This is a genomic window from Paenibacillus sp. J2L1-98, from assembly GCF_056269405.1.
This window is the reverse complement of record NZ_JBWDNW010000008.1, coordinates 1-115,343: the sequence shown is the minus strand read 5'-3', so window position 1 is coordinate 115,343 and position 115,343 is coordinate 1. Positions and strand designations below refer to the sequence as shown.

Here is a 115,343-nt window from a genome sequence, read left to right as displayed (position 1 = left end):
AGGTCCTGACTTCGGCGTGAAGGCATCGGGGGGCGTGCGCGACCGCGAAACCGCGCTGCAAATGTTTGCGGCTGGCGCAACGCGCATTGGCGCAAGCTCCGGCATCGCTATCGTGACAGGCGGTCAAGGGGAAGGCTACTAATACAAAGCTGGGCGTATAAAAAAGTGAGGGAAACTTCACTCCCCTTGAGGCAATTCTCATGGCGAGCGAGGCTTCCCTCACTTTTGTTTTTGGCTGCTTAGCGCTCGCAGCTAATCGTCAGATTAGCGCTTAGCTCTTCGCCGGCATTCAGCATAATGAGCTCTTCTTGACGGTTCAGCTCGCTCGTCATAGCCATCCACGGCTCCACACAGATGAATGGACGATCCTTAACCGACCACAGCTGCATATATTTGAATATGTCATCGTAAGTCATGCGAACGCGGGCGCCTTGCAAGACAGGGAAGGAGATTTCGCTCTTCTTCGCATCCAGCAGGCAGACGGCTTCCACCAGTCCTTCAAAATCAATGACGCCGTCGAATGGCTTCTCGACATTATCGTTATAGTCGAAATAGCGGGTTGCATCGGTTTTAAAGGCGATTTTTTTGTCCGAATCAATCGCAAAGTAAGGATGGAAGCCCGCATAGAAAGGCATTGCGGCAGCTTCGCTCAAATTGCGGTATTGCTGCCGCGTATGTAATTGGCCATCCTGCAGCACGTAAGTAAACAGCAGCTCGAAAGCAAAAGGATAGGAGCGCAGCGTCTCTTCGCTGCTTTGCAGACGAATCGTAATAGAGGCCCCGCCTTCGGTTCCGGTGCTTACAACCTCCCAAACGGCTGTGCGGGCGACGCCGTGGTTAGCCATTTTGTACGACTGGCCGTTCCATTCATAAGCTTGCTCCTCGAGCTGGCCGCAAATCGGGAACAGGATCGGGTTGCCGCCGCGGATGTTAGCGGTCGGATGCTCAAACGTCGCCTTGTCCAAATAAAATAATTCCAGTCCGTTCAGCTGGCAGCCGATTACGATACCGCCTCGCTCCGGACATACAAGCACGCGGGAAGCGGTGCTTTCCTCCGATAATTCATATAACGTATACGTATCCTTGTAGCTGCGTACTTCGTAGTTGCTCACTTGAATCCCTCCAATAATAGGTGAATGTCATTTTCTCCCCATCATACCATATTCGCAAGTGGCTTATATCGCCTATTTCCCGCCTGCCGTGTCATTTTCCCTGCCCCGTTATCCGTCAGTCCACCGGCAGCAGGAAGGATACAGGTTTCAAAATGGTCGAATCTAGTAAAGCATTCATCTACTCCATTTTGAAAGAAAAGAATAGTATATATTAGCTTCGGAGAGAAGCAAGCTATACAGTTCTCAACATGATGTCAACGCAACAGCAGCCGTCGATGCTTGCTCTCGTTGCCTGAAGCTAAAGCCATTCCCAGCTCACCCTCCGGGCGACAAAGTGGCTTTATTTTTTTGTAAATTGAAAAAAGCGCCTCACAGGCCATTAAGAGCCTGTGAGGCGCTGCCCCTTTACACGACAACTATTCAGCTGTTTTTGGAGCCGCTGCTGCTTCTTCCGGAGCCAGCGTGTTCGTGATTTTCGCTTTTGCACGAATTTCAGTCATCCAAGCCTCGGACAGTTCATTCGCTTCAGTAGCGATAAGCTGCTTCTTGATTTCTTCCTTCTTCTCTTCGAAGGTTGGCACGACAGCCGCTTTCTCAGCTGTTTTCTTAATGATGTGGAAGCCGTGCTCGGATTGCACGACACCGCTGATTTCATTGATCTTCAATGCGAAAGCAGCCTCTTCGAATTCTGGAACCATTTTGCCTTTTGCAAAGAAGCCCAGATCGCCGCCTTTATCCTTCGAGCCAGGGTCGATCGATTTCTCCTTCGCGATTGCAGCGAAGTCTCCGCCTTTCTTAAGCTCAGCAAGAATCGCATCCGCTTCTTCTTTGGTAGCTACCAAAATGTGCGATGCCTGAATTTGCGCCGGCGTGCCGAGCGATTCCTTGTTCGTGTCATAGAATTGCTTCATTTCTTCGTCCGTAACGTCTGTTTTCGGCTCCAAAATTTTGCGAATCGTCAGGTTGACTTTTGTATCCTTTTTCAAGCTTTCAAGCGTCATGTTGTATTGGGCAAGCGTTGCGGTAAACTCCTCATCCGATCCGAAGCTCTTCTTAATAAGGGCAATTTCGGAATCGACGTCAGCGTCTGTAACCGTAACGCTGGCTGCTTTAGCCTCTTGCGCAATAAGCTCTTGCGTAATCAGGTTATCAAGCGTAGCCTTACCGCCGGCCAGAACCAATTCATCGTAAAGTCTGTCCTTGCTTATGTTGACACCGTTTACGGTTGCCACGGTCTCATTGCTGGCTCCAAATGGCGGCTTAATGAGCACAACTACCAGCAAAATGGCCAGAACAGCCGAGACGATGATCCATGCTTTTCCGCTTCCGCCTTTTGGCGCTTGCTGAACGCTGTCTGCACTTGAAACCGCAGCGCGGATGTCATCGTTTGATGCTTCTGGCAGCTCACCGTCAGAATCCTTACGAAGCTCTTCCTCGATAGCTGCATCTTGCTCCGAAAGCTTGTCCTGCTGGGGTGTTTCGTCATACGTGTAACGCTCTTCTTTCGCAGCCAATTCGTTTTCTGCGTCTTTGCCTGGCTGCGATTCCTTGTTATTCATTCCATAAACTCCCTTCGTTTTACCTGACTTTCATTACTATACCAAAAGAAGAATGAAAAAACCTTAAGCTAACATAAAAATATGGCTTGCCGAATTTGTCGATTCCTATTTATTGTATAGGTATGCCGTGTACGATTTCAACCTAAAACGGCCGGTTAGAACAATTAATCCGCTATTGCCGGTAAAACTTCACTGTTTATCGGAAGCGGGAGGGATGATATGATAGTATCATACATATTCCAACATTCTCCTACATTTTTCGTGATGGGTTTCATTTCTTCTTGCTTGTCACAATCCTCACCATAGCGCGAATAACTTCAGGCCCCTGCTGGGGTATGTTTACTACCATTAACTATGATTGTTATGTAGGAGGAATAGGCTTGCGCAAAAATACAGGTGTATTCGCACGTTTGGCAATATCGATGATTTTACCGTTAGTAGTCTATTTCGTGCTTCGGGATACAGAGCTCGATAAGAGCATTAATGCGCCTCATGAGCATTTTTATATCGTCAGTCTCGTTTCTGCACTCTCGCTTGCCCTAGCGATTGCAGTCGGCTTCGTCGCTATTTCGCTTCGCAATATTAAGATTAGCTTTCTATCGTTATCTTATGTATCGCTATCTACGATGTTTATTTTGCACGGATTGTCGACCCCTGGATTTCTGATGCACCATTCCGGCATCGCAGGCAGCGCGGCGCAGCTTAGTATTTTGCTGGCTGCCGTCTGGCTATGGCTGTCCTCTCTTTCCATGGACCAGCCCTTGATCAAATGGTTGGCGGAATGGCAGCGGCTGCTGCTGCCGATATGGACAATTACGCTTCTTGCTTTCTGTACGGTGCTTTGGTTCTATCCAAGTTTGACTCAATTTCTTCAACTGCTGCAGCTGCCGATGAAATGGATGGCCAGCATATTCATTATCAGCTTAAACGCTTGGACGATTAACCGCTATTTGATGACCTACTTATCCTCACGTTTCCCGCTGCAGCTGGCGATCGTGTACAGCTCGGGCTGGATGATTATCGCTCAGATCATTATGGTAAGCGGACAGACTTGGCATGTAAGCTGGTGGCTGTACCATTTCCTGCTGCTTGCCTCTGTTATTGTGATGGTCACAGGCATCGTGAATCAATATGTCACCTCGAAATCCATTACGGCCTCTATTAAGCTGATGTTCCGCTCCAATCCGCGCGATTGGATCAACACCTACATGTCTTCCAGCGTAAGAGAGCTGGTTATGACGACGGAAGCGCGTGATTCGTATACGGCGGGTCACAACTATCGGGTTGCTCTGTATGCTCTGAAGCTGGGCGAGGAGCTTTCCTTGACCGCTGCCGACCTGAGAGCCATTGCGCAAGGCGGGCTTGTTCATGACGTCGGCAAACTGCGCATTCCGGATACGATTCTGAATAAGCCCGGCAAGCTTACGCCCGAAGAGCGGGTAGTTATTGAAATGCATCCCGTATCGGGCTATGACCTATGCAAACGGTTAGGTTTTATGCCGGAGGAGCTTTCCGTTATCCGCTCGCATCATGAGAAATGGGATGGCAGCGGCTATCCCGATCGGCTGGCGGGAGAGCAGATACCGCTCCTCGCGCGGGTGACCGCTGTCGCGGATGTGTATGACGCCTTGACCTCTTCGCGTTCCTATCGAAAGGCGATGTCGCATGAGGCGGCAATGGAAATCATCGTAAAGGAGAGCGGGCGGCATTTCGATCCGCTTTGCGTGCAGGCATGGGTGCGGCTCGTTTTGGAGCAACCGGGCTTTTTCGAGGAAACGGTACGGCACAGTCCACAGTTCAAGCTGGAAAGGAAGCTCGCAAGATAGCATAATTTCCATTTGCCAATCTACAGTTGTACAATAGACGGGGAACCCTTGTGTTCATCATAATCGAATCGGGCAATGAGCGTTTCCAATAACGGGTTGGGGGATATCGAACATGACTTATTTGGCGGCTAACAATCGGTATGAGAGCATGAAGTATAATCGCGTCGGGCGCAGCGGCTTGAAACTGCCCGCTATTTCCCTTGGGCTATGGCATAATTTCGGCGGCGTCGACCGTCTTGAGAATGGGCGGGCTATGGTGCGCCGTGCATTTGATTTGGGGATTACCCATTTCGACCTTGCCAATAACTACGGACCGCCTCCGGGTTCGGCAGAAGAAATGTTCGGGCAAATCCTTAAGCAGGATTTCGCCGCATACCGCGACGAGCTTATCATTTCGACGAAAGCGGGCTACTATATGTGGGAAGGTCCCTATGGCGAATGGGGCTCGCGCAAATATTTGATTTCCAGTCTGGATCAGAGCCTGAAGCGGATGAACCTGGACTATGTCGATATTTTTTATCACCATCGTCCAGATCCGGATACGCCGCTCGAGGAGACGATGGCCGCGCTCGATCATATCGTCCGCCAAGGAAAGGCGCTCTATGTCGGCGTCTCGAACTACAGCGCGGAGCAAACGGCTCGTGCTGCAGCGATCCTGAAGGAGCTTGGCACGCCGTTCCTGATTCATCAGCCATCCTATTCGATGTTCAACCGGTGGATCGAGAATGGCCTGCAGGACGTGCTGGAACAGGAAGGCATTGGCTCCATCGTATTTTCTCCGCTTGCCGGAGGCGTGCTGACTAACCGTTATTTGAACGGCGTTCCTGCCGATTCGCGCGCCGGAGGTCCAAGCGTGTTCCTCAAGGCCGATCAAATTACGGACAGCAAGCTGAACAAAGTCAGGGAGCTGAATGAGATTGCTCAGGGACGCGGACAATCGCTCGCCCAAATGTCTCTTGCATGGGTATTGAGAGGCGGAAGAGTAACCTCGGCATTAATCGGCGCAAGCCGCGTAGAGCAAATCGACGACAATGTCGCCGCTTTGAGCCGTCTTGATTTCAGCGATGATGAGCTAAGCCGGATTGAATCGATTCTAGCAGCTGAGTAGCTTCATGATCCTTGCAGGCTGAACGATTTGGCACCATCAGAATAGAACGCTAGAGCAGCTGTCCGCGGTATTGCGGCATGCGTGTTCTAGCGTTTTTTATTGTCGCCCTATTGGATAAAAGAGGTATAATAGTGTCAATGTTCGACAGATAGAGCTAACGCGGAGCGGAAGGGGAAAGCGGCTTGAAAAAAATGTCGTTGCGAACAAAAGGCCTGATATTAATCGTGCTCATTTCGTTTGTCCCGCTGCTATTTGCCGGGGTGTTCAACTATTCTGTCGTGAAGGAAGCGATTGTTCAATCGGAAATCGGGAAGACAAGCAGCAAGCAAAGCAACCGCGCTAACGATTTGGCGTCGTGGATGGCTGTCCGCAAGGCGGAAGTAGTCATGATGAGCCGTACTGAGATAGTGCGGTTCGGTACGGATGCAGAGCGTCTTCACTATTTTGGGCTTGAGCTCGTGCGCGGGGGCTTCATCTATCATGCCATCGGGTACATAGATGAGAATGGACAAAGCTTGCGAACCGATGGCGGACGAATAGACATGAGCGGGGAGCCGTTCTTCCAAGAGGCGGTTAAGGGGCAGGTTGTCATTACTGATCCGTATACGCCTTCGTTCTCTGCCACCAAGCAGCTGCTTATTGTCGTGCCTGTCTATGGGGCAGCGAATGAATTTAAAGGACTCGTTTACGCGTCCATTGAATTTTCTGCCATGCGGCCATTCATCGAATTTGCGGGAGAGCACTCCGTCATATGCTTATTTAACGATGAGGGAGATATCCTTTTTTGCTCTAAATCTGAAGAAACGGAAAGCGCGGGTTTAGTTGATAAGCACTCCTTTCTGTTTCCCATTTCTAATAAAATGCTGGACTCGTACGAGGGAATGTCAAGGATAAAGGCAAGCGGCAAGCTTTATGCGGTCTTCCACACGAAGGTAAGCGATACGCCGTGGCGCTTCGCGCTGCAAGAGCCGGTATCGATGCTGGAGGAGAAGCTGAAGCCTGTCTTTTGGCGTATCTTCACGACGATTGCCGTCTCGGAGGCGATCATTGTCATCTCTTTCTTTCTCTATTTTGAGCAAATTGTTAAGCGTCTGGAACGTATTCTTGGCGTTACAGAGCAGGCTGCGGCCGGACGCTTCGAGGCCGAGCATCTTGAGGCGCTGCCGCATGATGAGATCGGACAGCTTGGCCACTCCGTCAACGGGATGATGGAGCATCTGCAAGAAATGTTCGATCGGCTTGAGGCTATTATTAACCAAAACCAGTATGGGTTTATCGTTCTTGACGAACAATATAAGGTTTCTTATTTGAACAGAACGGCAGAAGAGATGCTGGGCTACAAGAGCGAGGAGCTGGCTGGTGTTGCTACGCCGCTCTTGTTCATGGATTTGGATGAAATCCGCTTGGAAGCGGAAAACCTGAGCATCCAGCTCGGCAGGGAGGTGAAGCCGGGCCTAGAGGTATTCAAGGAGCTTCGCGGCGAGAACTTCTCCTATGAACGGGAGTGGACCTTTATCCATAAAGACGGCACGCGAATTCCGACGCTGCATAGCTCGAACGGCCTGCGTGACCGCAATGGGCGGTTCTCTGGCGTCGTCGGCATGGTGCTCGATATTTCCGACCGCAAGCATATGGAGAAGGCGCGCAATCGCTTGCTCGACATTGTGGAATCGGCCAAGGATTTAATCGCTTCGGTTAGCGCGGGCGGCAAGGTCGTTTATATGAATAGAGCCGGCAGAGAGATGCTCGGCTTGCAAGATGCTGTGGATGGCGAATATACGGTCGAGCAGCATACCCATCCGGAAGTATATTCAGAGCTTGTGAAGGGCGCTGCGCAAGCCAAACAGTTCGGTTTTTGGGAGAGCGGTGCACAATTGCTTAAGAGCAACGGCGAGGCGCTGCATGTGTCGATGGTCGTCGTTGCGCATAAGAACGAGGACACGGGAGAACTGTTCTTCTCCTGCATCGCCCGCGATATTTCCGAGCAAAAAATGGTGCAGGAGGAGCTCGTGCGCGCCACGCTCGAAGCGGATGAGGCGAATCAGGCAAAGAGCCGCTTCTTAGCGCTCATGAGCCATGAGATTCGGACCCCGCTCAACGGCATTATCGGTTTAACGCAATTAATGCGCAAAACGGGGCTCTCTGCCTCGCAAAAGGATTACATGGACAAGATGAATACATCCTCGGAGACGCTGCTGCGAATCATCAATGATATTTTGGACTTCTCCAAAATCGAAGCGGGCAAGGTCGACATCGAACGTCTGCCGTTCCAGCCGGAGGAGCTCATGCACCGGATAGCCGACCAGCTAAGCGTATTTATGGGCGGTAAGGAGCAGTTTGAGTTTATTATTGATACGCCTGAGCATTTGCCGCAGACGATCACTGGGGATGCGCTGCGCCTTGAGCAGGTGCTCCTCAACTTGTGTATGAATGCGATTAAATTTACGAATAGAGGACGAGTGAGGCTTCAGCTGGAGCTTGTGGAGGAATCGGCTAAAGGAGTGAAAATACGCTTCATCATCGCAGATACGGGCATCGGCATGAAGGCCGAGCAGGTGGAGAAGCTATTTAAGCCATTTACGCAGGCGGACGGCTCAACGACACGGAAGTTTGGAGGCACCGGTCTTGGTCTAGTCATTTCGAAATCTTTGGTCGAGCTGATGGGCGGCAAGCTGGAGGTGTCCAGCGAAGCGTACGTGGGCAGTCAGTTTTACTTCACGCTGCCGTTCACCGTAATGCATAAATATACGGAGCAGCACAGGCAGGTTCGTCCGGAGCTGACCGAGCAGCCTGTTTGGATCGTAGAGGATGACGATGAGATGCGGGACTTCTGGAGCGACACGGTAGAATCCTTTGGTTTAACGCCAATACCGTTCCATTCTTGGAAAATGGCCCGGGACCGCCTTCGCCGCATTGGAGCGGGCGCATTGCCGAAGCTCATCGTTTTGGATATGGAAATGCCGGATATGTACGGCGCCGAAACCTGGCTGGAGTTCCACTGCGATGCGGTAGCGGCCGGCGTCAAAACCATTGCTATGACGACCTCCTATGGCCGTGATGAAATGATGCAGCTGACCGCGGAGCAAAGGCCGGTCACGCTGCTGATCAAGCCGATTATGCGAGGGGACATGCTGCGCGCGATTGAAAGCGTCCTTGAACGGAAGGGCTCCGAAGTTAATGAGCAGGAAAGCGCTGCTCCCGCTCCTGAGGTGCAGAAGAACGGAGCAAATACGCGTATTTTGTTAGCAGAGGACAATAAGATCAACCAATTGGTCGCGATAGAGATTTTGAAGGAGCAGGGCTACGAGGTAGGTGTGGCGGAGAACGGCGAAGAGGTGCTTCAAAAGGTTGTGGAAGAGCACTGGGATTTAATATTGATGGATATTCATATGCCGGTTATGGATGGATCGGAAGTGGTTCGCCTTATCCGCAGCGAGCCGAAATACGATCATATTCCCATTATTGCGGTAACCGCAAACGTGCTGCGCAACGATCACGAACGTTATTTGAAGCTGGGCATGAATGATGTGGTGACGAAGCCGGTATCTTCCGAGCGGCTGCATACGGTCATCTCTTACTGGCTGAAGCAGGGCAACAAGCTTATAACCAAGCCGGCCGCTGCGCAGGAGCTGCAAGCTGAACCGAATCGTTCCCATGCGTCAAATGCAGCGAACGGAAGGCCATTGCCGTCTGTTGCCGGTATGGACGTGGAGAGCGCGCTTGCGAGAGTTAATGGGAAGCTGCCGATTATGCAGCATATGATGGAGCAATTTGTGCTCGATTATGATTCCTTTGCCGATCAGCTCCGCATGATGGTCAAGCAATCGGAGCTAACAATTGTCAAACGAATGGCTCACACTTTAAAGGGGGCGGCCGGCTATTTGTCAGCCTATGAATTGCTGGAGGCCGTATGTGAGGTAGAACGTATCGTTAAGCAGCCGCAGCTGGATAAAGAGGAGCTGCAAACGGCCATTGTTCAGGTAGAGACGACGCTGAAGCAGTTGTTGGCAGGGCTTCGAAATGCGAAGGATATTTTGGATAATAAAACCTAACAAATTACTAACAAATTGTTGTCCCTTTAATGGCGGTAATGTATAGTAGAGTTACAATGTATATTCGACAGAAATCTTCAATCCTCCAAAAGGGTGACAATAATGTATAAGGTTTTAGTTATTGAAGATGACGTCATGATGAGTGATATGCTGTCTATGTATTTATCAGAAGAAGGCTACTCCGTCATGCAAGCATACAGGGCGGACGAAGGATTGAGGCTCACGTCAGAGTTTGTTCCTGATCTGGTGCTGCTGGATCTGATCTTGCCCGATTTGGACGGCATGGAAGTATGTGCGCTCATAAGGAAGCGCTCAAACGTACCGATCATGATTCTATCTATGAAGAGTGAAGTATCTGAACGGGTTCAGGCTTTGAAAGCTGGAGCGGACGATTACATGTGCAAGCCATTTAGCATGCATGAAATGACAGCCCGGGTAGAAGCGTTAATTAGACGTTCAAATACGATTCAGGCAGAAACGATGCAGCAGGTTGCTGCAGAGGTAGAATTGATGGACGATCGTGAACCGATCCAACTTGATTTCGAGAGACGCTTACTGCTTGTTCGCGGCCAGCTGGTTGATACAACCTTCTCGGAGTATGAGCTTATGAAGCTGTTTCTAGCTTATCCCGGCAAGGTATTCAGCAGGGAAGAACTTATAAATACGATTCGCGGCTTTGACTCCTTCGTGACAGACCGGGCCATCGACGTACATATTGTTAATCTTCGCAAGAAGATCGAACAGAACCCTAAGGAACCAAGGCTGATCCGAACGGTTTGGGGCTTTGGTTACAAGTATGTGGCCCAGCATACAAGCGTGAGCAAAGGCTGAACACATTACGATTTCAAATTTTCTCTGCTTAGAACCATTCGCTGAAGCGGAGTGGTTCTTTTTGCCTAACAGGTTTGGCCTATCCATGATTCACCGATCGTGAAGTGCGGATAAATAGGCCAATGGGACCTCATTTGACGAATAAGGCAGCGGCAGCGAAATATAAAAGACCTGACGGGCACATTAGGGATGTGCCGTCAGGTCTTTTTAGCATGGTTATTTAACATACTTCAAGATAGAGCTTTGTGCCGTCGTTATACTGGAAAATAGCCACATCGCGCACCATTTCAACGGATTTGATTCTTCTCCATTTTTTGCGGAAATCAAAATCCAATTCCAATTCGTACAATTTATGATTAAGCTGTTCTATGGATGCTGATAGTTCATTAGGGTAGTAGACGGGGACGGAACGACTTTTGAAGGTAACGATTTTCATCATTTCCTATTACACCTCCGATCGATTTCCTCCATTCTAACGTAAACATTTTAGCCTCTTATGAAACTGTCGTCAGGATTTTGTTTACTTTATTTACACTTTTCTAACAAATTCGACATTTTCCGCGATTTTTTTTAGCTGGAATAGCTGCTGTATTTCTTCTTGTAATAGCCGTGACCTTGATAGGGGCGGTTATGCGGACGATAGTGCCCGTTATTGTAATCACTGCTGCTGTAATGGTGACCGTAGCGCTTGCGACCCATGAGCGAGTATAACAAACGTTTGAGCAAATGCTTTAGCATGATTCTAACCTCCTAAATTTTATTTTGGAAAAATGATTATGAAAGCTAACGCTTATGTTTTGTGAAACAAAAGGGGCATCGAAAGCGTACGCTTTCATATGACTAATAATACGTATTTTTGTTGCTATGGTTTCTTAATTGCCGACAAATTTCGCTCGACAAGGCGATTGAGGAAATCAGACAGCTGCTGGGGGCAAATTAACGATGTGGACTTTTTTCGTGCGCAAGTATAAGGATATGATTAACCATTGGCGGGATTATCCGCTTCGTACCGGCGTGATTTGGATGGGGCGATACCGAATTGAACGCTTTATCGGAATGGGCAGCTACGGGCAAGCTTACGCGTGCACCGATGTCGTGACGGGAAATAAGGTGTTAATGAAACGAAATATGCCGAGCAAGAAAGAGATAGGCAGACAGCTGCTGGAGAGGGAAAGCATGATTTTGCAGAAGCTGAGTCATCCGCAAATTCCGAAGTGGGTCCGTTACGAGAAGAAAGGCTTTGATGAAGCGCTTCTAATGGAGCTCGTCGATGGCGACAATTTGGAGCACAAAATGATGGAGCAAGGCCAGATGTACTCTCTACAGGATACGTTAAGCGTCATAAAGCAGCTTTTGCAGCCTCTTGGTTATTTGCATCGAGCCGGCTTTGTGCACCGCGACGTCCGCATTCCGAATGTGCTGGAGAAAGACGGGCGCTTGTATTTGATCGACTATGGGCTCTCCTGCCGCATTGGCGAACAGCTTCCGGAAGCATTGCGCATAGGACTGAAGGAAACGGAGCCGCTTGAAAATAAGGAAGGCCATTTGCCGGGAGGCGGTTGGTCAGGCGCAAAGCGCCTGATGAGACGTCCCGTTCCGGCCAGCGATCTGTACGGATTAGGCCATTTGTTTCTGTTCATGATGTATGCAAGCTATGAGCACCATGAAGAGCAGGAGGAGCGCAGCTGGGAAGAGGAGCTGGAGCTTCCGCTGGCGGTGAAACTGTTCGTGCGCAGGCTTCTCCAGCAAAGCGAGCCGGGCTGGGCGTCCGCTGCGCAGTGCGAGCAGGAGCTGGAGCAGCTTCTGGCTTCTCTGGCAGAATAATCGGCTGAATTATAGGGTGCGAAGTATTTCTTTCAGGTTATCGTTGCTCATTACATAGTAGACGACCGCGATGATGGTTAGATGAAGCGGATAGAAGCTGCGCCATACGATGCGCGGCACTTTTATTTTGTCGGCGCTGCGCATGAAATCGGGCATATAGACGATGAGAACGGTGGCCATTAAGCTGAAGGCTTGAATCAACCAGCCCTTTACAAAAATACTTACCACATTCAGCGAGAAGTGAAACAGGGTAAACCACTGCGCCTCAGCATAGCGGTAAATGAGCACGAGCAGCACGACATAAGCGCCGTAACTGAACGGAATAACTTCCAGCAAACCGGCAAAAGAAGCAGCTAACAGGTATTGAAGAAACGGCTTACCGTTCCATTTATCGAGAAGGCGCAGAAGCAGCAGGCAGACGAATAAAGAGCCCACTGTATTGACTTCAAGCCGATGAAAGGCGAATTGATAAGGCAGCTGCGAGAGAAGCGCAATCCATGCAACTCTCTTCAAATACCGATGAATGTCACTCGTGCGAAAATAGCCCAGCACAATCGCGTATGCATAGAACGGCAATGCCAGCCGTCCAATTATTCTCCATACGATGTGCTCAGGAAACCAAACGAGACCGATGTGGTCGATTAGCATCGTAAGCATAGCCAAAAATTGTATCAAAATCACCTTCATTCTCTCGTCTTGCACCTAGTATAGCATAAGGAATACGAGAGAATATGAACAGGAAGACCTCCAAGCCGCTTTGCGCGAATGAGGAGGTCTTCGTTGTATGGTATGGGCCTTATAGGCCGGCGTTCTTCTGCAGCCTCCGAGCAATTTCCATAAAATCCTCCTGCGATATGCCTGGCGCGAATTCCTCCGGCACCTCGCTCAAATCCGGCATTGGCGCTCCCTGAGGGGCGCCTTGAATAACCTCCAGCGGAGCTCCTGTGAGCGGATTTTGACCATTCCAAATAAGGACAATATCTTTGTAATCGTTCTGACTGAACGTATACAGCTTGTTGCCAAGTCCCATGGCTTCATATTTCCGCGCCGTCTCAAAGCTGTTGTTGCTAAGGTCGGGTATGGGAATGAGCTTCTTCACATCAACGCCTGTCGCAATTTCCAATGCTTTCGCATAAGCAAGCACATGTACGCCGCCCCGGACAAGCAAATATCCGATCATCGCACGCGCGGTAGGATGGTCGGTCATCTCATAGACGCGCATCTTATGCGTGCGGGCCCCGCACTCCAAGAAGAAATTATGCAGGAGATCAAGCACGAGGTTGCCGCTGCTAAACACATTATCACCCGTCCAAGCGCGGCCCATTGAATCTCCGGGCATGGAGGTTTGAGCGGTTGCGATAAAAAAATAGCTGTTGCGCTTATTTACTCCCTCCTTCAGCGGTGTCGAGTTCGGATTACCGGGACTGGTGATGCCTGTAAGCACCATATTTATAGCTGTAGAAACAAGCTCTACATGGCCAAACTCCTCGGCTGTAATACTGGATACAAGGTCATAGAAAGGCTTAAGCTTCTTTTTCTCGCGAAAATTAAAGGATTGGTACATGTAATTGTTCAATGTCGACATCTCGCCGAATTTCCCTCCAAGCAGCTCCTGTACCGCTGCTGCGGCATTTGCATCCGCGTAAGGCGAAGGCGGGAGTTCAACCTGAAGCCGGTTAATTCGTTCAATCACGAGCTTATTCACCTCTTTTCATCGACAATTCAATTTATCTATATGTATGGCAGCTTTTGCAGTCATAGACCGCCGATGTCAAAAAGGACAACCTTCTGTCGAATGGACATGAATTCAACGTTTGGCGGGTGCCACTTGTCCATACCTCTCTCTTAAATTTGCATAGAATAGAGTATGTTCGAGAGGGAGGGGGGATAGAAATGTCCGCCAATTTAAAACTGAAAGCCAGCATCATGAAATCTGCTGCTAAAATTGCTAGCCGTGCCCGCATCTCTTCCAGCTGCGGATGCAGCAAAGGCGATCATAAAAGCTGCGGATGCAACAAAGGCGATCATAAAAGCCGCTGCCGCAAGGAGGACCCTTCAGTTGAATCCATGCAAGAAGCAGGAAAAGAATTAAGTGATATTTTCAAGCAATTGAAAGACAGACAAACAGCAGCTAAGCTTGTCAGAGCGATTCGCTGCCGTGACGCAAGAGCTGTACAAAGCCTGCTGGGCTGTGACTGCCGTGTCATTAACTTCTTCCGTATGCGCGACAAAGATTGCGTGAGAATCTGCTGCCAATTCGGTAAATTCAATGATGTAACTGTTACATTCGATATTTGCGTCAAAAGAGTACAAGATGAGTGTCGTCACCATCCTTGTTGGTTCTGATTGTTCTAAGAGGGGCTGCCCGCGTGGGGAGTCCTTTTTGGTTGGAAATCACAGCGGCGGCGTTAAGCGCATACGATACAGGAGTGAGAGCTGAAAAGGATGAACAAATATGGAGGGGACGAGGATGCCGCAAATACCTCAATTTCCGCGAGCATTGCTGGATGAACATCGCGTCTGGCATCATGCGAATCATGTGGTTCCCGGGACTGTTCCGCCGCCTGGTTTCGGTGACCGATTTTTGCGGTTTCACCGCGATTTTATTTATCGGGTTTATCGTTGGCATGATGCAATGGGCTATGACCGAAGATGGATTGCGGGGTGGACTCAGGTGCCGGACTTCATTAGGCGCACACCTTGCTATAATGCGGGGGCTGAGCAGAGAGTTCAACATTATCCGGAATCTTTTACGTCCCTCGATCAGCTTGGCAGTTTTATTGAAATGAATCTTCACGGCTGTTTTCATGAAATGGCGGCGCGGCTGCTCAATCAGCCGGAGCTGAATGACTTTGACCTTGCGCCGCGCAATACGGAGTTTTATAACATTCATGGATTAATAGATCAGTGGTATATCAATTGGGAGCGTGCGTGGGGAATTCGCGGGCAAATAAACAAAAGCCGCCGCACGCATTAAGTACAGCCGTGCAGCGCCCGAAGTACGTCCGTATAATAAGAAAATTGACGAGGCACGAACTGATTCGCCCGGACGAAGCGCTGCACGGCCGTCAGCTGCCTTGTCTGGCCGCCGAGCTCAACGCCAAGTGCAAACACCTCTGATACAGAGCCTTCAAACATCGCAATCAGCTCATCAAGATCGGCCTCATAAACGCCAGCTACTTCTTCAGGCTGCAGCCGCAGATCAGTCAATGGCACTTCGCACACAAGGCCGAATACGTCACTGACCTCGCGGTCGATGAAGGGCTTGCCATTCACCTCTCCGCTTGCTTCTTCCCGTATTTGCCCGAGCGGGATGAGCTGCTCGAAATGCGCGTTTACGCCTAGCTCTTCCTCAAGCTCGCGTATGGCTTCGCGTATCGTTTCGCCTGCGGTCAAATGACCGGCGGCCGTTATATCGTAGCAGCCCGGATTCGTATCCTTGCCGGCCTGCCGCAGCTGGAACCGCACATACCGCCGGTTCTCTTCACGGCGCGTCAGCCAGCAATGGAATGTGCGATGCCAATAGCCATGCTCGTGCGTCTCTGCGCGCGTCGCCGTGCCTAGCGGCCGAAGCTGCTCATCGTAAATGTCGAACAGCTCCTCAGCCATGCGCGGAAGCCTCAAGCTGGGAAGTGCAGTGCTTGCAGCGGGAAGCTTTGACCGGAATCTTGGACAAGCAGTACGGGCAATCCTTCTCGGTTACTTCTACGGGCGCTGTTTCTTTCTTCTCATTGCGGCGCAGAACATTGATTACTTTGACGAGCATAAAAATACAGAAAGCAACAATCAAAAAGTCCAGCATAACGTTAATAAATTGACCGTAAGCAATGGCCGGAGATTCTGCTAGAGCAGCTGCATCCTTTCCTGTAGTGTCCACAAGATAAAGTTTCAAATCTTTAAAATCTACTTCACCCAAAATTCTGCCGATCGGCGGCATAATAATATCGTTGACGAGTGAAGTAACGATTTTGCCGAACGCTCCTCCAATGATGACCCCGACCGCTAAGTCGATGACATTTCCTTTCATCGCAAACTCTTTAAATTCCTTGATGATTTTCATCGTATTCCCTCCAAAAATTTTTGTGAATAAAACCGGCAATGCTGGCAACAGCTTATTCATTCCTTGCTGCCCGTTTCTACTCAGACCATTCTATCATAATAGCCGAAGATGGGAGTAGGGAAACTCTCACTGCTTTTCTGACAAAAATCTGCAGAATTTTGTTGAAAATAGAGAGGGTTTTTGTGAGAATTGTCGAATTTCTTTATTGCAAGTAAATTTATGGATATTTAAGGAGTCTTATGACCTATCCTATCATTAATGGAAACCCCTATTTTCTAGTTCTATCGATCATTATTATGTGCTTTGCATCCTATACCATGCTCAATATGATAGAGCAGCTGCAGCCGCGGGAGCGGACATACAGATTCAACTGGATCATTGGCGGAGCATCCGTTTTTGGGCTGGGTCTATGGACCATGCATGTCGTATCACTTCTTGCGTCAGATTATAGAATGGTTATGGATTGGGTCATGCTGGCCGTATTAGTCGTATGTACCGTTATCGTCTATGCCGCCTTGGTTATATTGAAGAAGCAGTGGCTCTCGCGAAGGCGTTATTTATTTAGTGCTTTATTGATGGCGCTTGGAGCCACAATACTCCAATATATGTCCATGCTGTCTGATTCGGTCATTAAATTAGAAATGAACTGGCTGCTCTATTGGCTCTCCTTCGGAGTCAGTTTTGCAGGCGCTTATTTGGCCTTTTACTGGCTGGAGGCAGAAACGTCCAAGTATAAGTTTAAAAGCTGCATATCGCTCGGATTATCTAACATGGCGATGCATCAGATTGGCCTGCATGCGATGCAGGTCGATTACAATGATATTTTATCGACGGATCTATTAAACGAATATTTACTGATGCTCGCTTTCTTGCTCGGGGTGTCTACTTTAATAATCCTCAGCTTTAGCCTGACAACCTGGCTAGCTGCGAGCAAATACAGCCAGATCGACGAGCGGTATAAGCTCCTTGTCGAAAACTCCATGGATACGATCGCCTTAATTAGCGACGGAAAATGGGAATATATAAATCGGGCCGGACTGCGTATGTTCGAGGTCCAGTCAGAGCATGACATCATCGGAACAAGCGTGTATAACCTGTTGGATGACAATTACTATGGACAGATGGCTGCTTTGCTCGCGGCCGGACAAGCAGGCGAGGATGCTCCGACCAGCCCGATTGAGCTGCAATGGATGTCGGTGCAGGGTACGCTGCTGCATACGGAAATGGTAAGGGCAAGCTCAACCTTTTCGGGCAAGCAGATTGAGCAGGTCATTATTCGCGACATTTCTGAACGAAAGAAGAATGAGGAGCTGCTCATTAATTCGGAGAAGCTTTATGTAGCGGGTCAATTAGCCGCAGGTATTGCCCATGAAATCCGAAATCCGCTCACCTCGTTAAAAGGCTTTTTGCAGCTTCTTTCATCCGGACGGGGGAATACGAGCAATTTCTACGACATTATGAAATCCGAGCTCGTGCGCATCGAATCCATTGTCAGTGAATTGCTAATGCTCTCCAAGCCGCAAATTTATGAGTATGTTCATAAGGATTCGCGTCAAATTATGGCGGATACGGTAAATCTTCTGGAGACGCAGGCGATTTTGCATAACGTCGTCCTCGAATTCCATGCCGATTATCGCCCGCTATGGGTAATTGGCGTTGAGAATCAATTAAAGCAAGTGTTTATTAACGTGCTCAAAAATGCGATTGAAGCGATGCAGAGCGGGGGCGTGGTCACCATCGACATGTCCCTTCATGAAGAGCGGAATGTATTGATCCGGATTAAGGATGAAGGCTCGGGCATTCCGAAGGAGCAGCTGTCTAAGATCGGGCAGCCTTTCTATACGACGAAGGATAAAGGAACGGGACTCGGCTTAATGGTCACGTACAAGATCGTCGATAACCACCAGGGTCAGATCACGGCTGAAAGCGAGATCGGGGTTGGGACAACCTTTATTATACAATTGCCGTACAAGGAACTGCCTGTTACGCCTGTTCAAGCGCAAGCGGCTGACACTGTTTTTGGCGACAAGGACAGCTCTCTTAGCCAGCAGCCGAGGGGCGGCGAGTGAATATTGAAATTGAAATTGAAACCTAATTTTAAAGGCGTCGTAATATGCTTAAGCAGTTAGGATTCACGATAATAGGAGTGGAGGTCGTTTTGATGTTCAATCGTTTTTTGGCTAGTATCGGTATCGGTTCTGCAAAGATTGATACACTGTTGGAGAAGGCTCGCTATGCGCCCGGCGAAGAGGTACGGGGTATCGTGAAGATTCAAGGCGGCAGCGTGGAGCAGCGGATTGAAACCATTCAACTATCGGTAATGACAGAATATATACGCGAGAGCAATGACAGTAAAATTACGCAGCACGGGGAGATTGGACGCTATCATGTCAGCGCGCCGTTCACGCTGCAGGCAGGAGAAAACCGCGAGGTGCCTTTCTCATTCCAGCTGCCTCACCAAACTCCGCTTACGATTGGACGCACGCCCGTATGGGTGAAGACGGAGCTGGCGGTTATCGGCGGCGTCGATCCGGGCGATAATGACCGCATCGAAGTGGTTCCGACCGCTCCAATGAATACGGTGCTGGAGGCGCTTGATTTGCTAGGCTTCCGCTTGCGCAAGGCTGAGTGTGAGTACTCCTCCCGTCTCGGCGGCAAAATGCCATTCATCCAAGAGCTGGAGTTCGTTCCGACAACGCAATTCCGGGGGCAGCTCGATGAGCTTGAAGTGATGTTCTACCCATCGGACCGCGAGCTTGAGCTGGTGCTGCAGATCGATCGGCGTGCGCGCGGCTTATCCAGTTTCTTTGCAGAAGCGATGGATATGGATGAATCTTTCGTGCGAATCCGCTTGACGAATGAACAGCTGGCAGCAGGGCCGAATGCGATCGCCCATCAGCTGTCCGATACCATCGCGCGGTTCGCTTAGAAGGCTCTGGAATAGAAAAAAGCCCGGGAGTGCTCCTGCAGGAGCACTCCCGGGCTTTTTTTTGCGGATACAGGTATATTTCACCGCGAAACGAGCTTTTGTCGCCAAAGGACGACGCCAGCCGTTTACACTTGGTATAATAGCTGGAGGAGGGGATTTACGTTGGCAGAACCGCTTAAGGCTGTGTATGACGGATTATTTCTAGAACAATTTGCCGGATTGGTGAAAACGGCGTGGAGCCCGTTTGATGAAGCCCGCTTCGTGGAGCGTGTAAGGGACGGCAGCTGGACGCAGCTTGAGCTCAAAGCGCGTACTCGAAAAATAACAGAAGCGCTGGGCGCCGCATTGCCGCCATCTTATGAAGAAGCGCTCGCTGTTTTATATCAAATAGATGAACATTGTACGGGGCTGGCCTTTTTGTTTTTTCCGGACTTCATAGAAGTATTCGGGATGGAGCCGCAGCACTATGCGCTCTCGATAGCCGCGCTTGAACATTTCACGGAGCGTTCAACCTCTGAATTCGCAGTAAGAGCGTTTATTCTAAGCGACCCGGAGCGTATGGCAAAGCAAATGCTCGCATGGGCAGATCATCCGAATGAGCATGTCAGGCGGCTGGCGAGCGAAGGAATCAGGCCGCGCCTGCCTTGGGCGCAAGCGCTGCCGCTCTTTAAGCGCGATCCGTCGCCGATCGTACCGATTTTGGAGAAGCTTAAGCGTGATCCTTCACTGTATGTGCGCAAAAGTGTAGCAAATAATTTGAACGATATTGCGAAAGATCATCCGGAGCTTGTTATCGGGCTGGCGGCGGCGTGGATCGGCGAGGACGCAAAGACGGATTGGATTATCCGGCATGGCTGCCGCACGCTGATTAAGCAGGCCAATCCGCAGATCATGTCATTGTTTGGATATGCCGAGCATAAGGATGCGGACACGGATGCTGCTGCGCTTCCGCTTGTGGCCGCTGCTGCTTTGGAGCTGTCTCAACATTCGGTAGCGATCGGCGGAGAGGTGGCTTTGCGCTATCGCGTGCAGCTGCGCGAGGGCGAGGGAGCCAAGCTCCGTATCGAATACGGCATTGCGTTCGTGAAGTCCGGGGGCAAGACGTCGCTGAAGCGGTTTCTGCTATCTGACCGCGAATATGCCGGCGGAGCTTCGGCATCGGGTGCACGGGTTCATCGCTTCGCGGATTTATCGACGCGCAAGCATTATTGCGGACTTCACCGCGTGACGTTATGGGTGAACGGTAGAGAGGTGGCCGCATCCGAGCTGCTTGTGACGGAGGCTGAGAAGGTATGACGATAGGTGCGAGAGTGTTGAAAACAGGGATGGCCGTCGCGTTAGCGATCTATCTAAGCAGCTTGTTCGGCTTCGCATCCCCGCTTATTGCTGCGGTGGCAGCTATATTTACGATTCAGCCGTCGATTTACCGGTCATGGCAGCGCGTAGCGGATCAGGTGCAAACCAACCTGCTTGGCGCGGTTATAGCGATTGCGGCCGTCCGGCTGTTCGGCCATACGCCGATTGCGGCTGGACTCGTCTGTATTCTTGTCATTCTGATCAGCATTCGTTTGAAAATGGAGAGCACGATCAGTCTGACGCTCGTTACGGTCGTCGCGATCATGGAGGCCAACGGACAAGGCTGGGATGTGGCGATTGAGCGGTTATTGATGGTGCTGACCGGAATCGGCGCTTCATTCGCCGTTAACGTGCTCGTCTTCCCGCCGCGCCCAAGGCGGCAATTTACAGAGCAGGTGCATCAGGCCTACTCCCAGCTTTCATTGCTGCTGCGGACTGCGATCTCCAATGAAATGAAGGAGCAAGTATTCCGCGAGGAGAAGGACAAGCTTCATGGGACGCTGCGCAAGCTGGAGGAGCGCCACGCCGTATTCGAAGAGGAGCGGAAGGTGCTTGCCCGGACGAAGACGAGCCATGCCCGGCAGCTGCTTGTATCGAAGCAAATGATTAAGGCGCTGCAAAAAGGGGCCGACCTTCTCGATGTGGTGGAGGAGCATTATTTCGCCTCCCCGAGCGCCGGAGAGTGGGCGCTTCGCTTCGATCATCAAATCGAGGAATTGTCGAAGTATCATGAGCATATTTTACTGAAGGCAGAGGACAAAATGAAGCCGAATGCGCTGATCGAGCCGGAAGAAAAGCGTGAAGCGCGTCTCGTGCAGGACTTAACGGCATACATCATGGATGACCCGGATGAGCATAAGCGCCTCGTCTTTGTCGCTTCGGGGCTATTCGAATATGCGTATCACCTTCGGCGTCTGGAGAAGCTGCTCGATCAAGTGCAGCAGCGCGAGGAAAACGCAAAGCGCAGTAACGAGGAGCCGGAGGGTGAGAAGCTGTAGCGGCTTCCTCTGTACGGCCAGCAACGCAGCCCGGCTAAAGGCTGCTGATTCGAGTTTACTGTTACATAAATGGTTATGGAGACAAAAACAGCAGGAAGGAGCGATACTATCGAGCGCTCCGGCCTGCTGTTTTTCGTAGGGATGCTAAAACGGCTCGTTAAAAGATGCCGGCTTGTTGAACAGCAACGCTGCCAAGCTGATTATTTATTGATCGTCGTCCGTTTTGCTGCTGCCCTCATGACGGCGAGGATGCTGCATATGCGCTTCAGGATTATCGTCATCATCATGCGGAACCAACCTTGGATCGGTATGTCCCTGATGATGGTTATTAAAGAAGAGCTCGACCAGCTGCCATTCTGTCGTTCCAAGTGTGGGATCGGCCGGGAAAATATCTCCGCGTTCAAGCTGCTCCTCACGGCCCCATTCATTTCGGTAAGTACCCTTAACCTCAACCGGCTCGCCTGACATGGGATTCATCTCGTGATGGTTATTTGGATTGCTCATTGTGTCAACCAACCTTCCTATGCTTATAATCCGTGCTTCGGCACCGCTGCGCGATCGGCAACTGATTGCAGCTCACTGGCAGATTCTTTGCTGGCTTGGTTGCGGTCTGCTTTCGATTGCGCCTTGCTTGCCTTTTTCTGCAGATCGGATGGCTGTTCGCCTGACATGTGATCACCCTCCTGAGGAATTTATCGTTAGCTCTAACGAAACGGGCGTTTGCCGCCTTGGACAGCGTCAGCCGTTTACGCTTGTCTTCACAAGAAGATCTTCAACAGTGTGCCACAAAAGGAAGAAATGTATGAGTCCGGCTTAGAGGTTGAATGAGGCAAGCTTATAATAAACGAAGTCCGCATGAGGGACAAACCGAATCGCACTCTGTAACCGTTTCGTTACAAGCAGGGCATGGCTCGGAAAATGGTGCTGCGGAAGCTGCAGAGCCGCCCTCGGATTTGCTATCACCCTTGGCGGAGATTTGTTCCGACGGTTGACGAAGATGAGCAGGTGTGCCGAAGAGCGTCTCGACTATTTCCTTTAGATCCTTGTACCGGTCAGAATCGTCTGAAGCGAGTCTAACAAACAAAAACATGCCGGTGAGCAGCATGCCTGCAATGATAAGCACGATAGCGGTCGCGCCAACGTCGAACCAAGAAAATAAGGGCGGCGCCAGATGCGCCGCCCAGCCGTTCGATAACGTCTGATCTGTCATATATGCACACCTCACCCGTTCAACTGATAGCGAGACTCAAGCCGCTTGCCCCCGAACCACATAACCAGCACGGCGGTGATCGAGACAAAAATCCGCCAAGGCTCATCGACGAGATTGCCGATATCGAAGCTGATCAGCGAGATGCAAAATATCATAACCGCCTTGCCGAGCAGAGTAGCAAGCAGAAACGTGCGAAAAGGCACGTTGCTTAGGCCGGAGACGATCGTAATGATCACGGACGGCGTGAACGGGAAGCAAGCGAGCAGGAACATCGGCGTGAAGCCTTTGCGCTCGATCCAATTGAAAAACCGCTGCGATTTGGGAAAACGTTTCTCGAGCTTCCCCTTAACGTTGCGGCCAAGCTTGCGGCTTATCCAGAATACGGTTATGCTGCCTGCGGTTACACCGATCCATGAGAATAGAAAGCCGAAGCCAAGGCCGTATATGTTCGCATTAGCCGCAATGATAAGAAATAATGGAAGGAAAGGAAGAAACGATTCAATCATCGGCAGTATCATGCCGGGCAAAGGGCCCCACTGCGAGTAGCTTTGCAGCGTCCATTGAATCGAATCAAGATCCAGATGTTTTAGGTATTCCAGCCAATTGTGCCAATCATCCATAAATTTAACTCCGTTCTACTTATTTGTAGCTTTTTCATTTGCAGCGAACGCCCGGAAAGGGAACCATAAATAAAAAATTCCGATCATCCCAAACAGGACGGCGCTAATCCAGAAGACGGATGCCTCTCCGTTCCAAGCGGCCAGCAAACCGCCTGCAGCCGGACCGATCATGACCCCGATTCCTTCAACGGTGGATAATAGGCCCCAGCCAAGCCCCTCTTGTTTTGGCGGAACATAGGCGGCAAGCAGCGCATTCCACGCGGGTAAAATAGCGGAATAAGACAATCCAAGAGCAACCGCTATAAGTAAACAATACCAGAACGTCAGTCCTGAAGCCAGTATGTACAAGCCAAGCGCGAACACGCCGAAGCCGGCTGCGAGAAACCATTTCTTGCTGCCAAACATATCGGAAAGCTTGCCCATCGGAATGAGCCCGGCAGCAGCGCAAAGGCCTCCGGCCGTAAGGAGAATCGAGTACTGCGTACCTGATAATCCAAGCTCCTGCTCCGCGAAGCCCGGCAAAATCGGAACGAGCATGCTTGCGCCCGTCGTCTGCAAAATCATTCCCGGGAGCAATAGCCTCATCTGGCCGAGCTGTTCCTTAAGGATAGTCAGCTGCTTGCGAAGCGGCATTCGGTTTGGCGTATTAGCTCTCTCTTTGCTCATGAAGAACGTTAACAGGCATGCAGCGACGGACATGCTGACGAGCAGCTTGTACGTAAACGATACGCTGAAATCGAGCAAAATATTACAAACAATCGGGCCGCCGCCAATTCCAGCCATCCAAACGGTGTACAGCATTCCCATTTGGGTTGCGCGCTGCTGCTCGGTCACCTTCGTCAGGCAAGCGATCCAAATCGGCGACATGCCGATACCGTATAAGGCTGCAGCGCCGATGAACATCCATGGCAGCTCCGCAAATTGCAGCAAATAAACGCCGATAAGGGATATAATCAGCCCTGCTTGCACAACGATACGGATGGAAAAGCGGTCTAACAAATAGCCGATAGCTATTTTGAGCAGCGTGTCGGTTATATAGTGAGCAGAAATGGCCGCTCCGATAACATCGGGTGCGAGCCCTAATGTTTTGGCGCCATAAATAGGCAATAAACTGACGAGCACAGCGCCTCTTACAAATTCAACAACGAACAAAATAACGGAGATGAGGCGCATCTCCGCTCCAAACCAACCGTTCTGATTTGTACGCACGGACAGGCTCCTTATCTATTTATAGAGTCGATGCTTTCTCCATTATACGCAAATTGGATAAAATATCCAAAACTATGCTGTCCGCTGCCGTTTGCGAGGATTGAAGCTGCTTGATACAGAGTTTGCTAATAGTTAGACGTAACGGATCATGAATGAGTTTCAAGATTTGTTCCGTCAGCTCGTTCGCCTCATTGGCTATGATAGCTGCACCTTTGGATTCGAGATACAGCGCATTTTGCTTTTCTTGACCGGGAACAGGCCGGTAAATGAAGATAGGCAGCTCTGCAGCGATAGCTTCGGAGAGCGTGACGCCCCCTGGCTTGGTTATGAGGCAGTCAGAGAGCGCCATCAGCTCATGGATTTGTTCAATGAAGCCATATACATGCAGGCGCGATGCGCCTTTGTGGGCTTGGAATTGTTTTTCGATGGTGTCCTTCATGAGCAAATTGCGTCCGCATACGAGCGCGACTTGTACTTTATCATCGTTCAGCAGGCCGCTGCAGATTTGGGAAACGTCAGGCATAACGCCTTGCGCACCCGCCATGATAAGGACGACGGGTTGATCGGGCCTTAGCTTATAGCGCCCGTAGAGCTCGCTTGTGGCCGCAGAGGCACGGAATCCTCGCTTGAGCGGAATGCCGCTCACTTGGATATCACTATCCGGTATGCCGAGATGCGTAAGCTCAAGCTTCAAATCCTCGGTTGCGACGTAGTAGCGCTCAATGCTCGGATGCACCCAGCGGCGATGAAGGTCGAAGTCGGTGATAACGGCATAGGAGGGCGGGTGGTAGTCCTTGCGCCGCTTGAGCTCCGGCAGTGCGAAGCTCGGAAAGGTATGCACGACGATATCCGGCTGCTCTATTGCGATAATACGTCTGATTTTGTCTCTTCCAAAGGAATGAAGCAAGCCGCCAAACAACGAGTCATGCTTCATCTGCCTTGTGAAATCATACATCCAGCCGTAGAGCGAGGGCATATGCGTATAGCTTTTTAAGTAAAAGCGCCGTGTAACCTCATTCAGCCAAGGATGCGACTCCGCCATTAGATCTACCATAACGGTACGGTAATTGCCGCGTTCCTCGAGCGCTCCCTTAATCGCGCGGGCTACCTGCAGGTGACCCTCTCCGTAAGATGCGTACAAAATTAACATTTTCGGCTGTGGATTATTTTCGAATCGAATCATGGGTACACCTCCTGCCGATAGTTTAGCGGACTTTTGTCATGCGAACGTGAACGCAGTTTGGTTACTTTGTGTAATTTTTGTATAATGGATTCGTAATCCATCCTATTTCTAAGTTGAAGGAGCGATGATTAACGTGCAATACACGAAGTTGGGAAGATCTGGGCTGCGAGTCAGCCGATTATGTCTGGGTACGATGAATTTTGGCGTGGATACCGACGAGAGGGAATCATTTCGTATTTTAGATGCAGCTTTGGATGCAGGCATTAATTTTATCGATACCGCAAACATTTATGGATGGGGCGAAAATGCAGGACGTACGGAAGAAATCATCGGAAAATGGTTCCAAAAGGGCGGCGGCCGCCGCGAGCGCACCGTACTGGCTACTAAAGTATATGGCGATATGCATGATGCTCATGACGGCCCTAACCGCGATGCGGGCTTATCCGCTTATAAAATTCGCAGACATTTGGAGGGCTCGCTTAAGCGTCTTCAAACCGATCATATTGAGTTGTACCAAATGCATCACGTGGATCGCAGCGTCAACTGGAGCGAGCTGTGGGGGGCATTCGAGACCGCAGTATCGCAAGGCAAGATCGGCTACATAGGCTCAAGCAATTTTGCCGGCTGGGATATTGCGGTCGCGCAGGGTGAAGCGAAGGCAAGAGGCTCGATCGGGCTTGTGTCCGAGCAGCATAAATATAATTTGCTGTGCCGTTTGCCGGAGCTTGAGGTACTGCCGGCTTCGCAGGCATTAGGCCTTGGCGTTATTCCGTGGAGCCCGCTTGACGGCGGCTTGCTTGCGGGCAACCACCGCCGGAAGGACGGAGGCCGCCGCAGCGGCGATGCGAAACGGCTGGAGCAGCGCCGCGATCAATTGGATGCTTACGCGGCGTTCTGCGATGAGCTTGGCGAGCCGGAGGATCTTGTATCACTCGCATGGCTGCTTGCTAACCCGGCTGTAACGGCACCGATTATCGGCGTACGTACGCTGGATCAGTTTGAGCGCTCGCTTCGCGCAGTCGAGATCTCTTTGGACGAATCGGCGCTGAAGCGCATCGACGAAATATTCCCGGGTCCAGGGGGAGACGCGCCCCGCGCGTACGCCTGGTAAAACAAATCGCCCCGTTTCCAGTAATGGAAGCGGGGCGATTCTTATCACTCAAATCAACAAGTTAAACAGGACGGGGTCCTTATTCAGCTCAAGAAATTGAAAGCCCTTCTTGGTCATGCGATCAACGAGCGGATCGTAATCCTCCCGGTGTTTAAGCTCGATGCCAACTAATGCAGGGCCGTTGTCCTTGTTCGATTTCTTCGTATATTCGAAGCGGGTAATGTCATCATTTGGTCCGAGCACCTGATCGAGAAATTCCCGAAGCGCCCCGGCACGTTGAGGAAAGCTTACCATAAAGTAATGCTTATAGCCTTCATAGATAAGCGAGCGTTCTTTAATTTCCTGCATCCGGTCGACATCGTTGTTGCCTCCGCTCACGACGCAAATGACGGTCTTGCCTTGGATCTGATCGCGGTAGGCGTCAAGCGCGGCAATCGGCAGCGCGCCTGCCGGCTCGGCTACGATAGCATTCTCATTGTACAAATCCAGCATCGTTGTACACACTTTTCCTTCAGGTACGGCAATAACATCGTCCAGCAAATCTCTGCAAATTTCAAACGTCAAATCGCCGACCCGCTTAACAGCTGCGCCGTCTACGAATTTGTCGATCTGGTCAAGGGGCGTAACTTCACCCGCATCGAGCGAGGCTTTCAGCGACTTTGCGCCCTCCGGCTCAACGCCGATTACCTTCGTTGCGGGAGAGACGATTTTGACATAGGTGGAGACACCGGCAGCCAGGCCGCCGCCGCCGACGGTTACGAATACGAAGTCGGGTGCGGATTCAGCCGATTCCATAAATTCTTGGCCGATGGTTCCGTTTCCGGCGATGATTTTTGGATCGTCGAAGGGATGAATGAAGGCCATTCCGCTGCGGCCGCTTTCAGCGACCGCCTCCGCATAAGCATCATCGAAGGTGTCGCCTGTTAAGATGACCTCCACATAAGATCCGCCGAAGAAACTGACCTGCGATACCTTCTGGCGCGGAGTCGTGCTCGGCATGTAAATTTTGCCGGGGATTCCGAGCGTCCGGCAGGAGTAAGCTACGCCTTGCGCATGGTTGCCGGCGCTTGCGCATACAACGCCCTTGGCTATCGTCTCCGGCGCCAGGGAACGCATCAGATGATAGGCGCCGCGTATTTTGAACGAGCGAACAACTTGCAGATCCTCTCGTTTCAGCAGTACATTACAATTGTAACGCTCGGACAGCACGCGGTTATGCTGGAGCGGAGTACGCGTAATGACATCCTTTAAATGCATTTGCGCCTGAACGATTTCTTCAAGCCCGATGCGGTGTAACGGTATGTTGTTCGTGTTCATGGGTGACCATCCTTTCGGCTGTCCTAAATCAGCGGTTTTGATTATTTGATCATTATAGCACTATCATCGCGTGTTGACGTATTGGAAAATGGTTTAATACGATCTCATAGGGGGAGTAGTATGGTTAAAATGCTGAAAAGAATGCTGGCGGCACTCCTTGTTATGGTTTTGCTGCTTGGAGGCGCGCTCTGGTGGCTGCTGTCCTATATTGCGCCGGACGAGCAGCTTGACCTGCGCTATGCGCCAATAGATGTGAATGCGAAGGCGCTGGATATGGTCAAAAAATTAAAGACGGAGCTCGTCCTATCGGAAGCCGACATTAACGATTTGATTAAAAACCATTTGAACAGCAAATATGCAAGCCGGGGAGCCGGCGGGTCTTCTCTAGAGCTTGCGAAGGATCTCCGTCTGGACGGCGCCGTATTCGAGCTGGAAGAGGATAAGCTGGTTGCGCGAATGAACGTTACCTATATGGATCGTATTCCTGCCGAGCTGGATGCCGTATATTCGCTGGAGTGGCAGCCGCCGAACATTGCGCTTAGGCCGCAGTCGCTGTCCGTGAAGGAAATTGGTCTGCCGGTCGGCATGCTGGAGACGATTATTATACCGCTTGATTTGCCGGCGACGGATGTTGTGAGCGTAAGGGACGTCCAGTTCGAGAAAGATCAGCTTAGATTACGGTTCAAGCTGCAAATTGAGCTTCCGTTTTAATAGATGCGAAAACTAGCGAATAACGGCAGATTAAGGGAGAGCCCTTGATCTGCCATGCGCTTCATTTCAGATAACAGGAAAAGCTCCATCTATTTAAGAGAGAATGGGATGATGATCGAGTGAACAAATAAATGAATTAATGAATTGACATAACCGTTGAGAATAGTTATCATATATACGAAAGTGATAATCATTATCACTATAGGCAAATGAAAATACATATTCACACATATAGAAGGATGCAGGGCATAAGGGCTTGCATGACGGGATGGTCATAAGAACAAAAACAATATTTTCAGAAGGAGTGAGAGACATGCAGACGGAAACAAGCAAGCCTTGGAATTGGCTGCTCTTTCCTTTCTCATCGGTAAAGGCAGGACCGGACTGCTTGTTTGCGGCTTCAGTCGGCCACGGAATTTATCAAATCGATGCGGATGGCAGATGGGAGAAGCTCGATCAGGGGATGGGAGATCTGATCAACGTGAACCGGCTGCAGCTGCAGCATGAATTGCTGCATGCCTGCACGGACAACGGCTTATATGAATGGAATGGTGAAGCATGGGACAACGACGGCTTAACGATTCCATGCTATCAATACCGTAAAATCGGCGGAACCAGCTATGCAGCAACAGAATACGGACTCTGGTCCAAATCGGGCTCCAGATGGGAGCAGATCGCTTGCAACGATAAACGGGTATACGATTTTATTAACTTGCCTCAATATTTGATCATCGCGCATGACAGCGGGATCTCGCTATATGATCGCTTTATGGATGAGTGGGCTCATTTCGAGCTGGAAACAAGCGTTACGAGCTTAGCGGTGTTCAGAGGCCATTTGATCGGAACGAGCGATCAAGGGGAACTGCTCATCGGCGATAAGAAAGGCAGATTTGACCGGATCCGCTTCGGCAAGCCGTTTATTTTTTCCGTGCTGGTCCAGGGCAATGATATTTATGCGTGTACGGATCGCGGACTTTTCCAGCTCGCTTACATTCGCAATCAAGTCACACTGCTGTCGGTTAAGCTGGGCTGTCCGGTAACGGATATCGATATGCAGGGCGGCAGTCTATATATGGCAACGCTGTTTCAAGGCATTCAAACGGTTAACGTCTAAATAAATACAAAGCAGGAAGCGGAGGAATGACAGATGCCGAAAATACTTGTAGTGTATGCAAGCATGACGGGAAATACGGAAGAAATGGCAGAGGCCATTGCAGAAGGAGCAAAGGAAGCAGGAGCGGAGGTCGTTTCGAAGGAAGCCTTCGATGCGAGCGCGGATGAGCTTAATGATTATGAGGGCATCATCATTGGCGCGTACACATGGGGGGACGGCGAGCTGCCGGATGAGTTTATCGATTTCTTCGAAGCTATGGATTCGCTTGATCTAAGCGGCAAGAAAGCAGCCGTATTTGGTTCGGGAGACACGTCGTATCCGATTTTTTGCGGCGCGGTCGATACGATTGAAGCGAAGCTGAAGGAGCTTGGCGCGGCGATTGCGGGCGATTGCATCAAGTTTGAGTACAATCCGTCTGAGGATGAAAAAGAGCAAGGCAGAGGCTTAGGGCGTCAAATTGCGGGCCTTGCAGCGGTTGCCGGATAATTAAACGAGAAGGGCGGCCGGGTGCAATGGAGCAAATCCCAACGGTATTAAGAATTGAAGACTATAAGCTGGAGGAGCTGCTGCGCTGCCCCGAACAGTTCGCAAAAATGAAATCGGGCCGCAAGCGGGAGCGAGACGTAAACTGGCGGCAAATGGTCCAATTCGCGGCCAGCCACAGCATAAACGACTTTTATGGGCTTCCGGACGAGGCTCGAACGCAAGAAGCGATTGAGGCTTCTATTGAGCATTGGTGGACGAACCGCAATTATAAGTTTCATTCGGATGAGCATTATTTGCAAATGAAGCAGTTGGTTAAGGAGCATTTGACTGCTTTTTTGCTTGACGGCCCGTGTCCGGCCATGCCGATCGTTTTCTACGAGCAGATGACGACCTATGTGGATGAGCTTGATTTGGAAATATCGCAAATCTTTCATTTGATTTCAGCCGATAAAGAAGGCGCCGCTGATGATTATATCGTGCAGAAGCTTGCCGTCGATACGGACCGGGATTCGCTTGAGTTATTGTTCCATATGACTTCGGTATTTTGCATGAATGCCTTCGAGAAGCTTCCGTCCCGCATTGAAGTGCTGTCGCTTCTGACTGGCAGGAGAACGGTCTTTGTGCCAGACGAGGCGTCGCTCGAGCGTTCGTATGATTATATGTATTTAATCAAAAGCTTGCTGCCGGAGGCGGATGTGTTCAAGGCCAATCCCGGGTCGCCGGTACAGCTAGTGATGTAAAGTTGACTATGTCATAGTAGAGAGTGCATAGCCCCCAATTATTTTCCGGATGCGAAAATAGTGGGGGCTATGTTTTGTTGTAGACAAATGAAACGGTTTTCAAGTAACATGGGCAGTAGTCATTTTTGCATATTTACACATGGGGAAGCGGGTTTTGCTTCGCAAAACTATGGGATGCTTTCGAATTGGGTTTTGCTTCGCAAAACTAAGCATATGCTTTCGAAGTAAGTTTTGCTTCGCAAAACTTGTATAAGGAGAGATCAGGTTGTCAGAGGAGCTATTACTAACGTTTCGTTCACCGCCTTTGCCGTTTTTCATAGAATCAAACCGAATCACTTATCACGCAGGCGAGGAGCATCCGAACCGGACGAACCTTGGCGTATTTGATTTGTTGTTTGTAAATAAGGGAGCACTGCATGTAGCGGAGGATAACCGCCGTTGGACGCTCGGGCCGGGGGATGTGCTTATCTTGCGGCCGGACCGCTGGCATTATTCGACCCGTCCGTGCGAGGAGGAAACGGTGTTTGATTGGATTCATTTTCAGACGGTGGGCGCATGGGAGGAGACGGTCGGCAATCAAAGCGGTTCGCTGAGAGGCGACTATTATACCTATGCCATCCGTCTGCCGAAACAAATGAAGCTGACATATCCGGATGAAGCGAAGATCATCTTCTCACAGCTGCATGAAGCGGCCAAAAGCTCGTCGCACGGCGCTTTTTGGGATCGCCAGCAGCGGTTTTTGCATTTGCTGCAAATGCTGGATGAGGGCTGGCGTTCGGATGCCGCTAAAGCGGCCGTATCGGTAGCGGAGCGGGCAGCCGCCTATTTGAAGCTGAATTACCGCAGTCCCATCAGCAACACGATGCTGAGCGACGTGCTGCAGCTGCACACCAACTATATTACACGCTGTATGACCGAGGTGTTCGATTGCACCCCGCAGCAATATTTGCTTTATTACAGGCTCGACCAGGCCAAGCTGCTGCTCATCAAAACAGACTGGACGATTGCACGGGTTGCGGAGGATACCGGATTCCGGCAGACGCCTCATTTCTCGAGACTTTTTGCGGCGCATACGGGAATGCCTCCGCTGAAATTCCGTAAACGGTTTACGACGTAGTTTAGCAGCAAACCCATCCGTTCCGCAGTGATCTGCCCATTTCAGAAGCTGCAGGCTGGCGGGGTGGAGAGGAATAGTAAGACCAAATGTTCCGGCTCCTGCCGCTTAAGTAATTTTGATCAGCAGCGCTGCATAAAATATTTACTTTTAACAAAAACTGGATTCAACAACGTGAAAAGGGTGGTCGCGATGATTGAACGGTTTTCGTTAACGGCAGATATTGGCGATATAGTTGAAATGTTTCAGGTAAGCAAGGTAATCCGGGGGCATACGAACCGGTTTAAAGTAGCGCCGACACAGACGGTGTCGATCGTAATGAATGATCGTTTTGACCAAAGGACGATACAGGAGTCGAGATGGGGGTTATTCCCTTTTTGGGCCAAGGATGCGATAAACGCGGATCACACGACGCTGTCCGAGAAGCCTTTTCTAGAGCGGATGCTGCGGAGACAGAGATGTGTGCTGCCGTGCAGCGGTTTTTTTGGACAGAAGCAATTTGGGAAAGAGCGCGATCCCAGGGCGATGCACATCGTCGTTCCGAGTCAGCCGCTGTTCGGAATTGCAGGCATTTATGACTGCTGGAAAAATGTAAGCGGCAAAGAGGTGCGCGCCTTCACAATGATCACAGCCGCTTCGACAGGGGCGATGTCGGTTTGGCAGCCTCGGGTTCCGGTTATTTTGGACGAGGATGGTATGGAGGACTGGCTTAATCCGCGCATCACGGAATTTAGCGGACTGCGCAAGCATCTGGAAGCGATGGACTCCTATCTCATGCGTGCCTACCCGGTTACGAACGCGGTGCATGATGATTTGTACGATTCGCCTGATTGCATCCGTGAGATTCGTCCGGATTTTGCTTGAGGGAGCGTACCTGCATTTTAGAGCAAATATACGCTAGGCCGATAATTATAAGTAAAAAGCAGATTTTCCTGCTTTAAGGAAAATCTGCTTTTTGTCGTACTGTTATATCTCCGAATTAATTCAACCCAGCAGGACTTGTGCTTGAGATAGACTGAAACTTATTGAGGAAATGGATTGTGCGAGAAATTTTAGCCGAAGAAGGTTTGGAACAGTAAGTAGGCATTCAATCCAATAATGACAGCAGCTACTATCCATGCAATGATTTTGGTGTGCGGGCGGTTGACGAATACACCCATCTTGCTCTTATCGCTTGTGAATTGGATGAGCGGAACGACAGCAAAGGACAGTTGCAGCGACAAAATGACTTGGCTGAGAATGAGCAGATCCATTGTGCCGTCCGCTCCGGCTATGGCTGTCACGATAACAGCAGGCACAATCGCGATTAAGCGAGTAATCAATCTGCGAAGCCAAGGCTTCAGGCGAATGTTCAGGAAGCCTTCCATGACAATCTGGCCTGCGAGCGTTCCAGTTAGTGTTGAATTTTGCCCGGATGCGAGTAAAGCCACACCAAACAAGATGCTGCCCAGCGTCGTGCCAAGCGCAGGTGTCAGCAAGCGGTAAGCTTCGTTAATATCAGCGACATCGGTTTGACCGGATTGGTGAAAGGTCGCTGCTGCCAGAATTAGAATCGCTGCATTAATAAACAATGCGAAAAACAGCGCGATTGTGGAATCTGTCGTTGCATAACGGATTGCCTGTCTTTTGCCAAGCTCCGTCTGTTCAAACTGCCGTGTCTGTACAATAGAGGAGTGCAAATACAGATTATGCGGCATCACGGTAGCGCCCAGAATGCCAATCGCAATGTACAACATGGCAGGATTGGAGATCACTTCCGTACTGGGTACGAAGCCTCCGAAGATGCCAGCAATATCAGGTTGCGACATGAACATCTCGGCAGCAAAGCAACCGCCAATCGTCACAATAAGTAGAATGACGAGAATTTCGATATAGCGAAAGCCTTTATTTTGCAGGAATAGCACGACTAAGACATCCAGCGCCGTAATAATGACACCAGCAACCAGTGGAATGCCGAACAGCAAGTTGAGCGCAATGGCTGATCCGATGACTTCTGCCAGATCGCAAGCTGCAATCGCTGCCTCACACAGCAACCATAGAACCATGGCGACTGGTTTACTATAATGATCGCGGCAGGCCTGCGCCAAGTCCCGGCCTGTTACAATGCCAAGCTTGCCAGAGAGCGCCTGCAACAGAATGGCCATCAAATTTGAAATAAGGATGACAGATAACAAGGTGTATCCGAATTGTGAGCCTCCTGCAAGGTCTGTCGCCCAGTTGCCCGGATCCATATAACCTACGGCAACCATGTATCCGGGTCCCGCGAATGCAAGGAACTTACGGATGACTGAGCCTTTGCCCGGAACTTTCATCGATCTGAACACTTCAGGAAGCGAAGGTGCGTTTCTTTGGTGGCGCCAACCCTCTTCCTTGTTCGACGCTATATTTGAATCTTTATTAAGCATAATAGCACCTCATTTCAGTAAAACAACGTTGTGGGTTTGGAAAGTAGTTTTATGTACACGCAACTTTTGGGGTAATAAAATGACCAAAGTATTTGCTAATTTACATTGTACATGTGAAACTTTTTTTGTCTAGGGAAACTATTGAATCATGCGCTTAAGGAGAGCTGAGGGAGAGTAGATATGTCAGTTCTTACTGCTTGGATTTGAAGGCCGGTTAATGCTATAACAAAGACACTTGCAACCTGAGCCCCGGCAAAGGTAACGAATACCACAATTAGTATGGATAACAGTATTTTAATTATACGTCTTAGGATATAAACAAGTGAATCGAGGGGGATTATGTAACAACTTTACTTCACAGAATTCATGACCTTTTTTCAAAATGTCAAGACTCCCCCTGAAGGCGGTTGGCTTCTGTTATTTTTTTGGTGCGAAGAGAAAAATGCGCCCATACGAACGGCTATTTGCACAGCGGTTCGCATATGGGCGCAATCCCGATCAGGTTTCCTACGATAACGCAGACGGTATTGAGGTTATGAGCGAGTGCGTTGAAGTTCTGTCGTCAAAAGAGGCACAACCTCGAACAAATCGCCGACAATGCCGTAATCCGCGACGCCGAAAATAGGTGCGTCGGGGTCTTTGTTGATAGCGACGATGACGCGCGATTGGCTCATTCCGGCCAAATGCTGGATGGCGCCGCTGATGCCGCAGGCGATATAGAGCTGCGGGGTGACGACCTTGCCGGTTTGCCCGATTTGCAAGGCATAATCGCAATAGCCGGCGTCGCATGCGCCGCGCGAAGCACCGACCGCGCCGCCGAGCGCAGCAGCCATCGCTTGCAGCGGCTCGAAGCCTGCTGCGCTGCGCACGCCTCGACCGCCGGACACGACGATGTCGGCTTCGGCAAGGTCAAGCTGGCCGCCGGTTCGGCGCACAAGGCTGCGCACAGCGGTGTAAAGCGGCGGCACAGTGAACGGCAGAGTCAGGGCGGTGCCCGTGATGGCGGCGGCATCCTGCGGCTCGGCCGCCGGCAGGTTGTTCGGGCGCACCGTGATGACCCACGGATGGCCCGGCATGAAGCTGCGCCGCTCGAACGCCTTGCCGGCGTAGAGCGGGCGAATGAAGCCGACGTCGCCGCCATCGTCAGATGCTTCGATGGCGATGACGTCGGCTATGTGGCCGGCGCCATGGGCAGCGGCCACGCGGGGCGCGAGCTCGCGCCCCATAGCGGTGTGGCCGAGCAGAAGCGCGTCCGGCCTCACCGCAGCCATTGCCGCGCCCAGGACGGCGATGTACGCCTCGGGCGCGAAGGCGCGAAGGGAAGGATCGTCGGCGATATGTACGACGTCCGCACCCCGCGCGATGAGCGCGGCGGCTTCTTCCGCCGCGCCGCCGGAGCAGGCAAGAACGGCATGGACAGCTCCGTCCTTGCCTGCGAGCCGCCGTGCTGCGCCGAGTGCCTCCAGCGCCACCCGGCGGAGTGCGCCGTCCCGGCTTTCTGCAAATACGAGAATGGTTTTGGACATAGGATTCAGCTCCTCTCCCATAACTTTTACGATGCAATTAATCTCTACCTAAGCTGAATAAACTTCTTTCACATTTGTCTGCGCCTTCTCCAAGAGAGAGCTGTGTAGATGTGCGGAGCGAGGGGTTATTCTAAGCCATACCGCTCGCCTCACCCAAACGCCTCCATCAACGAAAGAGATGTGTAGTTGTACGAAGTGGGGGGTTATTCTAAGCCATACCGCTCACCTCACCCAAACGCCTCCATCAACGAAAGAGTTACGCAGCTGCACGTAGTAGGGGGTTAGTCAAACTAAGTAAACTTGCCGCTCCCACCCGCGTCTCCTCCAACGAAAGAGTTACATAGCTGCACGGAGTAAAGTCCTACGTCTGACATGCTTCTCTCAACATCAACTAATTTCATTTCATGGAACTAATTCGTCTCCCTTTTCTGGAGAGTGCGAATTAGTTCCATTTCGGGCAACTAAAAGGGCTGTTTTATCGCAGCATCATGAAAAAGGCAGATTTAGCTTCGCCCAATTGAACTAATGCAGCTAATCCGATGTACCGCCTTGTTTTAGCTTCGCTAAACCGAACTAAATACGCTAACCCCACCCAAACGCCTACCCCAACGAAAGAGTTACGCAGCTGCACGTAGTAGGGGGTTAGTCAAACTAAGTAAACTTGCCGCTCCCACCCGCGTCTCCTCCAACGAAAGAGTTACATAGCTGCACGGAGTAAGGTCCTACGTCTGACATGCTTCTCTCAACATCAACTAATTTCATTTCATGGAACTAATTCGTCTCCCTTTTCTGGAGAGTGCGAATTAGTTCCATTTCGGGCAACTAAAAGGGCTGTTTTATCGCAGCATCATGAAAAAGGCTGATTTAGCTTCGCCCAATTGAACTAATGCAGCTAATCCGATGTACCGCCTTGTTTTAGTTTTGCTAACCCGAACTAAATACGCTCACTTCAGCCACACGCCTCCACCAATGAAAGAGTTACGCAGCTGCACGTAGTAGGGGGTTAGTCAAACTAAGTAAACTTGCCTCGCCCAAACGCCTCCATCAACGAAAGAGTTACATAGCTGCTCGGAGTAAGGTCCTACGTCTGACATGCTTCTCTCAACATCAACTAATTTCATTTCATGGAACTAATTCGTCTCCCTTTTCTGGAGAGTGCGAATTAGTTCCATTTCGGGCAACTAAAAGGGCTGTTTTATCGCAGCCCCATGAAAAAGGCTGATTTAGCTTCGCCCAATTGAACTAATGCAGCTAATCCGATGTACCGCCTTGTTTTAGCTTCGCTAAACCGAACTAAATACGCTAACCCCACCCAATCGCCTCCACCAACGAAAGAGTTACGCAGCTGCACGTAGTAGGGGGTTAGTCAAACTAAGTAAACTTGCCTCGCCCACCCGCGTCTCCTCCAACGAAAGAGTTACATAGCTGCACGGAGTAAGGTCCTACGTCTGACATGCTTCTCTCAACATCAACTAATTTCATTTCATGGAACTAATTCGTCTCCCTTTTCTGGAGAGTGCGAATTAGTTCCATTTCGGGCAACTAAAAGGGCTGTTTTATCGCAGCATCATGAAAAAGGCTGATTTAGCTTCGCCCAATTGAACTAATGCAGCTAATCCGATGTACCGCCTTGTTTTAGCTTCGCTAAACCGAACTAAATACGCTAACCCCACCCAAACGCCTCCATCAACGAAAGAGCTGCATAGCTGCACGTAGTAGGGGGTTAGTCAAACTAAGTAAACTTGCCGCGCCCAAACGCCTCCATCAACGAAAGAGCTGCGCTGCATAGCTGCACGTAGTAGTGGGTTAGTCAAACTAAGTAAACTTGCCGCGCCCAAACGCCTCCACCAACGAAAGAGTTACATAGCTGCACGTAGTAGAGGGTTACTCAAACCAATACCTCTCACCTCACCCACGCGCCTACCCTAACCTTACAGAAGCTTGGCTTCCTCGCGCAGCAGTGAAATAAGCGCTGCCGCCTGCTCCGCCGGAGCGCCGGGGAGGCGTTTGCCAGCTGCGCGGGGCGGTGGCGGGAGCAGCTGCGTGCGTTCGGTGCGCGCCGAAATGCTCTCAGGTGCGAGCAAGCCGCTGCCGGTCAGCTCCTCAAGCGTCACCGTGCGCAGAGGCTTGCGCTTTGCTTTCATAATGCCCGGCAGCGAGGGATAACGCGGCTCGTTTAATCCCTGCTGTGCCGTAATGAGCGCAGGCAGCGGAATCGAAACGGTTTCCGTATCTCCTTCTACATCCCGCTCGACTAATGCGTAACGCTCGGCGCTCACAGCAGCAGGAGTGCTGAGCAGCCCAGCCGCAGGTAGGGAGCTTAGCTCGTCAGCAGTGACGATGGTAACCTTAACGGCGGAGGTCGCATGCGGCAAGCGAAGTTGCTGCGCGATCTGCAAAGCTACGCTTCCGGCACCGCTGTCTACCGCAAACAATCCCGCTAACAGCAGATCAGGGACAAGCGGCCCGATTACGGCAGCCAGCGCGGAAGCGACGGAGGCGCTGTCATCAGGCAAGACCGCGCTATCCAGCCGTATCGCCTCATCCGCTCCGATAGCCAGCGCGGTGCGGAGCGCCTCCTGCGACCGCTCGGGGCCGCAGGTAAGTGCGATTACCGTGCCTCCGAACTGCTCTCGCAGGCGAAGCGCTTCCTCCAGCGCATACTCGTCGTAAGGGTTAATGACAAATTTGGCATCTCTTTCATCGACGCCCGAAGGCGTTAAGACTATTTTTTCCTCGGTATCGAACGTTTGCTTGAGAAGCACCACTATTTTCAGCATAGAAGCTCCCTCACTTATTCCGATATTTTGTTCACTCTGTCCATCAGTGCTACGATATGTCGATTTGCGATGGAATAGACCGTGGGCATTCGCCTTCTGAGCGGCATGTTCAACGTAAAAAGCTCATATACATGAAGCACTGCGGCTATTTTTGTAAGCGCTTTAAGGCTTGTCCGACTACTTCGCGCATTGGTGCTTGGTTACATAAACAGGCATAAAAGGGGGGCGGGGCATATGCCATCGTTATTGGCATTCATACATGACGACCAATGGTTGAAATGGGGAAGATTTACATTGTTCGCAGCGGTAGTTCTGCTTGCCATTTCCATGTTCGCGGTGGTCGTGCAGAGGCGCATCATGTATATGCGGCTTGGGGTGCCGGCTGTTTTTGCGCGTTATCGGCGCAAACCGCAAAGCAAATCAGGCTTCAGCGGACAAGTGCTCGGCCATCGCAAGCTGCTGAATGATGTGAGAAGCGGAATCATGCATTTGGTTTATTTTTACGGCTTTATTGTGCTTCAGTTTGGTGCGGCGGATTTAATCTGGAAAGGATTGAACGACGGCGTACCGCTTCCGCTGCCCTATTATAACTGGTTCTCGCTAACGCAGGAGATGGCCGTAACGCTCGTATTTGCAGCTGTGCTGTACGGCGCCTTCCGCCGTTACGGAGAGCGTCTTCCACGGTTAAAGCGAGGGTGGAAGCCGTCGCTCGTCATGTGGTTTATCGGCTTGCTGATGCTTACGATCTTGTTTTCTTTAGCCTTTGAGAGACTGGCGCAGGAGAGCCAGCAGGGCATGGTGACATCGTCAAACGAGCCTGCCGCGCATTTGGTCAAAGCAAGCTATGCCCCGGTCAGCGCCCAGCTGGCAATGCTGCTTGAGGGAACCGGCATTCAGCCGCAAAGCGAAGCGGCCCGCGCCGGGTTTGAATTATTTTGGTGGCTGCATCTGCTGGTGCTGCTGAGCTTCCTAGTCTACGTGCCGCAGTCGAAGCATTTTCATTTGTTGACCGCTCCGGTCAATCTCTGGTTCCGGCGCAGCACGCCGCCCGGCCGGCTTACGCCGCTAAACCTGGAGGACGAGGAAGCAGAATCCTTCGGAGCGGGGAAGGTGGAGCATTTTACGCAAAAGCAGCTGCTTGATTTATACGCCTGCGTCGAATGCGGACGTTGTACGAATGTTTGTCCGGCTTCGAATACCGGTAAACTGCTGTCGCCGATGCATCTCATCGTAAAGCTGAGGGATCATTTGACCGAAAAAGGAGCTGCAATCACATCCAAGTCGCCATGGCTTCCTGCCGGGTTGTGGCAATCCAAAGCAAATGCTCCTTACGCACATGTGATGGGAGGGGTGCTGCCCGCTTGGGAGACGCCCTACGAGGGGGGGACGACGATTGAGCCGACGATGGCTGCGCAGGCAGGCGCATGGAGCATACGCGAAGCTGCAAAACCGGAGGAGGTGGAGTTGATCGGCGAGGTTTTGACCGAGGAGGAGCTGTGGGCGTGCACGACCTGCCGCAATTGCGAGGAGCAATGTCCGGTTGGCAATGAGCATGTCGACAAAATCATCGATATGCGCCGTTATCTGGTGCTGATGGAAGGCAGGCTGCCAAGCGATGGGCAGCGCGCGCTGCAGAACATCGAGCGTCAAAGCAATCCTTGGGGCTTACCGCGCGCCGAGCGGGCCGCTTGGATTGCCGATTGCGAGAGCCGCACCGGCATTCGAGTCGCAACGATGCAGGAGCTGAAGCAGCAGGGCAAGAAGGCCGACATCCTGATCTGGGCCGGCTCGATGGGAGCGTATGATATACGCAGCCGCCGTGTTTTGTACGATGTGGTGCGGCTTCTGGACCATGCGGGCGTCAGCTTCGCGACACTTGGCTTGGAGGAGAAGAGCTCCGGGGACACGGCAAGGCGGATCGGAAATGAGCTGCTCTTTCAAGAGCTGTGCCGCGAGAATATAGAGACGCTCAGCAAATATGACGTTACGCAAATCGTAACCGCCTGCCCTCATACCTATAACACGTTCAAAAACGAATATGCTGACTTTGGTCTCAGTCCTGATGTTATCGTGGAGCATCATACCGAGCTGCTCGCGCGTCTGCTTGCGAAAGGGTTGTTGAAGCCGGTGCATACGATCGATGAGCGTGTGACCGTTCACGATTCCTGCTATCTGGGCCGCTACAACGGCACCTACGAGGCGCCGCGCAATCTGCTGCGCGCCATTCCAGGGGTAACGATAGAAGAGATGGAGCGCTCTCGCTCAAACGGGATGTGCTGCGGGGCGGGCGGCGGATTGATGTGGATGGAGGAGCATTCGGGAACTCGGGTCAATCATGCAAGAACCGCTCAAGCGCTTGAGGTGAAGCCGTCGGTGATCAGCTCCGCCTGTCCTTATTGTCTAACGATGATGGAGGATGGCTTAAAGGCGTTATCCGCGGACGAGAAGGTGATTGCGCGCGATGTGGCAGAGCTGTTAGCCGAAAGCATTTTCGGCGAATAAGCAGTCAGTTATGTGAATGTCCGTCAGAATCCTTAGAGGAGCTGCTAGCCGAGAGCACAGCATATTCGGCGAATGAGCAGTCAGTTATGCAGTTGTCCGCCAATCCTAGAGGAGCTGCTAGGTGAGCGAATTCGGCAATGAGAGGCCAGTTGTACGTGTGCCTGCCAGCACCTCATAGGGGCTGGCGGTTGAACAAGCGGCAATAAGCTAAATAAGAGGAGGCTGACTATGACGTTTCAAGCGTCGCAAAAAAACGCAAGCTCGATTCGCAGAGCCGCCGTTATCGGCTCCGGCGTTATGGGGGCCGGCATTGCCGCGCACCTGGCGAATGCGGGTATGCGGGTCGTGCTGCTGGACATAGTTCCGCAGACGCTAACACCGGAGGAGGAGAGGCAGGGGTTGGCGCTCTCCGATGCCAAGGTTCGCAACCGGTTGGCGAACGCGGCCGTTGCGGGAATGAGCAAGGCAAAGCCGGCGCAGCTCTATGACCCGTCATGGTCGTCGCGCATCACGCCGGGCAATTTAACCGATCATCTGGCTGCGCTTGGCGAGGCGGATTGGATCGTTGAGGCGGTTATCGAGCGGCTGGATGTTAAGCGGGAGGTTTTGGCCGCGATTGAAGCCGTTCGCAGGCCGGGGTCCATCGTCTCTACGAACACGTCGGGCCTGTCGGCAGCTTCAATGGCAGAGGGCAGGAGCGAGGAGTTTCGCCGGCACTTTGGGGTGACGCATTTTTTTAACCCGCCGCGTTATATGAAGCTTGTCGAGATCGTTCCTACCGCAGACACGTCGCCCGAGGTTGTGCGGCTGCTGACGGAGGTTTGCGAGAAGCGGCTGGGCAAGGGCGTTGTACTCGCGAAGGATACGCCAAATTTCATTGCGAACCGGATCGGCACCTACGGCATGCTCGTCACGCTCGAAGATACGCTGCGCTTCGGACTGACGGTGGAGGAGGCGGACGCTTTGACCGGCCCTGCAATGGGCAGGCCGAAGACGGCGACGCTGCGCATGCTCGATCTGGTCGGATTAGATACGCTGCTACATGTCGTGGACAATGTGCGGGAGAGAAGCAGCGACCCGGGTGAGCAAGCGGTTTTTGCAAGGCCGCCGCTGCTGGAGCAATTGGTCGCATCAGGAAGACTCGGCGAAAAATCCGGAGCAGGCTTTTACCGGAAGGTCAAGGGGAAAGGCCGCAGTGAAATTGAGTCTCTTAGGCTGGCTACGCTCGAGTACGGACAGAAGCGTCCGGTGAACTCGCCCGTTCTCGATGCGTCCAAAGCGGCGAAGGGCGCGGCGGGCAAGGTCAGAGCGCTGCTCCGAACCGATCCTCATGACCGCTACGCGAAATTCGCATGGTCGACGATCAAAAAAACGCTGCTGTATGCAGCGGCTCAAGTCGGAGTCATCGCGGATTCCATCTCGGATATCGACCGCGCGATGCGCTGGGGCTTCAACTGGGAGCTTGGGCCGTTCGAGCTGTGGGATGCGATCGGGCTCCGGGAATCGGTTCAGCAAATGCAGAAGGAGGGCGATGAAATACCGGGGTGGGTGACGGCTTGGCTGGAAGCGGGGCATCAAAGCTTTTACCTTGCGGAGGGCGCCGAACGGCTCTATGCGGCGGGCGGCGTTTATAAGCGGGAAGAGGCGGAAGCGGACACGATTTCTTTAGCGGCGTTAAAAGCTTCCGGGAAAACGGTGTTTTCCACACCTGGCGCAAGCTTGATCGATATTGGCGATGATGTCGCTTTGCTTGAATTTCATTCGCAGAACAATGCAATCGGGGGTGATATATTATCCGCCATTAGGCAAAGCGTGAAGGAAGTATCGCAAAATTGGCGCGGGCTGGTGCTCGCAAATGAAGGGCGTAATTTTTGCGTCGGCGCGAATTTGATGCTTCTGCTGATGGAGGCGCAAAACGGAGATTGGGATGAGGTCGAGGATATTATCCGCTTCTTCCAAAGCAGCATGCTGGATCTTAAGCGGCTTGACCGGCCTGTCGTTGCGGCTCCGCACCGGATGACGCTGGGCGGCGGGGTAGAAGCCTGCCTGCCTGCCGACCGCATTATTTATTCCCCGGAGACATACTTTGGATTGGTGGAAACGGGAGTTGGTCTCATTCCGGCAGGCGGGGGCTGCAAGGAAGCGGCCGCGATGGCAGCAGAACGGGCGCTTATCGCAAGCGGCGGCAAGCCGGGCGGAGACTTGCAGCCGCATCTGAATGCGTTGTTTGAGACGATTGCGCTGGCCAAAGCATCCTCCAGCGGCTATGAGGTTGGCCAGCTCGGGCTGATGCGTCCTCAGGATCGCGTCATTATGCGGCAGGAGGCGCGTATGGCCGAAGCGAAGCGGGCGGTGCTCGAGCTGGACCGGGCGGGCTACTCGCCGAAAGCGGAGGGCCGCATCCGCGTTGCCGGACGCGAGGGCATTGCGGTGCTGAAGGTAGCGGTGCAAGCGATGCGGCTAAGCGGACATATTAGCGAGCATGACGCGCTCATCGCCGGCAAGCTCGGCTCTGTGCTCGCCGGCGGTGACATTCAACCGGGCGCGGAGGTGAGCGAGCAATATTTGCTCGATCTGGAATGCGAAGCGTTCCTCAGCCTGTGCGGGGAGCGCAAGACGCAGGAGCGCATGAGCCATATGCTCGCGACCGGCAAGCCGCTGCGCAACTAACGGCTAATATATTTTTTCAAAGGAGGAGAGCGGGATGTCAGCTTCATCACCGTTTGAAGTTCACGATCGCGATGCCGTTATCGTTGCTGCGGTGAGGACGGCGGTCGGCAAAGCAACGAAGGGAAGCCTGGCCGAGACAAGGGCGGAGGATCTTGGGCGAGCGGTGCTGCAAGGCGCGCTTGAGAAGCTCCCCGGCCTGTCGCCAGAGCTCATTGAGGATGTCATTATCGGCTGCGCAATGCCCGAGGGCGAGCAGGGACTAAACATGGCCCGGACCATCTCGCTTTATGCGGGGCTGCCGGTGACTACGCCTGCCGTTACGATTAACCGCTTCTGCGCATCGGGGTTACAAGCGATCGCTTATGCGGCGGAACGCATCCGGCTCGGCGACGCGGACATAATCGCGGCCGGAGGAGTCGAGAGCATGAGCCATGTCCCGATGACCGGCTTCAAGCTGTCGCCGCATCCGGTCATCGTCGATACGAGGCCTGAAGTTTATATGGGCATGGGACATACGGCGGAAGAGGTTGCACGCCGCTATGGCGTGACGCGCGAAGCGCAGGATGCCTTTGCATCGTCCAGCCACCGCAAGGCGGCAGCGGCTATTAAAGCAGGGAAGTTCCAAGCGGAGATCGTGCCGATAACGGTAAGCCGTTCGGGCGTGAACGACGCTGGGCGGCCTTGGTCGAAGGTGTTCCAATTCGATACCGATGAAGGGGTGCGGCCGGAGACAACGGTTCAAACGTTAGCGCCGCTTAAGCCCTCGTTCGCACGAGAGGGAACGGTAACAGCGGGCAATACGTCCCAAATGAGCGATGGCGCAGCCGCCGTTATCGTGATGAGCCGGGCGCGTGCTGCGGAGCTGGGCTTACGTCCGCTCGCGGTATTCCGCAGCTATAGCGTTGCTGGCGTCGCACCCGAGGTGATGGGCATCGGACCGATCGAAGCGGTGCCGGGGGCGCTGCGGAAAGCGGGCATTAGCCTAACGCAGGTCGATCTCTTCGAGCTTAACGAAGCTTTTGCGGCGCAATGCGTACCGATTATCAACGAGCTGGGCATCGATCCCGAGCGGGTGAATGTGAACGGCGGGGCGATTGCACTCGGGCATCCGCTTGGCTGTACGGGAACGAAACTTACCGTATCGCTTATTCATGAGCTTGGCCGGAGAGGCGGAGGTATCGGCGTCATTACGATGTGCGTAGGGGGCGGTATGGGAGCGGCCGGGGTAATCGAAGTGTATGGCACCAAATAATAAATAGTTGATTGAGTTAATGGTTTAAGGCGATTACTGTTTACGAGCCTAATAATCGATTTGACTGAAGGGAGACCTGCGGCATGACGGAAACGATACGTTTTGGCGGTCGATTTGTCGTGGAGGACAGTGTGCCGGAATCGGTCGTGACGCCCGAGGATTTTACGGAAGAGCAGCGGATGATGGGGGATGCGGCGCTGCAGTTCTTAGAGGCGGAAATTACGCCGCGCGATGCCGAACTGGAGGCGCTGAACTATGACCTGACGGTAGAGCTGATGCGCAAGGCTGGCGAGCTGGGTTTGCTGGGAGCAGATGTGCCCGAGGCTTACGGCGGACTCGGGCTTGATAAGGTGAGCACGACGCTGCTCGCGGAAACATTAGCGCGCGCTTCGTCGTTCGCGCTTTCGGTAGGCGCTCATACGGGCATCGGTACGCTTCCCATCGTGTTTTTTGGTACGCCCGCCCAAAAGAAAGCCTACCTTCCCGCGCTTGCGTCAGGAGAGCGTATTGCCGCTTATTGCTTGACTGAACCGGCCTCCGGCTCGGATGCCTTAGGGGCTAAGACGACAGCCAGGCTTTCGCCTGACGGCAAGCATTATGTTCTGAACGGCTCTAAGCTCTTTATTACGAATGCGGGTTTTGCCGACCTGTTTATCGTTTATGCGAAAGTCGACGGCGAGTATTTTACCGCTTTTATCGTTGAGAAGGGAATGCCGGGGTTCAGTATCGGTCCGGAGGAGCATAAGATGGGCATCAAGGGTTCCTCAACACGCCCTTTATTTTTTGAAGATGTGGCGGTACCGGCCCAAAACGTGCTTGGAGAAGTTGGAAAGGGACATCACATCGCCTTTAACATTTTGAATATCGGGAGGTTCAAGCTTGGGGCAGCTTGTCTCGGCTCATCCAAGGAGACGATCGAACTGGCGTCGGCCTATGCCAATGCACGGAAGCAGTTCGGGCGGGCGATCTCCTCGTATCCGCTCATTGGCGCCAAGCTGGCTGACATGAACATTCGCACGTACGTGCTGGAGAGTATGGTCTATCGGACCGCCGGCTATATCGATGCGATGCTGCGGACAACGGAAGCGGGGAGCGGAACGGCGGAAGACGGCATGAAGGTGGCGAAGGCGATCGGGGAGTATGCGATAGAATGCTCGATCGTAAAAGTATTTGCATCCGAAACGCTCGATTTTGTAGCGGATGAAGGGGTACAGATTCACGGCGGCTATGGCTACATCCGCGAGTATAAGGTGGAGAGAATTTATCGGGATTCGCGGATAAACCGGATTTTTGAAGGGACAAATGAAATTAACCGGATGCTCATTCCCGGTACGCTGATGAAAAAAGCTTTAAAGGGGGAGCTGCCGCTGCTGCGCAAGGTGCGCTCGCTTCAAACGGAGCTGGTTCAGCCGATGCCGATTCCGCCGCTCGAAAAGCCGCTTAGCAAGGAGGCGTACCGTGTTGCGCAAGCGAAAAAAACGTTTCTCGCCGTCGGAGGGCTTGCCGTTCAGAAGCTGGGGCTGCGGCTCGAGCAGGAGCAGGAGGTGTTATGCTCGCTTGCCGATCTGATGATCGAAATATTTGCAATGGAAAGCGTGCTGCTGCGTTCGCAAAAAATATGCAAAGCCAGCGGCGGCTTAGCTTCGGAAAAGACGGAGAATGCCATCGCGATGACGACGGTTTTCGTGCAGGAGGCGATGGAGCGGGTCGAGTCACTAGCCAAGCGTGCTCTTACTGCGCTGGAGCAGGGAGACGGGCTGCAAATGCAGCTTTCGATTTTGAAAAAGCTAATGCGCGCACCGCTTTCCGACACGGTTGCTTTGAAGCGGACGATAGCCGCCCGTGTCATTCGGAGTATGCATTATGTCGTGTGAAGGGGGAGAGCTTGAATGGATCCGCTCAGTCCGCAAGACCCGCTTGTGCCCGAGCAATCGCCTGCCGAAGCCGCAGAGCCCGCACGTCCATGGCTTCGTCATTACCCGAAGGAGGTTTCTCCTTCGCAGAGCTATCCCGATCAGAGTATCGTCCAATTTTTGTTAAATGCGGTTAATAACCATCCGGGCCATACAGCTGTCCATTTTCTTGGCAAAAATTTGACCTACCGCGAGCTGCATGGAGAAGCTGTCCGCCTTGCCACCGGCCTTCTTTCCCTGGGCATTGCCAAAGGAGACCGCGTGGCGATTATGCTCCCGAATTGCCCGCAGGCTGTCGCAGCGTTTTACGGCGTGCTGCTCGCAGGGGGCGTTGTCGTGCAGACGAACCCGCTGTACGTGGAACGCGAGCTGGAGCATCAGCTTGCGGATAGCGGGGCCGTCGCCATAATTACGGTTGATCTGCTGTATGCGCGCTTGTCCCGGGTGCGGGGCGAGCTGCCGGAAGCAGGCCCGCTGCCGAAGCTTCGGCATGCGATTATCACATCGATTAAGGACGGATTGCCGTTTCCGAAGAGCCTGCTCTATCCCCTTAAGCAGCGAAAAGAAGGCTTTCGAGCAAATATACCTTACGGCAGCTTTGGCGTTATTGCCTATAAGAAGCTGCTCGCTGCGCAGCATCTATTTATGCCGCTGCCCGAGCTCGCAAAGGGCGCTGAGCTAGCGGCGCTGCAATATACGGGAGGCACAACAGGGACGCCTAAGGGCGTGATGTTGACGCATCGGAATCTCGTTGCGAATACGATGCAAATCGCGGCTTGGTGCTATAAGGCGGAAGATGCTAAGGAACGCTTTCTTGCGGCGATGCCTTTGTTTCATGTGTTTGGATTAACGGTGTTAATGAATATGTCGGTGCTGCGGGCAGGCACGCTTATTCTTCTGCCACGGTTCGAGGTGGATAAGGTACTGCAGACGATCAATCAGCAGAAGCCCACCATTTTTCCGGGGGCGCCTACGATGTATGTCGCGATTATTCATCATAAAGACGCTGCGAAAACGGATCTTTCCTCGATTAATGTATGTGTAAGCGGGTCGGCTGCCTTGCCGCTTGAGGTGCAGGAACAGTTCGAAGCTTTAACCGGCGGAAGGCTCATTGAAGGCTACGGCTTATCAGAGGCTTCACCCGTAACGCATGCCAATCCGATATGGGGGCGGCGAAAAATCGGCACGATCGGCGTACCCTTCCCCGATACCGATGCTGTTGTCATTGATCCGGAAACAGGCGAGCGGCTGGGTGTAGGCGAGCTTGGAGAGCTGGTCGTACGCGGGCCGCAGGTCATGCAGGGATACTGGAACAAGCCTGCGGAAACCGAACAAGTATTACGGGACGGGTGGCTGTACACGGGCGATCTCGCGACAATGGACGAGGATGGCTATTTTACGATTATGGATCGGATTAAGGATGTTATCATCGCAGGCGGATTTAACATTTATCCGCGCGAGGTGGAGGAGGTGCTGTTCGAGCATCCGGCCGTGCGGGAAGCGGCGGTTGTCGGTGTGAAGGATGAATATCGGGGCGAATCGGTGAAAGCATATATCGTATTTAAGGAGGGCTGGGAGGTATCGCCCAGTCAGATGGACCGCTGGTGCAGAGAACGGCTGGCGGCCTACAAGGTACCGCATCACTATTCCTTCAGGGAAACGCTTCCAAAAACAATGATCGGCAAGGTGCTTCGCCGCAAGCTGCAGGAGGAGGAAGCGGAGACGAAGCAGGCCGCTGAGCATAAGGGAGAGTGAACGGGATGGATGAGGAGCGGTTTGTTCAGCAGGCAGATCAGGCCGGACACCTGACAAGACTCGCGGAGCGTGCGCAGGCGACGTTCTGGGGTTCGCTCGGCTGCGAGGTTGTGCAGGCAAATGCCAGAAAAGCGACTATTTGCCTGGATGCCTCGGATCGGCATTTAAACCTGATCGGAATCGTTCACGGCGGCGTGCTTATGTCACTGCTCGATAACGCGATGGGGCTCGTTGTCATGCTTGCGGTACCGGATGAGCGGGCTGTAACGGCGAATTTAGACACGCAATTTCTCGCTAGCAGCAAGGGCGGCGTGCTCCTATGCGAGGCAGAGCTGATACATCGAACGGATCGCACGCTCACGCTGCAAGCGCAGGTCAAGGATGAAGGGGGCAAGCTGCTAAGTATCGGAATCGGCGCTTATCGGGTCATCTAGGTAGAGGGAATTTGCTTGCCTGCTTCTGATTCGTTATAATGATACCTAATAAATGGAAGATTTTAAGGTGTTGAAAAGGACTAATAATTGACGGCGATATGCCGATAAATGTAGTAGGGGAAAGGAGGCGAGGATATGGTTCAGGGCTGGGTAACGACATTGGTTTTAGCGTTTGGAATGCTGGTTGCCATAATTGGAGTAATTGCTTATTTAAGAATGTTTCGTAAAGACAGGCTCTCTTCAACGTCTGACCAGGCAGCCGATGTCTCGCCTCCAAATATCATCATTGCAGCAAAATCAATGGAAAGCGGGCACAATACGGAAGCGAAACCCGAACAACCCGCTCCAAGAGATTAACAAATGTTAACTTTCATAATCGAAATCAAAATGTTATAATAGTAAGAAAAATGCAAACATTGCGACTCATTGGCCATGGAGATATCTGCACCGATGGGGGGTCTTGCGGTGAAACTGCCGCACGAGGTCTCGTATTATGCTGTTTAGGACGACCATCCAACGTAAAGGGGAGGAGATTTCATGGCGAAACATAGCCAGAATGAAGTCAAGGAAAGCCTGAAGGAACTAACGAGAATTTTTCAACCCAAGGACCCGCGTAAATTTGTTAAAGAGTATATTCGCAAGTACCGGATTACCGGAGGCTACGAAGATGAATTGACGACATTGGTGGAAAATGAATTAGGCAGAATCAACTCCTCGGTCAGCTAAACTCACAATGTAATATACGGCTTTGTAAACTGTCGATCGGCAGAATGCAAAGTCTTTTTGTTTTTGTTCTCCTTTGTCAGCCTCATAGTTATAAAATTTCTGAAAATCAGCATGCAATCATAATTTCGTCATACATGATCGTCATTTGTCTCCTTTTTCCCGAATAAGTTATACATAGCAGAGCCTAGGATTATGCTTACGAAGCGGATTTTGCACCCGTAAAACCTAAGTCTATGCTTATAAAGCCGATTTTGTACCCGCAAAGCCTAAGTTACGCTTACAGAGAGAATTTTTGCACCCCAAACCTAAGTTTACGCTTACGGAGCGGATGCTGCTCCCGCAAGACCTAAGCCTACGCTTACGAAGTGGATTTTGCTCCCGCAAAACCTAAGCCTATGCTTACGAAGTGGATTTTGCTCCCGCAAAACCTAAGCCTATGCTTACGAAGTGGATTTTGCTCCCGCAAAACCTAAGCCTACGCTTACGAAGTGGATTTTGCTCCCGCAAAACCTTAAGGAGGTTAGTACACACATGGCAGTGGATTTGAAAACGAAGGAACATATTCGAGGAATCCGTAAGGCTGGGCGTATTGTCGCTGCCTGTCACAAAGCGCTCTCTAAACGAATAGCGCCGGGTGTTACGACACAGGAAATTGATCGGTTTGTAGAACGGTTCATGCTTGACCGGGGAGCGACTCCAGCTCAGAAGGGCTATAAGGGATATCCGTTTGCCACGTGTGCCTCCGTTAATGAGGTCGTCTGCCACGGCTTTCCCGATTCAGAGCCGCTTGAAGCCGGCGATATTGTTACGATTGATATGGTGGCCGATTTGGATGGCTGGAAAGCAGACTCCGCTTGGACATACTCAATCGGCAGGACGAATGCGGCTACCGAGAAGCTGCTTCTTGCGGCGGAGCAATCGCTGCTTGATGGAATTAAGCAGGCTGTGCCGGGCAACCGGCTTGGCGATATAGGCTATGCGGTGCAATCGAGAGCGGAGAGGGCCGGATTTAAGGTCGTAACCGCTTTCGCCGGTCACGGCATAGGCAGAAACATGCATGAATTTCCTGAAGTCATGCACCGCGGCATACCCGGTCAAGGGATAGAGCTCGAAGAAGGCATGGTCATTACGATAGAGCCTATCATTACGGCAGGCAGAGCAGACGTATACATTGCGGAAGACGGCTGGACGGCGCGCACGATAGACGGGGCTTGGGCGGCGCAATTTGAACATACGATAGCGATTACGAAGGAAGGTCCGGTTATTCTGACCAGGTGGGAATGAAGGCTTTAACATACCGCCGAGCGGGGTTCAGGCAGCATGCCTGCAACCGCTCGGCTTTTTATTTCCTGCGTATCCATTTTTATTAAAAAATTGAACTATTTTCAAGTAAACCGCAGGCAAGACCAAGAAGGTGAAGATGCCTGCACATGGCTCGTTTGCCCTATACGACGAGAATGGCATCTGTGTGAACTTCACCGGGATCAGCGGCAATCATAAGGTTGTGCTGCCTGAGAAAGGCTCCATTGTTTTCGCTGGGGAAGCCGGGTCGAAGTATGAAATTGCAATAGAATAAAAGTATCTGTTAGGATGACTTTTACTTTTTAGTCTGGGTCGATTGTCCTTTTTTAAATCTAGAAATTATAGGGATATCTTACTATTGATATAAATTTTCTGCCTTGCTAGAATGAGGATGCAAAACGAATTACATACAGCGGGATTGTTACTGCACAGCAGGCAAGACCTAAAATGTTTGAGGATGACCGTACCGGCAGGTGCGTTATTCTTTGGACGTTTTAGGTCTTTTTTTGTTCCGCGAAAACGGAGGGAGGATCCGGAATAATCGGTTAACTGCAGCAAAAAACAATTAGCAATCAATTTTGGGGAGGAAAAAAAATATGAATAAAATAGCTAAATACGGGAAACTGATGTTGACCGCATCGATTCTCGCAGGCAGTCTGGCAGCGACTTCCGTTTCGGCAAAAGCGCCAACTACGCCTGACGATTTCACGGCAGTCTGGTCCCGTCAAGCAGCGGAGCAAGTCAAGCTTACGGCTACGAACACATCACCTAAGATCGATACTAACTTTAAACTGGCGGCTCCTGATGTATGGATCTGGGATACTTGGCCGCTCCAAAACCGCGATGGCTCCCTTGCTGTCGTCAACGGCTACAGAATCGCATTCGCATTGGTAGCTCCTCGTACGTTCGGATGGAACGACCGTCACACCGAAGCAAGAATCGGTATGTTCTACTCCAAGGACGGAGTCGACTGGACTTACGCAGGCATTCCTTATGACTATAATAAAGCTTACGGCCACATGCAATGGGCCGGTTCCGCAATGCTGGACAAGAAAGGCAAAATTCACTTGTTCTACACGGCTACTACCGATATGAACGCCAACGGCGGCAAAGAGTGGGATCAGAACGGCTGGGTACAGCGCGCTGAACAACGTCTGGCCACTACGACTTTCGATATTAAAGCGGATAACAGCGGCGTTAAACTGATCAATGAAGGCAAGCACCAAATCATCGCCGAGCCGGACGGCAAGTATTACGAAACGATTGATCAGTTCCATGATGGAGGCCACAACATCACGGCTTTCCGCGATCCGTTCTTCTTCCAGGATCCGAATTCAGGCAAAGAGTACATCATATTCGAAGGCCAAGTAGGCGGCAAATCGAGCGAGCAAAAACTGAAGCCTGAGAACATCGGTGACGAAGCATACCGCAGCACGCATACCGTTCCAGATAGAGCTGAGCTGTATGACGGTAACATCGGTATTGCGGAAGTACTCGACAATGATGTGACCAAACTGAAATTGCTTCCTCCTTTGCTCGAATCCATCGGTACGAACCATCAAGTGGAACGTCCGCACATGTACATCAAAGGCGACGATTATTACCTGATGACGATCAGCCATACCTTCACATACGCACCAGGCCTGACTGGTCCGGACGGCGTATACGGCTTCCACAACGAAGGCGGCATCCGCGGCGATTACAAACCGCTTAACGGTTCCGGTCTTGTTGTAGCCAACCCTAGTTCAAGTCCGTACCAGGCTTACTCCTGGATGGTTCTTCCGGATGAAACGGCAATCAGCTTCATCAACGAACCGCTTGACGAGAACGGCAATGTGAAACACGGCGGTACTTTTGCTCCGACGCTGCAGCTGTCCTTCGAGGGCGACAAAACTAAAATCGTCGGTGAATTGAAGCACGGCGAAATCCGCGACTTCGGCCCTTATCTCAGCGCTAAAGATCTGAAAAAAATTGAAAAAAAAAATCCGCAAACCGAAATAACAACGACTAACTGGACACGCGAGCAAGCGTCCATGATCCAGCAAAACGCAAACAACACCCTGCCATACACGGATATCAAAAAGCTTGAAAAAATGACGCCGGACTACCACATCTGGGATACATGGCCGCTAATGGACCGCGACGGAAGTGTCGCTACGTACAAAGGCTATAAAGTGCTCTTCGCGCTTTCCGCACCGAGCAACGTGCTGCCGGGCAAAGTTCACGATATCGCAACGATTCGTTACTTCATCTCGAAAGACGGCAAGGAATGGAAATTTGTAGGCGACCTGTTCCCGGCAGGCACTAGGCTCGGTTCCCGTAACTGGGCAGGTTCCGCGATGCTGGACGGCGATAAAATCTATGCTTTCTACACCGCTACCGGCCGTGAAGGCGAGACAAACCTGACTTATGAGCAACGCTTGGCTATGGCTGTCGGTGAAATCAAAGCCGACAAAAACGGCGTAGCATTCACGAACTGGGCTCCGCACCGCATTATTATGGAGCCGGACGGCCAATACTACCAAACGCTGGAGCAAGCGAAGCAAGGTGAAGGCGGCGGTTACGCTTTCCGTGATCCAATGTGGTTCAAAGATCCTAAAACGAAAAAAGAGTACATTGTATTCGAAGGCCAATCCGCAGGTGCTGTTGCAGACCGCCCATTGAAGCCGGAATACATCGGCAGCGAAGAGTACCAGAAAACTCATACTGTTCCTGCAGGCGCAGCTCATGCCAACGCTAGCATCGGTATTATCGAGGTCGTTAAAGGTGATTTCAATAATCTGAAGCTTCTTCCTCCGCTTCTTGAAGCGAACTATGTAAACGAAGAATTGGAGCGTCCGCACATCGTGGTTAAGGACGGTAAATACTATCTGTTCACAGACAGCCACATCAACAAATACGCGGATGGTCTGCAAGGTCCTGAAGGTCTGTACGGTTTCGTATCCGACAAACTGGGCGAAGAATTCAAACCGCTGAATGGCAGCGGTCTGGTTCTTGCCAACCCTAAGAACAACCCGTACCAAGCTTACTCCTGGCTGGTTCTGCCGAACCTGAGCGTCGTTGGTTTCGCGCACTTCGGCGATTTGGGCTCAATGTCCATTGGCGATATTGGCAATCAGTCTCCTGAATTCCAATTCGCACACTGGGGCGGTACGCTGCCTCCGACGGTTAAAATCGCACTCAATGGCGACACGACCAAAATTACAGGAGAGCTTCCTCCAGGCTCGATCAATTAAGAAACGAATTGAATAATGCCAGAATCTGCGCTCAGCTTATGCTGAGCGCATTTTGGCAATGTTCGGGCCGCACCGCGACAGATAACAAGCAGGCGAATCGAATGTTATAATAACGTAAACTCTACGTTTAGGAGGAACCTGCCATTCGAACCGAAGCGAATAAAATTGTCGAAGAGCTGCTGCCGCTGCTTGGCGGCAAACAGAATATCGCAAGCGCAGTCCACTGCACGACAAGGCTGCGTCTGGTTTTACATGACGAAGGAAAAGCGGACACCGCGGCAATAGAGAAGCTGGATCAGGTGCAGGGGGTATTTTCCAGAGCCGGACAATACCAGATTATTTTCGGAATCGGCATCGTGAACAAGATTTATAAGGGGCTGGAAGAAGCGATAGCAGAAGCGCCCGCCGAAACGGCGAAGCCTGCCGCATGTGAGCCGAAAAAAAGAAATCCTATCTTTATCATTACGAAGACACTGTCCAATATTTTTGTCCCGATCCTCCCTTTTATTGTAGCCAGCGGCTTGCTGAGAGGGCTGACCGGAATGATCGAGTCCAATAAGTGGGCTGCGCCGGAAAGCGCTTGGATGAATATGCTGGAGCTTTTCTCGACATCCGCGCTGCTTATTTTACCGGTCATCATCGGGTTCAGCGCTGCTAAGCAGTTCGGCGGCAGTCCGGTCCTGGGCGCTTTTATAGGCGGACTGTTGGTGCATTCCGAAGTACTGAAGCCCGAGGTGGTTGAAATTCATTCTCCGGAATGGCTGGATGTATTCGGTGTGCCGGCCGCTTCGACCGGCTACCAGGGAACGGTTATACCGATCCTGATGTCCGTATATCTGATGAGCAAGGTTGAAACGGGACTGAAAAAAATCGTGCCCCCGTCTATGGCTTTATTCGTTATTCCGCTGATCACCGTCCTGTTTACCGGCGTTGTCTCCCTGCTTGCGATTGGACCGGTCGGGGCACTGCTCGGCCATTTGCTTTCGCAGAACCTCGAGGCCGTTTATACGCATGGTGCCGGATTTATCGGCGGCTTTCTATTCGGCGGATTATATTCGCTCATCGTTGTTACCGGTCTTCATCACACGTTTCATGCGGTTGAGTTCGGTTTGATCGCCGACCCGAAAGTCGGAGTGAATTTTTTGCTGCCCGTTTGGTCAATGGCCAATATTGCGCAGGGCGGCGCCGGCTTGGCGATTTATTTTAAAACAAGAAACAAAAAGCTGAAGGAGAATGCAATTCCCGCGTCGCTGTCGGCCTTTTTCGGCATCACGGAGCCCGTCATGTTCGGCATGAATATACGGCTGCGAAATCCGTTTATCGGCGGCTGCATCGGGGGAGCGGCAGGCGGGGCCTATGTGCTCTTTGCTCATGTAGCGGCCAACTCATACGGTTTAACGGGTCTGCCGATGCTGGTCCTTGCGGCACCTTTAGGATTAGCGAACTTATTTCATTACCTTATTGGCTTCGTCATTTCCGTCGGTTGTGCATTTATTGCAACGTGGCTTATTGGATTCGATGAAGATAAAGGAGTACAAGATGATTAAACGTTGGATTGGCATGCAGCAGCGGAAAACGGAAGAAACGATTTTCTCGCCTATAAGCGGCAGAGTGCTGCCGATGGAGGAGGTACCCGACCCTATTTTCTCCAAAAGCATGGCTGGAATGGGCGTTGCGATAGATCCGGAAGACGGAAAGGTAGGATCACCCGTAGACGGAGAGATTGTTCACCTATTTCAAACGAAGCATGCGCTCTGGATTCGTGCCGACAGCGGCCTGGACCTGCTGATTCACATCGGCGTGGATACGGTCTGCCTGAATGGGGAGGGTTTTCACCATTACGTCAAGATGGGGGACCGGGTTAAAATGGGCCAGCCGCTTATGAATTTCTCGCTTGATCTCGTTCGGGAGAAAGCGACGAGTCCGGTTACTCCGATGTTCCTTATTCATACGGATCAAATTGAACAGATTGATATCGAGCTGCCGGAACGAGCTGAAAGAGGATTAACCCCGCTTATGAAGGTTAAAGTAAAATCTTAGGGCCAGAGACTCCCGGAAGGAGCTTGCGATGAAGATTAACAAAATATTGAACAACAATGCAATCGTCGTCAAAGATTGGGAGGGGGAGAAAATTGTTCTCGGGTCAGGCATTGCCTTTCAGAAACGGAAAAACGATCCTGTCGATCAAAGCCGTATTGAGAAAATTTTCGTCATGAAGGACCATACGAAGCATCAACAGTTTGAAGAAATATTGTCGACATTGCCGGAGGAGCATATTCAGGTTTCGGAGGAAATTATCTCCTATGCCGAATATCAGCTGGGCGTAGTCATCAACGAGCATATCCATATCGCGCTCACCGACCACTTATCGTTTGCGCTTGAACGTCTTGCCAAAGGGATGGTCATCAAAAATACGCTGCTGAACGAAATAAAAATATTATACGCGAAAGAATTTCAAATCGGATTGTACGCGAAGGAGCTTATACGTGAAAAGCTCGGAATCGAAATTCCGGAGGATGAGGTAGGCTATATCGCTTTGCATATTTATACTGCAAAAATCAATGCAGGGGAAATGACGAAAACGCTGGATATTACCGCCATGATACGGGGCATCGTTGAAATTATTGAGGAAGGTTTGGCGATCAAGCTACCGCAAGACAATGTATCCTATGAGCGGTTGATTGCACATTTGCGTTTTGCCGTTCAAAGGTCCGAGTCCGAATTGCCCTTCCACGAATTGGAGCCCGAGATGATCCGCATCATAAAAGAGAGATACCGTGAATCGTATTCCATCGCCCAGAAGGCTGGCCGTTATGTGCTGCAGGAGTATGATTTCGAGCTGTATGATTCGGAGATCGCTTACATCGCCATGCAGATCAAACGAATTACTACCAGAGAAACCGCATAAAGAAATAGCCCTCCATTTAACGATCGATGCTGGAGGGCTATTATTGTATAGGAAGCTCGTTCAGGGGGTCAGCCCAGTTTCATTTTCCGGAAATCGGAAGGCGTTACGCCGAAGCTCTTTTTGAACATGCGGTGGAAATAGGAACTGCTCGTATAGCCGCTCTTCACGGCAATATCGACGATCGACCAATCGGTATTCTCCAAATATTCCTGTGCCCGTTCCAGACGCACATTGTTAATGACATCAACGATTGCGGCTAACGTCTGCTGCTTGTAAACCCGGCTGAGGTAAATCGAGGACATATCTAATTCATCGGCGATCCAGTTTAGGCTGAGATTCGGATTGGCGTATTCTTTATGAATGAGATCATTGATCTTTCGAATCAAATCGCCCTGCTTCGTCGACCGCTTCGTAGACAGCTTCGTTTGGATATCATCGAATAGCGAGAAGAAGATTTCATTAATCTCGTTAATGGTTTCGAAATGATCCGGCGTCGGAATATGGATGCTGAGGCTTGCCTCAACGTCCAGACTGTTATTTTTCTGAATCGTGAACAAAATTTGGTTGACCGTCATCGTTAGATGCGAAATGGCCAGCTGCACGACATGAATCGGATACTCCGCCGTCTCCTGCACGATTTCCGCAAACAGCTTCTTCGCTTCCTCCGTCTTGGAGGTCATTAACGCATCCGTTAATTTCCGTTCTTTATCAGTCGGGAATATATATTCCTTCGACTTCAAGGACATGATGTTCTGAGCGCTAATCAAGCAGCCATGCCCATAATACAAGCGGTGCTGCGATGCTTCCTTGACCAGCTTGTAATGGTTAGATAGCTGCTGCGCTTGATAAGCCTCCGGGCTGTAGGTAACGGACAGGCCGATTTTCAAATAATCGAGAGATGATTGCTGAATTTGCGTCAGCACCTCCCGAAGCAGCTCATCGTCGGGCTCATCGGAAGCATCGAGACGGCCCAGAAGCATAATGACGTAATCGGCATCCATATCGACGGTTTCCACGCGATAATGCTTCAGGCCGATCTCCGCTCCAATGTTCATGATGGCGAATCTGTAGACATGCACATCATCGCCGCGCGATTCCTTCAAGGCGGCAAGCTGGTCTATTTTTAACAGAACGACGCGATAACGCGAATTAAAATCGAATGTAATCCCGTTTTGCAACAGCTTCTGAAGCTGCGCGTCCGTCTGCAGCGATTGCGAGCCTTGTATAAGACTGCGCAGCATATTTTGCCTGATGGTATAGGAACTGTTCCGTTTCTCGGTTTCGAGTATGCTCATCTTGTCCATAATTTGATGAATAGGGCGATACAGCATCCGGGATAACAGCCATGAAATGAACAGCCCGATCACCAAAATAACGACAGCGATCAAGATGGTTGTATTCCGGATGGAATAGATTGCTTTTGTTACCTGCTTGTAAGGTGTTACACGCACATACTGCCATTCCAACGAATCCGGTGAGGTAAATGAGATCAGAGATTTTTTACCGTCGAAATCGGCAACGACGTAGCCGGATTCCTTATTTTTAATGTTTTCGTTAAGCAGGGCGCTGTCCTTATCGCTTAGTTTTTTGGGCATAAGGGAATCGCCTGACAGCAGACGGTCCTGATTGTCCAGAATAAACGATTTACCCTCGCCTTCACTCTTATTCACGCCGATGTCTTTGTTGATCCAAGCGGATGAAATATTAACAATAACGGCGGAATTAAGCTTATTCGTTTTGCCGACGGCATCATAACCTAAATACGTGTAAGCCTTCGTTAGCTGTTCCCCTGCTAAGCTAACCGTCGTGTACGTTCTTGGAATAGGCGTGAACGGACGGTACTGCTGATAATTGGCGAGAATATCGAGTATTCCCTTATCCGCAAGCTCCTCTTTACTGAACGTGCCTCCTTCTCCTTGCCTGCTTGCCACATAGATTTGGCCGGTCGCCGAATTGTACACATAGATGGATTCAATGAAAGGCATCGAGCTTAAATAATTGTTCAGCTCGTTCATCGCAGCCGTTACGTCGTAAATGTTGGGCTCGGTATAGAACATAAGCTTCGATACGGTGAACGTCCGGTACATTTGGAAGGAGAGAGACTGCGCGCTTTCGGTCATGCTGATGACTTCTTTGCTGGTTTGGGTTAAATTGCTGAGGTCGGACTGATAAGCCTTCTTCAAATCGATCTGCATATAAGTGAAGAAATAGAACAAGGAGGATACTAATAGCGTAAGCACAATGCACAAGGTGATCGTGAACAGCAGCTTACTATACAATTTCCCGTTGTTATTGAGTTGAACTGCTGACATAAATGCTCCCCCTCTATATATTTGAAGCGCCTCTAGGCTAATAGCTTTGCTGCTTTTAAAATGTAACCGGTTTCTATAATGATGTGCCTTACCTCCAAACATAGGCCTCAAGGGAATTAGTAAGAATATTTCACTGAGGCTGGAGGCTGATACCTTCATCATTATAATCTTCACATGGCGCTGGGTGCAATGAACCAAATAAATACAGGTGAATGAACCTGATATTACAGGGTGAACATTCCATACACGAGTGAATTTATTGGCGAAATGCCCGAAGTAAAGTGACAAACCGCCGATCTATCCGTTAGAATGTCACGGAATTCCATGATAATAGCGGAAGGGACAGTGAAACAATGATTAGTTCGAAGCTGAAACAGATTTGGTATGGGGGAGACTATAATCCGGATCAATGGCCGGAGGAAATATGGCATGAGGATATGCGTTTATTTAAGGAAGCTGGAATAAATGTCGTGACGCTTCCCGTATTCAGTTGGGCGAAGCTGCAGCCTTCGGAGGATACGTACCATTTGGAATGGCTGGACAAAATATTGGATTTAATCGCGGATAACGGCATCTATGCTTGCCTCGCCACTTCGACCGCTGCGCAGCCGGCGTGGATGTCGCGGAAATACGAGGATGTGCTGCCGGTCGATGTTGACGGCAGGAAGCGCACGCATGGCTCGCGCACGAACTTCTGCCCGAACAGCAAGACGTACCGCCGTTTGTCGAGCCGGCTGGCACGCACGCTGGCCGACCGGTACAAGGATCACCCGGCGCTGCTTGTTTGGCATATTAATAACGAATACGGCACGCACTGCTACTGCGGCAATTGCGCAGCGGAGTTTCGTGAATGGTTGAAGGCGAAGTATGAGACGATTGACAGGCTGAACGCCGAATGGAATATGAGCTTCTGGGGCCATACCGTCTATGAATGGGAGGAAATTGTGCCCCCGTCCAATCTGAACGGCGATAATCGCAACTTTCAGCCGATGGCCCTCGATTACAAACGGTTTATGTCCGACTCGATTCTCGGTTGTTATCAAGGAGAGTATGCGGAGCTGAAAGCTGTTACGCCGGATATTCCGATCACGACGAACATTTGGGGATTGTTCAACGGCCTTGATCTGAAAAAATGGGGGGAAGCGATGGATGTCGTCTCTTGGGACAGCTATCCGCAAATGAATGAGCCGATGGGCAACGTTGCGATGCGCCATGACTACATGCGCGGCTTAAAGGACGGCAAGCCGTTCATGCTGATGGAGCAAACGCCGAGCCAGCAAAACTGGCAGCCGTATAATAGCTTAAAGCGTCCGGGCGTGATGAGGCTGTGGAGCTATCAGGCCGTTGCGCATGGCGCTGACACGGTTATGTTCTTCCAGCTCCGCCGCTCCTTCGGGGCATGCGAGAAATATCACGGAGCGGTTATCGAGCATGTCGGCCATGAGGATACGCGCGTGTTCCGGGAATGTGCGGCGCTGGGGCGGGAGCTGGGCGAACTGGGCGATCGTTTGCTTGACTCGGAGATTCATGCCGAGGCGGCGCTGTTATTTGATATCGATACGTGGAACGCAGTAGAGATTACAAGCGGACCAAGCGTCGATTTGAACTATTTGGACCAGGCGCAGAAGTATTACAAAGCCTTCTATGATCAGAACGTAGCCGTAGATGTCATTAGTCCGCTTAGCGATTTCTCGAAATACAAAATACTCGCGGCTCCTGTGCTGTACATGCTGAAGCCGGGCGTTGCCGAGCGTATTGAGGCGTTCGTGAAGAGCGGCGGGACTTTTATTACTACCTTCTTCAGCGGAATTGTGAACGAGAACGATCTGGTCACGCTTGGCGGGTATCCGGGCAAGCTTCGCAGCCTTCTAGGCCTATGGGTAGAAGAAATCGACAGCCTGCTTCCGGAAATGCGCAACAGTATCGAAATAGGCGAGGCATTCGGCCATGTCGAAGGCAAGTACGAGTGTGGCTTGCTCTGCGATCTTCTTCACTTGGAAGGCGCCCGGCCGCTGGGCACGTACGGAACTGATTTTTATGCGGGAATGCCGGCATTGACGGTGAATGAATATGGGAAGGGTGAAGCATACTACGTGGCAACGGCGCCTGAGCAAAAGCTGCTGGGAGACTTTATCCGTACCTTGTGCGAAAAGCATCAGATTGCTGCTCCGTTCGCTGCGGGAGCGGGCGTTGAATTAGCGCAGCGCGTCAAGGACGATCAAATCTATACCTTCGTATTGAATCATAACAGCCATCAAGCCGCCATCGAGCTCGACAATGCGGTCTATTTCGATCTATTAACGAAACGCCAGGTGAGCGCAACGGTAGAAATTGAGCCGCATGGCGTAATGATCTTGCAGAAAGTATAGCATTTTACCCTAAAAACCGCGAAGCCGCTAGTCTCGAATACCTATTCGAGCTAACGGTATCGTGGTTTTTTTTGTGCTTAACCTGCGTGAAATGGCTTGTTAATACATAAAAGTTTAAATCGTTCACTCTTCATTTCGCTATTTCGTTCACTGACTTTGCTTCTTTACTCTTTCACCCGAAACGCGCGGGCCGTACAGTGAGAACAGAGCAGACAACACTAAAAAGAAAAGAACGCTGTGAGAGGAGACATCATCTGCATGTTGAAAAAAAATGGAGTGCTTAAGGAACTTGTGACGAACCGCATCCTTTTCCTTATGCTATTGCCGGCACTTATCTTCTTCCTAATTAACTCGTATGTACCTATGGTCGGTGTTTACTACGCCTTTACCCGATTCGACTTCAACACAAGCTTATTCAACAGCCAATTCGTTGGATTAGACAATTTCAAGTTTTTGTGGCAATCGGGGGTTCTTGCCAAACTAACTTTAAATACGGTCGGCTACAACGTTGTGTTCATTCTATTTGGAAACGTACTCGCGATTGCGCTGGCGATTCTGCTAAGCGAGCTGCGCACGCAGTGGTTTAAGAAGCTGACGCAATCGATCATGTTTCTTCCATACTTCGTATCCTTCGTTATTCTTAGCGTTATCGTATACAACGTGTTCAACTACGAAAGCGGATTCTTGAACTCGACGCTGAAGTCATTCGGCTACGAACCGCTCGACGTATACAATACACCTTGGGTGTGGATATTTCTCATTATTATTTTCTACCTGTGGAAAAATATCGGCTACAGCATGGTCATCTACCTGGCATCGATTACAGGGATCAGCGATGAATATTATGAAGCGGCCAAAATCGACGGAGCGAACATTTTTCAGCGTATTTGGTACATCACGGTTCCTATGCTGAAGACGACTTTCGTCATGCTCCTGCTGTTCGCATTAGGCAGCATCATGAAAGGCCAGTTCGACTTGTTCTACCAGCTGATCGGCAACAACGGCGTCCTGTACAATACGACAGATATTCTCGATACGTATGTATACCGTTCACTGAAAGTAACGTTCGATATCGGAATGTCGACGGCAGCGGGCCTTTACCAATCGTTGTTCGGCTTTGTACTGATCATGACCGTTAACTACATCATCAAAAAAATCAATGACGAGTACGCATTGTTCTAAGCGATCAGCTCACAGTAGGAGGTACCTATGAAGATCAAAGAAGACAATTATATGAAGTGGTTTAGACTGATTGCATTTGTGGTCATACTGCTGGCAACCGTTGCATGCCTGTTTCCGTTCCTGCTTATCATCTCAGCTTCCTTCACGCAGAATGAAGCGATCATTAAAGATGGCTACCATCTCATACCGACTGTATTTTCCTTCGAGGGCTATGCGACGGTGTTCCGTTTTCCTAAACAGGTATTGACGGCATACGGCGTAACGACGATTACGACTGTAATCGGAACGACGCTGGGGCTGTTCCTGATGACGATGGCCGGTTACGTTTTGCAGCGCAAAGATTTCAAATACCGGAACTTCTTCTCCTTCATGATTTATTTCACAACGCTGTTTGGCGGAGGACTCGTGCCTTGGTACATCTTAATTACCAAGTATCTCAAGCTTACGGACAAACTTGAAGTATTGATTTTACCGGGCCTAATGACTCCATTCCTTATTATATTGATGAAAAACTTCATCCGCTCCGCAGTGCCGGACGAGGTTATTGAATCCGCTAAAATCGACGGAGCGAACGACTTTACGATCTATAGCCGGATTGTGCTTCAGCTGTCGATGCCGGGCATCGCAACCGTAGGATTGTTTTTGGCGCTTCATTATTGGAATGACTGGTTCACTTCCTCGTTGTTTATCAACGACACGACCAAGTACCAGCTGCAATATTACTTGTACAACGTCATTAATGCGATGAGCTTTATCGCGCAAATGGGTTCGGGAACCGGCGTCTCGTTAGGCTCCGACATGCCGACTGAATCGACGAAGATGGCAATGTCCATTATCGTTACAGGGCCGATCCTGTTCCTGTATCCGTTCGTACAGCGTTATTTCGTTAAAGGATTGACGATTGGTGCCGTTAAAGGTTAGAACTAGACGAGGGATTCACGATTCCAGGTTTAGCTAACATAGATAAGAACTTATTAAAGGGAGGATTCACATGACTAAGAAAGCGGCAAAAGCAGTCTCCATGTTACTATCGATCTTCATACTAATCGCAGTTCTGTCAGCTTGCGGATCAAGCAACAATGGAAACAGCGGCAATGCTACAAATGCTCCGAAAGAGACAGAGGGAACAACGAACGCAGGCGGAGCAAAAACGGGAATCGATACTTCGAAAAAAGTGGAATTGCAATTTTATATGCTGGGTGATGCTCCTAAAGACATCGCTTCGATTCAAGAGCAAGTTAACAAAATGGCATTGGAAGATTTGAATGCTACTGTTAAATTCAACTATACATCTTGGACGGATTGGGATCAGAAGTATAAGCTGCTGCTCGGTTCGGGCCAACAGGTTGACTTGATCTTCACGGCTGAGTGGACACAATACCAATCGTATGCGAAGAAAGGCGCTTTCCAAGCGCTTGATGAGCTTCTTCCGGTAGCGGCGCCTACGCTTAACTCTTTTGTGCCTAAAGAGATGTGGGATGCTGTAAAAATCGATGATAAAATCTACACGGTTCCTGCAACTTACAAAGAGTATGTAACAGACGGCTTTGTATGGCGTGAAGATCTTCGCGCGAAGTACAATCTGCCTACACCGGTTGATATCGCAACATTCGAGCAATATCTGGAAGGCATTAAGAAGAACGAGCCGACAGTTACGCCGCTTTCGATGAACTCTGACGTAAAAACAAACCTTATGGACCGCTTTAAAGGCATCGCACACGCTCCTATCGGCGCGCTTCCATACGGTATCGGCATCAACTACAAAACGCCAGGCGAAGTATATTCTTACTGGGGTTCAGACGAGCAAAAAGAAGATTTGAACGTATTAAAGCGTTGGCAGGATAACGGCTACATGGTGAAAAACGTTCTAGCTGTTAAAGATACTTTGCAAGACCAAATTACAAGCGGTAAAGCTGCTGCCATTCTTGGCGACAACCCTACCCGTTACAATGATATGGTTATCAAAATTCAATCGACTCACCCGGACTGGAAGCTTGGCTACACGCCGTACCCGGAAACAAACGGAATTGCAACGCCGGTTCACCCGATCCACAACGGTTTCGCTATTCCGGCCAGCAGCAAAAACGCAGAGCGCGCGCTTGCGTTCTACGAGAAGCTTGTTACAGACAAACGTTACAACATGCTTACGCAATACGGTGTGGAAGGCAAAAACTATGAAGTGAAAGACGGCTACTACTCCATGATCGGCGATTCGAACTCCAACGGTTTCCCTCGCGAGGGCATGAACGGTTGGGCTTGGAGAAACCCTGAGTACATGCTGTTCGACAAAAACTATGACGGCGTAAAAGCGATCTTCGAGAAGCTTGATAAAATTCAAGTGCCGGATAAATTCACAGGTTTCGCTGAAGATTACACACCTTACCAAGCGGAGAGAGCGGCGCTTGAGCAAGTGGAGAAGCAATACCTGTTCCCGCTTAATGCAGGACTTGTGAAAAACGTGGATGAAGGCTTGAACACCTTTATGGAAAAAGCAAAACAAGCCGGTCTTGAGAAAATTCAAGCGGAATACACGAAACAATGGAATGCTTACGTAACGGAGCAAGGCATTAAATAATCGGTTTTAGGAGGCTGTCTCAAAGGTATATCGATTACTGATGAGGCAGCCTTCATTATGAAGCTTTGAGATAGCGCTTACATGTACCCCGGCTATTTGGTTTCGTTACATGTCAAAGGAGGCGGACTCCTTACGTAAGCAATTCAAATCAACTGAATGGAGGAAAATAGTGCGATGAGAGCAGTTCCTGCATTATCTAAATTGCTGCTGGCCTTTTTAATTGTTTTCTCAAGTGTCTTACCGGCATACGCCGCAGCGGAGGAGGGGGCTCCTGTTGTACCGGAAGCCGCGCCTTCGACCGTTTTGTTCGAGGATGATTTCCAGGATGGCAACACGACGGGCTGGACGCTTAATAATCCGGCGATATTGACTGTTGCCGACGATGCGTCCGTTACGGGCAACAAAATGCTTTACGTGAGCAGCGGCGATGAGGCCATTGCTGCAGTAGATACAAGCGGCCATAGCAATTATGTTTATGAGGCTAAGGTGAAAAAGGTAGACAGCGGTTCTTTTCCAGGCATTATAGCCCGTTATACAGATGCGAATAACTACTACTTGTTTCAATTGGGCGACGGGAAATTCGCGTTGTCCAAGAAGGTAAGCGGCACAGGCGGAACGCTTGGCGAGTATACTTTCCCTGTTGTCGCAGGCCAGTGGTATACGATGCGCTTAGTGGTTGAAGGAAGCGTCATTAAAGGCTATGTGGACAATAAGCTGATTTTTAACGTAACAGATACTTCATTGAGCACAGGGAAGGCAGGCTTCCGCTCGAGATGGGCGAAGTCAGGTTTGGATGACGTTCAAATCCGCAGCATTGCGAATCCTGCGCCTGCCGCTCCAAGCCATGTTCAGGCAACAGACGTTACGTCAACAGCCGCAACGATCACATGGGAGGCTGCGGCGGGAACGCCGACTTATCGCGTTTACCGCTCGACACAGCCGGATACGAATTTCGTACAGGTATACAGCGGCACGGCAACATCCTTTGCGGATACAGGTCTTGCCTCGGGCGTGACCTACTACTACCGGGTTTCCTCTGAGGTAGATAAGTATGAAGCGGCAGCACCTGCGCTTAGCGTAACGACTGTATTAGTATTGCCATCATCTCCGGCTTTGCTGCCGGGCATCGTGGCGGCATACACATTCGATGAAACGTCCGGAACGACGGCTTCTCCGAGCGCGGCAAGCAGCAATCAGGCGAAGGCAACGCTAGTTAACGGGGCGGCTTGGACGACAGGCAGAACGGGCGGCGCCGTTGACCTTGACGGAACGAACGATCATGTCGTTCTGCCGAATGGCATACTGAATGGCTCGAACGATATGACGATTGCCACTTGGGTCAAGCAGGACACGCTTAAAACCTGGGGGCGTATCTTCGATATCGGCCTGGGAACGAACAACTACATCTTCCTATCGGCTGCTTCCGGCTCCGGCGATACAAGATTTGTATTCAAAAACGGCGGCAGCGAGCAGTATGTGGCAAAAAGTCCTGCTCAGCAGGCCGCGGGCGAATGGATGCATTATGCGGTAACGCTGTCAGGCAGTACGGCGATTCTGTACATAAACGGTACGGAGGTTGCGCGCAATAACAATATGACCATTAAGCCGAAGGATCTTGGCAACACGACCTTGAACTACATCGGCCGCTCGATGTTTAGCGCCGACCCTTACATGGACAGCAAAATCGATGATTTCTATGTATTCAACCGTAGTCTTGGTCCAGCGGAGATCGCATTGTTTACTTTCCCTGAGGATACCGCTAAGGTAGCGGCAGATAAGGAAGCATTGACGCTGGGCGATACGAGCGCCGTAATGGCCGATCTGAAGCTTCCTCTTCAGGGTGCGGGCGGAACGACGATCAGCTGGGAATCGGACAACGCTTCTGTAATAAGCCCGAGCGGCGCGGTTACGCGTCCTGCATTAGGCGAACCGGATGCCGAGCTTGTATTGACGGCTGCGATTAAACGGGGCAATGCGGTAGACACGAAAACCTTCAATGTAAAAGTTTTGGCGCAGCTGTCCGATGAGGAATCGGTAGCGGCAGACAAGGCTGCGCTTGCAATCGATCACGCGAATGCGGTAACGGCTAAGCTTTCGCTGCCTAAAGCAGGAGCGAATCAGACCGTGATTAGCTGGACATCCGATCATCCCGTTAATCTCAGACCGGATGGGATGGTTAGCCGTCCGGCAATCGGCAAAGGCAATCTGAATGTAACGCTGACGGCAACGATTAAGAGAGGCGCGTATTCAGAAACGAGAGCTTTTGCGGTTACGATTTTGGAACAGGATGCGTTTTCCGGTTATTTGCTCGCTTTCAAGAAAAATATTTCCGGCGTTGAAACGCTGAATTATGCGGTCAGCCGCAACGGCAGATCGTGGACGGAGCTCAGCGGCAATGCGACTGCGGAAGAAGTGAACGCTGCGAACCATGTCTTCAAGCTGCTCTCCGAGGACAAATGGTACAAGTACGAGTATGCCAGCGGCGTATGGTCGCTTTATTCCAGCATGAATGCGGATGGCAGCTGGACGAAGGACACGGCTAGCTTTACGCTTCCGGCGGGAGCTGTTGCAGGAAGCTTCAAGCTCATCACGGAAGCGGAATGGAGCAGTCTGGTTCACAGCAAGTCAACGCCGAGAACGCTTGATGTGTTAAAGGTGTCGACGAAGGCAGGCGTTGCACCGAGGCTTCCAGAGCTTGTGAAGATCGATTATACGAACAATTTGTATACGACCTTGGCAGTGGAATGGGATGCGGTCGATGCGTCCAAGTATGCAGCGGCGGGCTCCTTCACTGCGGCCGGTACAGTCAAGGGCGCGAGCACGCGGGTTCAAGCGGCTGTCACTGTCATTAACGATAGCGCGTTCAGCGATACGATCCGCAATGGGGAGTTCTGGTATGACGACGAGGGCGGCATGATTCAGGCGCATGGCGGCCATATCATTAAAGTTGAAGATACGTATTACTGGTTCGGCGAGGATAAAGGACATAATTCGGCTGTGCTGAAGGGTGTTTCCATTTATGCTTCTAAGGACTTGAAGAAATGGGAGTACCGGAACACTGTGCTGACGCCAGCTTCTCATCCCGAGCTTGCATCTGCCAAAATTGAGCGTCCAAAGGTGTTGTATAACGCGAAAACAGGCAAATATGTGCTGTGGGGACACTGGGAAGAGGCGGGCAACTACAATCAGGCCAATGTCGTAGTTGCTGTATCGGATACGGTAGATGGCGATTATACGTATGTGAACCGTTTCCAGCCGGGGGGCATGCAGTCGAGAGACTTTACCGTGTTCCAGGATGATGACGGTCAGGCTTATCTATTCTCTTCTTCGAATAATAACGCCGATATGAACATTTTCCGTCTTACGGATGACTATTTGTATGTGGATGAGTTTATGTATACCGCATTCCCGGGTGGAAAGCGCGAATCACCGGCTGTCGTGAAGAAGGATGGAATCTATTATCTGTTCACCTCCGGATTGTCGGGCTGGTATCCGAACCAGGGCATGTATGCGACAACAACGAACCTTGCGGATAAAAATGCATGGTCACCGCTTCGGAAATTCGGAGATCCTGCTACGTTTTACACGCAAGCCTCCTATATCGTAAGCGTATACGGAGCGGACACGACATCTTATATTTATGTAGGCGACCGCTGGACACCGACTGCGCTCATGGAGTCGCAATACATTTGGCTTCCGCTGCAATTGGATAACGGCGTGGCGGGGCTGGAATATTCCGGCGAATGGGATTTGAATGCGGCTACCGGCCGCTTTGAGACGCCGAAGGATTTGCTTGTATCACAAGACAAGCCGGCTACCGCAAGCTCTGAGGCATCGGGCTTCGGCGCATCGGCAGCGAATGACGGCAATTATGATACGTATTTCGACTCCGGCAGCACCTCCTTCCCGACGACATGGCGGGTTGACTTGGAACGGGAGTATGATTTGAGCCGTATCGATCTGAGCTGGAGAGAGTGGAATGGCTCAGAGGTTTATTATACCTACAAAATCGAAGGCAGCAACGACGATCAAAACTATACGGTTCTAGTGAATCAAAGCGCTAATAGAACCCCATCCTTCAACAGTCATAAGCTGACGGGCAAATACCGTTATGTGAAAGTGACGATTGTTGGTCAGTTTGGCCATACGAACAATGCCAATAACCCGGTAACGTGGTACAGAGGCTTGCACGAGGTGAAAATTTATTCGTCGGATATGCAGATCGATACGCCGCAGGGTCTCACTGCCATGCCGGTTGTTACATCCGCCGCTTCCAAAGAGGCGACAAGCGTTAATGTGAAATGGCAGGCCGTGCCGAGCGCTTCCCGTTATGTGTTGTATCGTTCAGCTGACCTGAACGGTACGTACTCCGAAGTTTACGATGGAAGAGCGGTTGCATACGGCGATCATGATTTGGCTAAAGACAAAACCTACTATTATAAAGTAAAAGCATTCCATCCGGGGGGAGGGTCTGAACTATCGGAAGCAGTTGCCGCAAAAACGTTCTCCGTACCTGATAATCTTGAAGTCTATGACAATACGATTGAGATGAAATGGCAGGATGAAGCAGGAAATGCCAAGATTTTCCCGACGCTCAAGGCAGGTTCGACTTATTACTACTATGAATATGAAAGAGATAGCGACGGATTTAAACAGATTAACGTCCAAACTTCGGAAGACGGGAAAAACTGGTCGGCGAAGAAGGTTATTCTTACAAGAGAGTCGCATCCGGATTTGGCGGCATGCAAATTCGAAGGCTTGTCCTTCACGTACAATGAAGCAACCGGCAAAGTCGTGGGCTGGATGCATTATGAAAATAATAAAGACTACTCGCTCGGCAGAGCGGCTGCGATGTCGGGAAATCCCGGAGAGGAATTAACCTTCCATGGCAGCTTCAGACCGAACGGCAACGATTCCAGGGATATTACGTTCTTTAAAGACGATGATGGCAAGGGATATATTCTTTCGGCGGGAAATACGAACAGCGATCTGTTCTTATACGAGCTGAGCGACGACTATATCACCGTGGTGAGACAAGTTGCGAAAATCCATGAAGGCAAGCATCGCGAAGCGCCAAGCCTGATTAAAAAAGACGGCATCTATTATCTGTTCACCTCGGAGGCTGCCGGCTGGTATCCGAGTAAGGGTATGTACTCTTCGGCCTCGTCACTTGAGGGTCCTTGGTCAGAGCTGCGCACGATTGGAAATTCATCGACGTTCTCCGCACAGTCGGGCGGAGTATCGACGATAAAGGGAACGGAAGCGACCTCGTTCATGATGAACGCGAACAGATGGCTGTTCGGATGGGCGAGCCATCCGACAGGCTCGACGCAGCGCTGGCTGCCGATTTCGCTGAACAACGGATACGCTTCCTTTGATTACTATGATAAAGTTCTCTTTAACCGGGCAACAGGCGTAGTCGTACCGGTTCAGGACGGTATTCTTCTATCTGAAGGAAAGCCCGCATATGCACAGGATTGGCTGGAAAGCAACCATGCCTCCAAAGCGAATGACGGGGATTATTACACAAGCTGGGTATCCGCCAGCGCCTCTTGGCCGAAGTGGTGGATGGTTGACCTGGGAGACATCTACAACCTTAGCAATATTCAGATTTCATGGTATCTGCACAAAGGTTCGGAGGGCTATCCGAAGTACAAAATTGAAACAAGCACAGACGGCATCAACTTTACGGCAGCTTTGGACCGCACGGATAATTTGGACTACGGTTTTACCTCCGATAAGCTGACCGGAAAGGCGAGATATGTCAGAGTGCAGCTGGTTGATGCGGTACTTCACAACAACCCGAGCAACTGGTATACTCCTCAGCTTAGCGAAGTGAAGGTGTTCGGGACTCCGCTGGATAAGACCGCACCGGTCACAACAGCGAAGGCGCAGCCGGCGCTTCCGCAAGGCGCGAACGGATGGTATACGTCGGATGTTACGCTGACGCTGACAGCTGAAGACGAAGGCGAAGGCGTGGAACTGACGGAGTACCGTGTGAACGGCGGGGAGTGGACCGCTTATACGGAACCGGTCATCCTCTCCGAGGAAGGCAAGTCCTTTGTCGAATACCGCAGCGTTGATAAGGCGGGTAATGTGGAGGAAGCCAAGTCACTTGAGGTCAAAATCGATCGTACGGCACCTGTGGTGCAAATATCAAGAGCGGTTTCGTATACGATTGACCAGACAGTCACCATGACGTGCAGCGCGGCCGATGTCATATCGGGCGTATATGGTACACCGTGCGCTAAACCGCTGCTTCAGGCCAAAGCGTATACTCTATTGTCCGGTCAGAATAAGGTAACGGTCACAGCGGAGGACATGGCGGGCCTTAAAACGACGGTTACGCATACGTACACGGTTAAGGCAACGTTTGACAGCTTAAAGACAGTGACAACTTCTTTCCTGCAGGCGACGGGTGCCAAAGGATGGGACAGTGCTGCAAAATCGTTGAATTCCCAACTAGATAAGGCAAAAGCTGCGGTTATTCAAGGGAAAACGGCTGCGGCGAAGGGCATCATGGCCGACTATATGGGTCAAGTGAAGGACCAAACCGGAAAAGTCCTAACGATTGAACAAGCTAACATCCTGATCCGTTGGGCACAAACGCTTATTTAGGCTAATGGAATGGAAGGCCGGTGGGAGTTATCCGAACCGGCCTTTTCATATAGCCAAAGCACAGTTGGTAACTTTTACAGTCTGCAATCCAATCATTTCATCTACAGGCTTACTATTGAACCGTGACCCGCAAGAAGGACACTTTGAAAAAAGTGCCCCTCATGCGGGTCATTTGTATTTTAATCAGATTGTCAGTGAAGGGCGTTGGGTTACAGTCCACTCTTCAGAAGATGGGCTGCTTTTTTGGCCTATTATGGGAGATGTAATACTTTCGTAATGGTTTTCTAATGGTTTAGCAAGTATATCGTTCTCGGATGGTTAGTATTGTTCGCTATTATCGTTCGTAGGTAAAAGAACATTGTGAATATCGGAGGAGAAGGCAGCTGGAGTCGAATCTATGTCCTAACGGCGTTATAATGTAGGAAGAAGATAGAAGCGGATGAACGAGGAGGGACCAGCGTTGAGCGCCAAAATAATAGTAGCCGATGACGAACGGAACATAACGGATGTGTGCCGACGTTATTTGGAGCGTGAGGGCTGGACCGTGTGGGTTGCGGCGGACGGCGAGGAAGCGGTTCAGCTGTGGCGAGAGCATCAGCCGGATTTGCTGGTGCTCGACTTAATGATGCCGAAGCTGGGCGGGATTGAGGTATGCGACCGTATTCGGCAGGAGGAGGAGACTCCGATTATTATGCTTACGGCGCGAGGCGAAGAGGCCGACCGGCTGCTCGGCTTAACGATGGGCGCCGACGATTACATGACGAAGCCGTTCAGTCCGCGGGAGCTCGTATTGCGGATCAAAAATATTTTGAGAAGGACGGGTGTGCAAGCGGGCAGCGTGGCGAAGGATCAGCGGAAGGCGGAGACAGGCAGCGGCAGCGGGGAGACGGGGAAGTCGCTTTATTTTGACGGATTAGCGATTTTTCCGCAGGAGAGAAGAGTTACCGTTAAGGGCGCGGAGTCGGATTTGACGGCCAAAGAATTTGATTTGCTGCATTTGCTGGCCCTTTACCCGGGGAAGGTGTTCTCGCGCAGTCAGCTGCTTAACCAGATTTGGGATGTTGCTTATGACGGCGATACGACAACCGTGACGGTTCATATTCGGCGGTTGCGGGAGAAGATTGAGGATAATCCGTCCGATCCGGGCTGGATCAAGACGGTGTGGGGGATCGGCTATAAGCTGGATGGCAAAGGGGCAACCGTATGAAGCTCCGCACCTATTTACTGCTGGCCAATACGATCAGCATCGCGTTTATTATTATTTTGCTGATGGCGTTTTACCGCTATATGCTCTTGAATAAGGAGCAGTTCATTTGGCTGACGCTGGCAGCCGTTGCTGCGGGCATCGTGTCGGGTTTGCTGCATTTCATGCTGCTGCGGCCGCTTGAGGGATCTGTCCGGCGTATTGGAGAAGGGGCGGGACGTATTGCGGCAGGCGATCTCGAAGCGCGTGTGGAGCATACCGGTTTGAAGGAGTTTAAGCAGCTAGCGGATCAATTCAATCATATGGGGATCAGCCTGGAGGAAAGCTTCCGGCAGGTGAAGGCGGCGGAATCGGCGCAGCGCGAGCTTGTTGCGAATATGGCGCATGATCTGCGGACGCCGCTCGCTTCGGTGCAGTCGTATGTCGAGGCATTGGAGGATGGCCTCATTCAGGATGAGGAAACCTTCAAGCGTTACTTGGGGACGATTCGCAGCGAAACGATCCGGCTTGGCGAGTTGATTCAGGATTTATTTGAATTGTCGACGCTGGATGCGAAGAAGCGGGAGCCGGAGGAGCTGAGGCCGGCGGTTGCGGAGGATGTACTTGTCGAGCTTTTACCGCGGTTTACGAAGCCGTTTGAGTCGAGGTCCCTGCAGCTTAGAGTGAAGCTGCCGGAGCGTCCGCTTCGCTTAACGATGCAGCCGCGGCATTTGCAAAGGGTTTTGCAAAATTTACTCGAAAATGCGGTGCGGCATTCGCCGCAGGGCGGGTTGATATTAATAGAAGCGGAAGAAATGAACGGACAGCCGGAGAAGCTGATACGCTTCACTGTCTCCGATGAAGGGGAAGGCGTGCCGGTGGAGGAAAGAGAGCGGATATTTGAGCGGTTTTACCGTTCGGACCGTTCACGAAGCCGGGAGAGCGGAGGCGCTGGTCTTGGATTGTCCATTGCCAAGCTCTTGGTGGAGCAGTACGGAGGAACGATTGGCGTCCAGCAGTCAGGTCTACAGGGGAGCGCGTTCTGGTTTACGGTGCAGGAGGCGCCTGATGGTGCAAGCATCGGTCATTTGGCAGAAGACAAGAGGGAGAAGGAGGTTGCTTTGTAAATGAGCGGACTAATGGAACGGCTTCGCAAGGGCTATGGGAAAAAGCTTGTTTCGCTGCATGCTTGGAACGGCTGGATTGTTGTTATTTTGGCATTGACCGGGCTTATACTCATAGGCGGCTTCTGGCGCGGCTTTCTCGGGGAGGGCCGGGTATGGATCAAGTGGGCCCATATCGTCGTCGGTATTGCTTCCATTCTGCCGGTCATCTATTACCTGCTCCTTGCGGGCAAGCATTGGAAGCAGCTGAAGCAAAAGCCGTGGCAGCGGTTTAATGTGCTAGTTGTTCTTGGTTTATTGCTTGGCTGGTTCGGTTCCGGCGTGCTGCTGTGGCAGTTCAGAGCGGTCGGGCCAAGCGTATCAAACACTGCGCTGGTTGTGCATGATTTACTGACATGGATCGGTCTTCCTTATATCATTTACCATTCGATTACGCGTGCCAAATGGCTGAAGGAGCCGAATCGCCGAACCGTCAAAAACGAGCGCGAGCTTGATGGCGTACATCCTGCGGCGCCGCAGCCTGTCTATACGCGAAAAGCGTTCATTCGCGGTGCGATCGGCATTGGGCTCGCTGTTACGATGGGGCCGTCTTTTCTAAAATGGCTGGGCACCTCGCTTGGCAGCGTTGGCGGCAGCGAAACGATCGATAAGCTGATCGAAAAGGATACGAATATGCTGCTGCCTGCGCCGCAGCCGCTGCCGGCGTCCGCCCCTCCGATGGGGGGAGGCGCGATCGGGCAATTCCGCGTGTACACGGTAACGCCGATCCCTTCTTTTACAAATGCAGACTGGTCATTTACGATCGACGGGCTTGTTGAAAAGTCGTTTAAATGGGATTGGAAGCAGTTTGTGGCGCTGAAGCGAACGGTGCAGGTCAGCGATTTTCACTGCGTGACCGGCTGGTCGGTGTATAAAAACACATGGGAGGGCATCAAGCTCAAGGAGCTGCTGAAGATGGCGGGCGTGAAGCCCGGCGCTCAGACCGTGAAGCTGTATTCGGGTGATGGGGTGTATACCGATACGTTAACGCTTGAGCAGGCCGACATGGACGACGTCATGGTAGCGGTCATGCATGACGGCAAGCCGATTCCGAGCGATCTCGGCGGCCCGGTCCGTCTGGTCGTGCCGAAAATGTACGCCTACAAGTCGGTGAAATGGCTGAACCGGATCGAGCTGATTGAAGGCGAGCATGTGGGCTATTGGGAGGCTCGAGGATACGCGAACGATGCGTGGGTGTAGCTTGCTTCTTAAAAAATCAACATAAAGTTTCAACTCCATACCATGTTTTAATGATATGATAATTGGACAATGATACAGTCAGAGCCAATCGACCATATTTTATGAAAAATAGCTATGGGGAGGGTGCTGCTAGTGGATAATGCGAATGTGCTGCATGAGACGTTTACGTTGGAGTTGGAACCGGGAGTGTATATTAGAGGCGACATACGGGCGCAGGAGGATGGAGGACGCAAGCCGGTCCTCCTCTTTGCGCATGGCTTCAAGGGCTTCAAGGATTGGGGGTTTTTCCCTTATGCATCCGAGCGGTTTGCAAGTCAGCATTATGCGGTTATTACGTTTAACTTCTCGCATAACGGCGTTTATGAGCAGGATTTCGACGAGCTGGATAAATTCGGGTTGAACACATACTCGCAGGAGCAGAAGGATCTGTCGGCCATTCTTACAGCGGTGCTGGAAGACAGGTTACCGCTGGCGGAGCAGCTGGATAACGGGCAAATTTTTCTCGTCGGGCACAGCCGCGGAGGCGGGAACAGCGTGCTGTTCGCAGCGGAGCATCCCGAGATACGCGGCGTTGTGGCTTGGAACGGGATTGCGGACGGCAACCTGTTCGGAGAAGAATTCAGGGAACAGGTACTGCGTGACGGTGTAGGCTATGTGGCTAACGCAAGGACGAAGCAGCAAATGCCAATTAACGCTGTATTTTTTGAAGATCTGGACCGCAACCGCGAGCGCTTCGATATCCCGGCTAGAGCGGCGTCACTTACGACACCTGTGCTGTTCATCCAAGGCTCACAGGATTCAGAACGATTGCTTGCGGGCTACCGCATCTTGCGGAAGGCTGCGCCCCATCACCGCTTCGCGACGCTGGAAGGGGCGACCCATACATTCGGCACCGTGCATCCTTTTGCAGGGACGACGGATGATTTGGAGCGGGCGATAGCGATTACGGGCGCTTTCTTTGCGCCGCTCCTGCAGCGCCCGTCAGAAAGCGATCAATAAGAAAACGATCAAAGAAGAAATCATATGTTAAAGGAGCTAAGCAGAATGACCTATTATCAAAAAGCGGCTTGGGTACTTGAACGTTTGGGTGAGGAAGGCACGGTTATCGTTGATGCACGTTACGCGCTAAACGATTCGGATGCGGGCAGAAGAGCGTATGCGGAGGCGCATATTCCAGGCGCTTATTATTTAGATTTAAGCCGCGACCTTTCCGGGCCGAAGCTCCCGAACGGAGAAGGCGGCCGCCATCCGCTGCCGGAGCCGGAGGCGCTGGCGGCAGTGCTTGGGCGCATCGGCATCGGCAGCAATACGACGGTTATCGCCTATGACGATCAAGGCGGCGCCATGGCCTCCCGTCTGCGCTGGCTGCTGCAGTGGCTCGGCCATGATGGACAAGTCTATCTAGTAGAAGGCGGGTTCGCAGGCTGGCAAGCGGCTGGACATCCGATCAGCACAGAAGTGCCGGCTCCAGCAGAGGGAGTCACATTCACGCCGGTCGTTCGGAATGACATGTTGGTGAGTCAAAAGGATGTAAAAGCGCGAATGGGCAAAGCCGGCACCGTGCTGATCGATTCTCGCGAAGCTCCCCGCTATCGCGGCGAGGTCGAGCCGCTCGATCCGGCGGCCGGACATATTCCAGGCGCCATCAACCGCTTCTGGAACGAAGGCAAACGCGCCGACGGCACCTGGAAATCGCCGGAGGAGCAGGCCGCGCGCTTCGCAGGTTTGTCGCAGGACGACGAAATCATCGTCTACTGTGGATCAGGTGTGACGGCTACGCCGAATGTATTTGCTTTGCAGGAGGCGGGGTTCCGCAATGTGAAGCTTTATGCGGGGAGTTGGAGTGATTGGAGTTCTGATCCTTCGAATAAAATAGCGACTGGAGACGAGTAAGTGCTGAAAGACGTATAAGAGTATGTAAGATTTGAATACATCGCTAAGTAGGCCGTATGCCTTGAGCGATGTATTTTTTATGCTCCAAGTCAACACGGAGTCAACAATGAGCAGCTGAAACCACTTTGAACGAGTTTTTGACAGGTTATTTGAAGCAAAATAATATGGATAGGCATATGATTCAACAGATCCCTCTGTTAATGGATTACAGAAATATAAGCTCTTTCTTCTGGTGGCTGGACAGTTGGGATGGAGATGAAAGCAAGCTTTCTGACTTTCAGAAAAAGGCCATTGCCCATGCGGCCAGGCTCATACACAACGGGCACCCCTTTGATGGCTGTGATATTCAAATGTAAGATCCGTCTGAAACCATGTTCAGAGGTTAACCGACTGTTGGAGCGATTGGAGTTCTGACACGAAGAATCCTGTGGCTACGAGGGAAGATGTGGGGTGAGCTAAACGCTTGTTCGAATCCTCTAAATAGACTTAATGAAGGCCAGAACTCCTTGCCTAGGGACTCTGGCCTTTGCTATTAGTAATTGTTATTGCAATAGAGACAGATTTCCGGCAGACGGATTTAGGTTGCCCAACCCGGTCTTAAACTGTACCAGACCGTGCTTATAATCATATACAACGCCGCTCCAATGGCAATGATCATTAGAGTTGTATCGCTCAGATCGTCGAATGAACCGAATAGGCTTGTCTTTACCATCGTAAAGAATGCCACATTAAACGAACAGCCGATTAGAATAACGTACCAGATTGATTTCAATTTGCTATACATATAGCCGTACAAAAATCCTAACGGGATACCAAGAAGCTGCATGGCAATCCCACCCGGCTGCAATGCCGCAATAATAAGCGCGATGATAAGCATTGCCCAGAAGCTAGGTACTCTCCTTCGCGCTTCATTAAACATAATGCCCATAAAAAGAACGAGCTCCAGCGCAGTGTTTAGGACAGCTGAAGCGATCAAATAAAAAGCGGGTACATTGCTGTATTGAGCCGTAAAATCCTCCAATTCCGACATACCCTGATGAAGAAGGAACTTCATGACCGAGGTGAATAGTAAGGAAAACGCCAGACCAACGGTTATCATATGAATGGATTGCGGCAAACGAATAGGCAAGTATTGATGGAGTCGAATAAAGCTTAAGGGAGTTTGGGTTCTAAGAATCTTGTACTTCAGGGAGTAGGCGATCCATGATAAGACAATCGAAACGGTCAATACGATAAAAACTTGAGCAGGAAGTTGATCCCCCTTCCCGAATTCCCCCCAGCCAAAGATTGGATTCACTATGAAGTTGTAGAACAAGATAGCAATGATAATCAGGGTTGCGTAAAGAAAGTAGTTGACCAACATTCCCGCATATCGAATCATACTAGATTCCGCCTCTCCTAATGTGCAATCGACTACACTTAACCTATGTACAAAATTTTGATAGCATTCCAAATATAAGAGGCTGCGTCACTTAAGGGAAAACGCCAGCTGGAGCGATTGGAGTTCCAACCTTGAGAATCCTGTAGCGACAGGCGACGAGGAAGAAAAGAAAAAGGAATAGCGTTATGCAGCATTTTAATACATCGCCATGTGGACTGTTAGTCCTTGGCGGTGTTTTTTTATGCTTTAGTTCCGACTCCCCGCACGCCTGCTCGGAGCGAAGCGTTTATATTCATAAGGTCTTTCTTTGCCAATATGCCGCTCAGACCACCGCTAAATGGCTTTGTATTTTGAATGTTTAGGGCGCTGAAGCCGTCATTTTCATTTTTTTTAATTTTTTTTATAGCCATTTGATAAAATAGTTCAGATATGAAGCGAACATCACATGTTAGGTTTGACTGAAATGACGGTATTCTATATCCGGATGAAAACCGGAATCGGATCAGCGCCACAGTTGTTCACTGTCAAAGTAAACAAAAATGACTATATAAAAAATACAAATTTAGTAGGTTATTTCCTTTGATTTGCACCTTGCCACCAGCCCTTTGGGCAGGCCGCGAGCGAATTCTCGTGTAAGCATTCGGTGCTTTTCCGCACCATTCTTCGATGGGATGCCGATAGCCCTGTTTTCCGCTGACTGTATGTATTTTTCGTGTAAAAAGGTCTTGCCTTTTTCCATTTTTTTGCCGTTCACGACTCGTTTTAGGAGCCACGCCAGATGCTCGCGAACCGTTAAAAAACGTTATGGGAGCAGAAGAAAATCGAATATGTATCCCGTTTCTATCATGTCAGGTTAGTTGTGATTTGTACTATCTAAATATTAATTTGCATTATTTCGTTGAATTCTTTAATATAAATCGATATTATGACTGAAAAACGGTTAGCTATCGACAAAATCTGCAAAACTAGCACATGCTCTTATGCTCTATTTTCGCATAGCCATTCCGCGGGAATGGGGGGGGCTTTGTCTTAATTTTAGGAGGAGTAAAAATGGGAATTTTGAAAGTGGGCATCGTGGGGTACGGAAACCTCGGCAAAGGCGTCGAAAAGGCGATTTCGCAAAATCCGGATATGGAGCTTGTGGCGATTTTCACCCGCAGACAGCCGGAACATCTGGCATCGTACGGTGCTAAATTCGAGCATATCTCGGCGGCCGAGCAGTACAAGGGCAAGATTGACGTCATGATTTTATGCGGTGGATCGGCGACGGACCTTCCGGAGCAGACCCCGTTCATGGCGAGCATGTTCAACACGGTGGACAGCTTTGACACGCATGCCGAGAGTCCGGCGTTTTTCGATCGGGTTCATGCTGTAGCAAAGCAAAGCGGTAAACTATGCGTCATTTCGACTGGCTGGGATCCGGGCCTATTTTCGCTTAACCGGCTGTTGGCGCAAGCCATCCTTCCGGAAGGAACGGACTATACGTTCTGGGGCAAGGGCGTCAGCCAAGGCCATTCGGATGCCATTCGCCGCGTGCCGGGCGTGAAAGCCGGCGTGCAGTATACGGTTCCCGTCCAATCAGTCATCGAGCGCATCCGTGCGGGAGAGACACCGGTGCTGGCGACGCGCGAGAAGCATCTTCGCGAGTGCTTTGTCGTAGCGGAAGAAGGCGCGGACAAGGATGCCATTCGGGAGACGATCATTTCGATGCCGAACTACTTCTCCGATTACGACACGACGGTTGCCTTCATCTCCGAAGAGCAATTGAAGGCCGAGCATCAGGGCATGCCTCACGGCGGCTTCGTTATCCGCAGCGGCATTACCGGAGAAGGCACGAAACAAATTGTCGAGTTCGGCTTGAAGCTGGAGAGCAATCCGGAATTTACGGCAAGCGTACTGGTTGCTTACGCAAGAGCGGTTAACCGGATGAGCCAAGAAGGACAAACCGGCGCCAAAACCGTTTTCGATGTTCCGTTCTCCTATTTGTCGCCGAAATCGGGCGAAGAGCTTCGCCGCGAATTGCTGTAAGTTGCATTTACATAAGTCCATACCCTATTCATAAGCGCAAACGACGTGTTTCGTTCTACGTTCATTCCCCGTCGTATCGTGTAAAAGGAGCGTCCACTGAAGTGAATGATCTATTGGTTAAGCAGCAAACGGCAAAGGAATACGTACATTCGGTTTACGAGATGGTCATCAGCCGCAACCAAGGCGAGAAAGAATTTTTTCAAGCGGTCAAAGAGATATTGGATTCGCTCATTCCAGTGATCGAAGCGAACCCGCATTATATCGAGCACAGCATCTTGGAGAGGATCACCGAGCCTGAGCGTGTCGTCTCCTTCCGCGTGCCTTGGGTCGACGATAACGGCAAGGCGCAAGTAAACCGCGGCTTCCGCGTTCAGTTCAACAGCGCGCTCGGGCCGTATAAAGGCGGCCTTCGCTTCCATCCGTCGGTCAACGCGAGCATTATTAAATTTCTCGGCTTCGAGCAAATTTTCAAAAACTCGCTGACCGGCCAACCGATTGGCGGCGGTAAAGGCGGCTCCGACTTCGATCCGAAGGGGAAATCGGAACAAGAAATCATGCGCTTTACGCAAAGCTTCATGACGGAGCTATACCGTTACATAGGACCCGATATTGACGTGCCTGCCGGCGACATCGGCGTAGGCGCGCGAGAGATTGGCTATATGTTCGGTCAATACAAACGGATTAGAAGCGGCAACGAAGCAGGCGTTCTGACGGGTAAAGGCCTGCTCTACGGCGGCAGCCTCGCCCGCAAAGAGGCGACAGGCTACGGCTGCGTCTATTTCGTGAACGAGATGCTGCAAGCGAAAGGATTAAGCCTGGAAGGATCCACGGTCGTCGTATCCGGTTCCGGCAACGTGTCGATCTACGCAATCGAAAAATTGCAGCAGTTGGGCGCGAAGGTCGTGGCCTGCAGCGATTCGAACGGCTACGTTCACGATCCGGAAGGCATTGATCTGGCGCTTCTGAAGCGATTGAAGGAAGTGGAGCGCAAACGAATCAGCGAATACGTCCAGTCCCGCCCGAATGCGGTTTATACGCCGGGCTGCGAAGGCATTTGGTCGATTCCTTGCGAGATCGCTCTTCCTTGCGCGACGCAAAACGAGATCGACGACCAATCGGCCGCTATGCTCGTCGCGAACGGCGTCATTGCGGTCGGCGAAGGCGCAAACATGCCGTCTACATTGGCTGCGATTGACGTATTTCTGAATAACAAGGTTTTGTTCGGGCCTGCGAAAGCAGCAAATGCCGGCGGCGTGGCCGTTTCCGCGCTAGAGATGGCGCAGAACAGCATGCGCCTATCGTGGACGTTCGAGGAAGTGGATGCGAAGCTGCATGATATTATGCGCAACATTTATCGCAACAGCGAAGCGGAAGCGGCAAAATACGGCTACCCGGGCAACCTGGTTGTCGGAGCGAATATTGCCGGCTTCGTTCGCGTCGCGGACGCGATGATCGCGCAAGGCGTCGTTTAATCGGTGATTGACAGAAGGAAAAGAAGCGGTCCCGCAGTGGGCCGCTTCTTTTTTGGCGCGAACGTACAGGCGCGTATAACGCAGCTTTTTCATTCATCTAGCGGTCAGGTGCAGCGTTTTGTTAGATTTTGTTATGATTGAAAGTTATAACTACATTTCCTTTTTTGTGACCTTGATCGACATACCGGTGCGCCTCGACCATTTGCTCCAGCGGATAGCAGCGGTCAATAACCGGTTTCAACCGGCCCGTCTCAGCAAGCTTTTTGAGAAAAAGCAGATCTTCTTTGCGTGTGACTGCTGTCCCGCCGATGACTTTCTTATCAGATGTCAACGAATACCACAGCCCTTTTATCTCTGATCCCAGCATGACCGTATGAAGATAATTTCCTTTGTTCTTCAGCGAGCTCTTGCATTGTGATAACGTAGTCTTGCCTACCGTATCAAAAATAATATCGTAGGTCTGACCGTTTTTCGTGAAATCCGCTTGGGTGTAGTCTATTACCTTATCGGCTCCCAGAGATTTCACCATTTTAACATTCGCAGTACTGCATACCCCGGTGACTTCCGCCCCAAAGCACTTGGCAAGCTGTACCGCAAAAGTGCCTACACTTCCCGAAGCGCCAATGATGAGCACTTTTTTTCCGGGCTCGATGCTGCCTTTTTGGAGGAAAAACAGAGCGGTAGTTGCTCCAATAGAAAGAGCAGCGGCTTCCTCATAGGTCAAATTGTCCGGTTTTGTTACCACTGCTCCATCCTCGGGCAGACATTTGTACTCGGCATGGGCACCAAAATTCACCTTGAAGGTCGATGCAAAAACCTGATCACCTGCCTTGAACTGTGTTACATCTTTGCCGACTACTTCAACTTCACCGGCTAGCTCCATTCCTAATATCGGATTTCTTGGTTTTCTGAAACCTAAAGCGATTCGACCGGGGAGCCAGAACATGGGGGGGACTGTAAAACTTCGCATTCTACTGTCCCCGGCGTTTACGGTTGTCGCATGCACTTTAACCAGTATTTCATTGTCTTTGGGCGCAGGTTTTTCGACCTCTTTGAGCTGAAGAACCTCCGGTGATCCGTATTTTGTTGCTACAATTGCTTTAATAAATATCCCTCCTTGCCGATAAATTGAATCCTTAACGGCTATTCATTTTTATCCCCATAAAAGAATACCTCTGTTTTGGTGTTGTGAAAGGTTGCCAAGAAGAGGGCCTGTTACGGCCCTCTTGTGCTTTCCATTCAACAGCTTGCAAACAAGAAGTCGGAGAAAGGATCTAAAGCGGCTGTTTTAGCAAGGCTTATAGAGATAAATTCCCACTAATCACAAGCCCAAAGCAGGCAGCGTTCAACAGAAAAGTAATGCCGGCGCCGATCAGCAATCCTTGAACGATCCCGCTCTTTTTACGGAAAATAAGGATAGCAGGAATCAGGTATATGATTTGTGCGACGCTGATAAAGAAAAAGGCGATAGGAAAAAGGAAAAGCAATAAATGCAGCGCGGCTAACAGCCCGATTCCGAGCCATACCTGCTTGATATGGCCAGGCGATTTGCCGGAAGGCGATACGCCTGGCTGCTTGTTATCCTCATCACTCATTCCACTCATTGACTTTACCTCCCGGGCGCATGTCAAATTCATTTCTCAGCTCTACGAGCTTCTTCTCCTGATCACCGCGATAGAACATATTGTACGTGTCAAAAGGAATGATTCGTCCATCGGGGTGTACGATGTGAACGCAAGATTTTTTGACGGAGCGCACATCGAAATTGTATGGATCTAAAAACTGCATAATGATGACACGGAATACATTATCATAGCTAATGTTGTCAGGCACGGCGACCATCGGCAAGCAGCATAGCAGGTTTTTCAGCGAAAGCGCTGAAGAGGCAGGGGAATGAGCAGTCGAGAACAGCTCGAATATTTTTGACTTAAGGGTTTGATCCTGCTCGAACACGATCGTGTTGCGGCCGCCCTCCAGTAATATTTGAGGGTCCATTAAGCCGGTAAGCGGCAGCACATCCCCGCCAAGCTTCAAGGCGTAGCCCATCGCCAAACAATCGGGGTGGCATGGCACCGGAATAATATCCTCCGAGCGAAAAATGCCCGATTGGTCAATGATTCCTTGCCGCACCTCGCTAAGGGTCAAGCGGTCCTTCGCCGGATCGTAATCTTCCAATCGTCCTGCCGCTTGGATAGGCTGGAAGGTGACACCGCGTACGGCGGGCTGCTTCAGGCCGAACTGAATAATGTCGCCGATCTCATGGTCGTTCAGTCCTTTTTTGAGCGTAACGACCAGCGTGGTCGAGATATTGAATTCGTTCAAATGCTCTAAAGCCCGGCGGCGAACGTCACGCAGATCAACGCCGCGAAGCTCCCGCAGCGCCTCCTCCTGGAAGCTGTCGAACTGCAGGTAAATTTCAAAGCCGGGCATATATTCGGCTAACCGCTTGGCAAAGCTGCGGTCCTGAGCTATGCGGAGGCCATTGGTGTTTACCATAATATGCTTGATTGGCTTGCTTTTGGCGAGGTCCAGTATTTCGAAAAACTGCGGATGAATAGTAGGCTCGCCCCCGCTAATTTGCACAATATCGGGCTCGCCCTCGTTGCGGACGATGGCATCGAGCATTTTCTCGATCTGCTCCAGTGAGCGCCATGAGTCCTTATGCGGGGAGGACTCTGCATAGCAAATCGGACATTGCAGATTACAGCGGTCTGTGACCTCGAGCAGCGTCAGACAGCTATGCTGCTCATGATCAGGACATAGTCCGCAATCATAGGGGCAGCCGTAACGGATCGGTGTGTTCCAGTGCTGCGGCATTTCCGCAGGCTTCAGGAATTCGCGGCATTTCTTATAATAAGCGGCGTCGCTTGCAATCAGTACCTTTTCCCGTCCGTGCTGTCCGCAATATTTGAGCAGAAACACTTGATTGTCCTCTATGATGACTTTAGCTTCGACCTTGCGCAAGCATTTCGAACAGATGCTGTTCGTCAGCTCGTAGAAAATGTAGGGTCTGTTTTTCGTTGTCATCGTTACAACTCCTTCCTATGTGAGCGCAGCGGCTGTCCCAGCCACTTGTATATCAAAGCAAAGTAATAGATTAAGCCTGTGAGGCAAGCCAGCTGAATGTTGTTAAGCCCGAGATAAAGATGAGGGGTTGGTTTTATAAAATCGACGGCCAAGCGGAACAAGAGATACCCCGCCATAAAAAGCTGGAAAATCGCTCCGTCAGGAAATGCGTCTCTTTTTTTCCATCGGTAGAGCAACCCTCCAAGCAGAAGCAAGAAAGCCATTTCATACAGCTGTGTCGGATGTCTAAGGATGCCGTCGCCAAAATCAATGCCTGTCATCCAAGTTGTCGGCGTGCCGTAGGTATGATCAGTAAGCCCGGTCATAAAGCAGCCGATGCGCCCAATAACCATGCCTACAATAATCGGCAGTGCCATATCATCGCCAGTGGAACGGGTAATGCCGACGCTCTTCTTCATCCACTCCACACCGATCAGTCCGCCCAGCAGACCGCCGACTATCGTTTTTCCCTCCATTAAATAGGTGTAGCTGCGCAAGTTTTCGATCGTCCGCACGGGGTCCTCCAGCCAGTACAACACTTTAGACCCGATGGCAGCTCCTAGAATGGCTCCGACAATGATCCACATGCCCTGCACAATCGGAAGCTTATCTTTGCTGCGGGTGTAGAGGTACACTCGAAAGCCGATAAAATAAGCGAGCGCTTCAAATACTGCATGAGGATGCAGCTTTATAAAGCCAAGATTGATCCAAATAGGGAAGGTCATTGTGTTCTCCAGTTTCGTTTTATGAATTTATTTGCTATACATTCGCTAGCGGCAATCGATAATCCTTTATGAAATCCGCTCTCCAATATTATTGATAAACTAAACTAGAAAACTTCATTCCTTCTGCTGCAAATAATATGTTAGCTGTTAGTGTTTTTATCGTATTAATGCGGTACCAGCCCATTATTTTTTATTAGAAACAGGTTTTTATTTCTATATTCTATTAAAAATATACACACGGAACTCTATCAATTTCCATATGATAATATCAATTCTTAATGAAAGGAGATGGTAGGAATGAAGAACAAAGGGGGATGCAAAGGCTCAAGGAACCGAAGTCACGGTAGTAAAAACTCGAAGAGTCGAAGCCACGGAAGTAAATGCTCGGATTGTCGGAGCAACGGAAGTAAAAGCTCGGGGAGTCAAAGCAACGGAAGTAAAAGATCAGAGGAAAAAAGCTGCGGCCAAAATAGTCGCTTTCATTGCATTCTATCAGAGATTGGAGTAGGTACTCCCAATATTCGAATTCATTTTGACGGAACAGTTCGTACCGGAGTGTTTTTAGGTATTGTAGATGGCTGTGTCGTTATAAATGTGAAAGGTGTCGTTAGCTATATAACAATCACCTCAATAACTGCCGTGGACGTTGGATTCAGCAAAGATAAGGATAAGGACAAGGACAAGAAAAGGAGAAAGAAATGTAGACCCAAATGTAAAAAAAGAATTCGAATACGGCGGGTGAAGTGTAAGTGCTGAGAAGCTCCGTCGTGCAAAGACTGAGCTTACATCGCACTTGTCACAAATAAGGCCATTACGCTGGATTCTAAAAACAGAGCACAGGAGGTGTGATCTCCTGTGCTTTGTTTTTTTAATGTTCAACATGGAATCCAAGCGCTGGTACCTTAGATTTTCGCTAAATATGCGTCGAGCTGATCGAAGGTGCCGCCAAATCCTTGCTGCATGGATTCAAACATACCTTTATAGAACGCGTGCTCCTCAGCAGTTGCATTGTGAGGGCCTCCCCGAAGCGTAAGAGTGGTTTGGCCTTCATGTTCGGCGAACGTTGCGATATTCATCACTTCAAGCGGAAATTCAGAACTGAATGGGGGACGTATCGTATTTCCCTCTGCATCGGAGAAGGAGTTGATGAAGACGATTTTTTCCGGTGCAACGATTTCTTGATAAACGAACTTGCCCCACATTTCATGGCCGTCAGGGGAGCGCATGCCATAGTGGAACATCCCGCCTGGGCGCAGATCAAGCTTCTTTACTTCAAGTGACATTCCCGTAGGTCCCCACCAATGCATCAAGTGCTCGGCCTCCGTCCATACTTTAAACACTAACTCACGCGGTGCGTTGAAAGTGCGGGTGATAACAAACTTTCCTTCCTCTGTGTTCATGGGATTTGTGTTTGCTGCTTGGCTTTCAGTCATGACAATTCCTCCAAACTTGATTTTAGTATTGATTAGGCGAGAGCGAATAAGATTAAGTTCATAAACCGAATATACTCCATTAGGAATATTCTTGTCAAGGAATATTGTGCTTTTGTTTGCCTGAGGCAACCCTAAGAAAAGTTGAAATTCTCGCAGGTTTGGAGAAGGAAAGCTCACAAGGAATAGTTAAAAAAAACCATATTTAAGTATATTTGTAGTTTTCAAGTGAGTTTCCAAGTGATGCTATAAAAGAGAAATCTGTTATAATGCTTATAGGAGACGAATAGGCGCTCAATTTCACGTCATGCTTTTGTAAATTACATGTTAAATTTGAAATAACTATTCATTTTTCATTCTGCTATAATTATAATTAAACGTAATGCTTTACGAATCTCCTCGCGCCATCCATCTTGCTTCAACGTTGACCCCATAGCCTATCATTCCCCTAAATTATAATTTGCAGACATTTAAGTAGAATGGAGATTATATGAAATTCAAAACAAAGCTTTATTTAGGATTGGGTTCTTTTTTAGTAATCATAATTATCCTCGTGACGTTTTTAATAAATATGCTGGATCAAATAACAGTAAAAATGAATGTCGTAGTCAAGGAATTATCCGAAAGGGTAAGTATGACTTCAACCATTCAGTACGAGATTGCCAATTTGGACAGAGGATTAAAGGGGCTCACTTCCGATCCGCCAGATGATCTCCTTCAAGATTTCACGAATGATATGGAAAAATCCCGTATGAATACCAGCATGGCCATTGAGTCCCTAAAGAAGATGGACACTCGTGAAAAGTCTCAGGAATTAATTGTAAAATTCACAGCACTCTATGGAACTTATACTGAAATGACACAACAAATTTTAACGCTCAAAAAAGCGGGTATGAAAGCTGAATACGAAGAATTGCTATGGTATGATTCGAAGCAGCTTCGTGAACGGCTGCTGCAAAATATAGACTTATTAAATACCCTGCAGGAACAAGAGATGAAAAACGAATTGTATCGGACCCGCACGACATATAATGTAGCCACCAAAATGATTTATACATATGTCTTAATAGGTTTGATCATTGGAATAGGGATGACGGTTTGGTTGATTCTAAGCATTACAAAAAATCTTAATAAAGTAACATCTGTAATGACTAGCGTAACCCATAATAATGTAACGAAGTTACCCCGTATTAAGGTGACTTCCAAAGATGAGATTGGTGCGATCGCTGAAGCCTTTAATGGAATGGCTCAAGATTTGGAAGAACGCGCCAAGCAGGAAATAGAGTTAAAAGAAGAGGCGCAGGAAAAGAGTCGGCTAAAAACGAAAATTGCAGAAATCGCCACGATGTATTCTAAAGTTGATGATTTGCAGACCCTGGCTAAATTGTTCATTACGAAGATTACGCCTATGGTGGGGGCCAGTTATGGAGTCTTCTATACGCAGGAGGGTGAAGGGGATCAATACCGGCTGCGAAAGTTGGCTGGCTATGCTGCTCATCATGAACCAATTGGCTTCGAAAGTTTTCGTGCGGGGGAGGGGCTTGTTGGACAATGCGCAGTGCTAAAACAGTCTATCTTGCTTAATCAGATCCCGGATGATCATCTAAAGATAGTCTCCGGCACCGGTATGTCATCGCCAGCAAGCCTAATCATTTTACCCGCTGTGTATGAGGGAGAGATACTGGCGGTCATTGAATTGGCTACCTTTGAAACATTCTGTCCTCTTCAACAAATGCTGCTTCATGAAGTCATGAGCAATATTGGGATTGTCATAAATAGTGTCAAAAGCCGAATGCAAGTGGCAAAATTGCTGCAAGAATCACAGGCTCTTACAGAAGAGCTGCAAAGCCAATCTGAGGAGCTCCAAATGCAGCAAGAGGAGTTAAGATCGGCCCATGAAAGACTCGAAGAACAATATGAAAACTCGGAACAGAAGAAGACGGAGCTGGAAGAAATCAGGTTGGTTCTCGAGGAAAAAGCTCAGCATTTGGCACTTAGCTCTCAATATAAATCCGAGTTTCTTGCTAATATGTCCCATGAACTGCGAACACCGCTCAACAGTTTATTGATTCTGACTCATATACTTGCTGAGAATTCGGAAGGGAATCTTACCGATAAACAATTGGAATATATCCGGACAATCTATTCATCAGGTGATGATTTGCTCAATTTAATCAACGACATCTTAGATTTGGCGAAAGTGGAATCTGGCAACTTGGAGGTCATTCCTGAAGAATTACAGCTGCATGATGTGCAGGTATTTGTAGAAAATCAATTTTTCCCTATTGCCCGCCAGAAAGGAATACAATTTTCCGTTCGGATCGATCCGGATTTACCGAAAAGCATGTTTACCGATGAGCATCGTTTGCAGCAAATTCTGAAAAATTTATTATCAAACGCCTTTAAATTTACGGAAAAGGGCAGTGTATCCCTATATATTCATAAGTCGTCCCAAAAAGTTTTTAATGAAAAACTTATTGTTGACCAAATGGGATCAGTGTTGGCCTTTTCAGTTATAGATACGGGAATTGGGATTCCGGAAGAAAAACTGGAAATGATTTTCGAAACATTTAAACAGGCGGATGGAACCACTAGCCGAAAATACGGCGGCACTGGTTTAGGCCTGCCGATTAGCCGGGAAATTGCCCAGCTGTTAGGCGGTTTCATCCAAGTGAACAGTGAAGTAGACAAGGGAACTATCTTTACCCTGTATTTGCCTAGTATTAAATCGTTCCCATTGACAGAAGATCGATACTCTAAGAAAGAGGCAGCTGCAGGGCTTTACGAACAGGAGCACAATTCCGTGGAATCTGCTGCAAAGCATGGACTGCAGGTTGAATCGTGGAACCCTAATCCGTATGAAAAAAACTTGCTCGACGGTAAAAAAATCCTCATTGTGGATGATGATATGCGCAATATATTCGCCTTAACGACAGCGTTAGAGGGATATCATATGGAAGTTATATTTGCACTAAATGGCCGGGAAGGAATTGAAAGCTTACGCAGCAATCCTGAAACGGATTTGGTGCTGATGGATATCATGATGCCGGAGATGGACGGTTTTGAGGCTATTCACGCGATTCGTCAAATGCCCCAATTCAAAAAGCTGCCAATAATCGCACTTACAGCAAAGGCAATGAAACAGGATAGGGAACAATGCATTAATGCCGGGGCTTCTGATTATATCAGCAAACCGATAAATATCATTCAACTACTCTCACTAATACAGGTATGGGTATACAGATAGGCGGGACTACCATTACAGTGCAAAGCGAAGAAAAGAGTATTGATCAAATACAAGATGATGCTGAATTGGAGAAAATTGAAATCGAATTATTGCTTGAAGGCATGTATCGTTATTACGGCTTTGATTTTAGATCTTATTCATTTCCCTTTATTCAGCGCAGAATATGGCATCGCATTCATGCTGAGAAATTAAAAAGTATATCAGGCCTTCAGGAAAGAGTTTTCCATGATCCTGCCTTGATGAAAAGATTTTATGCCGATTTCTCTATCAATGTGACGGAGATGTTCCGCGATCCCAGCTTTTTTTTATCCTTTCGTAATAAAGTCATTCCGAAGCTGAGGGACTGCCCGTTTATTCGGATTTGGCATGCGGGCTGTTCAGTAGGACAAGAAGTTTATTCGATGGCCATTCTTTTGCACGAGGAAGGAATATACGACAAAACTAAAATCTATGCAACAGATATGAATGGCACTCTTTTAGAAGAGGCGAAAAATGGAGTTTTCCCTTTAGACCGGATGCAAATGTATACTAAAAATTATTTGGAAGCCGGTGGAACGAGAGCCTTTTCCGAATACTACACTGTTAAGCAGGACAAAGTGATTTTCCATCCTTTTCTTCGGGAAAATGTTGTATTTGCTCAGCATAATTTGGCGACCGATCACTCTTTTAATGAATTTCACATCATTATTTGCAGAAATGTGATGATTTATTTCAATAAATCTTTGCAAGATCATGTACATCAGCTGTTTTATGAGAGTTTAAGTTTATCGGGTTTTATTGGTCTCGGTAATAGAGAGGGGATTCGGTATACAAGATATGCTGACCATTATGAAGAGTTTGATTCCGCAGAAAGACTGTACCGCAAAATCAAATAGTGCAATATCGACCGAAAACGTCAATATTTTAATCGTGGATGATCACCCGGAAAATTTATTAGCATTAGAAGCTGTGCTCATGTCCCCGAACTATTGTTTTACCAAAGCAAATTCGGGAGAAGAAGCATTGATGTATGTTTTACAGCGGGAATTTGCCGTTATTGTGCTGGACGTACAAATGCCGGGATTGAATGGATTTGAGACGGCTAAGTTAATCAAAGAAAGAGAAAAATCAAAACATATCCCTATTATTTTTGTAACAGCGATTAGCCAGGATATTGAAAATGTCCTTCGCGGTTATTCCGTTGGAGCCATTGATTATATTACCAAACCCTTCCATCCTGAAACACTGAGAAGGAAAATGGAACAACTTATAAAAATTCACAAAAATTATGAACAAAGTGAATGGGAGCGTAATCTTGAGCTTCAGGAAGTTAACAAAAAGCTTGATCGCACGACTCTGGATTTGCGCAAAAAGGAAGCATTGGAGAGAGTTATTGGAGAAACGCTGACAGACACGATTATAACATTTGATGAAAGCGGATATATTTTTTCTGTCAACCATGCCGTTAAAGGTATGTTTGGGTACATCACGGAGGAGTTATTAGGCCAGCATGTCGCTACCCTTCTCCCTGTATTTAAGCAAGAGGATAGGAAAGAGGCCTCATTGATCATTTCTCCCTCGGTTAAGCCGATTACCGGCAAGTTGATGGAGGCTGTTGCCTTGCGCAAAGACAAAAGCATGTTTCCCGTGGATATTCAAATTGGGGAAGCGAATATTGAGAATCAAAACATCTATGTATGTTCCATTCGAGATATTACGGATAGAAAAAAATTCGAGGCTCTGCGAAGGCAGCAATTCAATGATTTAGAGAAGCTGGTGGAAGAACGGACATTGGAACTCTTACTGGCCAACGAGAAGCTCCAGAATGAGATTGAGGAGCGGAAAAAAATAGCGGATGACCTTTGTGTATCCCAGGAACGTTTTCGGAAAATTTTCGAGTCCAGCCCTTGCTTGATAGCGATTCGTTCTCTCCAGGATGGAAGGTTCATTGATGTTAATGAGAGCTGGGTCCATTATACCGGTTATCGTTATGAAGAGATAAAGAATCAAACGGACGATATGCTGCATCTTATATCGGACTCTGATAGGAGCAATACCGTTCTATTCAGTCTTGAATACGGAACAACGATTCGCAATGAGAAGATTCGTTATATGAGCAAGTCCGAGGAAGTGCGTGAGGGCTTATTATCAACAGAGCTAATAGAAATCCAAGGAGAATCTTGTATTATCATTGTGGTGACTGACGTAACCGAAAGAACTCTATTGGAGAAAGAAATGGTTCGATTGGACCGTTTGAATTTAATAGGTGAAATGGCAGCAGGAATTGCCCATGAGATTCGAAATCCATTGACTTCTGTCAGGGGATTTTTACAAATGTCTAAGTTTAAACGTGATATTTTATCACAGGAGCATATTGAATTAATGATGGGAGAACTTGATCGGGCCAACGGCATCATTACAGAATTTCTGACTCTGGCTAAAAATAAAGTCAATGATAAAACCCAAAAACATCTCAATGAGATATTAATAGCGCTATTTCCACTGATTCAGGCAGAAGCGCTGCTTTCTGACAAGCATGTGCTGCATGAATTAGGGGATTGCCCGAAACTGTATTTAGATGAAAAGGAAATTCGCCAGCTTATTTTAAATCTCGTTTTAAATGGGCTCGAGGCCATGTCTTCAGGAGGAACGCTTACGATAAAGACATATTCTGAAGAACAATCGGTAGTTCTGGAGATACGGGATCAGGGAGTGGGAATTAAACCGGAACTGCTGGAGAAAATAGGAACCCCCTTCTTCACGACGAAAGATAAGGGATCCGGATTAGGCCTGGCTATTTGCTACAGTGTGGCTGAACGTCATCATGCTGTCATCGATGTAAAATCAGGCGATCAGGGGACTGTCTTTTCTATTCGCTTCAGGGCTTGTCATGCATGAACCGCAATAGAAATCTGAATGTCCGGAAAAAACATGCGAGGAGGGGATAAGTGATGAGGAAAAGATGGATGGCCCCATTGGTTTGCACAATCGTACTTTTCGGTTTAATCGGGTTAACAGTCAAGCTAATAGACAAGAATGAGAGTCCAAAGGTTGTTGTCGTTCTTGAAGGATTAGATTCAGAGTATTGGAAAATTGTTGAAGCAGGGGCGAATAAAGCATTTCTTGATTTTAATATAGAAGGTAAAGTTATAGCAGCCAATAACAATACTCTGACAAAGGCAGCATTGTTGAAAAACGTGTTGAAACAAAACCCGGAAGCGCTAATTGTCGCTCCGCATCAACCTTCTTCCATAATTCCTATATTAATGGAATATAAGAAAAACAATATTCCTGTGTTGTTTGTGGATACGGAAGCCGATTGGAATGATAAAACGGCTTATATTGGAACGGATAACCCTGCATTGGGTAAAAAAGCGGGTGAGCTGCTAGCTTCTATGCTGCAGCCCGGTGATCAAGTAGCCCTCATTGGGGGAATATCAGAAAACGCGAATGAACGGATACAAGGAGCTAAAGAATCTTTAGAAGCCGCAGGAATTAAAATTGTCGAGCAGCAGTTTGAGCGTGTGGACGACATTGCAGAGGTTAGATCAGTAATGAGAAACATTTTGAAGACGAATACGTATCAGACGATTTCCGATATTAAAGGTGTATTTGCCACTTATGACACGTTAGCTCTAAAGGCATTAAAAGTAACAGAAGAAGAAGGTTTAAAAATTCCCGTCGTCGGGGCGGACGGCATTATGGACATGGTCAAGGCCATAGAAGCGGGGACGCTGACCGCTACAGTGACACAGAACCCTTATGACATGGGTTATTTAAGTGTTGAAAACGCATTGAAAGCTATCAATGGGGAGACGGTTGAAACAAGGATTGATAGCGGTATTGATATCATAACGAAAGATAATGCGAAGGAAAAATTAGATTTCCTCACACAAATATTAAATTAGAATCTCTCCTATTCGAATCATTCAACCTGCCCGGCCAGTTTTAGCAGTTCATCAACAACAAGGCCTGGCTGATAACTGTGTATATAATGGGAGCTGCCTTGCACGTTGATTTGCTTGCCGGAAACGGACCAAGAAGGAAGCGCTGCTTGACTGTCTTTCCATGCTTGATCATTGCCCAGCTTGCCGAAATAGTCGGCAGTCATTACTGTAATGGGGATTTTAAGCGGTTTTCCGCCCGCAAGCACGATTCCGGCATTCTCCCGGCTTTGGCGCATTTCATCCGTCATATTCCGGTTTCCGGCCCTAAGCAGTGTGGCTTTGCGGTTCAATTCCTTCAGCTCCTCCGGCAACAGCTTCTCCCCGTTGCTTTGGTCTGCAACCCATTCGGCGAAGCCGTTCAGATGATACAATGTCCGAAGTATGCCCACTGTCCGGAGTCCCTTGTACATCCAAGGAATGAGGGTAAGCTCCGGGCTGGTATTGTAATATTCAGGACTTCCGCCTTCTATGAGCAGAATACCCTTCACTTCTTCCGGGAACCGCTGCGCGTACCGAATGGTCTCCAGAGCACCCAGCGAGTGGGCGGCGAATACATAAGGCGGTTTCTGCCCGGATACTTGAAGAAGCTCATGAATCTCGTCGGTGATCGTATCGATATCCCGTTTTCTGCCGGTCATATCGCTGAAACCGTAACCGAACCGGTCATAGACCGCAATCTTCACATGCTGCTTCAGCCCTTCATACAAAGGATAAAAATCGGCGTATGGATTTACCGTTCCCCACCCTGAAGCTAACACTACAGTAGTGTCCCCTTCACCTTCCGTATAGAGATGCATTTTGCTGCCTGCTACATCATACAGTTTCCCGGCAGGTTGATAGGTTCTCCGGTCCTGCCCGGAACCGTACCATTGATACGCGGCTCCGATACCTGCCAGCCCCACAAGCATGACGAGTAAGTAAAACGCTATTTTGCGGCCCCGTTTCCACATGTTCTTCACTTCCCCCTTCAAGCAAACAGATTCCAGTTTTCCAGCGCCCCCTATAATGTACAGGAATATAGCGGCAAAGATTAACCGCCTTAAGCAGGGGGGGGACCTCGCCTTTAGTCTGGTTCAGCCGTCTTGGGTAATTGCAGAGCTCGGCGGCTGTCATCCTTCTCCTTCGTAAACAGCGCAAGAGCCGTCTGGATAAACAGCTTGACCGCAAGCGATGCTTCCTCCAGAGAAGGAACAGCCAGCCGAATATCCCGGTAAGCTTCCGGCCGCAGCTCGCGCTTGATGACATTCGGCGGGAGCGACTGAAGGGAGAGCTGCGATAAGATCGCAAAGCCAAGCCCCTCCTGCACCATGCTGAGTGCCGTATTGAAATTTTTAATGATAAATTTGATCGTAAAATCAGTCTCGGCGCGCTGGAACAGGTCGACAATAGGAATTTCGTAGCCCGATTTGCAGCTAATCAGCGGGTAGCCGCTCAGTTCCTTGACAGAAATAACGTCGCTGCTTCCTAATTGGTGATCCTCCCGCAAAACCGCGTACATCCGCTCCTTGTATAGGGGCACGGTCTCAAAAGCTTCGTCCGGCGGAATAATGAAGGCAATATCAATGACACGCGTATCCAGCCATTCTTTCACCTCGTCTATCGTTCCTTCATGCAGCTCGAATTCCAGCTTTGGATGCTTGGCGATAATGGCGCTTATAATTTTGGGCACAAAATAAGACGCGGCAACCGGGAAAGCGCCAACGCGGATGGTACCGACCTCCAACCCTTTCTCCTGGGAAATTTCCTGTTCAATCCGTTCATGGGATTTCAAAATATCGCGAAACATACCAAGCAGCCGCCTGCCAATATCAGTCAGCATAATCCCGTTTCGGCGGTCGCGGATGAGCAGTGCCACGCCAAGCTCCGCTTCCAGTGTAGACATCGCCCGGCTAACGGCAGGCTGCGTCATATTGAGCTCCAGCCCGGCTTTCGTAAAGCTTCCGGTTTCGGAGATTTTTACGAATAGTTGCATTTGCGAGTTTGTCATAACTAAATTGATATGCCTCCTATGATTAACATTCATTTTATTTATGTAAGAAACTATTGTATCATTTGATAAAACGACAGCACAAGGAGCTATTCCCAATGCCTAAAACATCACGTACAGCAGCAGCTGTATATTTAATTTTTTTAGTGCTGGTGTGGGGCATTAATTGGCCGCTCTCCAAATATGCGCTTACGTATTCCCCTCCTTTATTGTTTGCAGGCATCCGAACGGCCATTGGCGGTTTGCTGCTCATAGCCTTTGCCTTATGGCAGCGCAAGCCGCTGCGCCTCAGGCAGACCTGGCATATCTATCTCATTGCCTCGCTGCTGAATATAATTCTGTATTACAGCTTTCAGACGGTTGGCCTGCAGTATATGCCTGCGGGGTTGTTCACTGCCATCGTATTTTTACAGCCGGTGCTGCTAGGCGTTTTTTCCTGGCTGTGGCTGGGGGAAACGATGTATCCGCTCAAAATTTTCGGACTGCTGCTCGGCTTTGCCGGAGTGGCGGCTATTACGACAGGAGGCATATCCGGGCATTTTTCCATATGGGGCGCTGTGCTTGCCATTGCTTCAGCTGTAAGCTGGGCTGCCGGTACCATCTATGCGAAAAAGATGGCGCCGCTCGTTGATTCGCTCTGGATGACGGGGATGCAAGTAGCGTTTGGCGGCATCGTCATTCTGGGGACTGGCTCGATTACCGAGAGCTGGTCCGATATCGTCTGGAACATGCCATTTATAGCGGATACGCTGTTCATTGGGATTTTTGTTATCGCGTTTGGCTGGATCGTCTACTTCAAATTAATCCGCAGCGGAGAAGCTGGTAAGGTCGGTTCGTTTATGTTCCTGATTCCGCTTATTGCCATTTTGGTCAGCGTGCTGTTCTTGAATGAGCATGTAACCATTAATTTAGCGGCGGGGCTCGCGCTGATCGCGGCCAGCATTATTGTGGTCAATATGAAACGTAAACGGTTTAAGGGAGGACTGTCTTCCAGCCGCGAGGTGCCGAACCCCCATTAATTTGTATCGGAATCATCATAAAAAACGAACCGGCAAGTTAGACTTGAACGGTTCGTTTTTTTTGCGTCCAGAAATATGGATGTTAAAACAAAGGGCCGGGAACGCTGCAGCCCGGAAATGAATTAATATCCTGAATCGTATTGAAAGGGTATTGTTTGGTGGCAAATTGGCTTTGGTACAAGTATTCTTGCAGGACCACGATGCCTCCGGTGACGCTGCATAAAACCCCCGTTACACCTTGCCCGTTAACCAATGACACTCCGACAGGCTGGCCGACTAACCCCACAGCCTTTGTATACCATGGCATTTGCAGCAAAATATATTCACCTCCAGAAGCCATTATATGTAGGACATTCGGGGAGAGGAACTACTTATGCAGCTCAATGCGTGCTGTCGCGAATCGCTAAATAATGCGTGACATTGGTATGCTGCGGAATATCCGTGGCGCCTTTGATCATTTTGAACAGATTGCGGGCAGCTGTCATGCCGATCTCCGTAGCGGAGTATTCCACTGTCGAAAGTCTGGGTCTTACTATTGTTGACATGTAGGAGCCGTCAAAGCCGAAAACGGAAACGTCTTCAGGAATGCGAAGGCCATTGTCGAGTAAATAATTCATCGCACCCAGAGCCATGAGATCTGTTGAACAAAATACAGCGGTAGGCAGCGAACCCGATGCTGCAATGATGCCCATCGCCCTCATTCCCTCCTCTACGGAAAACTCACTCTCCACGACCCAATCTTTGCGCATAGAGATACCCGCCTCCTTTAAAGCCTGCCGGTAGCCTATAAAACGCTCTCCGCCTACGGCCGATATGCCTGTACCTCGTATCATCGCAATATTGCGGTGGCCCTTATGTATCAGAGAGGTTACGGCTTCATATGCAGCCGTGATGTTATCTACATGTACAGAAGGAATGGAAGGGATTTCTGAGATTTGGCCGATCGCAATGCACGGTGTGCTTTCGATAAAGTCGGCATGTTTTTTATGTATAGGCGTTCCTGCGAAAATAATGCCGTGAGTTTGGAGTTTGCGAAATAGCTCCAAATGGTGAAGCTCGCTTTCGATGGTACCATCTGTTTGTGTGATCAAAACGTCATAGCCGTATAAATTGGCTACGTTATTGATACCAATGATAAATTCGTCCAACACCGTATGGATATATAGCGGAATAATGACGCTGATCAGACAAGATTCACTCTTCTTAACACCGCCCGCTAAAGTGCTATGGCGATAGTCGGTTTGCTTGATTGCGTCTATAACCCGTTTCCGTACTTCCTCATTAACGGGTTTGCTGTCATTGAGCACTCGTGAGACTGTAGATATAGAAACCCCGGCCATTTTTGCTATATCGTTTATTGTTATTTTCATGTGCATCACCCCCGAGTGAGACTGACCGTTCGAAATATAGGAAAATTTTTTCCTGAATAGACAAATTATATTTCACGTCAATTCAATATGCAATAGAAAATAGATGGACTGCAATTCGAATAGGAATTTTTGCTTTACAGCATTAATTATTTGTGAACGACAATGCCGCTGACTGCTTAGTTTATAACGGATGTATCAGCAAAATGGGGGCTGACGGCTATCTCTCAACCCGTGCTTGTACGTTCATTGTTAACTTAAAATTAAATCCTAGCATGATCGTTGGAAATTATCCAAATTAGCATTGACTAGGAAAATAAATTATCATATACTCGGTCGTAATAGGAAAATATTTTCCGATGTACGAGTAAAGAAGGATAATATTTTTCAGTTAGGACTTTTTCTGTAAAAAAATACTAAATGTAAATTCCTTTAAAATAAATACGATAAGCGATTGGAGCTCTATCCCTGACAATCCCATCGTCCACAGGCTCGAATTAACTTACAGGGAAAAGAAGGGAATTATGATGGACTCAAGCAGACAAGAAAAGTCCAATGGAAGACGGAACATTCTAAAAATAATATTCATCTATGTACTTATTACAGTTCTGTGGATTGTAATAACAGACAATGTATTGGCTGTGTTTTTCAAGGATGCGGAAATCATAACTAGAATGCAAACGATAAAGGGCTGTTTCTTTGTCGTTGTAATGGCATGGCTGCTTTATTTACTTTTGCAGATTAATAATTTTAAGCGGAATCAAATCGAAGAAATGCTTCGTGACAGCGAGTCCAGATACCGGAGAATCATTAAGCTTTCGCCTGAACCTATAACGATTCATAGCGACGGTATTTTGATTTATGCAAACGATGCTGCTCTGAAAGTAGTTGGGGCAACTACGATTGAGGAAGTGGTAGGAAAGCCGATCTTTGATTTCTTACATCCCGACTATCATGAGATGGAGATAGAACGAAGCCGGTCAATTATACCGACGGAAGAACGTTCGGAATGCGTGGAGCAGAAGATTATCCGATTAGACGGAGAGATTATAGACGTCGAAACCTCATGCATCTGTATTGATAAATATTTGGGTAAGCCCGTGATTCAAAATGTGATGAGAGACATAACGGAGCGAAAGCGAACAGAGGAAATGATCAGGAAGTCGGAAAAGCTCTCCGTGGTAGGTCAATTGGCAGCGGGGGTTGCGCATGAAATCCGGAATCCATTGACTTCTTTGAAAGGGTTTTTACAATTATTAAATTCGAAAAATCTTGGTTATGAAAACTATTTTGAGATTATGCGAGCCGAGATCGAACGAATTAATTTTATCGTAAATGAATTTATGATCGTTTCAAATCCGCAGGCAGCCCGCTCTCTGGAAGAAAAAAAATTGGAAAGTATTCTACAGAGTATCGTACTGCTGCTTAGCGCACAGGCCAATCTTATTAATGTGCAAATGATAACCGAATTTGATAGTGACATTCCCTTAATCAAGTGTGATGAAAATCAGATGAAGCAGGTTTTTATTAACATTCTTAAAAATGCTCTGGAAGCGATGGACGATGGAGGCGTAATCCTTATTCAAGTTAAAAATATTCAGCCAAATGAAATATTAATCCGGTTTATTGATCAAGGCATAGGTATTCCTGAGGAACAACTGCCTAAGCTGGGCGAACCGTTTCATTCCACTAAAGAGACTGGAACGGGGCTCGGATTAATGGTAACGAATAAAATAATAGAAGGACACAATGGGCGTATATCAATAAAAAGTCAAGTTGATCAAGGGACGACCGTCGACATCATCCTGCCTATTGAATAAATACAGCATGAGGGATAGATGAATCAAAGCAGCAAAAAAGGCCGGGAAGCCACCCCATTAGGTGTCTCCCGGCTTTTGTGTGCTGGAGCCGATTATACTCGCAGTCCCGTTAAGGAATAAGCAGCACTCGGCCGGCCGTTTCGCGCCGTTCAAAGCGGGCATGGGCTGTTGCGGCTTCGGCCATCGGATACGTTCCGTCAATGTGGACGGTTAGTTGGCCTTGTTTGATCCAGCTAAGGAAATCCCGGCTGAATTCAGGCCAATGCTTGCGGTAAGGAAGCCCATTTGTTCGTGTAATGAAAAGGGAGCCTTTCTCCTGCAAGGTCATTAGATCAACTGGAGGAATAAAGCCGCTAGCTTGCCCGTATATGATCAAATAACCTCCGGGACAGAGGCTGTCGAGATTAGCCTCGAACGTATCCTTGCCGACGCCGTCGAATACAACGTTGACGCCTTCTCCACTTGTTATTCGCCGTACTTCCTTCGAGATGTCCGATTCCTTCGACACGATGATATCGTCTGCCCCGGCCTCGCGGGCGACCTTGCCTTTCTCCTCCGTTGAAACCACACCAATGACGCGTCCGCCGCGCAGCTTTGCCATTTGAATCAAAAGTAGTCCTAATCCGCCAGCGGCCGCTTGAATAAGGCACCAATCTCCGGGCTGAACCGGATAAGCTTTATGTGTGAAAGCATAGGCAAGAAACCCCTGCGTGTATCCGGCGGCCGCCAGTTCGAAATCGAGCTCGTCTGGAATCGGCATGACCCTGTCGGCTTTAGTTATGGCATACGTCGCATACGTGCCTGTTCCTCCGAAGCAAAGTACCCGGTCTCCGACCCTAAGATGGGGAGGACAGCCGTCTCCGAGCGCTTCTACGATGCCGGCGCCTTGACTGCCTGGCGTAATCGGAAGATTCGTCTCCAGCCCGCCTTTTTCTTTGTAAAACTTTTGATGAATCAATTCGCCCCTCCGCTGCTGGATGTCGAGGAAATTCACGGAAGCCGCGTGGATACGAACAAGTACTTCTCCGGGATTTAAGGGAGGAAGCTTCACATCTTCCCACTGCATTAATTCAGGTCCGCCGTAAGCGTGAATTCGAATGGCTTTCACAAACATCATCTCCTCAAATCAACATTGTTTCCTGGAAACAATATAACGCGGAAGGAGCTGTAAGTCAATATTGTTTCCGAGAAACTTTATTTAATGAGGGAGTGCTGTTATACTGATTTCAAAATGTTAGTGAAAGGTGACCGTCATGGATCCATCGATAAACAATCAAACCCTCAAATCTGACAAGCTCTCGGTTATTACGGAGATCATGAATCTAACCGGGAAAATCGGGCAACGCATTCAAGCGGAGGATGACGAGGAGCGGCGCTGGCTTGTCCGGCATTGTCCAAATCCTGTCATTGAAGCGCTGCTGAAGGATATGACCGTGTTGGAGCTTCACGTAGTAGACGCGATCGGACGATTGGAGCCGGTGAACGGAATTACAATTTCCAAGCAGATCGGTATTCCCAAAGGCAGCGTCTCCAAAATCACACGCAGATTGGTTCAGAAAAAGCTTATTTTAACGGAATATCTGCCCAATAATAAAAAAGAGGTTTTATTCAGTACGACCCCGCTTGGCAAACAATTATTCGATTTGCATCGGGACTTGCATGTTGAGATCGAAAAGGGAGTCCAAAAATTTCTTGGAAAATACAAGACGGACGAGTTGGCGCTATTCGCTCGCGTCCTGCAGGATTTTCTTCAAGCTTCCTGGGTTGACGAAAATGTCGACTCTAGCCTTTCATCGAAAGAAAGGGAATGAACAAGATAGTTGAAGCGCTTGATTGGAGGAGAGCTGCAAAGCTAATAGGGATGCTATCACGATACGGTGATGGGCATCCCTTTTACCTATTCACCCGATTCATCCGGCTGGTTGGCTGCAATATAATCGGCCGTGTGTATAGATAGAGCTACGGTGGAGAGGGTTGGATTGGAGCCGCCGGTGTTCGGCAGAACGCTGTTGTCGGCGACGTAAAGGTTGGAGAAGCCATGCACTTGACCAAATGAATTTGTGACGGAAGTAAGCGGATTGACGCCCATCCGGCATGTTCCTGCTTCATGGAAGTCGCGGCCGGGCGGCATGAGACAGACATCGGAGGATCCTTCCGTTTGTTCTGCGGTCAATCCGATTGCGCGTGCCACGCTACGCATACCCGCGGCCATTTGCATAATGACAGCATCATCTTCCGCGCCGTATTGAAAATGGACCCGCGCATTCGGCATGCCGTTCCGGTCAGTCGTGCTGCCGAGCTCGACGAGATTGCTCACTCTCGGCGTAACAAAGCCGAAGCCAACTAACGTGACGAGGAGCTCATCCGAAAGCGGGGGAGTAAGATAGGGAGAGGACCACTGACTGTGAAGTACCATGATCTCGTATAACCGATCGGCGTTTCGTGGAACGAGCGAATTTAGCTGCATCGAAGCACTCGGAAACTCTGACCTTGGAAGGGTGCCGCTAAGTCTGGTGAAGGAATGAGTCGTCAAATAATGCCCGATAGCCGGATTCGGAATGGAGGAGTTCAAGAGCAGCCGCGGCGATTGGATAGCGCCGCAGCTGACGATATATTGCCTAGCCGTCAGCAGCCGCTGCTTGCCGTCTGGACCTGCGACGATGAGGCCTTTCACATGCCCTTCCGACCATAGCAGCCGAATGGCTTGAGCGTTGATGGCGATATCTACCGGTGTACCGCTGTTCTGCGCGGCTGCAATTGCATCTATCGAGCTGTAGTTGACGCTTGAGCGGATTTGTCCATAGCGGGTTTGCGTCAAGTCCACTGCCATAGGCATCGGGATCGTATCGGGGAAGCCGCCTTTCTGCAGGCGGCTGAGTATATCCTCGTTTAAAGGAGAGCCCTCCGTAAACGAGCTCGTCACATGCATATGCTGTTCAGCTATTCCGTAATAGATGTTCATTTCGCTCTGGCTGACAGGCCACGCTGCAATATCGAGCGGGGACATGCGGACGGCGGCAATTCCCCATAAGATCATTTTTCCGCCAAGCGCAAACACTTGAATCGCGCCGGGCATCCCGATAACCGGCTTCGCTACGGCAGGGCTAAGAATATAATTATATTCATTCACAGGCGTTATCGTCGGTAAGTTGCGGATATGCGAAGGGAGCAGCAGATCCCCGGCTTCAATCATGCCGATCCGGTGGTTTTCCCCTTTCCAGTTTTGGGAAAGCCTCCACAATTGTGCGCCTCCTCCCGCGCCGCTGCCAATAATAAGGGCGTCATAATGCACGCTTTCCATCTCTTCAAGCGAAGCGAGCGGGAGCCAGGCATTCATCGGCTTGATCTCCTGATCGGGCTGGCATTCAGATATGAAAGGGGCGGGCTGTTCGAGCTGCCTCTGTTGCTGTGCAGTCCAATTCATTTGCATCTGAATGGCTCCTTCGCAATTTAATACATCTGGCAGGCCGTATCGTAACACGATTCTCCCGCGCACATCGTTCTCACGACTGTGCTCTTTTTGGACGCGAATGCAGAGTGCGGGCTATATTCAACCTTATGTGCCGGCCGGAGCTACTATTCAGGAAGAAGCTGATTTTACCGTGCTGCTGCTCAAAATAATATTGACAAAAACAGGACATATAACCGAGCCGGGCCTCGGCCATTCTCATGCTTTTACAGTGTATAACTCTAGCAAATGTTAACATTAATTTTATATTTTCTGAATTGTCAGAAAATATTGACTTCTTGTATGAATTCGCTTACAATGTAAAAAATACTAGAAAGGAGTCGATTAAATGGAAGTAAAAGTATAGCGTCTCGACGTCAAACGACAATCTGGGGAAGAGTAAATGTTAGCAAGTGCGAGAGACAGAGAGGAGATTAACCGGTGCAAAAAATAGAATGCGTAGCCATGCTTTTGGCTGGGGGTGAAGGGAAACGATTATTCAATCTGACCGCCAATCTTGCCAAGCCCGCCGTTCCCTTTGGGGGCAAATACCGAATTATTGATTTTACGTTGAGCAATTGCTGCAATTCCGGAATTCATACAGTCGGGGTGCTGACCCAATACCAGCCGATGGTGCTGAATTCCTACATTGGAATCGGCAGTTCATGGGATTTGGATCGGAAAAACGGAGGCGTTACCGTGCTTCCCCCTTATGTCGCAAAAAACGGAGGTAATTGGTATAAAGGGACAGCCCATGCCATTTATCAAAACTTAGGGTATTTGGAGCAATATAATCCAGAATATGTGCTCGTCATTTCCGGCGACCATATTTATAAGATGGATTATGCCGCGATGATACAGGCGCATAAGGATGCAAACGCAGACGCTACCATCGCGGTTATAGAAGTTCCGATAGAAGAGGCCAACCGGTTCGGCATTATGAATGTAGACGAAGACGACCGGATTATCGAATTTGACGAAAAACCCAAATTTCCGAAAAATAATCTGGCTTCTATGGGCGTGTACATTTTCAACTGGAGTGTATTAAGGGAGCTGTTGATAGCTGACGAGGACAATCCACTGTCATCCAACGATTTCGGCAAAGACATCATTCCGGCTATGCTTGAAAGCAATCAATATTTATTAGCTTATCGGTTCAAAGACTATTGGAAAGATGTCGGAACGCTGGACAGCCTTTGGGAAGCGCATATGGACTTGCTCGAGGATGAGCCGCCATTTTCTCTCCATGACAAAAAAACTCGAATTTACACGAAAAACCCTAACCTCCCGCCGCAATATATTGCGCCTAACGCGAAAATTAACCGTTCCATGGTGAATGAGGGCTGCAGGGTATTCGGGGAAATCGATCATTCTGTACTATCATACGGCGTAAGAGTCGGTGAAAGGAGCCTGATCAAAGATTCGATCATTATGCCTAACTGCCGCATCGGCAAAGATGTCGTGATCCATAGAGCTATTATTGGCTCCGGCGTGGTCATTGAAGACGGCGCCCGGATCGGTAGCCCGTATGATACGGAAATTACCCTGATCGGGGATAAAATGGTCATTTCATCTTAACGTCAAAGGAGCTTGTACCGTGAATAATGTGTTAGGTGTAATTAATCTTAGTATCAACCAGCCGCTATTACATGAACTTACATACTCGCGGGCAACCGCAACTGTACCGTTCGGCGGCAGATACCGGCTGATTGATTTTGTACTATCCAATATGGTGAATTCGGGGATCAATAATGTTGCGGTCCTTGCCCACAACAACTACCGTTCCATCATCGATCATTTAGGCTCCGGGAAGGAATGGGATTTAGACAGAAAGCAGAAGGGACTATACATTTTACCTCCCAACAATACTCATTTTCCCGGCTTTAACGGCGATTTGCAAAATTTTTACGGTTCCCTCGATTATTTTGCCCGCAGCACGGAGGAGTACGTGGTTGTATCAAGCAGTCACATGATCTGTAACATTAATTTTGCCGAAGTGGTGGAATTCCATCAGAAGAGAAATGCGGATATTACCATCATTTACAAAGAAATGAACACCAGCGAGGAAAACCTCGCCAACCTGATCATGGTGGAGCTGAACGAGGACGGCCGCGTCACGAATATGACCGAGAACCATCTGAAGCATGACAGCAGCAAAGTGTATATGCGGACGATCATTATTAAAAAGGAATTATTAGTTGATCTGGTGAAAAAGAGCGTGGCGCAAAACTACTACGATCTTGTAAGACATGTCATAATGCGCAATCTTGATGCATTAAATGTATACGCCTTTGAATATAAAGGTCATCTGGCTGTTATTAATTCCATTCATAATTATTACAAATTCAGTATGGACTTATTAAAACCGGAAGTGTATGAATCGCTCTTTTTCGAGCCGGGTCCCATTTACACCAAAATCAAGGACGAGCCTCCCACTAAGTATACGAGAGATATTCAAGCAACAAATTCACTGATCGCGAACGGCTGCATTATTGAAGGAACTGTTGAGAACAGCATTCTGTTCAGGGGAGTTAAAGTCGCTAAAGGCGCGGTTGTTAAGAACAGCATATTGATGCAAAATTGCGTCATTGAAGAAGAGGCTGTTTTAGACCGCGTTATCCTTGACAAGGAAGTATATGTCACACAGGGAAGCAGACTTATAGGAGAACAGACTGCCCCAACGGTATTCACAAAGAAAAGCAGAATTTAACCAACTAATGCTAACAGACGAATTGAGGAAGTGTAGAAAATGCCTAGACCACTAGTAATCGGAAACAGTAAAATGCTTATTAACTTTGATGACAAACTTCGCTTAAGAGATCTTTATTATCCATATGTAGGACAACTCAATCATGTGGGCGGCCATTACTGCAAAATGGGTGTATGGACGGACGAGATGTTTAACTGGCTGGATGAAGACGATTGGAATCGGACATTGCGCTATCAGCCGGATTCTCTGGTTACTAACATTCGCGCCACAAACGATAGATTGCAGTTAGAACTGCACATGGAAGACGGTATTCATCAACGGGATAATATTTATTTGAAAAGGGTTCGGGTCCGCAACTGGTCTTCGAAACCCCGGGAAATCCGCCTGTTTTTCCACCACGACTTTAACTTGAATGAATCGGAAATAGGCGATACCGCACTGTATGATCCCAGCTTGAATTCCGTCTACCACTACAAGCGGAATGTTTACATCATGGCGAACGGTAAAACGCCTACGGAAGGAGTCCATCAATACAGTATCGGGATCAAACGGTTTAATCAGGCCGAAGGAACATGGCGTGATGCAGAGGACGGCGTGCTCGGCGGCAATACCATTGCTCAAGGTTCGGTTGACAGCACAATCTCTTTCCGCCTTTTCCTTGATGCGGGCGAAGAGCAAACCTTGTATTACTGGTTGTGTGTCGGTGAAACCTATCAGGATGTAAAAAAACTGAACAATTACGTCATGGAGAACGATCCGAACCATCTTCTGTCACGAATCGAGGTATACTGGCAGCGTTGGGTAAACAAAGAAAATGACGATTTTGCTAATCTTCCTTCGGAGCTTGTAGATTTATACAAAAAGAGCCTCTTGGTCGTAAGCACCCAAATCGATCAGAATGGCGCTATTATTGCCGCTAACGATACGGACGTCTTGGAGTTCAACCGCGATCACTACAGTTATATGTGGCCGCGTGACGGCGCACTGGTTTCTCTGGCTATGATTAAGGCCGGCTATGGCGGAATGGTATACAATTTTTATAAATTTTGCAAAAAGGCGCTTTCAAGAGAAGGGTATCTTCTGCACAAATACAATCCTGACGGTTCGGTTGGATCAAGCTGGCATCCGATTATCCAGAACGGTGAAGTGCAGCTGCCGATTCAAGAAGACGAAACCGCACTCGTATTGTATACGCTGTGGGAATACTATGAGAAGACCAAGCAGATTGAGCACTGTCAGTCATTGTATGCTTCGCTAATCCGTCCAGCAGCTAAATTTTTATTAAATTACACGCATGCGGAACTGGAGCTGCCACTGCCAAGCTATGATTTATGGGAAGAACGGCGAGGTATCTTTACCTTTACCTGCTCCTCTGTATATGCCGGGTTGAAGGCAGCAGCTAATTTTGCCCAATTGTTCGGCGATGACATCCGCTACACTCGTTACAACGACAAAGCGGAATCGATTAAAGCGGCCATGCTGCGTCATTTGTACGATGAGGAAGCGGGGCGCTTCTTGCGGGGAATTTACCTGAACAGCGACGGAACAATCAGCAAAGATTACAATGTGGAAAGCAGCATGTTCTCCCTCTTTTCCTTTGGAGTACTGCCGGCAGATGATCCGCGGGTTGTCCGTACGATGGAAGCGATCAAAGCAATTCTGAGTGTGAAAACTGAGGTTGGCGGTTATGCCCGTTATGAAGCGGATTATTATTTCAGCGTATCAAACGACTATGGAAGGATCCCCGGCAATCCGTGGATTATCTGCACGCTCTGGGTGGCGGAATGGGAAATTGCGAGAGCAAAAACATTGTCCGATTTGGAAGAACCGTTAAACTTACTTTGCTGGACCTATAAACAAGCTATGGAAAGCGGCGTCCTCCCCGAACAGCTGAATCCCTTGACTGGAGAGCCCCTTTCGGTGGCCCCTCTTACTTGGTCCCACTCCACATTTGTGCTAACCGTGACTAAATATACGGAGAAATACAATCAGATACGAGTTGAAATGGAACTTGACCGCGTAAGGCAGCTTCAAGTGCATAGCTAAACCATTTCAAGGTCATTTCCTACTCTATCCCGGAAAACGACAAGCAGAAATTCGTATTTCCTTATCATTTAATAGTGGCAGTCTGGAACTTATAAACAAAGTTGCAGGCTGCCATTTTCTTTGCTGGGCTGGGCTAATCGATCATGTACATGCATGAGGGTAAAAGGTAAGGCCGGGAAGCCCTCACTTGAGAGCTCCCGGCCTTTGGCATCTTATGAAAGATAAAAAACGAGTTCAGGAGAGATGTTAAGCTTGCCATTAGTCACTTTGATCGACTTATTTAGCGTCAATAAATAGAACCCGTCAAAGTATTGCTCATAGCTGACGCATGAATATTGATGATAGGCTTCGACCATTGCAGGTCCGATTGCGTTATCCCATCTTTCACGGAAAAGTCGATATTCACATTGAAATGCTGGCGAATCGAAGAATCATAATAACGGTACCACTCAAACTCGCCTTCCGGTAAATAAAAGGAGAAGGCACCGGCTGGAGCGCTTTGTACGTAGCACGCCTTGTTCTCGCCCGTTGAGCAAAATATCAAGATTACCATAGACCGTTTCCGATTCCCCGGCTACTTGCCCTTTAATATTAGGGGGATGCGCAATGATATCTAGTGTAGTGACAACGCCAGCTTCATCAATCGTAAAGGCTGATACAGCACCTCGTATCCAAGCGCATTGCCGAAAAATCGGAGAGGGACAAATGTACTGCCCTTTATTACGATAGGCGGTGTTGTTATAGACACCGATTCGCCACATAAGCCATTTCATTGTTTGCATAAGCTACCATCGCTTTTCTCTATATATTCCATTTAATATTATTGATTAAATTTCCAATTTTATCAAGTAATATTGGGGGGGTAATATGGGATTTCATGGGCATTATAAAAAAGTTGGTGAGTAGATAGGTTCAAATACAAACTAAACTTTTGGTCTATGAGGTGAATTTCATTATGCTTCGCTCTTCCAAACATAGCCGGCGTGGATGGACGCGGTCACGGCAACTAATGAGTCCTGAAATTTCGTTTAGACAAAATCGGCCTTTGCATTTTATGATTGCTGTATTCGTTCTAGCCTGGGGGGCGCTTGCCATATCTCCCGTGAACATGAGAGATTGGCTCCTCGAAAATGCTGTTCTGCTGCTTTCAGTTGCAGCAATTGCGATCCTATATCGATTCTTCAAGTTCAGCAATCGTTCTTATTTATTTATCACCTTATTTTGCATATTGCATATGATTGGCGCGCATTATGCGTACAAAAATACGCCGCTGGATCTATGGGCCAAAAACCTTTTCGGGATGAAGAGGGGGATTTATGATTGGTTTGTCCACTTTTCATTCGGTCTGTTCATTGTTTATCCCGTTAGGGAATTTATTGCGGCGTTATTGAGACTGCAGCGTAAATGGTTGTATACCTTCACATTTTCAATCATTATGATGTCTAGCGCATTATTTGAAATCGGAGAAATGGGTGTCGTATTGGTGGCTTCTCAAACGCTTGCCAAGGAATATCTTGGCGTTCAGGGAGATGTGCTGGATTCTCAGAAAGATATGTCTATGACGCTTTTCGGCGCAATGATATCCATTGGAATATTGGTCACGATCAGTTATTTCCGACGCGGAAAACACGAAGCATAAACACGCTGCACAGCAATTACTCTATGGGCAAATGTGTGGAAAAGAGGTAGTCTATTTGACGTTAAAATCAATTGGGAGCATTAGTGAAATAAACAGATATCCCGTAAAATCGTTAGCGGGAGAAAGTGTAGAAACGATCAGAATCGAGCCATATGGTTTATATGGCGACCGCTGCCATGCTTTTATAGATGAAACAAAGGAAGGATGGGACAGCTACTTCACTGCGCGGGATATCCCTAGCATGCTCAGTTATAAGGCGGAACTCATTAGCGAGAGCGCGGATGAGGAGTTCCTCAACGTGAATATAACATCACCAGACGGAACAATATTTAATTGGGATGATGATTTATTAGTTGAAATGCAAAAGTATACCAAGAAAAAAATGTCTATGCTGAGCTGTAAAACGCAGCAATCTGACCTAATGGCTGTCGATATGGGCAGCATTCTGATTGTTACAGATGCTGAATTGCGCAAACTTGAAGCGCTGTGGGGAAAGAGTTTGGATAAACGCCGGTTTAGAGCCAACTTAGTTGTAACGTTAGACGAAAGCATATGCAATGAAAGCGATTTGATAGGAAAGAGATTGCTGGCAGGCAGTACAGAATTGCAAGTTGATATTTATTGCGACCGCTGTTCCATGATTACAATCCACCCCGATACGCTTGAAAGAGATGCTTCTTTGCTCAAAAAGGTTAATGAGGAGATGGGTTTGAATTTTGGCGTGTATGCTTCAGTTAAAAAAACGGGACAGTTGAATGTTGGCGAGAAGGTCTACTTAGTTGAATGACGAAAAGCATCCGCCTTATTCGCAATTCGAAAGGCGCCCGATTAGACGCCTTTATGTTCTAGGGCATATAAATAAAGAGTCGTCGTATAAAAATTCAGTTGCCCCTCAAGATTTGAAATTCGCTAACCTACGGATAAATTTTCAATAACGCGGCGCCATGCGGAGGAATGGGAATCATGATGTTATCATGGAGGCTCCCCAGTTCCGTGCGCTGCCACAGATTTCTCACTTTTAATTTGTCAGAGAGCCCGAACCATTCCGAGGTAATCGGGAAGGTCAATAACACCTCGCTTAGGTTAAACAACGCTAAATAAATGTTTCCATCTGCATCATCGGCAATCCAAGAGGACCAATAGCCGTCGCGGTACAGCGGCCGATTATTGCGGCTATTTTTATGGACTTGCAACACCTCTTCGTTGGTAAGTAAATAAAGGGTCCACCTATCGTTATCGCGGAGCTCTCCACCGACCATAAGGGGGGATCGAAATATCGTCCAAAGCGTCATCATGGTGATTTGCTCATCACTGGTAAATCTTGTCCAGCGATCACCGTCGACGGAGCGGATCCCGATGTGGCCCAGAGGAAGCATGTCGCAATCCGGCCAATGTCCGGGTCCCGAATAAGGAAACCACTTCTCGCATCTTTCGAACATTCGGTAAAGGAGCTCCCAACGATCCCAAAAGTCGTCCGTCATTCGCCACATATTTGCGTTTTTCACTAAGAATTCCGCTTCGTCCAAAGGCGCTGGGCCAGGGGAGAGGCTGAGCACCATGGGTCGTCCGCAACGGTCAATCGCTTTTCGGATCAATCGGATTTCGTCCAAATGTATACCGTAAAGGCTGGAAGCTGCAATATCGTCCACTTTGACGAAATCCACTCCCCATGCGGCATACATTTCAAACAAGGAGTTGTAATACGCCTGAGCGCCTACCTTCGTGGCGTCAACGCCATACATGTCCGTATTCCATGGGCAGATGGAATTGATGTGGGCGATATCCCGGGCTCTGGAGACGGAGCCTTTAATTGGAGTATTGGCATGAACGGCTTGCCGGGGAATGCCCCGCATCATATGAATGCCAAACTTCAAGCCAAGTCCGTGCACATAATCCGATAAAGGCCTAAAACCTGCTCCCCCAGCGGCGGAAGGAAACCGGTTGACAGCCGGAACAAGCCGGGAGTACTCATCCATCTCCAGTGGCACATAAGGACGGTATTCGGATGAGTTTGCTCCGGGTTCATACCACTGAATATCCACAACAACATATTCCCAACCGTACGGCTTCAAATAGAGGGACATATACATGGCGTTTCCGCGCACTTCCGCTTCCGTAACGCTTGCTCCGTAGCTGTCCCAGCTGTTCCAGCCCATAGGCGGAGTCAAAGCAACATTATGATGCTCCCTCATGCCGCATTCTTCCTTTCCTCCGCGTTAGTTAATCTGCGCGAGTCGTTAAGTATCTGACTAAACGTGATTAAGTAATCACTTTAAATCTTATGAACTCTAAACAAGTTGATGCCTATACTAAGGCTTAGCACACACCGCCAGAAAGCCGTCTTATTGCCGCATCGTGCGTATATTCGATAAAAAAATGACAAAATAACATTACTGTCATTTCAATTGTGATTTGATATAATAGGATGAAAGCGCTGAGAGGAGGGAGTTCTGAGCAATCGGATTGTAAATTGGATTGGAGACGATTGCTTGGCTGCCCAATATGACCAATGATCTTCCGTTGAATAAGGAGCAAATTTTAGATGCGGCCGAACAGGTGTTGAGACGTTTCGGGCCGGATAAAACCTCGGTTGTAGACGTAGCCAAGGTGCTTAAAGTAAGCCATGGTACGCTATATCGCCATTTTGCAAGTAAAGCCGCTTTGCGGGAAGCGGTCACCGAACGCTGGCTGCATCGCTGCATCGTTCTTCCATTAGCGAAGATTGCGAGCCAAACGGGCGGAAGTTCTACGGAGCGTTTGCGCTTATGGCTGGAGACTCTTATCCGCAGCAAGCATAACTATGCGGCCAATGATTCAGAGATGTTTGCGATGTACACAGCTGTAACCTTTGATGCGGTTGAGATGATCACTGCACATGTTAACCGTCTGATTGGGCAGATCGCGCAAATGATCGATGAAGGGATTCAATCCAAGGAATTCAAGCCTGGACAATCGGAGAGTATTGCCAAGGCACTGTTCATCGCAACCTCGCGTTTTCATCATCCCGGACATGCCTACGAATGGTCGGCGGAAAAAGCGGATGCGGAGTTCGATAGTGTATGGAACCTGCTGCTTAAAGGAATCGCATAATCTAATTAGTGAACATAGGATGGAGCTGTCTCAAAAGGTTATGGACCTTGAAGGATAGCTCCTTCTACTATGTCCAGCCGTAATTGCAATTAATTTGTACAAAAACACGTTGTGGAAAAACGGAGAAATATTTAGAAAATAGGCCTATTGCAGCGCGCACCCCACCAATGAGCATCTAGGCACCTTCCATTGAAAATAGATCTAGAATCTAGATCTAATTCTGTCAAACCAGCCCCATTCAAGTTGAGTCCATATAATTGTGTAAAATGATGAACTTCATAAAAAGTAAGCCATGAAGCAAATACTCATCTAGAAGAAGTCGCCAAACCATTCCAGAGGAGAGTATTTATTCATGGCTCAATATCAGGTTACACTAGATCACCAATTATTAAACCAACTCTTTATCGGAGAATCTCGTGATGCAGGAGTTGCTGCTTTGCTCGAGACCGTATTGAACCAAGTGCTAAAGGCACAAGCCACAGAACAACTAGCAGCATCCGAATATGAGCGCACACCGGATAGACAGGGACAACGAAATGGAAGCTACAATCGAAGCCTGACGACACGT

94 protein-coding genes (1 of these 94 running past the window's edge) are annotated in these 115,343 nt (G+C 49.5%); 60 read left to right on the top strand and 34 right to left on the bottom strand.

Going from position 1 to position 115,343, the window contains the following annotated elements; translation table 11 throughout:
- A protein-coding gene (gene deoC / locus AC0YNZ_RS16675) for a deoxyribose-phosphate aldolase (RefSeq protein ID WP_475827676.1) crosses the window boundary here: on the top strand, window positions 1-142 show its end. It extends 548 nt beyond the left edge of the window; 142 of the gene's 690 nt are visible here — the last part of the coding sequence; the start codon falls outside the window, past its left edge; the stop codon is at window positions 140-142.
- A gap of 97 nt (window positions 143-239) precedes the next feature.
- Here deoC and AC0YNZ_RS16670 read toward each other — a convergent pair whose 3' ends face one another.
- Together AC0YNZ_RS16670 and AC0YNZ_RS16665 are read right to left on the bottom strand one after the other, a co-directional pair.
- Window positions 240-1,112 (bottom strand): aldose epimerase family protein, encoded by an 873-nt coding sequence (locus tag AC0YNZ_RS16670; protein WP_475827675.1) that lies wholly within the window; start codon window positions 1,110-1,112, stop codon window positions 240-242.
- A 416-nt stretch (window positions 1,113-1,528) separates the two neighbouring features.
- Window positions 1,529-2,671 carry a peptidylprolyl isomerase gene (locus AC0YNZ_RS16665; protein ID WP_475827674.1) on the bottom strand — a complete coding sequence of 381 codons (1,143 nt, stop codon included), beginning with the start codon at window positions 2,669-2,671 and terminating at the stop codon, window positions 1,529-1,531.
- A gap of 380 nt (window positions 2,672-3,051) precedes the next feature.
- On the opposite strand from AC0YNZ_RS16665, the gene AC0YNZ_RS16660 reads away from it, so the two are divergent.
- The 4 genes from AC0YNZ_RS16660 (at window position 3,052) to AC0YNZ_RS16645 (ending at window position 10,488) form a co-directional block, all read left to right on the top strand.
- Window positions 3,052-4,497, top strand: a complete 1,446-nt coding sequence (locus AC0YNZ_RS16660) for an HD-GYP domain-containing protein (RefSeq protein WP_475827673.1) — start codon at window positions 3,052-3,054, stop codon at window positions 4,495-4,497.
- Between the two features lie 112 nt (window positions 4,498-4,609).
- Window positions 4,610-5,605: an L-glyceraldehyde 3-phosphate reductase gene (mgrA, locus tag AC0YNZ_RS16655; protein WP_475827672.1), complete on the top strand. Its 996-nt coding sequence runs from the start codon at window positions 4,610-4,612 to the stop codon at window positions 5,603-5,605.
- A gap of 191 nt (window positions 5,606-5,796) precedes the next feature.
- Window positions 5,797-9,657 (top strand): response regulator, encoded by a 3,861-nt coding sequence (locus tag AC0YNZ_RS16650; RefSeq protein WP_475827790.1) that lies wholly within the window; start codon window positions 5,797-5,799, stop codon window positions 9,655-9,657.
- A 102-nt stretch (window positions 9,658-9,759) separates the two neighbouring features.
- The gene (locus AC0YNZ_RS16645) at window positions 9,760-10,488 is read left to right on the top strand and encodes a response regulator transcription factor (RefSeq protein WP_110770753.1); all 729 of its coding nucleotides are present in this window, start codon (window positions 9,760-9,762) and stop codon (window positions 10,486-10,488) included.
- A 220-nt stretch (window positions 10,489-10,708) separates the two neighbouring features.
- Here AC0YNZ_RS16645 and AC0YNZ_RS16640 read toward each other — a convergent pair whose 3' ends face one another.
- A complete protein-coding gene (locus AC0YNZ_RS16640) occupies window positions 10,709-10,927 on the bottom strand; it encodes a hypothetical protein (RefSeq protein ID WP_056631865.1) in 219 nt (72 codons plus the stop codon).
- 131 nt (window positions 10,928-11,058) lie between these two features.
- Window positions 11,059-11,226, bottom strand: a complete 168-nt coding sequence (locus AC0YNZ_RS16635) for a hypothetical protein (protein ID WP_181426079.1) — start codon at window positions 11,224-11,226, stop codon at window positions 11,059-11,061.
- A 204-nt stretch (window positions 11,227-11,430) separates the two neighbouring features.
- Here AC0YNZ_RS16635 and AC0YNZ_RS16630 point away from each other — a divergent pair, with 204 nt between their 5' ends.
- The gene (locus tag AC0YNZ_RS16630) at window positions 11,431-12,312 is read left to right on the top strand and encodes a serine/threonine protein kinase (RefSeq protein WP_475827671.1); all 882 of its coding nucleotides are present in this window, start codon (window positions 11,431-11,433) and stop codon (window positions 12,310-12,312) included.
- Window positions 12,313-12,321: 9 nt separating this feature from the next.
- Here the strand turns inward: AC0YNZ_RS16630 and AC0YNZ_RS16625 are convergent, their stop codons facing one another.
- The gene (locus AC0YNZ_RS16625; RefSeq protein WP_475827670.1) at window positions 12,322-12,999 is read right to left on the bottom strand and encodes a TraX family protein; all 678 of its coding nucleotides are present in this window, start codon (window positions 12,997-12,999) and stop codon (window positions 12,322-12,324) included.
- A gap of 109 nt (window positions 13,000-13,108) precedes the next feature.
- Window positions 13,109-14,005, bottom strand: a complete 897-nt coding sequence (locus AC0YNZ_RS16620; RefSeq protein WP_475827669.1) for a manganese catalase family protein — start codon at window positions 14,003-14,005, stop codon at window positions 13,109-13,111.
- 200 nt (window positions 14,006-14,205) lie between these two features.
- On the opposite strand from AC0YNZ_RS16620, the gene AC0YNZ_RS16615 reads away from it, so the two are divergent.
- Together AC0YNZ_RS16615 and AC0YNZ_RS16610 are read left to right on the top strand one after the other, a co-directional pair.
- Window positions 14,206-14,658, top strand: a complete 453-nt coding sequence (locus tag AC0YNZ_RS16615; RefSeq protein WP_475827668.1) for a hypothetical protein — start codon at window positions 14,206-14,208, stop codon at window positions 14,656-14,658.
- 124 nt (window positions 14,659-14,782) lie between these two features.
- The gene (locus tag AC0YNZ_RS16610; protein WP_475827667.1) at window positions 14,783-15,289 is read left to right on the top strand and encodes a hypothetical protein; all 507 of its coding nucleotides are present in this window, start codon (window positions 14,783-14,785) and stop codon (window positions 15,287-15,289) included.
- Here the strand turns inward: AC0YNZ_RS16610 and AC0YNZ_RS16605 are convergent.
- Window positions 15,286-15,921: an NUDIX hydrolase gene (locus AC0YNZ_RS16605; protein WP_475827666.1), complete on the bottom strand. Its 636-nt coding sequence runs from the start codon at window positions 15,919-15,921 to the stop codon at window positions 15,286-15,288. The two genes, AC0YNZ_RS16610 and AC0YNZ_RS16605, sit on opposite strands and share 4 nt — an antisense overlap.
- Window positions 15,914-16,372: a large-conductance mechanosensitive channel protein MscL gene (mscL, locus tag AC0YNZ_RS16600; RefSeq protein WP_475827665.1), complete on the bottom strand. Its 459-nt coding sequence runs from the start codon at window positions 16,370-16,372 to the stop codon at window positions 15,914-15,916. Before mscL ends, AC0YNZ_RS16605 begins: the two co-directional genes overlap by 8 nt.
- Before the next feature lie 239 nt (window positions 16,373-16,611).
- Between mscL and AC0YNZ_RS16595 the strand changes: the two genes are divergently transcribed.
- The 4 genes from AC0YNZ_RS16595 (at window position 16,612) to AC0YNZ_RS16580 (ending at window position 21,655) form a co-directional block, all read left to right on the top strand.
- On the top strand, window positions 16,612-18,441 hold the full coding sequence (locus tag AC0YNZ_RS16595) for an ATP-binding protein (protein WP_475827664.1): 1,830 nt from the start codon (window positions 16,612-16,614) through the stop codon (window positions 18,439-18,441).
- A gap of 92 nt (window positions 18,442-18,533) precedes the next feature.
- Window positions 18,534-19,301 carry a sporulation protein gene (locus AC0YNZ_RS16590; RefSeq protein WP_475827663.1) on the top strand — a complete coding sequence of 256 codons (768 nt, stop codon included), beginning with the start codon at window positions 18,534-18,536 and terminating at the stop codon, window positions 19,299-19,301.
- Between the two features lie 162 nt (window positions 19,302-19,463).
- Window positions 19,464-20,597: a DNA alkylation repair protein gene (locus AC0YNZ_RS16585; protein ID WP_475827662.1), complete on the top strand. Its 1,134-nt coding sequence runs from the start codon at window positions 19,464-19,466 to the stop codon at window positions 20,595-20,597.
- Window positions 20,594-21,655, top strand: coding sequence for an FUSC family protein (locus AC0YNZ_RS16580; protein WP_475827661.1), 1,062 nt, complete (start codon window positions 20,594-20,596; stop codon window positions 21,653-21,655). The genes AC0YNZ_RS16585 and AC0YNZ_RS16580 overlap by 4 nt, the downstream gene beginning before the upstream one ends.
- A 204-nt stretch (window positions 21,656-21,859) precedes the next feature.
- Here the strand turns inward: AC0YNZ_RS16580 and AC0YNZ_RS16575 are convergent, their stop codons facing one another.
- The 6 genes from AC0YNZ_RS16575 to AC0YNZ_RS16550 form a co-directional block, all read right to left on the bottom strand.
- On the bottom strand, window positions 21,860-22,159 hold the full coding sequence (locus AC0YNZ_RS16575) for a transposase (RefSeq protein WP_110770744.1): 300 nt from the start codon (window positions 22,157-22,159) through the stop codon (window positions 21,860-21,862).
- Between the two features lie 23 nt (window positions 22,160-22,182).
- Window positions 22,183-22,326 carry a hypothetical protein gene (locus tag AC0YNZ_RS16570; protein WP_181426078.1) on the bottom strand — a complete coding sequence of 48 codons (144 nt, stop codon included), beginning with the start codon at window positions 22,324-22,326 and terminating at the stop codon, window positions 22,183-22,185.
- A gap of 164 nt (window positions 22,327-22,490) precedes the next feature.
- The gene (locus AC0YNZ_RS16565; protein ID WP_475827660.1) at window positions 22,491-22,865 is read right to left on the bottom strand and encodes a zinc ribbon domain-containing protein; all 375 of its coding nucleotides are present in this window, start codon (window positions 22,863-22,865) and stop codon (window positions 22,491-22,493) included.
- Between the two features lie 11 nt (window positions 22,866-22,876).
- Window positions 22,877-23,485: a TVP38/TMEM64 family protein gene (locus AC0YNZ_RS16560; RefSeq protein WP_475827659.1), complete on the bottom strand. Its 609-nt coding sequence runs from the start codon at window positions 23,483-23,485 to the stop codon at window positions 22,877-22,879.
- Between the two features lie 15 nt (window positions 23,486-23,500).
- Window positions 23,501-24,694, bottom strand: coding sequence for an MFS transporter (locus AC0YNZ_RS16555; protein WP_475827658.1), 1,194 nt, complete (start codon window positions 24,692-24,694; stop codon window positions 23,501-23,503).
- A gap of 19 nt (window positions 24,695-24,713) precedes the next feature.
- A complete protein-coding gene (locus tag AC0YNZ_RS16550; RefSeq protein WP_475827657.1) occupies window positions 24,714-25,877 on the bottom strand; it encodes a diglucosyl diacylglycerol synthase in 1,164 nt (387 codons plus the stop codon).
- A 133-nt stretch (window positions 25,878-26,010) separates the two neighbouring features.
- Here AC0YNZ_RS16550 and AC0YNZ_RS16545 point away from each other — a divergent pair, with 133 nt between their 5' ends.
- Window positions 26,011-26,988 (top strand): aldo/keto reductase, encoded by a 978-nt coding sequence (locus AC0YNZ_RS16545; protein WP_475827656.1) that lies wholly within the window; start codon window positions 26,011-26,013, stop codon window positions 26,986-26,988.
- A 48-nt stretch (window positions 26,989-27,036) separates the two neighbouring features.
- Here AC0YNZ_RS16545 and ilvA read toward each other — a convergent pair whose 3' ends face one another.
- A complete protein-coding gene (ilvA, locus tag AC0YNZ_RS16540) occupies window positions 27,037-28,305 on the bottom strand; it encodes a threonine ammonia-lyase IlvA (protein ID WP_475827655.1) in 1,269 nt (422 codons plus the stop codon).
- Window positions 28,306-28,425: 120 nt separating this feature from the next.
- Here ilvA and AC0YNZ_RS16535 point away from each other — a divergent pair, with 120 nt between their 5' ends.
- The 6 genes from AC0YNZ_RS16535 to AC0YNZ_RS16510 all read left to right on the top strand — a co-directional run bounded on the left by AC0YNZ_RS16535 (window position 28,426) and on the right by AC0YNZ_RS16510 (window position 33,334).
- Complete coding sequence (locus AC0YNZ_RS16535) at window positions 28,426-29,016, top strand: hypothetical protein (protein WP_475827654.1); 591 nt, start codon at window positions 28,426-28,428, stop codon at window positions 29,014-29,016.
- A gap of 313 nt (window positions 29,017-29,329) precedes the next feature.
- A complete protein-coding gene (locus AC0YNZ_RS16530) occupies window positions 29,330-30,130 on the top strand; it encodes a hypothetical protein (protein WP_475827653.1) in 801 nt (266 codons plus the stop codon).
- 33 nt (window positions 30,131-30,163) lie between these two features.
- Complete coding sequence (locus tag AC0YNZ_RS16525) at window positions 30,164-30,616, top strand: flavodoxin (protein ID WP_475827652.1); 453 nt, start codon at window positions 30,164-30,166, stop codon at window positions 30,614-30,616.
- A 26-nt stretch (window positions 30,617-30,642) separates the two neighbouring features.
- Complete coding sequence (locus AC0YNZ_RS16520; RefSeq protein ID WP_475827651.1) at window positions 30,643-31,356, top strand: hypothetical protein; 714 nt, start codon at window positions 30,643-30,645, stop codon at window positions 31,354-31,356.
- A gap of 265 nt (window positions 31,357-31,621) precedes the next feature.
- On the top strand, window positions 31,622-32,473 hold the full coding sequence (locus AC0YNZ_RS16515; protein WP_475827650.1) for an AraC family transcriptional regulator: 852 nt from the start codon (window positions 31,622-31,624) through the stop codon (window positions 32,471-32,473).
- A 189-nt stretch (window positions 32,474-32,662) separates the two neighbouring features.
- The gene (locus AC0YNZ_RS16510) at window positions 32,663-33,334 is read left to right on the top strand and encodes an SOS response-associated peptidase (protein ID WP_110770735.1); all 672 of its coding nucleotides are present in this window, start codon (window positions 32,663-32,665) and stop codon (window positions 33,332-33,334) included.
- A gap of 188 nt (window positions 33,335-33,522) precedes the next feature.
- On the opposite strand, the gene AC0YNZ_RS16505 is transcribed toward AC0YNZ_RS16510, so the two are convergent.
- The 3 genes from AC0YNZ_RS16505 to AC0YNZ_RS16495 form a co-directional block, all read right to left on the bottom strand.
- Complete coding sequence (locus AC0YNZ_RS16505; protein WP_475827649.1) at window positions 33,523-34,875, bottom strand: Nramp family divalent metal transporter; 1,353 nt, start codon at window positions 34,873-34,875, stop codon at window positions 33,523-33,525.
- A 533-nt stretch (window positions 34,876-35,408) separates the two neighbouring features.
- Window positions 35,409-36,401, bottom strand: coding sequence for an electron transfer flavoprotein subunit alpha/FixB family protein (locus AC0YNZ_RS16500; protein ID WP_475827648.1), 993 nt, complete (start codon window positions 36,399-36,401; stop codon window positions 35,409-35,411).
- A 1,931-nt stretch (window positions 36,402-38,332) separates the two neighbouring features.
- Window positions 38,333-39,178, bottom strand: coding sequence for an electron transfer flavoprotein subunit beta/FixA family protein (locus tag AC0YNZ_RS16495; protein ID WP_475827789.1), 846 nt, complete (start codon window positions 39,176-39,178; stop codon window positions 38,333-38,335).
- Window positions 39,179-39,415: 237 nt separating this feature from the next.
- Between AC0YNZ_RS16495 and AC0YNZ_RS16490 the strand changes: the two genes are divergently transcribed.
- The 14 genes from AC0YNZ_RS16490 (at window position 39,416) to AC0YNZ_RS16425 (ending at window position 57,879) form a co-directional block, all read left to right on the top strand.
- Window positions 39,416-41,683 carry a (Fe-S)-binding protein gene (locus AC0YNZ_RS16490; protein WP_475827647.1) on the top strand — a complete coding sequence of 756 codons (2,268 nt, stop codon included), beginning with the start codon at window positions 39,416-39,418 and terminating at the stop codon, window positions 41,681-41,683.
- A 228-nt stretch (window positions 41,684-41,911) separates the two neighbouring features.
- Window positions 41,912-44,353 carry a 3-hydroxyacyl-CoA dehydrogenase/enoyl-CoA hydratase family protein gene (locus AC0YNZ_RS16485; protein WP_475827646.1) on the top strand — a complete coding sequence of 814 codons (2,442 nt, stop codon included), beginning with the start codon at window positions 41,912-41,914 and terminating at the stop codon, window positions 44,351-44,353.
- A gap of 34 nt (window positions 44,354-44,387) precedes the next feature.
- Window positions 44,388-45,605 carry an acetyl-CoA C-acyltransferase gene (locus tag AC0YNZ_RS16480; protein WP_475827645.1) on the top strand — a complete coding sequence of 406 codons (1,218 nt, stop codon included), beginning with the start codon at window positions 44,388-44,390 and terminating at the stop codon, window positions 45,603-45,605.
- A gap of 83 nt (window positions 45,606-45,688) precedes the next feature.
- Complete coding sequence (locus AC0YNZ_RS16475; protein ID WP_475827644.1) at window positions 45,689-47,479, top strand: acyl-CoA dehydrogenase family protein; 1,791 nt, start codon at window positions 45,689-45,691, stop codon at window positions 47,477-47,479.
- 15 nt (window positions 47,480-47,494) lie between these two features.
- Window positions 47,495-49,273 carry a long-chain-fatty-acid--CoA ligase gene (locus AC0YNZ_RS16470; protein ID WP_475827643.1) on the top strand — a complete coding sequence of 593 codons (1,779 nt, stop codon included), beginning with the start codon at window positions 47,495-47,497 and terminating at the stop codon, window positions 49,271-49,273.
- Between the two features lie 5 nt (window positions 49,274-49,278).
- A complete protein-coding gene (locus tag AC0YNZ_RS16465; protein ID WP_475827642.1) occupies window positions 49,279-49,707 on the top strand; it encodes a PaaI family thioesterase in 429 nt (142 codons plus the stop codon).
- Window positions 49,708-49,842: 135 nt separating this feature from the next.
- A complete protein-coding gene (locus AC0YNZ_RS16460; RefSeq protein WP_475827641.1) occupies window positions 49,843-50,064 on the top strand; it encodes a hypothetical protein in 222 nt (73 codons plus the stop codon).
- A gap of 180 nt (window positions 50,065-50,244) precedes the next feature.
- Window positions 50,245-50,433, top strand: coding sequence for a hypothetical protein (locus AC0YNZ_RS16455; protein ID WP_054026245.1), 189 nt, complete (start codon window positions 50,245-50,247; stop codon window positions 50,431-50,433).
- Window positions 50,434-50,964: 531 nt separating this feature from the next.
- On the top strand, window positions 50,965-51,717 hold the full coding sequence (gene map, locus AC0YNZ_RS16450; RefSeq protein WP_110770726.1) for a type I methionyl aminopeptidase: 753 nt from the start codon (window positions 50,965-50,967) through the stop codon (window positions 51,715-51,717).
- 136 nt (window positions 51,718-51,853) lie between these two features.
- On the top strand, window positions 51,854-52,009 hold the full coding sequence (locus tag AC0YNZ_RS16445; protein ID WP_475827640.1) for a hypothetical protein: 156 nt from the start codon (window positions 51,854-51,856) through the stop codon (window positions 52,007-52,009).
- Between the two features lie 322 nt (window positions 52,010-52,331).
- Entirely contained in the window at window positions 52,332-54,971 is a 2,640-nt protein-coding gene (locus AC0YNZ_RS16440; protein WP_475827639.1) for a glycoside hydrolase family 68 protein, read from the top strand.
- A 143-nt stretch (window positions 54,972-55,114) separates the two neighbouring features.
- The gene (locus AC0YNZ_RS16435; RefSeq protein ID WP_475827788.1) at window positions 55,115-56,518 is read left to right on the top strand and encodes a PTS transporter subunit EIIC; all 1,404 of its coding nucleotides are present in this window, start codon (window positions 55,115-55,117) and stop codon (window positions 56,516-56,518) included.
- Complete coding sequence (locus tag AC0YNZ_RS16430) at window positions 56,511-57,011, top strand: PTS sugar transporter subunit IIA (protein ID WP_475827638.1); 501 nt, start codon at window positions 56,511-56,513, stop codon at window positions 57,009-57,011. The genes AC0YNZ_RS16435 and AC0YNZ_RS16430 overlap by 8 nt, the downstream gene beginning before the upstream one ends.
- A gap of 28 nt (window positions 57,012-57,039) precedes the next feature.
- A complete protein-coding gene (locus AC0YNZ_RS16425; RefSeq protein ID WP_475827637.1) occupies window positions 57,040-57,879 on the top strand; it encodes a PRD domain-containing protein in 840 nt (279 codons plus the stop codon).
- A gap of 68 nt (window positions 57,880-57,947) precedes the next feature.
- Here AC0YNZ_RS16425 and AC0YNZ_RS16420 read toward each other — a convergent pair whose 3' ends face one another.
- Entirely contained in the window at window positions 57,948-60,191 is a 2,244-nt protein-coding gene (locus AC0YNZ_RS16420; RefSeq protein ID WP_475827636.1) for an AraC family transcriptional regulator, read from the bottom strand.
- Between the two features lie 353 nt (window positions 60,192-60,544).
- On the opposite strand from AC0YNZ_RS16420, the gene AC0YNZ_RS16415 reads away from it, so the two are divergent.
- The 11 genes from AC0YNZ_RS16415 (at window position 60,545) to AC0YNZ_RS16365 (ending at window position 78,730) form a co-directional block, all read left to right on the top strand.
- Window positions 60,545-62,560, top strand: a complete 2,016-nt coding sequence (locus AC0YNZ_RS16415; RefSeq protein WP_475827635.1) for a beta-galactosidase — start codon at window positions 60,545-60,547, stop codon at window positions 62,558-62,560.
- Window positions 62,561-62,818: 258 nt separating this feature from the next.
- Window positions 62,819-63,742 carry an ABC transporter permease subunit gene (locus tag AC0YNZ_RS16410; RefSeq protein ID WP_110770720.1) on the top strand — a complete coding sequence of 308 codons (924 nt, stop codon included), beginning with the start codon at window positions 62,819-62,821 and terminating at the stop codon, window positions 63,740-63,742.
- Window positions 63,743-63,769: 27 nt separating this feature from the next.
- On the top strand, window positions 63,770-64,663 hold the full coding sequence (locus AC0YNZ_RS16405; RefSeq protein ID WP_110770719.1) for a carbohydrate ABC transporter permease: 894 nt from the start codon (window positions 63,770-63,772) through the stop codon (window positions 64,661-64,663).
- A gap of 64 nt (window positions 64,664-64,727) precedes the next feature.
- Window positions 64,728-66,317, top strand: coding sequence for an extracellular solute-binding protein (locus tag AC0YNZ_RS16400; protein WP_475827787.1), 1,590 nt, complete (start codon window positions 64,728-64,730; stop codon window positions 66,315-66,317).
- A 174-nt stretch (window positions 66,318-66,491) separates the two neighbouring features.
- A complete protein-coding gene (locus tag AC0YNZ_RS16395; protein WP_475827634.1) occupies window positions 66,492-72,935 on the top strand; it encodes an immunoglobulin-like domain-containing protein in 6,444 nt (2,147 codons plus the stop codon).
- A gap of 460 nt (window positions 72,936-73,395) precedes the next feature.
- Window positions 73,396-74,142 (top strand): response regulator transcription factor, encoded by a 747-nt coding sequence (locus tag AC0YNZ_RS16390; protein ID WP_475827633.1) that lies wholly within the window; start codon window positions 73,396-73,398, stop codon window positions 74,140-74,142.
- A complete protein-coding gene (locus AC0YNZ_RS16385) occupies window positions 74,139-75,245 on the top strand; it encodes a sensor histidine kinase (protein ID WP_475827632.1) in 1,107 nt (368 codons plus the stop codon). Before AC0YNZ_RS16390 ends, AC0YNZ_RS16385 begins: the two co-directional genes overlap by 4 nt.
- A complete protein-coding gene (locus tag AC0YNZ_RS16380; RefSeq protein WP_475827631.1) occupies window positions 75,246-76,481 on the top strand; it encodes a molybdopterin-dependent oxidoreductase in 1,236 nt (411 codons plus the stop codon).
- 132 nt (window positions 76,482-76,613) lie between these two features.
- Entirely contained in the window at window positions 76,614-77,480 is an 867-nt protein-coding gene (locus AC0YNZ_RS16375; protein WP_475827630.1) for an alpha/beta hydrolase family protein, read from the top strand.
- A gap of 45 nt (window positions 77,481-77,525) precedes the next feature.
- The gene (locus AC0YNZ_RS16370) at window positions 77,526-78,374 is read left to right on the top strand and encodes a sulfurtransferase (RefSeq protein ID WP_475827629.1); all 849 of its coding nucleotides are present in this window, start codon (window positions 77,526-77,528) and stop codon (window positions 78,372-78,374) included.
- Window positions 78,375-78,499: 125 nt separating this feature from the next.
- Entirely contained in the window at window positions 78,500-78,730 is a 231-nt protein-coding gene (locus tag AC0YNZ_RS16365) for a hypothetical protein (protein WP_475827628.1), read from the top strand.
- 221 nt (window positions 78,731-78,951) lie between these two features.
- Here AC0YNZ_RS16365 and AC0YNZ_RS16360 read toward each other — a convergent pair whose 3' ends face one another.
- The gene (locus AC0YNZ_RS16360; RefSeq protein ID WP_475827627.1) at window positions 78,952-79,755 is read right to left on the bottom strand and encodes a CPBP family glutamic-type intramembrane protease; all 804 of its coding nucleotides are present in this window, start codon (window positions 79,753-79,755) and stop codon (window positions 78,952-78,954) included.
- A gap of 1,050 nt (window positions 79,756-80,805) precedes the next feature.
- On the opposite strand from AC0YNZ_RS16360, the gene AC0YNZ_RS16355 reads away from it, so the two are divergent.
- The gene (locus AC0YNZ_RS16355) at window positions 80,806-81,783 is read left to right on the top strand and encodes a diaminopimelate dehydrogenase (protein ID WP_475827626.1); all 978 of its coding nucleotides are present in this window, start codon (window positions 80,806-80,808) and stop codon (window positions 81,781-81,783) included.
- Window positions 81,784-81,884: 101 nt separating this feature from the next.
- Window positions 81,885-83,255, top strand: coding sequence for an NADP-specific glutamate dehydrogenase (gene gdhA / locus AC0YNZ_RS16350; protein ID WP_475827625.1), 1,371 nt, complete (start codon window positions 81,885-81,887; stop codon window positions 83,253-83,255).
- Window positions 83,256-83,376: 121 nt separating this feature from the next.
- Here the strand turns inward: gdhA and AC0YNZ_RS16345 are convergent, their stop codons facing one another.
- From AC0YNZ_RS16345 to AC0YNZ_RS16325, 5 genes are all read right to left on the bottom strand, one after another.
- Window positions 83,377-84,360: an NAD(P)-dependent alcohol dehydrogenase gene (locus AC0YNZ_RS16345; RefSeq protein WP_475827786.1), complete on the bottom strand. Its 984-nt coding sequence runs from the start codon at window positions 84,358-84,360 to the stop codon at window positions 83,377-83,379.
- Window positions 84,361-84,553: 193 nt separating this feature from the next.
- A complete protein-coding gene (locus tag AC0YNZ_RS16340) occupies window positions 84,554-84,859 on the bottom strand; it encodes a hypothetical protein (protein WP_475827624.1) in 306 nt (101 codons plus the stop codon).
- Complete coding sequence (locus AC0YNZ_RS16335; protein WP_475827623.1) at window positions 84,843-86,282, bottom strand: radical SAM protein; 1,440 nt, start codon at window positions 86,280-86,282, stop codon at window positions 84,843-84,845. Before AC0YNZ_RS16335 ends, AC0YNZ_RS16340 begins: the two co-directional genes overlap by 17 nt.
- A gap of 2 nt (window positions 86,283-86,284) precedes the next feature.
- The gene (locus tag AC0YNZ_RS16330; RefSeq protein WP_475827622.1) at window positions 86,285-87,046 is read right to left on the bottom strand and encodes a prolipoprotein diacylglyceryl transferase; all 762 of its coding nucleotides are present in this window, start codon (window positions 87,044-87,046) and stop codon (window positions 86,285-86,287) included.
- A gap of 902 nt (window positions 87,047-87,948) precedes the next feature.
- A complete protein-coding gene (locus AC0YNZ_RS16325) occupies window positions 87,949-88,479 on the bottom strand; it encodes an SRPBCC family protein (RefSeq protein ID WP_475827621.1) in 531 nt (176 codons plus the stop codon).
- Window positions 88,480-88,966: 487 nt separating this feature from the next.
- Between AC0YNZ_RS16325 and AC0YNZ_RS16320 the strand changes: the two genes are divergently transcribed.
- Genes AC0YNZ_RS16320 through AC0YNZ_RS16305 form a run of 4 tightly spaced genes read left to right on the top strand, consistent with a single transcriptional unit; the run spans window position 88,967 to window position 95,610 of the window.
- Window positions 88,967-91,723, top strand: coding sequence for an ATP-binding protein (locus AC0YNZ_RS16320; protein WP_475827620.1), 2,757 nt, complete (start codon window positions 88,967-88,969; stop codon window positions 91,721-91,723).
- Window positions 91,724-91,740: 17 nt separating this feature from the next.
- The gene (locus AC0YNZ_RS16315; protein WP_475827619.1) at window positions 91,741-92,598 is read left to right on the top strand and encodes a CheR family methyltransferase; all 858 of its coding nucleotides are present in this window, start codon (window positions 91,741-91,743) and stop codon (window positions 92,596-92,598) included.
- Window positions 92,552-94,600 carry a PAS domain S-box protein gene (locus AC0YNZ_RS16310; protein WP_475827618.1) on the top strand — a complete coding sequence of 683 codons (2,049 nt, stop codon included), beginning with the start codon at window positions 92,552-92,554 and terminating at the stop codon, window positions 94,598-94,600. Before AC0YNZ_RS16315 ends, AC0YNZ_RS16310 begins: the two co-directional genes overlap by 47 nt.
- Window positions 94,601-94,653: 53 nt before the next feature.
- Window positions 94,654-95,610 carry a sugar ABC transporter substrate-binding protein gene (locus tag AC0YNZ_RS16305; RefSeq protein WP_475827617.1) on the top strand — a complete coding sequence of 319 codons (957 nt, stop codon included), beginning with the start codon at window positions 94,654-94,656 and terminating at the stop codon, window positions 95,608-95,610.
- A gap of 17 nt (window positions 95,611-95,627) precedes the next feature.
- Here the strand turns inward: AC0YNZ_RS16305 and AC0YNZ_RS16300 are convergent, their stop codons facing one another.
- Window positions 95,628-96,599 carry an alpha/beta hydrolase gene (locus AC0YNZ_RS16300; protein WP_475827616.1) on the bottom strand — a complete coding sequence of 324 codons (972 nt, stop codon included), beginning with the start codon at window positions 96,597-96,599 and terminating at the stop codon, window positions 95,628-95,630.
- A gap of 113 nt (window positions 96,600-96,712) precedes the next feature.
- Complete coding sequence (locus AC0YNZ_RS16295) at window positions 96,713-97,636, bottom strand: LysR family transcriptional regulator (protein ID WP_475827615.1); 924 nt, start codon at window positions 97,634-97,636, stop codon at window positions 96,713-96,715.
- A gap of 98 nt (window positions 97,637-97,734) precedes the next feature.
- Here AC0YNZ_RS16295 and AC0YNZ_RS16290 point away from each other — a divergent pair, with 98 nt between their 5' ends.
- Entirely contained in the window at window positions 97,735-98,655 is a 921-nt protein-coding gene (locus AC0YNZ_RS16290) for a DMT family transporter (protein ID WP_475827614.1), read from the top strand.
- Between the two features lie 82 nt (window positions 98,656-98,737).
- On the opposite strand, the gene AC0YNZ_RS16285 is transcribed toward AC0YNZ_RS16290, so the two are convergent.
- Complete coding sequence (locus AC0YNZ_RS16285; protein WP_475827785.1) at window positions 98,738-98,962, bottom strand: hypothetical protein; 225 nt, start codon at window positions 98,960-98,962, stop codon at window positions 98,738-98,740.
- Window positions 98,963-99,035: 73 nt separating this feature from the next.
- Window positions 99,036-100,025 carry a LacI family DNA-binding transcriptional regulator gene (locus tag AC0YNZ_RS16280; protein WP_475827613.1) on the bottom strand — a complete coding sequence of 330 codons (990 nt, stop codon included), beginning with the start codon at window positions 100,023-100,025 and terminating at the stop codon, window positions 99,036-99,038.
- A gap of 521 nt (window positions 100,026-100,546) precedes the next feature.
- On the opposite strand from AC0YNZ_RS16280, the gene AC0YNZ_RS16275 reads away from it, so the two are divergent.
- The gene (locus AC0YNZ_RS16275) at window positions 100,547-101,842 is read left to right on the top strand and encodes an ATP-binding protein (RefSeq protein WP_475827612.1); all 1,296 of its coding nucleotides are present in this window, start codon (window positions 100,547-100,549) and stop codon (window positions 101,840-101,842) included.
- Window positions 101,843-101,951: 109 nt separating this feature from the next.
- Here the strand turns inward: AC0YNZ_RS16275 and AC0YNZ_RS16270 are convergent, their stop codons facing one another.
- On the bottom strand, window positions 101,952-102,956 hold the full coding sequence (locus AC0YNZ_RS16270) for a quinone oxidoreductase family protein (protein ID WP_475827784.1): 1,005 nt from the start codon (window positions 102,954-102,956) through the stop codon (window positions 101,952-101,954).
- Window positions 102,957-103,095: 139 nt separating this feature from the next.
- Between AC0YNZ_RS16270 and AC0YNZ_RS16265 the strand changes: the two genes are divergently transcribed.
- Window positions 103,096-103,653, top strand: coding sequence for a MarR family transcriptional regulator (locus AC0YNZ_RS16265; protein WP_475827611.1), 558 nt, complete (start codon window positions 103,096-103,098; stop codon window positions 103,651-103,653).
- An 86-nt stretch (window positions 103,654-103,739) separates the two neighbouring features.
- Here the strand turns inward: AC0YNZ_RS16265 and AC0YNZ_RS16260 are convergent, their stop codons facing one another.
- The gene (locus tag AC0YNZ_RS16260; RefSeq protein ID WP_475827610.1) at window positions 103,740-105,272 is read right to left on the bottom strand and encodes a GMC oxidoreductase; all 1,533 of its coding nucleotides are present in this window, start codon (window positions 105,270-105,272) and stop codon (window positions 103,740-103,742) included.
- Window positions 105,273-105,731: 459 nt separating this feature from the next.
- On the opposite strand from AC0YNZ_RS16260, the gene AC0YNZ_RS16255 reads away from it, so the two are divergent.
- From AC0YNZ_RS16255 to AC0YNZ_RS16245, 3 genes are read left to right on the top strand one after another with little or no spacing between them, the layout of a single operon-like run.
- Window positions 105,732-106,868, top strand: a complete 1,137-nt coding sequence (locus AC0YNZ_RS16255) for a glucose-1-phosphate adenylyltransferase (protein WP_475827609.1) — start codon at window positions 105,732-105,734, stop codon at window positions 106,866-106,868.
- A gap of 19 nt (window positions 106,869-106,887) precedes the next feature.
- Complete coding sequence (gene glgD / locus AC0YNZ_RS16250) at window positions 106,888-108,000, top strand: glucose-1-phosphate adenylyltransferase subunit GlgD (protein ID WP_475827608.1); 1,113 nt, start codon at window positions 106,888-106,890, stop codon at window positions 107,998-108,000.
- A 39-nt stretch (window positions 108,001-108,039) separates the two neighbouring features.
- Window positions 108,040-110,046 carry a glycoside hydrolase family 15 protein gene (locus AC0YNZ_RS16245; protein WP_475827607.1) on the top strand — a complete coding sequence of 669 codons (2,007 nt, stop codon included), beginning with the start codon at window positions 108,040-108,042 and terminating at the stop codon, window positions 110,044-110,046.
- Between the two features lie 286 nt (window positions 110,047-110,332).
- Here the strand turns inward: AC0YNZ_RS16245 and AC0YNZ_RS16240 are convergent, their stop codons facing one another.
- On the bottom strand, window positions 110,333-110,599 hold the full coding sequence (locus tag AC0YNZ_RS16240; protein ID WP_475827606.1) for a hypothetical protein: 267 nt from the start codon (window positions 110,597-110,599) through the stop codon (window positions 110,333-110,335).
- A 60-nt stretch (window positions 110,600-110,659) separates the two neighbouring features.
- Window positions 110,660-110,794 carry a stalk domain-containing protein gene (locus AC0YNZ_RS16235; protein WP_475827605.1) on the bottom strand — a complete coding sequence of 45 codons (135 nt, stop codon included), beginning with the start codon at window positions 110,792-110,794 and terminating at the stop codon, window positions 110,660-110,662.
- A 261-nt stretch (window positions 110,795-111,055) separates the two neighbouring features.
- Between AC0YNZ_RS16235 and AC0YNZ_RS16230 the strand changes: the two genes are divergently transcribed.
- Both AC0YNZ_RS16230 and AC0YNZ_RS16225 read left to right on the top strand, forming a co-directional pair.
- Window positions 111,056-111,685 (top strand): DUF2238 domain-containing protein, encoded by a 630-nt coding sequence (locus AC0YNZ_RS16230; protein ID WP_475827604.1) that lies wholly within the window; start codon window positions 111,056-111,058, stop codon window positions 111,683-111,685.
- 55 nt (window positions 111,686-111,740) lie between these two features.
- Window positions 111,741-112,472 (top strand): MOSC domain-containing protein, encoded by a 732-nt coding sequence (locus AC0YNZ_RS16225; protein ID WP_475827603.1) that lies wholly within the window; start codon window positions 111,741-111,743, stop codon window positions 112,470-112,472.
- 127 nt (window positions 112,473-112,599) lie between these two features.
- Here the strand turns inward: AC0YNZ_RS16225 and AC0YNZ_RS16220 are convergent, their stop codons facing one another.
- Window positions 112,600-113,877: a glycoside hydrolase family 27 protein gene (locus AC0YNZ_RS16220; RefSeq protein WP_475827602.1), complete on the bottom strand. Its 1,278-nt coding sequence runs from the start codon at window positions 113,875-113,877 to the stop codon at window positions 112,600-112,602.
- 310 nt (window positions 113,878-114,187) lie between these two features.
- Between AC0YNZ_RS16220 and AC0YNZ_RS16215 the strand changes: the two genes are divergently transcribed.
- Entirely contained in the window at window positions 114,188-114,775 is a 588-nt protein-coding gene (locus AC0YNZ_RS16215; RefSeq protein ID WP_475827783.1) for a TetR/AcrR family transcriptional regulator, read from the top strand.
- A gap of 352 nt (window positions 114,776-115,127) precedes the next feature.
- The coding region (locus tag AC0YNZ_RS16210) for a transposase (RefSeq protein WP_475827601.1) at window positions 115,128-115,343 on the top strand (216 nt) is incomplete at its 3' end.

Coding starts and splice junctions, on each gene's coding strand:
- AC0YNZ_RS16665 (WP_475827674.1), bottom strand. CDS start 2,671: ATGAATAACAAGGAATCGCAGCCAGGCAAAGACGCAGAAAACGAATTG.
- mgrA (WP_475827672.1), top strand. CDS start 4,610: ATGACTTATTTGGCGGCTAACAATCGGTATGAGAGCATGAAGTATAAT.
- AC0YNZ_RS16650 (WP_475827790.1), top strand. CDS start 5,797: ATGTCGTTGCGAACAAAAGGCCTGATATTAATCGTGCTCATTTCGTTT.
- AC0YNZ_RS16645 (WP_110770753.1), top strand. CDS start 9,760: ATGTATAAGGTTTTAGTTATTGAAGATGACGTCATGATGAGTGATATG.
- AC0YNZ_RS16640 (WP_056631865.1), bottom strand. CDS start 10,927: ATGATGAAAATCGTTACCTTCAAAAGTCGTTCCGTCCCCGTCTACTAC.
- AC0YNZ_RS16635 (WP_181426079.1), bottom strand. CDS start 11,226: ATGCTAAAGCATTTGCTCAAACGTTTGTTATACTCGCTCATGGGTCGC.
- AC0YNZ_RS16630 (WP_475827671.1), top strand. CDS start 11,431: ATGTGGACTTTTTTCGTGCGCAAGTATAAGGATATGATTAACCATTGG.
- AC0YNZ_RS16625 (WP_475827670.1), bottom strand. CDS start 12,999: ATGAAGGTGATTTTGATACAATTTTTGGCTATGCTTACGATGCTAATC.
- AC0YNZ_RS16615 (WP_475827668.1), top strand. CDS start 14,206: ATGTCCGCCAATTTAAAACTGAAAGCCAGCATCATGAAATCTGCTGCT.
- AC0YNZ_RS16610 (WP_475827667.1), top strand. CDS start 14,783: ATGCCGCAAATACCTCAATTTCCGCGAGCATTGCTGGATGAACATCGC.
- AC0YNZ_RS16605 (WP_475827666.1), bottom strand. CDS start 15,921: ATGGCTGAGGAGCTGTTCGACATTTACGATGAGCAGCTTCGGCCGCTA.
- mscL (WP_475827665.1), bottom strand. CDS start 16,372: ATGAAAATCATCAAGGAATTTAAAGAGTTTGCGATGAAAGGAAATGTC.
- AC0YNZ_RS16595 (WP_475827664.1), top strand. CDS start 16,612: ATGACCTATCCTATCATTAATGGAAACCCCTATTTTCTAGTTCTATCG.
- AC0YNZ_RS16590 (WP_475827663.1), top strand. CDS start 18,534: ATGTTCAATCGTTTTTTGGCTAGTATCGGTATCGGTTCTGCAAAGATT.
- AC0YNZ_RS16580 (WP_475827661.1), top strand. CDS start 20,594: ATGACGATAGGTGCGAGAGTGTTGAAAACAGGGATGGCCGTCGCGTTA.
- AC0YNZ_RS16575 (WP_110770744.1), bottom strand. CDS start 22,159: ATGAGCAATCCAAATAACCATCACGAGATGAATCCCATGTCAGGCGAG.
- AC0YNZ_RS16570 (WP_181426078.1), bottom strand. CDS start 22,326: ATGTCAGGCGAACAGCCATCCGATCTGCAGAAAAAGGCAAGCAAGGCG.
- AC0YNZ_RS16565 (WP_475827660.1), bottom strand. CDS start 22,865: ATGACAGATCAGACGTTATCGAACGGCTGGGCGGCGCATCTGGCGCCG.
- AC0YNZ_RS16560 (WP_475827659.1), bottom strand. CDS start 23,485: ATGGATGATTGGCACAATTGGCTGGAATACCTAAAACATCTGGATCTT.
- AC0YNZ_RS16550 (WP_475827657.1), bottom strand. CDS start 25,877: ATGATTCGATTCGAAAATAATCCACAGCCGAAAATGTTAATTTTGTAC.
- ilvA (WP_475827655.1), bottom strand. CDS start 28,305: ATGAACACGAACAACATACCGTTACACCGCATCGGGCTTGAAGAAATC.
- AC0YNZ_RS16535 (WP_475827654.1), top strand. CDS start 28,426: ATGGTTAAAATGCTGAAAAGAATGCTGGCGGCACTCCTTGTTATGGTT.
- AC0YNZ_RS16530 (WP_475827653.1), top strand. CDS start 29,330: ATGCAGACGGAAACAAGCAAGCCTTGGAATTGGCTGCTCTTTCCTTTC.
- AC0YNZ_RS16525 (WP_475827652.1), top strand. CDS start 30,164: ATGCCGAAAATACTTGTAGTGTATGCAAGCATGACGGGAAATACGGAA.
- AC0YNZ_RS16520 (WP_475827651.1), top strand. CDS start 30,643: ATGGAGCAAATCCCAACGGTATTAAGAATTGAAGACTATAAGCTGGAG.
- AC0YNZ_RS16510 (WP_110770735.1), top strand. CDS start 32,663: ATGATTGAACGGTTTTCGTTAACGGCAGATATTGGCGATATAGTTGAA.
- AC0YNZ_RS16505 (WP_475827649.1), bottom strand. CDS start 34,875: ATGCTTAATAAAGATTCAAATATAGCGTCGAACAAGGAAGAGGGTTGG.
- AC0YNZ_RS16500 (WP_475827648.1), bottom strand. CDS start 36,401: ATGTCCAAAACCATTCTCGTATTTGCAGAAAGCCGGGACGGCGCACTC.
- AC0YNZ_RS16490 (WP_475827647.1), top strand. CDS start 39,416: ATGCCATCGTTATTGGCATTCATACATGACGACCAATGGTTGAAATGG.
- AC0YNZ_RS16485 (WP_475827646.1), top strand. CDS start 41,912: ATGACGTTTCAAGCGTCGCAAAAAAACGCAAGCTCGATTCGCAGAGCC.
- AC0YNZ_RS16480 (WP_475827645.1), top strand. CDS start 44,388: ATGTCAGCTTCATCACCGTTTGAAGTTCACGATCGCGATGCCGTTATC.
- AC0YNZ_RS16475 (WP_475827644.1), top strand. CDS start 45,689: ATGACGGAAACGATACGTTTTGGCGGTCGATTTGTCGTGGAGGACAGT.
- AC0YNZ_RS16470 (WP_475827643.1), top strand. CDS start 47,495: ATGGATCCGCTCAGTCCGCAAGACCCGCTTGTGCCCGAGCAATCGCCT.
- AC0YNZ_RS16465 (WP_475827642.1), top strand. CDS start 49,279: ATGGATGAGGAGCGGTTTGTTCAGCAGGCAGATCAGGCCGGACACCTG.
- AC0YNZ_RS16460 (WP_475827641.1), top strand. CDS start 49,843: ATGGTTCAGGGCTGGGTAACGACATTGGTTTTAGCGTTTGGAATGCTG.
- AC0YNZ_RS16455 (WP_054026245.1), top strand. CDS start 50,245: ATGGCGAAACATAGCCAGAATGAAGTCAAGGAAAGCCTGAAGGAACTA.
- map (WP_110770726.1), top strand. CDS start 50,965: ATGGCAGTGGATTTGAAAACGAAGGAACATATTCGAGGAATCCGTAAG.
- AC0YNZ_RS16445 (WP_475827640.1), top strand. CDS start 51,854: ATGCCTGCACATGGCTCGTTTGCCCTATACGACGAGAATGGCATCTGT.
- AC0YNZ_RS16440 (WP_475827639.1), top strand. CDS start 52,332: ATGAATAAAATAGCTAAATACGGGAAACTGATGTTGACCGCATCGATT.
- AC0YNZ_RS16430 (WP_475827638.1), top strand. CDS start 56,511: ATGATTAAACGTTGGATTGGCATGCAGCAGCGGAAAACGGAAGAAACG.
- AC0YNZ_RS16425 (WP_475827637.1), top strand. CDS start 57,040: ATGAAGATTAACAAAATATTGAACAACAATGCAATCGTCGTCAAAGAT.
- AC0YNZ_RS16420 (WP_475827636.1), bottom strand. CDS start 60,191: ATGTCAGCAGTTCAACTCAATAACAACGGGAAATTGTATAGTAAGCTG.
- AC0YNZ_RS16415 (WP_475827635.1), top strand. CDS start 60,545: ATGATTAGTTCGAAGCTGAAACAGATTTGGTATGGGGGAGACTATAAT.
- AC0YNZ_RS16410 (WP_110770720.1), top strand. CDS start 62,819: ATGTTGAAAAAAAATGGAGTGCTTAAGGAACTTGTGACGAACCGCATC.
- AC0YNZ_RS16405 (WP_110770719.1), top strand. CDS start 63,770: ATGAAGATCAAAGAAGACAATTATATGAAGTGGTTTAGACTGATTGCA.
- AC0YNZ_RS16395 (WP_475827634.1), top strand. CDS start 66,492: ATGAGAGCAGTTCCTGCATTATCTAAATTGCTGCTGGCCTTTTTAATT.
- AC0YNZ_RS16385 (WP_475827632.1), top strand. CDS start 74,139: ATGAAGCTCCGCACCTATTTACTGCTGGCCAATACGATCAGCATCGCG.
- AC0YNZ_RS16380 (WP_475827631.1), top strand. CDS start 75,246: ATGAGCGGACTAATGGAACGGCTTCGCAAGGGCTATGGGAAAAAGCTT.
- AC0YNZ_RS16370 (WP_475827629.1), top strand. CDS start 77,526: ATGACCTATTATCAAAAAGCGGCTTGGGTACTTGAACGTTTGGGTGAG.
- AC0YNZ_RS16360 (WP_475827627.1), bottom strand. CDS start 79,755: ATGATTCGATATGCGGGAATGTTGGTCAACTACTTTCTTTACGCAACC.
- AC0YNZ_RS16355 (WP_475827626.1), top strand. CDS start 80,806: ATGGGAATTTTGAAAGTGGGCATCGTGGGGTACGGAAACCTCGGCAAA.
- AC0YNZ_RS16340 (WP_475827624.1), bottom strand. CDS start 84,859: ATGAGTGGAATGAGTGATGAGGATAACAAGCAGCCAGGCGTATCGCCT.
- AC0YNZ_RS16335 (WP_475827623.1), bottom strand. CDS start 86,282: ATGACAACGAAAAACAGACCCTACATTTTCTACGAGCTGACGAACAGC.
- AC0YNZ_RS16330 (WP_475827622.1), bottom strand. CDS start 87,046: ATGACCTTCCCTATTTGGATCAATCTTGGCTTTATAAAGCTGCATCCT.
- AC0YNZ_RS16325 (WP_475827621.1), bottom strand. CDS start 88,479: ATGACTGAAAGCCAAGCAGCAAACACAAATCCCATGAACACAGAGGAA.
- AC0YNZ_RS16320 (WP_475827620.1), top strand. CDS start 88,967: ATGAAATTCAAAACAAAGCTTTATTTAGGATTGGGTTCTTTTTTAGTA.
- AC0YNZ_RS16310 (WP_475827618.1), top strand. CDS start 92,552: ATGAAGAGTTTGATTCCGCAGAAAGACTGTACCGCAAAATCAAATAGT.
- AC0YNZ_RS16305 (WP_475827617.1), top strand. CDS start 94,654: ATGAGGAAAAGATGGATGGCCCCATTGGTTTGCACAATCGTACTTTTC.
- AC0YNZ_RS16300 (WP_475827616.1), bottom strand. CDS start 96,599: ATGTGGAAACGGGGCCGCAAAATAGCGTTTTACTTACTCGTCATGCTT.
- AC0YNZ_RS16295 (WP_475827615.1), bottom strand. CDS start 97,636: ATGACAAACTCGCAAATGCAACTATTCGTAAAAATCTCCGAAACCGGA.
- AC0YNZ_RS16290 (WP_475827614.1), top strand. CDS start 97,735: ATGCCTAAAACATCACGTACAGCAGCAGCTGTATATTTAATTTTTTTA.
- AC0YNZ_RS16285 (WP_475827785.1), bottom strand. CDS start 98,962: ATGCCATGGTATACAAAGGCTGTGGGGTTAGTCGGCCAGCCTGTCGGA.
- AC0YNZ_RS16280 (WP_475827613.1), bottom strand. CDS start 100,025: ATGAAAATAACAATAAACGATATAGCAAAAATGGCCGGGGTTTCTATA.
- AC0YNZ_RS16275 (WP_475827612.1), top strand. CDS start 100,547: ATGATGGACTCAAGCAGACAAGAAAAGTCCAATGGAAGACGGAACATT.
- AC0YNZ_RS16270 (WP_475827784.1), bottom strand. CDS start 102,956: ATGTTTGTGAAAGCCATTCGAATTCACGCTTACGGCGGACCTGAATTA.
- AC0YNZ_RS16265 (WP_475827611.1), top strand. CDS start 103,096: ATGGATCCATCGATAAACAATCAAACCCTCAAATCTGACAAGCTCTCG.
- AC0YNZ_RS16260 (WP_475827610.1), bottom strand. CDS start 105,272: ATGCAAATGAATTGGACTGCACAGCAACAGAGGCAGCTCGAACAGCCC.
- AC0YNZ_RS16245 (WP_475827607.1), top strand. CDS start 108,040: ATGCCTAGACCACTAGTAATCGGAAACAGTAAAATGCTTATTAACTTT.
- AC0YNZ_RS16240 (WP_475827606.1), bottom strand. CDS start 110,599: ATGGTAATCTTGATATTTTGCTCAACGGGCGAGAACAAGGCGTGCTAC.
- AC0YNZ_RS16230 (WP_475827604.1), top strand. CDS start 111,056: ATGAGTCCTGAAATTTCGTTTAGACAAAATCGGCCTTTGCATTTTATG.
- AC0YNZ_RS16220 (WP_475827602.1), bottom strand. CDS start 113,877: ATGAGGGAGCATCATAATGTTGCTTTGACTCCGCCTATGGGCTGGAAC.
- AC0YNZ_RS16215 (WP_475827783.1), top strand. CDS start 114,188: ATGACCAATGATCTTCCGTTGAATAAGGAGCAAATTTTAGATGCGGCC.